The sequence below is a fragment of the Undibacterium pigrum genome (assembly GCF_003201815.1).
GTDB classification, from domain to species: domain Bacteria; phylum Pseudomonadota; class Gammaproteobacteria; order Burkholderiales; family Burkholderiaceae_D; genus Undibacterium; species Undibacterium pigrum.
The window spans coordinates 288,358-393,311 of sequence record NZ_QJKB01000004.1 but is presented as its reverse complement, the minus strand read 5'-3'; the positions used below and the strand labels follow the sequence as shown (position 1 = coordinate 393,311).

Here is a 104,954-nt window from a genome sequence, read left to right as displayed (position 1 = left end):
CCAGGGCATATACCACCAGTACGTGAAATGCGATTACCAGCCCTATGCCTATAAACTTCTTCCCCGGCTCTTGCTGGCGATTTGAAAAATCCATTACTGCTCCTGTCATTTTATTTTTCAAGCTGGGCACGTGCTGAATAGCATCACCAGCGATTCTTCACATAATAAAAAACAAGACTGCGCAACTGTTGCTTAGTCTTGTTTTCATAAAATACGATCTGGATTCAAGCACCCTCATTCAAGTAAAGAAGACACTGCGCAGACAACAATTCTGCCAGATGTGAATCACATTCCATGCAATGCCACTTTACGGAAAATCTTATTTCAAGACCGCATTTCCTTAGCAGAAAAGCCGTTTCAATCCTACTGTAGAGTCCTTAAAACTGGTTGTCAAGCGGTATCTATGTGGTATTAAATAATTTTTTGAACATGAAGATGTGAATTACTTTCCTGCAGTCGCTTTACCCTGCCATTTCAACATTCAGCAGTGTCATCAAACCCAGCTTTTTTACAACTGGTCTTATCGCATTTTTCGCACAAAAAGCAGGCATCGCCTTACTTTTTTGAAATGCGTTTTCCCATTCAAAAATACAGCTTCCTGCAACCTGATATCAAACTGACTTCATGCTTAAAAAACACAGGGAAACGGTTTGAATATTGGTGAATTTCAGACTTGTAGTAGCAGAAAATATGTGAAATACTTTGCCGGGAAAAATAGCACAATTCTTCAAGAAAAACGCAAATCTGCATCGTCAAACATGGTCAATCAATACTGGACATGTTTCTTATCAAGCTTAAATCTGGCCAAATAAAATGAGAGTAAAAAATATTGCGATTATTGGTGGTGGCACAGCCGGCTGGCTGGCTGCCAATCATCTGGCTGTAGAACTACGTGCAGAAACAGACATCACCATTACTGTCATTGAGTCACCAGAAATTGGTATTATCGGCGTGGGCGAAGGTACCGTTCCGCATATTAAAAAATCACTATTGAAATTTGGCATACCTGAAGCAGAGCTACTAGCCACTTGCGACACCACTTTCAAAAAGGGAATCAAGTTTGTTGACTGGATGGCGCCATCAGCAAGCAATCCTGAAAATAGTTACTACCACCCTTTTTCATCAGCCTATCCTGGCGGTGCAGACGTGACCAGTTGGTATCTGAAAAATTCAGCAAGTATGGAATTTGCCGATGTCACCGAGGCGCCAAGTCTGGCGGAAGCGATGAAATCGCCAAAAAGAATTTCATCGGCACCATACGAAGGCGTGGTCAATTATGCCTACCATTTCAATGCAGTTAAATTTGGGCAGTTACTGGCAAAGAATGCCAAAGAAAAACTGGGTGTGCTGCACAAACCGGCCACGATAGTCAATGCACAATTGAATGAGCATGGCGAGGTCGATTACCTGATCACCAAGGAAGGTGAGCAATTGCAATATGATTTTTTTGTCGATTGTTCTGGTTTCCATTCTTTGATCATGGGAAAATTATTCAATATTCCCTTCGTCGACAAGTCGTCTCAACTGCTGACCGATACTGCACTTGCGGTACAAATTCCTACTGAAGCCAATTCCCAAATCCCGCCCTACACTTTAGCCAAGGCACATTCAGCCGGGTGGATGTGGGATATTCCTTTGACCAATCGCCGTGGTGTAGGCTTTGTCTATTCCAGTGCGCATATGACGGAAGATGTCGCTGTTGAGCACTTGTCCAGGCACTTGCAACTCAATACAGATCAATTTTCGCCCAGAAAAATTCCCATGCGCATGGGGTATAGAGAAAAATTCTGGTGTAAAAATGTGGTTGCACTGGGTCTGGCACAAGGTTTTGTCGAACCACTCGAAGCTACCTCCATCTTTGTCACCGATTTTTCTGCGGAGCTGTTTGCACGTAATTTTTCAGTCGAAAAAGAGAGCATGTCTGTAGCCGCTGATTATTGCAATAAAGCGGTTGCTTATACCTGGGAACGGGTGATTGATTTTGTACAATTACACTACTGCATTTCTGACCGCCAGGATTCGGCTTTCTGGCGCGCGACTACTCAAGAGGTCAAGCGTTCAGATATCTTGCAAGAGCGACTGGACATGTGGGCAGTCAACTCACCGAAAAAGCTCGATATTTTCAGCCGTTTTGATTTATTTGATGTGGAAAATTTTCTCTTTGTACTCTACGGTATGAAATACAAAACCAGGGCCAAAAATATGACGGTCTACGAAGAAGACTACTTCAGGCAGGAAATCGAAAAGGTCAACATGTACAGGAAAAAATTATCGGGTGAATTACTGGATCACAGGCTGTGGCTCGATAAATTTGCGACAGCCTACCAACAAACTTCAGGAAAATAAAATGGCTCATAAAGCAGATGACGCTTTTTTATTGTGCGCTGAACCCAATATTCAATGTGTAAGCATAGGTGAACATCAGGCGATCATTATTGATGATTTTCTGCAAGACCCTGATGCGATGAAGAACATTGCCCTCAACAGTGCATTTGAACCCTATCCCAATTTTGATAATAAAAAGGGATATCCTGGTGTCAGGGCGCAGGCACCAGCAAAGTATTCCAGCAACATCACGGAATTTCTTGAGCCCGTCATCAAACTCAATTTTGGCATACCGGAAGAACTCCCGCTGCGTAAAAGTATGTGTGCATTTTCACTGACCACCATACCAGCTCAGCAACTAGGCCCTTTGCAGAGAACGCCACATTTTGATGCAAGCACACCATACCACATGGCAGTGTTGCTTTATCTCTGCGATGAAAAACACGGCGGCACTGGTTTTTATCGTCACAAGGCAACTGGCTTACAGCAAATCACTGAAGCAACACGCGAGCATTATCTGGATGTGTATTACGAAGAGATCAATGCGATTCAGCCACCACCAAGATATTTTGATGACTCTAATGAGCATTTCAGTTTTTTGGGAATGATACCGGCCAAGTTCAACCGCCTGGTTATTTATCGTGGCAGCCTGTTACACACAGCCTGTATCAATCCGGCAATTAGCATCAATGCCAATCCAGACAGCGGTCGCCTGACTGTCAATACCTTCTACAATTTTTAGACGCGCTTTCCACAAATAGCCAGGGCGTTTTTCAAATACGCCCTGATTCTGAAATAAAAAAAAGCCTGGCATACGCCAGGCTTTTTTTCACGAGCAATATCAGAACTTGGCTGAGAGGCTAACTCTGTATGTGGTTTCGCCAATAAAGGACCAAGCTGGGTAGCCGCCTTTCAAAGGTGTTTTCACAGTAGTGTCATATCCCGCAGCACCATACTGCACGTCATCTTGTTTCAACAGATTGATGGCTTCAAATTGCAATCTCAAAGTCTTATTGATATTCCATCCGAAGCTGGCATCGAGTGTGCCGTATGGATCATGCATGCGATTACCATAGTAGCCGGTTTCACGCACCATGTACTTCGAACGCCAGTTGTAAGCCAGGCGAGCGGAGTAATCAGCATTTTCCCAGTAACCAACCAGGTTGACATTATGTTTGGATGAGAGCGTAAACACATTCAAGCGGTCTTGATAGCTCGTTGCAGGAGCTGTTGCATTGGCCAGTGTGTAGTTGGCAACAACACCAAAACCATTATCAAATGCATGGTTGATTTGGGCTTCGATACCATCAATTTTACCGCCACCAGCATTGATATAGCGGTTGACTGTCCAGCTGTCTTTGCCAGTATCAGGGCTGACCACGCCTATGCTTTGATTAACCTTGGTATCACTGGTGATGAAATTATTGATGTCTTTGTGGAAGTACATCAAAGAAATCAAGTTACCCTTGCCATAGTAATATTCAAAACCGATGTCAAACTGTGTCGATTTCATTGGTTTCAAACCGACTGAACCAAAATTGACAGTCTCATTTCCAGCTACCGTATCTTTGTAACCGATTTGTGTGGACTGGAACATGTTTTCGTAGTTCGGACGTGTGATAGCCTGAGAAGCTGTGGCACGCAAGATCACATTAGGTTGCAAGTCATAGGCGATATTCAAGCTAGGCAAAACATCGCTGTAACTGGCGTTCTCTGTAAATTGTGTACGGCCCCAGCCATCATTTTGTCCAACGTCGTCTTTTGCCAAAGGTGTGCCGTCAAGCTTGTAACCAGTGCTCTTTACTTTGGTTTTGATATAGCGCAGACCGAAATTGCCGTGCAATTTATCTTCTTCAAAGTTGAACATACCATAGGCAGCAGTATTATCTTCATTCAAAACACCGAGGCCAGACCTGTCTTCAACCCAACGGGTAACAGCACCGAGTGAGCTGGCCAGCATTGCGCTAGTGTTAGGACGTGGATAAGACCAGCCTGGTGTACCCATGTCTATCGTGCCATCATACAAACTGGCTGTCGGAACCGATGGTGGATTATTGCTTACGGCACGATCTGTATGCTTTTCAAATGTATGCTCTGTTGTACGGAAGCCTGTTTTGAAAGACGAAATTGCGCCCCAATTCAGTTTCAGTGTCAGATCAGCTTGAGCAAAATTCTCTTTGTCAGAGTTAGGGCCACGAGCCAGAGCCCAGGTCGACACATCAGAATTGGCAGGCAGATTTGCCAGGCTGACGGATTGATTGGAACTAGGGTTGACTTTAATCTGAGTACCGCTAGCGTCAATAGTACCAGTCCATTTTGGCAGGTTACCACCACTATAGCCATAGTTTGTCGTCAGAGATGTACCACCGTCAGCCTTGGTAGTGCCAGCAACACCTTCAAGTTTGAAATCATTCGTTTTGTAAGCGGCGTTGACCGTAAAACTGTCGGAAGTCATTTTACCGGCACGCGCCCAGGTCTGGACAAACGGTGCAGTGGTATTTGCCAGGGTCGTGTTACTGCTTACGCAGGCACCTGCTGCATTACGTGCTGTACAGCTATTGCTTTGGAAAATATAGTGACTGCTATTGGCGTTGTCTGCATTGAGCTCAAGTTTCATGTAATTCAAACCGAGATCCAGACCTTGTACAGGTTTGGCTTGCAAGCTAATGTTGAAAGCCTTGCGTTCACGCTCCTGTACAAAGGTAGACGGGGTAACGTCACTTGACCATGCAGTATCAGCCTCTACGCCGCGACGGATATAGTCGCTCTTCTCTCTTGCACCAGCAACCAGTACGCCGAAAGTATTGGCATCATTTTTCCAGCTATACATGCCTGAAACATCGCTGCCGATTTTATCAGTCAGGCTGGCCTTACTGGCCTTGGCGGAAACATAGGCAGAGCCAGCAGCCAAATCCAAAGGTTTGCGGGTCTTGACGATGACCGTGCCACCAATACCACCTTCAGTCAAATCAGCCTGGGAAGATTTGTACACTTCCATGCCACCGATCAACTCGGATGGCAGCAGAGAGTAGTTGAAAGAGCGGTCGATCGCTTGTTGGTCATACCAGCCTGTGGAAGCAACTGTCTGACCATTCAATGTCGTGTAAGTCATTTGTGGGTCAGAACCACGGACGGAGACAGAAGCACCTTGGCCGAATGCACGACCTACTGTCACGCCAGGGATACGACCCAGCGCTTGACCAGCATCGCTGTCTGGTAATTTACCCACATCTTCTGCAGACACTGCATCAACCACGCCATTGGCATTGCGCTTGACATTGATCGCATTTTGCAGAGCAGCGCGGATACCGGTAACGGTTACTTGCTGGACTTCATCTTTTTTTGCATCAGCATTCTGTGCTTGCGCAGTCATCGCTACGCTCATCACCATCACAGCAACTGCAGCTGCGATAGGTGTCAAATTATTTGCCGCTTTACGTTTCATATACTCCCCCAAGAAATTCCTAATCAAAGTTTCAGCCTCAAATGAAAACTGAAGATTTCAAAAATTAGACCTGTACGCTTACATAACATCCACTTCAATACCACAAGTAAAACCACCCCTCTTATCCGGCTTTACTTTCCCCAGGAATGCAAGGATATTGCGACCCGGTTGTATTTTTTTCTCGCGGCGACTGCGGTATTGGCCATGGATCTCACGCCACAGTATCGGCTGCGGCCACGACAGGCGCACTCTGATGCCATCCTCTATTGCCTAAATCCACCGACTAATTTCAACCTGTGGAAAATACTTAATAGCGAATGAGGCTCACTTTAAGGAGCGCAAAAGTGGTTGTCAAGCGGTATCTACGTGGTATTACCACTACTAGTATTGGTATTATTGTAGAGCAGTAGCAAACAAGCATAAGCTTATGTTTTTTATGAGTAATTTATATTTCAGATGAAAATTCACACTTAAGTGGACTGTATCCAACAGCCAACACAATTAAATTAAACAATATGTACCCGCAAAATTAAAAGCCAAAGTTTTGGATTAAGGAATAGTGCCTCTTTACAGACTGGATTGTGATTGCAGACTGGCGATGAAGAATGTCATTTAATTAACACCAGCCGTGGCTTTGGAATTCTGGCAAGCCAGATATTCACTGGTATTGGATTGGATTCACATCAGGCATACCTGCCAGCAGTTATACGCGCCGGACTAGTGATAAGAAGCTGCGTGCGCGTATCCCTCTCGCGATACCTCATGGAGACAGGTGAATGCAGTCAGCTATTGCAACACAATCTGGATTACACTAAGAAACAAGCTGGCAAAACATCATTAACACATGCCTTTACATTATCTGTCCAAGCTGACATCACCTAAACGTACGCCACAGGCGAATCGCCACCTGGGTGTAACTTTGGCTTGCGTGGCGGGTGCATTGAATGCCGGAGGTTTTCTGGCAGTAGGCCAATACACTTCACATATGACAGGCATGCTGTCATCGGCGGCGGATGATCTGGTTCTGGGCAAATGGCTGCCAGCCTGTGCTGCCTTGTTCATGCTGGTTGCTTTTGCCTGGGGTGCAGCCTGTACTGCACTCATCGTCAACTATGCCAGACGCAACCATTTCCGCTATATCTATACTCCTGTCTTGCTACTGGAAGCCTTGCTACTGCTGATCTTTGGCCTGGTCGGTACGGAATTGCAAGCACATGCTGTTATCACCGTCTCGTTTACCACGGTCTTGCTTTGTTACGTGATGGGCTTGCAAAATGCCCTGATCACCAAAATTTCACAGGCGGAGATACGCACCACCCATGTCACTGGCCTGGTCACGGACATAGGGATAGAAATGGGGAAAATGATTTACTGGAACAGGAATAAGGACCAGATCCATCATCAAAATGAGGTAGGTGCCAATTTACAAAAACTGCGTTTGCATGGCTTGCTGGTGTTCTCGTTTTTTTCCGGGGCACTGGCTGGTGCATATGGCTTCAAGCACTTCGGTTTTATTTCCACGCTGCCCATTGCGACAGCTTTGGTCTTGCTGTCGCTAGCCCCAAGGCTGAAAAACCTTTGAACCCATGATGCTACAGGCACGGGAAAAACCACATGCCCATGCCCGCCACGGTGTCATACCTGATGGGCTTTTTGCAGGCGTTTTTCCAGTCGTCTTTGCACCACTTCAAAACACAGGCTAAGTACCCAATAGACGGCTGCTGCGGCGATATACAAGGGCAAGGGACGAAAACTGGTAGCGATAACCTCCTTGGTGGCCAGCATCAGTTCAGTTACGGTGATGACGGATACCAGAGAGGTATCCTTGATCAAACTGATCAGGGTATTGCTCATCGAGGGCACGGCCACTCGCATGGCTTGTGGCACCACGATATAGCGCAAGGTTTGGGCATAGTTCAAACCCAGGCTGGCGCTGGCTGACCACTGGCCGCGGCTGACACCAACAATCGCACCACGTATGCTTTCCGACAGATAGGCACCCGCATTCAGGCTGAGCGCCAGTATACCTGCAGAGGTCGCCGAAAATTCTATGCCTATGCTGGGCAGGCCGTAGTAGATGACGAATATCTGTACCAGCAGGGGCGTACCGCGTATCAGACTGACATATATCGCAGCCGGAGTGCTGATCAGTTTGCTTGGCAAAATGCGCGCAATCGCCAGCAAGAAGCCCAGTATCAATCCTCCCACCATGGCACCGACGGCAAACAACAAGGTATAAGCCACGCCCTTGAGCATGACTGGCGCTGCCATCTGCAGCAGTTCTAGAATTTCCATGGCGACTTTAAAAAGAAATATCCCCGTAAAAGACGGGGATAATGGTGACATCAAGTAGAGTGCATCCACTTAATCATACAGCGTATCTTGCTGACATTGCACGCTGCAAGGCAATATCAGCAAGTTTGTGGCTTACTGAGCCGAAGGTGCTTTGCTGACGTCCTTGCCAAACCATTTATTGGATACCTTGGCAAAGCTGCCATCCTTGATGATTTCGGCCAGGGCTACATTCAGAGCCGCAGCAAATTTGGGATTACCCTTTTGGAAGGGAATACCATTTTTTGCAATTTCACCTATAGGTGAGCCAGCCTTGACGGGCAGGTTGCTGGTTTTCAACAGGTAGGCAACCATCAGGCTATCATTCAATGCCGCGTCAACACGGCCTGCGGCCAGGTCTTGCAGGTATTCTGGCGCGCCAGGGTAGCTCTTGACTTCGATACCAGCCACGGCCTTGGCACGCTCTTCATAATTGCTGCCCTGCCCTACGCCCAGCTTTTTACCTTTCAAGTCTTCCAGGCTCTTGAATTCGCGCTTGTCATCTTTCTTGACGATGAGCTGGGCGCTGGACACTGTATAGGGGTCAGAAAAATCAAAGGTTTCCTGGCGCTTGGCTGTGACGCCCACCTGATTGACGATGACATCAAACTTGCCAGCCGACAAGCCTGCCAGTATGCCACTCCATTCAGACGTCACGAATTCTGGTTTGACACCAAGTTTTGCAGCCAGCAGTTTGGCAACGTCTACGTCAAAGCCAGCCAGTTCATTGGTTTTGGTGTCTTTGAAGTTAAAAGGTGGGTAAGTTCCTTCCAGTGCAATTTTCAAGGTGCCGCGTGCCTTGACCGTGTCAAGCAAGTCAGCTGCGCTGGCAGTCAGGGAAACACCCGCCAATACCAAGCCAGCCAGCAAAGTGGAGATTGTTTTTCTTTTAGATATTTTCATCATGGTCCTGAGAAGTTTTCAGGCCCTCGCCTGAGCGAAGGCGCATTCATTAAAACATGCCAGAAGGAAAGATTATCTGGCGGCCTGTGTATGATATGGAGTCAGGGTATTGAAGGACAACGAAGTATTTCTTATTTGCATATACGATGTAGTTCTATATGCAGAAAACAAGGAAGGGGTAAAAAAGTAAGACACGCCCCTGCCAGCAAGGACGTGTCGACAAGATTAGAAAGAAGGCAGGTCGCTCAGTCTGTGGCCAGGATCACCATTGCTGGCCGTGCTGAGGCCATGTACGCCATCTTCGTACTGTATGCCTACGACTTTTTCACCGAGAATGATGCCGTTTTCACTATTAAACTTGGGCAAGACTTCATCGCCATTGGCGATGGTATCCAATACCGCCTGTACATCTGCTTCCTGAGGATCATCCACCATGGCAGGTGGCATGACTTGTCCGCCCTTGCTCTTGCCCCAGCGCACTTTAGCAATGCGCTGCCCACTATCATCAAAACGGACGGCTTCAATAAAAAATAATGCCATGATCACGCTCCTCATCAAAGTTGCAAAGAAAATCGGGAAGGAAATTGACTAGCCAATGCTAAGGACCAGCACTAATTTCTGGATAACAAATACTTTTATGCTTGCTGTAACTTTATTTTGCGCCTTTAGTATGACAGCTATGTGTCATGGTGTCGTGCAAAAAAAGCACCTTAAATCAACATGTTAGCAAATTAAAATCTGCATTCAAGTTAAATTTATTAGCCCCAATAGCAAAGCGGCTGACAGAAGCTTTTCGCTCTGTCAGCCGCAAATTTACTAGGCCTGGCTAAATACTTTTCAGTTCTGCTAAGCTCAGTTAAGCTTAGCCGCATGTTCACGCGTAGCGTGGAAAGTTACACCAGGCCAACGTTCTTGCGTCAATTTCAAATTCACACCCGAGGTCGCCAGGTAAGCCATGTTGCCTGCAGCATCATAAGCAATATTGCCACCGGCGCTGGAACGTTCAAAATCAGCCAGCATTTTTTTGTCATCGCAGCTGATCCAGCGGGCGCTGCTGATGCTGGTGCCTTCAAACACGGCATCAACGCCATATTCATTCTTGAGACGGCTGGCGACCACTTCAAACTGCAGGACACCAACCGCACCCAGCACCAGATCACTGCTGACAACAGGTTTGAATACCTGTACCGCACCTTCTTCACCTAATTGCTGCAAGCCTTTTTGCAATTGCTTGATTTTTAGCGGGTTCAGGATACGTGCTGTACGGAAAAAGTCTGGAGCAAAATAAGGGATGCCAGTAAATTGCAGCAATTCACCTTCAGAAAAACTATCACCTATCTGCATATTGCCGTGGTTGGGCAAGCCTATGATATCGCCAGCGTAAGCTTCTTCCACCTGCTCACGTGACGATGCCATGAAGGTCACGACAGACGACACTTTGATATCGCGGTTCAGGCGCAAATGCTTGAGTTTCATACCGCGTTCAAAACGACCAGAACAGACGCGCAGGAAGGCGATACGGTCACGGTGAGCCGGGTCCATGTTCGCCTGGATTTTGAAAATAAAGCCAGAGAATGGTACTTCCTTTGGTTCAACAGCACGCACGGTCGCATCGCGCTCCCGTGGCGCTGGTGCCCAGTCGAGCAAAGCATTCAAAATTTCACGCACACCAAAGTTATTGATGGCAGAGCCAAAGAATACCGGTGTCTGCACGCCAGCCAAAAAGTCTTCCAGACTGAACGGATGGGATGCTCCATGCACCAGTTCGACTTCCATCTTCAGTTGTTCGATTTCTAGCGGGAACATCTCGACCAGGCGTGGGTTATCAATACCCTTGATGACTTCGAATTCCTGGTCAGCACGTTCACTACCTGGCGTGAACAGTAAAATCTCGTCTTTCAGGATGTGGTACACACCGCGGAAAGTCTTGCCCATGCCTATGGGCCAGGTCACTGGTGCACACTGTATTTTCAATACAGATTCCAGTTCATCGAGCAACTCCAGCGGGTCGCGGGTTTCGCGGTCCATCTTGTTGACGAAGGTGATGATGGGCGTATTGCGCATGCGGCAAACGTTGAGCAGCTTGATGGTCTGTTCTTCCACACCCTTGGCGGCATCGATCACCATCAGGGCAGAATCAACTGCCGTCAACACGCGATAGGTATCTTCAGAAAAATCCTGGTGACCCGGCGTGTCAAGCAGGTTGACCACGTGGTCGCGGTATTCAAACTGCATGACAGAGGAAGCAACCGAAATGCCGCGCTGCTTCTCGATTTCCATCCAGTCAGATGTCGCATGACGGCCACTCTTGCGCGCCTTGACTGTGCCTGCCAGTTGAATCGCGCCCGAGAACATCAGCAGCTTTTCAGTCAGCGTAGTTTTACCCGCATCCGGATGGGAAATAATACCGAAGGTACGGCGGCGTGCCACTTCGCGGCTGATCAGGTCTTTCGATGCCGCGCTGGACGTAGTTGTCTCTGAGACTGACTCGTGGCCGGATTCAGCGCTATCGTCTGGGGATGTATTCATGGTGTTCATGCTGATGCCGCAAAAATGGAGAAAAACACGCAAGTTTAGCTGGTATTGGGGGCGAAGTCGAATGCAAGGGCTGGCAAAACACTGCAAATTGACAGTTCCATGGCGAGTAAGTAAAAGAAATAACAATTCCAACATGGATTTTCTTGCACTTTCCTGTAGCAATGCCATGATATGCAGGTACTCTTGCTTACGATAGTTCAACCTGGATAACCATGAAGAAATTTGCTTTTACAGCAACATTTTCTATCTGCATATTGTCAGCCATGCCTGCGCAGGCGGGTTCTGGCTATTATCTGGTCAGCATCTATGAAAATGAGGGCGAGAAAACTATCGATTTCAAAACCTGGTCTTCTTTTGTCGACAGTCGCCCCACTTCGACTGCGCCTGACCTGGGTTTCAGCTACATGCCCAATAAAACCTGGTACACGGAAGTCTATGTGACCTGGTTCAGGCGAGGTGCCAGCTCTTTGGCAAATAGTGCCTGGACCTGGCAAAATGATTTCTTGCTGACGCATGGTCAATATGATGTTGACGTGGCCTTGCATACCAGCCTGAACAAGAACACTGACAGTAGCCGTGGCGTGGATTTTGAATTTGGTCCGGCCATGCAAACCGAGTTTGGCCGGGTGCAGGTGAATGCCAATCTGTTCCTGGAACGTACGTATCGCATTAATCCTGCGGGCCGCACGCAAATGAAATATCAGTGGCAAAGCAAGTACCGCTACCGCCCTGAACTGGCATTTGGCCTGCAAGGCTTTGGTGAACTGGGTAACTGGGATAACTGGTCGCCGCAGGCCCAGCAATCACACCGGGCTGGTCCCATGGTATCCGGCACGTTCAGGCTAGGGAACGCGGCTGACAGCAGGCAAGCCATCAAATATGAAGCCTCCTATGTGGTCGGCAAACTCAATACCCGCCATGCAGGCGTCTTCAGCATGCGTCTGCAATACGCGTTCTGATACGAACACAATCTCCTCAGTTTGCTATATCCTCGTCATCTTTGCTTGTTACCATCTTTGGTATATTTATTATCTACCTGATATTTTTATGAAAAAGCTACTGATCTCCGCTTTCATGCTGGCACTGGCCAGCTTGCCACAACTGAGTTTTGCCTGGGGGGCCGACGGTCACCAGACCGTGGGAGCAATTGCCGAAAACCTGCTGGCTGGCAGCAAAGCCGGTGCCCAGGTCAAAGCACTGCTGGGTGACAATACCCTGGAAAAAGTCGCTGTCTGGGGCGATTGCGTCAAAGGCATCGCTCCTGAAAAAGATTTTGCCTATACATCAACTGGCCGTTACCCTGAGTGTGCGTCCTTTGAGACTGCCGCTGGTATTGCTGCCATGGCGGATTATGTGAAACGCAATAACACTAACTGCAATCCGGCTTTTGATGAAGAAAACTGCCACAAGCAATATCACTATGCTGACGTGGCTCTGCAGCATGACCACTATAAAACTGGCTATGTAGGCACCAGTGACCATGACGTGGTGAACGCCATTCGTGCCGCCGTACTGGTGTTGCAAGGCAAACCACAGCCAAAACCTTTCAATTTCAAGGACAAGCAGGAAGCCCTGACCCTGCTGACCCACTATGTGGGTGACTTGCACCAGCCTTTGCATGTAGGTTCCATCTTTTTGAATGCCGATGGCAAGATCGTCAACCCGGATGAAGGCCAGTATGACCGCGGCAGCAATACCGTTGGTGGCAATGCCCTGCAATGCCCATGCGGTAACCTGCACTCTCTGTGGGATGACTTGCCACAGCAATTCAAGCGTGGCCGCATGAATGATGCCTTGACTAAAAAAGCCAAGTCCTTGACGCTGACCAATGCAGCCATCGAAGAATTGCCAGTATTGTGGGCCAATGACGCCATACGTGATGCCAAACAATTGTTCGCTGGCACGCAATTCAGCAAAAGCACACCGAACCAAAGAGGAAATAGCTGGTCTATAGCCTTGCCACTCGAATATGAAAAAACCATGCTGAACATGAAGGAAGATGCCCTGGCACGTGCCGGTGCGCATCTGGCTCAATTGCTGAAAACCATCTGGCCTGAATAAATCCAGCCTGTTTTTTTAGCTTGCTCTCAGCTTATCTTTTTACTTAAGGAAAATGTCATGGCTTTTGCCCCCATAAGCTGGATAGGAAAAGGTTTCAAATACCTTTGGACGGCGCTGGACTTCAGTCGCCGGGTAATACTGAACCTGCTTTTGCTGTTTATCCTGATTGCCATTGCCATCAGCCTGTTCAGTGGCGGGGCAAAAAAAATCGAAGACAAGACTGCCCTCTTGCTGGATTTAAAAGGAACGCTGGTAGAGCAACATGCTGGTAGCGCCCGCGAAACACTGCTGGCCGAAGCACGTGGCGACATCAAGAAAACCACGCAATTGCGGGATGTCCTGGCGGTGCTGGATCAGGCAGCCAAAGACCCGCAAATCAGCAGTGCGGTCTTGCTGCTGGATGACATGGGCGGCACTGGTTTGACCATGCTGAGGGAAATTGCCGCTGCCATCGACCGTTTCAAGGCTGCTGGCAAGACAGTCGTGGCCTGGGGTTCCAGCTATGACCAGCGCCAGTATTACCTGGCAGCCCATGCCAATGAGGTGTATCTGCACCCTATGGGATCAGTGATGATCACTGGTTTTGGCAGGTATCAAAACTATTACAAAGATGCCCTCGATAAGCTGGGCGTCACGGTGACCGTGTTGAAAGCGGGCAGTTTCAAAAGCTTTGGTGAACCTTATGTCGCCAATGCCCCGTCTCCTGAAGCAGCCGAGGCAGAAAGCTTTTTATACAATGCCCTGTGGAAGACTTATACAGGCGATGTAGAAAAAGCCCGCAAACTGCCTGCTGGCAGCATCATGAATGGTATCAATGACCTGAGCAATCTGCTGGCTGCGGCAGGCGGTGATATCGCCAAACTGGCCATCAATACCAAGCTCGTCGATGGCTTGAAGACCCGCGATGAATTGCGTGAACTCATGCTCAAGCGCGGTATCAGGGATGAGCAAATCAAGAGCTTCCGTCAAATCCCGTTTGAAGATTACCTTGCCCGCATCAAACCCAAACTCTTTGGTGACGCTGTTGGCGTGATCGTGGCCTCTGGTGAAATCAGCGAAGGCGTGGCCTCACCTGGCGCCATCGGTGGTTTGTCTACTGCCAGCCTGATACGCAAGGCGCGTGAAGATGACAATATCAAGGCCATCGTCTTGCGTGTGGATTCTCCTGGTGGCAGCGCCTTTGGTTCAGAACTCATACGCCGTGAACTGGAACTGACGCGCAAGGCTGGCAAACCAGTCGTGGTTTCCATGGGCAATGTGGCTGCCTCCGGCGGTTACTGGATTTCCATGGCATCTGATGAAGTAATCGCAGATGAAGCGACCATTACTGGCTCTATCGGTGTCATCGCGATTTTGCCTACGGCAGATAAAGCCGTGGAAAAACTCGGCGTGCATACTGCTGGTTCACCAACCACCTGGCTGGCTGATCCATTCAATCCTCTGCGCCCTTTGAACCCGCGTTTTGCTGAAGTCCTGCAAGGCAGTATCAACCATACCTATGCCGATTTCACAGGCAAGGCAGCCGCCGCACGCAAGACCACGCCCGAGAAAATCAATGAAGTGGCACAAGGACGTGTCTGGACAGGTGCACAAGCCAAGGAACGCGGCCTGATCGACAATGTAGGCAGTTTTGCCGATGCGTTGAAATCAGCATCTACCCGTGCAAAAATGGGACAGGATTACCGCATCGCCTATATAGAACGTGAACCGTCCAAGTTTGACCGCATCTTCAGTATCTTTGGCGCGCAGACTGCCCTGGTATTGCAGGAGCAATTCAAACTGGCGTCTGTACCTAGCGGCTTGCCACCAGCAGCAGCAACACAGATACTGAATGACCTGAGCTGGTTGAGAGATGTCAATAAAGAAGGCAAGAGCTTTACGGCCCTGACACATTGTCTGTGTACGGCACCTTAGTCTGCATGTTTTGTAAGAAATCCCGCAAATATGCGGGATTTTTTTTGTCTGCGTCAAAGATGTGATTTCAGGACATGACAAATGTCATAAAAAAATGATGGCATTTGCTTCTGTTTTATTTTTCATCCAAACGGCATGATGAATACATCTACAAAAAAAGGACCTCATCATGCACAAAACCACTCTTGCCCTGGCATTTGCTCTTTGCACAGGCGGCTCCCATTTCTCAGCACAAGCAGCAGGTTTTCTGATAGAAAACACGCGCGTATTTGATGGCCAGAAAATCCTGTCTGCCAGAAATGTGCTCATCGCAGATGGCAAGATTCAGGACGACAATTTCAAAGGCAAACCGGCTGCCGGTATCACTGTCATTAACGGCAATGGCCGCACCCTGCTGCCTGGCCTGATTGATGCGCACGTGCATGCCTATCAGCACCAGGAACTGCCACTCTTGTATGGTGTGACCACGCAAATTGACATGTTCACCAATGTTGATCAAATGAAAGAGATCAATGAAAAAATGCGCAAGGGTGAAAACCGTGAACGTGCAGATCTGATTTCTGCCGGTGTATTGGCAACCGCACCTGGCGGTCATGGAACTGAATATGGTCTGGCTATCCCTACCCTGGCAAAACCTGAAGAAGCGCAAGCCTGGGTAGATGCCCGCATTGCCGAAGGTTCGCATTTCATCAAGATCGTTATTGAGCATGGTCATGAAAAACGCCCTTTTAATAGTCTTGATAACGCTACCGTGAAAGCCCTGGTCAAAGCGGCGCATCTGCGCAATAAACTGGCGGTAGTCCACATAGGCACCTTAAAAGAAGCGCAAGATGCTCTGGCCGCGGGCGCAGATGGCCTGGTGCATTTATTTGTAGAAAAGCACATCAGCGATGCCGATGTACGTGAACTGGTAAAGACTGCAAAAAGCAGGAAGTCCTTCATCATCCCTACTTTTTCTGTGCTCGAAAGCATTGCAGGTCTGAAGGAAGAAGATGTACTGACAGACAAGCGCATGACAGCATTTTTAAATAAAACGCAAATGCAAACAATGAATGCACCATATGGCCAGCAAGCCCGTCCCGATTTATTGACTGCCCCAAAACTGCTCACGGTTGCCATGCATAAGGCTGGCATCCCCATACTGGCAGGCACGGATGCAGGCAATTCCGGCACCCAGTATGGCATCAGCCTGCATCATGAACTGGCCTCACTGGTCAATGCCGGCATGAGTCCGCTTGCCGCATTGAGCGCCGCCACATCGGTGCCAGCCAGTGCGTTCCGGCTGAAAGACAGGGGTCGTATCGCCAGGGGCTATAAGGCTGACCTTGTGCTGGTGGAAGGCGAACCAGATAAAGATATTAGTAACACACGCAATATTGTCGAGGTATGGAAAGATGGCGAGCGCGTCACAGCTCAACGCGAACAAAAACAACAGGAAGTCGTGCAGCAAAATGTGCAAAAAAACCTGCAATTCGATCTACCGCAGGATGGCCGCATTGCGCAGTTCAGCAAGGGAAAACTGGCCAGCCCGTTCGGTGCAGACTGGGGTGCATCGACAGATGCTTTCATGGGTGGTAAATCCAGCATAAGCCTTAAACTGGCTGACACTGAAACCATCAACGATCAGCCGGTGCTTAATATTGATGCAGAAATTCGCCCTGGTTTCGCCTACCCCTGGGCTGGGCTGGCCGTGATGACAGGCAAAGTCCCTATGGAAGCAGTGGACCTCAGCAAGGCCAACACCCTCAAATTCAGAGTGAAGGGCGATGGCAATCAATACAGCGTAGGCATCAGCGTCAAGGGCAGTTATATACCCATCTCGGTCCCCTTCAAGGCTAGCGAAGAGTGGCGTGAAATCAGCATAGCTTTCAGTAAATTCTCTGGGCTGGATCCTGCTGCAATCACAATCATTGCCTTTAATGCAGGACCACAGCCTGGTTCATATCGTTTTCAGATTGCCGATATCCGTCTTTTAAAGGAATAATGTCAAACTTCAGCCAAGCCAGCTCAGCTAAGTAAGTCAACCAAGCCAGATAAAAAAAAATAATGCATCAACTTATCGCTATCTTCTCTTCTCCCTGGGTGCCTGCCCGCTATGGCAAGGCACCGTATTTCTGGCTACTTTCCTTTACCATCATGGGCTGGAAGTATCTTTACGTCACGCCAGGCTTGCAGGAAATCAGCTTGTTAGCAATCAGCATTCTGGCTTTTTTACTCATTTATTTTTATAGCTTTTGGCAAACAGGCTGGAAAAATCTGGCCTGTATTACCGTGATCTGCGCCATGGGTATAGCCTGGGCACCTTATAATTATGGCGGGTCTACATTCTGTATTTTTGCCGCCACTATGTGCTCACGCATGACGGATACACGCCAGGCTTATCTTGGCCTGCTGACTATCGGCCTGGTAGTTGCCCTAAGCAGTTTCATCTTCAAGTTCGAAGCGACTTTCTGGATACCCGCCATCATCTTCAGCATCCCCAGTGGGGTCGGCGCCATCATAGGTGAGCGACTGACACGCAGCAATGAAAGCCTGCTCAAGAAACAGGAAGAAGTTGAATATCTTGCAGCACTGGCGGAACGCGAACGTATCGCCAGGGACTTGCATGACTTGCTGGGGCATACCCTGTCCGTCATCACCCTGAAAGCCGAGCTGGCAGGCAAACTGCTGGAACGCAATCCCGATGCCTGCAAAAAGGAAATTCATGACATCGAGCATACCGCCAGGCAGGCCCTGGCAGAAGTGCGCGCCGCTGTCATAGGCTATCGTGCCACGGGTCTGGGACATGAATTGCAGTCTGCAAAAAATGCACTGGATGCGGCGCAGGTTTCGCTGGTCACGGATATACAAGCAATCAATATTCCGGCAGCGACGGAAAACGTACTGGCACTGGCCGTGCGTGAAGCTGTCACCAATATCATACGCCATGCTGAGGCCAGCATTTGCCATATTAAACTGAGCATACTGGATCAGTATGTGCGACTGACCATCACTGACAATGGCGTAGCAGGACAAAAATTATCCATCAACAAAGGCAGCGGACTTAATGGCATGAGTGAACGCGTGCGCGCCTTGGGCGGCTCTGTGCAAGTACTCATAAAACCTGACACACCAGGTTTGCACCTGGAATTGTCCCTGCCCCTGAAAGAAGAAAAATGATACGTATCATCATCGCCGAAGATCAGGCCCTGGTATCCGGTGCACTGGCGGCACTACTGGGCCTTGAAGACGATCTGGAAGTCATAGGCCTGGCAAAAAATGGCCAGGAAGCCCTGGCTTTATGTGAGAAAGAACAACCAGACATTGTCGTAACCGACATAGAGATGCCCATCATGACAGGGCTGGAACTGGCGGCTGCCGTCGCAGAAAAAAAACTGCCCAGCAAAGTTGTAGTACTGACGACCTTTGCGCGAAGTGGTTACCTGCGTCGCGCCATGGCCAGTGGTGTGCGTGGTTACATGCTCAAGGATGCACCGGCTGACACCCTGGCAGCTGCGATACGCACGGTACATGCCGGTGGCCGCGCCATCGCACCTGAACTGGCCATGGAAAGCTGGGGCGGCGAACAAGACCCCCTCAGCGAACGCGAACGCCAGGTACTGCGTCTGGCTGGCACTGGATCAACCAGCACCGAGATTGCAAAACTCATGCATTTGTCGGAAGGCACGGTACGCAACTATCTTTCTGAAGCCATCAGCAAGTTACACGCAAAAAACCGTGTTGAAGCATACCGGCTGGCACGCGATCAGGGCTGGTTGTGAAGCGAGAAACAAATAGGCCATTTGATGCGACTACCCCTCTCAATGCTCGTATAGTAACGGCACCAAAGCTGTCGATACCTGTCCATCATGAGGTTTAGCGCCCCCTTACTATTGCTTTGCCTGCCAATACTTAGCCAAGCCAGTCAGTCTCAGCTTGAGAATCAGGTAGACAAAATCCGCAATGCCGCAATGGCGGCATTTGAGAAAAATCATGACCAGCGAGATGCACTCAGACTCAACAAAATAGCATTAAAGCTAAGCCACCAATTGCCAGAAACCAGTTGGCGCACCATAGAAAACTATGATGATGCCGGTTTGTATTATTACGAGAGCAGTAATTGGAAGGCATCTGCCCGGCACCAGGCCATTGCCGTCCTGCTGGCTTGCGGCATGGAGGAAAGTAAGACCATGTTTCCTTTGTACGTAAAACGTTTGGGTTTTGCTTTTTCCAAGTACCGTCCCGGCGACGATTTTGCTCCTGTCGCTGCCAATCCCTTGCTGCTCCTCAAAGATATCTCTCTGAATCTACGCGCCAATACCGACTTGAGAAGACGCTACTTCAAGACTATAAAATTAAACCAGGGCACCCAGACTTCGACGGCATCTTATCTTTACAAAATCAAGTCCGATGCACTACCCGCTAACTGTTATATCCAGCCCGACCAGAGCGAAGAGCAAGCAGCCAAGAGTGAATAAGGTCTTTAGTGAATATTCACCTTACGCAAACAGGCTACAATAGCAGCAATTTCTTCCGCAATAAGAGCCAAGGTCAATTGCAAGATCTTTCTTTACCACATACCAGCCTTGCTCCACATCCCTTGTTGGCGGATGTCTGCATGCATTTTCTGGTCATGGACATTCCTTCGTGCTGGTACACCGTACCAGCAAGTCCACTACCGATGTTGATCGTCGTTTTGAGTGGAGCGATGGAAATGGAAGATGGTCAGACTTTGTATCGCTTCGCCATCGTCGGCCCCAACAGGCATCGTTCACTGGGCAAGGCTCAGCCTGGTTCTCGCTTCATGTCAACGACTTTCCGCCCTGGCAAACTCAGCAAGATACTGGGCTACCCCGTAGACGAATTTAGCGACGCCGTTATCAATCTGGCCGATGTATTACCTCTGTCCCACTACACCGAAGTGAATGAAAAACTGGATGCCGCCAACGGTACTGCTGCACAACTGGATGTGGTACAAAGCATGTTGTTACGTTTGCGCTTGCTTGAAAAACCGCGCATTGCTCCGCTGGATATTCCCTATCACTGGATAAATAAATCAGCGCAGGAACTAGCTGATAGCCTGGGTTTGGGCACTCGTCAATTCGAGAGGCGCTTTCTGGCCAGCTTTGGCCTCAGTTTACGTAGTTACAAACAGCATTTACGTTACGGTGCATCACTGACGCAAGTCATGCTGGGAAGGCTGCCAGCGAAGACCTGGGTCGAATGCGCGATGAGTTTTGGTTATGCCGACCAGGCACACATGAACCACGACTTTGTCCGGTTTACTGGTCATACACCAGCGCAGCTCATGCGTGGCATTGCGGCAAAAGATCCTGCACTTTGGGCATTCAGCTTCAATGAAGCTGAATTGGGGAAGCTGTTTATACCCACTGACGAAATCGATGTCGTTTCGGTACAAGACCACATCATCGCTTGAATCCATAATCGGGGCATCTCAAAGAAGGAGCCCCATCCATGGAAGAGCAATCAGGTTTGTTTCAGGATTCATACATCCTCACCAACGTCAATGATTTGATGAACAAGGTGCAGAGCAATAGCATGTGGTATCTGTCCTTCGGCCTCGCCTGCTGTGCGGTTGAGATGATGCAGGCTGCCAGTGCCCGCTATGACATGGACCGCTTTGGCTTCATGCCGCGTGCCAGCCCCCGCCATGCTGACCTGATGATAGTCGCTGGCACCCTGACCAATAAAATGGCCCCAGCTTTACGAAAAGTCTATGACCAGATGGCAGAGCCACGCTATGTGATCTCCATGGGCTCCTGCGCCAACGGTGGTGGTTATTACCATTATTCTTACTCAGTAGTACGCGGCTGCGACCGCATCGTACCTGTCGATATATACATCCCAGGTTGCCCACCTACCGCAGAGGCGCTGATTTATGGCCTGCTGCAGTTACAGAACAAGATCAAGCGCAGCAATAGCTTCGCCAGATAACAAAGACTCTGGTACTTGATGGTAAGCTGGTCCCATTGCACAGATGATGCCATTAGCCTCAACCAACAGAAATACAGGGAAGCATATCCATGGCCATTTATCTGCGATATGCCTTCCCATAGCTGCCGTCAAGTTTGCCTTTTGCCCAGTCCGCCATCAGATCATAATAGCCTGGCGTAATACGAAGCTGCTTGCGCGTGCCATCTTTTGCTTCTGTATATTCCCACATGCCATGACCAGTATCGGGGAAACGGTAAATCGTGATATTACTGCCCTGGCGGCGAAGATTCGACAGCCTTTCCAAACTCACTGCCCCCGGAGCTTGGCGGTCTTCATCCGCGAATACCCACATCTGTGGCACATCAACTTTGCTCAAGACCTGCATGGGATCGAGCGACCAGTCAATATCCAGCTTGTCGAATCTTGGTACACCATTACGGCGCAAATCATCTACTGACATGCTCAGGAACACGCCTGAGTATCCTCCCTTTATACTTGTGAACCAGGCCTCTTTGCCAAACTGCTTCTGGATATCAGCAAGCTCGTCAAACCCCTCTTTCAATTCAGATTTTGCTATTTTTGCCGTCACATCTGTCACCTTGCTGGCTTTGGCAAGTATGTCGTCGCCATACCCGTGATCGCGTAATTCCTTGCGGACTTGCTCAGCATCCTGCCCGGTGATATCAACCGCCAGGCCAAAGCCAACCCCAAGAAACTCTGCCCCGGCCCGCGCTGCCGCGAGTGGCACTATCCACCCACCCTGGCTCAAGCCTATGAGACCAAAACGACCGTAGCGTCCGGCTGCCAGCCGCCTGGCTTCGCGAGAAGCTGCTACCAGGTCATCGCCCAGGCGGGGGAAGTTTTGGGTATATTCTCCTTGTGAAAGTCCCGTGCCGCGTTTGTCATACACAAAAACCGAAATACCCCGTCCGAGCATTTGATAAGGGTCACCTGCGCGGTCTATCCAGCCAGTGTCTTCTGAGCCATGTACATAGACAAGCAGGGGTGTATTTTTTTCTGCACCGGGCGGCTCCATCAGGCGGCCTGCAAGCATAACGCCACTGGATTCAAATCGCGTGTTCAACTCGGAAATGGCCAGCTTGTTCCAGACCTCATCTCCCCGAATCAGGACTGCATTTTTTCCACATGTCAGCGTAATCCCGGAGTCCATCGTATTGCCAACAGTCCCATTGCTGAAGGTGTAGTTAAATCCTTTATCTGCTTTGGTCACGACGACAAATGTCTGCTTGTCTTTTTGAAAAATACCTATTTCACAAGGGGTCGATATAAAAGGGCCGGATTTCAATTGATCAGGCACAGCAATAGTCTGTGCAAACAGGACGGGACATGCTAGCGCGCATGCAAAAAACAGGGTGGACGATAATATTTTCACGCATTTCTCCGGTAAGAATCAATGCTGTGGATGCTATGGGGTATCGTCGTCGCCAGCTCATGTAATCCGATGAATGCAGGATTTCGATGACTAAAACCCCGATCTGAGGCTTTAAAATAAATGCAATTTGAAGAAAAGCCAGCAAAACTGCTGGTAGCAGCTTTACTGGCTTAGCTTGGCTTACGCTGAAAATCAATTTACATCGTCGCCAAATGCGCTTGCAGCACAGAACGCAAAGTCGCCGTTGGCCGCTGTATCAGTTTGGACAGCTGGCCACTATCGTCATACAGGCCACCTTGTGCAGCGCCTGTATCTGATTGCGCCAGGATATGGGCAAAGCCGTCTGGCAAACCAAATGAGACGAGCAGGTCTTTATATTCAATCTCGCTATGATTCACATAGGCGACAGGTTTGCCTGACAGTTCAGCCAGGGTCGCAGCCAACTCTGCGAGAGTGAATGCCTGGTCACCAGCCAGTTCATAGATCTTGCCGCCCTGATCATGACCAGTCAGTACTGCAGCCGCCGCCGCGGCAAAATCTGCACGGGAAGCCGCGGAGAATTTACCATCACCTGCCGCCCCAAATACCTTTCCAGTTTGCAGGGCAGTGCCCACTGCAGAAAAATAGTTTTCTATATACCAGGCATTGCGCAAGAAGACGAAAGGCAAGCCGCTGTCGCGTATCAGTTGTTCTGTCGCTATATGCTCCTGGGCCAGCAAGAGTGGTGAAGTATCTGCGTGCAGGATGCTGGTGTAGGCAATTAATTCCACGCCTGTATTCTTTGCGGCCTGCACCACATTGTTGTGCTGTTCCAGTCTTTGCCCAATTTCACTGGAGGATACCAGCAAGACTTTTTTCACTCCCTGCAAGGTTGTCGCCAACGTCTCTGGCTGGCTGTAATCGCCCTGGCGAACCTGCACTCCACCGGCGCGCAAATCCTCTGCCTTGCTGACATCCCTGACGATGGCAACGATCTGATTCGCCGGGACTGTACCCAGCAAGGCCTGTATCACCAGACGTCCCAATTGCCCACTTCCACCTGTTACTGCGATCATATTTATTTCTCCGGTTAAATCACATTCGTCAACATTCATCAAGATGACTCAATTTTTAAGTGCAGAATCCCAGTGTTCATCTGCCTTTCCATCCACTATCCGCCAGGTATCAAACCAGGTGGTGGTGTATAAAAGCTGTCCGGTGGTCTTGTCCCTGACTGGCAAGGGATACATGACCGTTACCAGGTCACCTTCGGCAATGACGGCAACCACGGGTTTCGTCATTTTTTTGGGTATCGGTGTAGCCTGGACATTTCTTACTTCGACAAAATACCTGAGCACGCCATCAAGACCCGACGCTGCATTCGGGTTATGCTGCAGGTAGCGTCTGGACAAATACTTGTCTGCCATTTCCCAATGCCCCGCCTCCAGCAAGTCTTTCACGATGTGATAGACCACCTGCTTGTTGGCATGCAGCTTTGGATCGCTACTGGTGAACAGCAGGTCTGGATTTTCAACCCCGACAACTGGCTCCTGTGCATAGCTGGCCAATGGCAGAGCCATCAACATAGCGGATAAGGTGCACGCAGACATGACGCCCAGGCCCAGGTTTTTCTTGTAACGATATATCTGTTTTTTCATAACAAAGTCTTTCCTGATTTCGACGTAAAACCGATAAGGTATACAATAGAGACTATGTCTAAAAATTATAAGGAGGCAGTTTTTCATGCCAAGGTTACCTGAAGTGAACCCGGTCAAGCGCATGGGTATGGCATCTGATTTTGATACGGCTATGTGCCCGGTCAGGAATGTGCTTGACCATATCAGCACCAAATGGACGCCGCTGATCTTGCTGACGCTGCAAGCAGGCCCTCTGCGCTTTAGTCAGCTACATAAGCAGGTGCCTGACATTTCCAAGCGCATGCTGACCCAGTCTTTGCGTGATTTGGAAAGAGATGGTTTATTGAGCCGTAAGGTGTTCCCGACCAAACCACCCAGTGTGGAATATGAACTGACGGCGCTAGGGGCCTCAGTCATGCTGCCTTTGGGCGCCCTGGTAGACTGGGCAGACAAGAATTTTGAGAAAATTAAATTATCGAGGCAGGCTTTTGATCAGGATAATGAGGCTGCGTAAAACCCAGGCTGAGTACTGTTAGCCGTAACCGTGCCAGATATCGCCGCTGTGGTGGACTAAGCCCTTTAAGGCTGATTAAGTTCACGCATACTGGCAATGCCTTCTTCTGACAACCAGACCAGGGTATTCATATACGTCTCGATGCGGTCAACCAGCTCTGCCCTTGGGCCATTTTTCCATTCGCTGGAGCCATAGAAGGCATCTTGCTCAGCTTCCAAAGCGGCGCGACTGGCATAAGAACGTACCAGATAATAAGTCGCTTCTTCATGATCAGAATGTCCGTAAGCGACTACATCCATATTCCTGCTTTTCAGCATGGGCACAGCAAGGGTATGCACGGCATGATGGAAGGCCTCGGCAACGCCGGGTTTGAGACGATAAGTGCGGATTTCTACCAAGCGGGTCATGGTTTTACCTGTCAGGCTTCATGTGAGAATAGTCATGCTAGCACAAGCTGCTAACATCCACTTATCACCAAACAAGCGCATTGACATGGGCGAGACAAGCTCAGCGATGACGCCTATGTCTCCTGCTTATCTTGGCCTTGATTTCTTCTTTATAGCCCAGCAATTTCCCTATATTCAGGGCGTCGGTCCAGCGCGCCGACCCTGCCCGTGCATTCAGCAAAATCATGGTGGCTTTTTTGCCAGCCAATTTGACTCGCATGATGAGACAAGCACCCGCTTCATTGGTGAAGCCGGTTTTTGATAGCAGGATGTCCCAGCCTTTTCTGCCGATCAGGCGGTTGGTGTTGTGGAATTCACGGCTAAGCCCATTCTTCAGAGTGACGCTGTCTTCACTGTCGGTCGTGATGTCGGCAATTTCCGGATAGCGTGATGCAGCTTGCGCCATCTTCACCAGATCAGCAGCTGTCGAAGTATTTTCTGGCGACAAGCCTGTCGCTTCGCGAATGAAGGTATGACTCATTCCCAGGGCAATCAATTTGGATTTGACAGCGACCATGAATGCACCCTGACCACCAGGATAAGTGCGGGACAGTGCGGCTGCAGCACGGTTATCAGAAGACATCAGTGCTAGTTGCAAGGCTTCCCTGCGCGTCAGGCTTGAGCCTATCGGGACATGGGAGCGGCTATGCTTGAGCTGGTCTTTATCCTCTTCTTCTATGGAGATTTTCTCATCCATATTCGCTTTGCTGTCGAGCAGCACCATGGCTGTCATGAGCTTGGTCAACGAGGCAATAGGCACTACCACATCGGCATTCTTTTCCAGCAGAACCTGGCCATTACGCTCGTCAACGACGATGGCGTTCTGGGCACTCAATTGCATGGCAGACAGGCTGCCACAGTACAACATCAGGACAACTAACAACTTGGGCTTCAACATCTGGGCACATCGATTCTGTCACGGGATTAAACAAATAAGGCTAACGAAAAACTGCTCAGATGACCAATGCTCAAAGCATCAGATCAAAACAGGTTTACGTAAGCATTATAGAGAAAAACCAGCTTGCATACAGGGGACAAATTTCTGCCACCGGATGCAAGCTGGTTTTAGTAATGCAAAAAATTACTTGCCGGAATAGATAATATCTGCACGGCGGTTTTCTGCCCATGAAGCTTCATCGCTACCTGTGGCCTTCGGTTTTTCTTTACCCAGGGACACTGCTTCCATTTGCGCTTCAGGCACGCCCAGCAGGGACAAAGACTTGCGCACCGCTTCTGCACGTTTCTGGCCCAATGCCAGATTGTATTCGCGGCCGCCGCGCTCATCCGTATTACCCTGGATCAGGATTTTTTTGCCCTTGTCAGCGCTCAGTTTCTTGGCATGGGAATTAACTGCAGGGGCAAATTCTGATTTAACGATGTATTGGTCGAAATCGAAATAAACGCTGCGGTTACCTTGCATATCATAGCCTTCAGGCCCCCTGTTATCCAAAGTAACTACGTCTTTTTTGTCTTTGCCTTTGCCATCAGGCACAACGACAACTGGGTCTTTTGGGGTTTCTGTCGTTTTGATTGGTGTGCTGCAAGCTGCCAGAAATACAGCGACTGCTGCCAGACCAGCCAGGTTTTTGATAGTGTTCATTGCACGCATATGGATATCCTCTGAGTTTTAATTGGTCGATTCAAACCTGATGCAGGCTACAGACGCTATCAGGTAATATGAAACGTTGCCATCTTGCCTTAAGAAACTTAGGCGAATCTTAAAAACCGAGCTTGATATCAACTAAACAGAAGGTTTTTCTCTAAAAACTGCGTATTTTTTCAGCTTATCTGGGTGTTTTTGGCCGGAAACAGGATAATCACTTCCAACCCACCCAGGGCTGCATCGGCCAGATTGATCGTCGCATGATGCCGGTCGGCGATAGCCTTGGCGATGGCCAAACCCAGGCCGCTGCCGCTTTTATTAGTCCCTGCTACGCGATAAAAGCGGTCAAAGATACGCTCACGTTCTTCTGGCGCGATGCCGTCGCCAGTGTCCTGTATGCCTAGCCGCAAGCCATCCTTGTCATGGCTGAGACTGATCTGCACCCTACCCTCGTCCTGTATATAGCGCACGGCATTGTCGAGCAGGTTGCGTATCATGATGCGCAGGCTCTCGCTATCACCTTCCAATTCGACAGGCTTATCCATTTCTGCATTGATGGTGATTTTTCTGGATTGCGCAAAGGGCATGACATCGCTGACGGCCTGCTCTATACAGGTGTTCAGCGTGATGTTTTGAAAACTCAGGCTAGCTTGTGAAGTTGGGTCTTGCCTGGCCAGTGCCAGCAACTGTTCGACCAGGCGTGAAGCACGGTCAACACCACCGAGCAGGCGATTGATGGCTTGCTCGTGACTTTTTTCATCCTTGACCCTGCCGAGGTTTTGCACCTGCAAGCGCAAGGCGGTGATGGGCGACCTGAGTTCATGCGCGGCATCTGCAACAAAACGTTGTTGCGACTGTATCGCCAAACCCATGCGGCTCAACAGGGAATTCAATTCCGTCACCAGTAGCGACACTTCTTTTGGCACGCCATCTGACGATACGGGATCAGTAGAATTGGCATTGCGGTTGGCTAACTCGCTCCCTATGCGATTCAAAGGCGCAAGCACTGAGTTGATGCCCCACCAGACCGCGCAAAACAGCAGCAGGGACACAGGTATCACCGGCCACAAGGTACTGAGAGCAAAAGAAATGGCACGGTCCCTGCGTGAGCTCATTTTTTGCGCTACCTGGATGACGCGCTTGTTTTCTTCGGCAGCATACACGCGCCAGTCACCGTTTTCCAGCGTCGCGGTTGAATAACCAAGTGCCGCCTGCTTGGGCAGGCTGCGGTGCTGGCGTGACTGGTAAACCCTGGCGCCGTCTTCTGACCAGACTTGCACGACAAAATCGAAATCATCAATCTCCGTACCTGGCAGGTTATGCCAGTCGACCTGATCAAAATCGCCATCCTGCAAGGCCAGTGCCATTTGCTGCATATGATAATCAAACAGCTTGTTGGCTTCACCTATGGCGGCATGCAGTGAGCTGGCAAACTGCAAGGCAGCAGCGGCCAGAATGGCGATACCAAACAAGAGCATCATTTGCAGGCGCAAAGACTTCATGTGCTTTTCTCTACCATATAGCCGACGCCACGCACATTGACGATGAATTTTTGCCCCAGTTTTTTTCTCAGGCCGTGGATATACACTTCGACTGCATTGCTTTCTATCTCTGAAGTAGCGCCAAACAGCTGGTCTTCCAGACGGCTACGCGAGAGTATGGCACCAGGGCGCGCCACCAAAGCATCAAGTATGGTCCATTCACGCGATGAGAGTATGACTTGCTCTGCACCATTGAATACCTGGCGGGTGGTGGTATTGACGACCACCTCGCCACAAACGTAAGAGGTATCAGCCCGGCCATGTGAACGCCTTACCAGTGCATGCATGCGGGCCAGCAGCTCATCGAGGTCGAAAGGTTTGACCAGATAATCGTCCGCACCGGCATGCAGGCCACGCACCCTGTCTGGTACGGCGTCGCGTGCCGTCATGACCAGCACGGGCAAGGTATCACCACGCTTGCGCAGGGCTTTCAAAATATCCATGCCGTCACGCTGAGGCAGGCTCAGGTCCAGCAATAACACGTCATAGCTATGAAATTGCAGGGCAGCCTCTGCCGCTTCGCCATTGCTGAGCCAGTCAACCAGATTGGCTTCACTTTCAAGTGCGATCTGTATATTTTCACCTATCATGGGATCGTCTTCGACGAGCAGGACTTTCATTTTTTATGCGCTTGGTATGTGGAAGATGGACACAGCGTGGATTGTACGTCATGGTCTGGCCGGAAAGATATGCCGCAAATTGCTTGACATGCGCCCCCAATTCGCCTTTAATTTCTGTAACAACAGAAATTAAAGAAATAAAGGAAAATATATGTCACATGAACAACGAAATCGCATCAGACCCTGGCTGATACGCTGGTTGTACGCCGCCGCTTTCGCTCATTTCATTATCGGCCTCTTGCTACCGTGGATCAGTAGCACTGGTCTGGTCGAGGTGTATCACCAGCTCATAGAAAGCCATTTCTGGCCCCTGGCAGCGCCAGATGCGGCACGCAATATGCAAGTCTGGTGGATGAGTCTGTTTGGTGCCACCGTACAAACAGTGGGCTTGTGGATGGGTGCATTGATTTATCTCGGCAATCAACACCGCAGCCGCTTTGCATGGCTATGGCTGATGATAGGCATACTGGTTTGGGCGCCGCAAGACATGCTGATTTCCATGCAGGCAGATATGCGCATTAATGTCTGGATAGATGCCTTTGCCGTGCTGAGCATGATCCCGCCTCTGCTGGCATTATGGAAATTGGATGCACCTGTAACTGAAAGAAAAGTATGAACCCAGATAGCAAACCCATCCCGTCAGAAGGCGAGTTGTTCAGAAAAATCCTGGGCAAGGAATGGCTGAAACTACACCCAGATATCCAGGCCCGGTTTGCCAAAAATCCAGAGCCAGACAAGCCACTGTATTACACGGGAGTGCTCAGCGAATTAAGCTGCTCAAGAATAGGCAAACTATTGGGTCACCTGACCAAGCCCATGATAGCCGGGGCATTGATTCCTTATACCGATCATGATTTCCCTGTCGATATCATGGTGTATTCCAAGCCGGATTGCCCTTCCATCTTCAAGCAAAGGATATACCGCCTGCACAACAGGCCGCCAATACAATTCACGTCATATATGCAGGAAAGTGAAAAAGGCGAAGTGCTCGAATATGTGGGCATGGGCCTGGGCATGAAGCTGCGCCTGCACGTGCATGAAGGTAATCTCTACTTCACCAGCGATGGTTATTTCTGGGATGTGCTGGGTTATCGCATTCCCATACCCGGTATTTTCACACCGGGCAAAACTTATCTTTGCCATAGGAATGACAACCCTGAGCAATTCAATATACGCATAGAAATCAAACACGCCCTGTTTGGCCGCACGTTTACCCAAATAGGCGTATTCAAGGAAATTCATACTGAGGCTGCATCATGAACACACACTTAATTGCCCTGCAGTTAATGGCCGCGCAAGGCTTGCTCGGCGCTTTCGATACCCTCTACCATCATGAACTGACTGAAGCACTGCCGCAACGCGCCAGCGCCCACACAGAACTGGGCATACACGCCACTCGTGCACTCATCTACAGCTTGCTCTTCATCGGCTTGTCGGCATGGGCATGGCATGGTGCCTGGGCCATCGTGCTATTACTGGTATTTGGTATCGAGATCATTCTGACCTTATGGGACTTCGTCATAGAAGACCAGACCCGTCTTTTACCTGCCACAGAGCGTGTGACGCATACCATACTCGCCATCAATGGTGGTGCCTTCATCACTTTATTGATATTGAATACGCCCGAGTGGTTTGCCTCCCCTACACAAATGCTGTGGCAACCTCAAGGATGGCTCAGTGTCTTCCTGGCCTTGTGCGGCTTGGGCGTGGGCATCTCTGGCATACGCGATGGCCTGGCTGCACTACGCCTGGGCAAACTGGCAGAGAAAGAAAAGCACTTAAGCACCATACACTTCAGCGATAAGTCAGAGCAGGTATTGGTCACCGGTGCAACAGGCTTTATCGGCACACTGCTGGTAAAGGCCTTGCTGGCAGATGGCCAGCAAGTGACTGTGCTGAGTCGCAAACCCAGACAAGCCTGCTGGAAATTTGACGGAAGGGTGAGAGTCATCGCGTCCATGCAGGAATTGCCAGCAAATCAGCATGTCGATGTCATCATCAACCTGGCGGGCGAACGCATACTGGGCTGGCGCTGGTCAGAAAAACGCAAGGCTGAATTGCGCCAAAGCCGTGCTGGCCTGACTAAGCAAATCACGGAGTGGATAGCCCGCGCAGAAAGCAAACCCAGGCTTTTGCTGGCCGCTTCTGCCATCGGCTACTACGGCATACAAGCCCCTGGCGATGAAAGGGAATTATCTGAAAGTGCCGTACCACAATCCATTTTCATGTCAGAACTTTGCCAGGAATGGGAACATGCCAACCAGGCCGCCAGCACTTACGGCGTCAAGGTAGCCAGGATGCGCCTGGGCGTGGTACTTGGACAGCAAGGTGCGCTGGGCATGATGCTCCTGCCCATCAAGCTGGGCCTGGGTGGGGCACTTGGTAGCGGCAAGCAATGGCAATCATGGATACATGTGCATGATGTGCTGCGCGGCATTGCTCATCTCTGGCAACATGAAGCCAGTCTGCCACTGGACAGCGCGTATAATTTCACAACACCCGGGGCAGTGACACAAAAACAGTTCAGCAGCATTGCTGCAAGTGTTTTGCGTCGCCCCAGCTTCTTCCCTACCCCAGGCTGGCCTATGCGCCTGATGCTGGGTGAACAAGCTGATTTATTACTGGAAGGCCAGCGTGTGGTGCCAGCAAAATTAGCAGAAGACGGTTTTGTGTTTGATTATCCAGATTTGCGTAGCGCGTTGATAAATTTAGTCTAAGCAAACTGGTCAAGGTGCAAGGAGTATCCATGCCGCGCAGAAGACAACTCAAATCGATAGCAGCGGGAATTGCTGACAGCTTTAATAGCCGGAACAATGATCTCGAAGGCTATTGGGCCTTGGGCAAGCTTTGCCGGTTTGCTCAAGATCAGACGATTTCTTTACTTACTCTGGATTTGCTGAATATCGTCTGCACACCGGAAAGCACAGAATTTAATGCTGTCATGCATGACTATAAAGTGAAGCTGCGTGTCATCATGAATAAGCAAGGTATTCCAGAAGACTGGCTAAAAGCAGCGAAGATAGAAATTGATTTCCAGCCTGAATATGATGAGCGTTTGCACTATTTCCGTTCTGCACTGGGCGACCCCTACACTGTCAATATCGAATTGATGACAGACTTGGGGAAAATATTTAGCTTCAGGACTGGCGGCAATTGCAAGCCTCATGACCCGCTAAGCGAATCCAGACGAAACGTTTAACTGTTATGCAAGAGGCACTCACTTGAATTTTCAGATCAAGTCTCCATCTGCTGCAGCACATTCAAGGAGCAAGCCATGTTCTTCCTGCACCACCCCCAGCCTGTAAGGCCAAGAAAAGCCGTGCCTGAACTACAGGTCAGCAGCCAGAGCAAGGCGGCAAATACTGAGACTATCGTTGTTGAGCATAGCCTTAAAGATTTGCAATCCTTGCAGGTACAACTCCAGGATAAGATATCAAAATAAAAAAATGCGGCTTTTCGGGAAGCAACCAGAAAGCCGCATAAACGCGCAAAAACTGTTTTGCAGGCTTGATCAGACTTGCCTGCTTGATTTAATCAGGCAGCGGCCCTTTTCTTTGCCTCTTCTTCATATAATTCTTTTTTCGACAATTTGCCTACCGGTGTCTTGGGCAATTCAGCACGTATGTCCATGGCTTGCGGCATTTCATGTTTACCCAGTCGCTCCTTGAGGAAGTCTTTCAGTTCTTCAAAACTGAAGGCTGCATGCCCGGTCTTGAGCTTGATAAAGGCCTTGGCCGCTTGCCCTCGATATGCATCGGGGATACCAATGACGCTGACTTCGGCGACAGCCGGGTGTTCATAGATCGCTTCTTCTATATTGCGCGGATAAACGTTATAGCCACCAGACAAGATCATGTCCTTGGTGCGGTCGACAATGTAGACAAAACCATCCGCATCCATATAGCCAACATCACCAGTGCGGAAGTAACCGTCAGCCGTAAACGCATCACGGTTGGCATCTGGCTTGTTCCAGTAGCCTTTCATGATGTTGGCGCCAGCCACGCAGATTTCGCCACGCTCACCCAGAGCCACCTCCTGACGTACATCATCAATGCTGGCGAATTTAAAGCGTATGCCTGGCGTAGGCAAACCACATGAACCAGCCTTGCGCATGCCGCCCAAGGGCGTAAACGTACCAGTCGGCGAAGTCTCAGTCATGCCCCAGCCTTCCAGCAGGGTGCAGCTTGTCAATGCCTGGAATTGTTGCAGTACTTCTGTCGGCAAGGGTGCGCCGCCAGAGTTGCAAAACTTCAAGGCACTGAGATCATATTCCTTGATTTGCGGATGGTTGATGATGGCGGTATACATGGTGGGGACGCCGGGGAATACGGTGATTTTTTTATTCGCCAGATCCTTGACCACGGCATCAGCATCAAAACGGGTATGCAAGACTATCTCTGCACCCAGGCGGATACCAAACAGCATGTCTACCGTCAGGGCATAGATGTGAAACAGCGGCAGTACAGCCAGCAGTTTTTCTTTGCCCTCTTCCAGTACACGCGGCTCAATATTGGTGGTTTCCATGATCTGGCTGCAAGCCGTGGTGAGGTTGCCATGGGTAAGCATGGCACCCTTGGGCAAGCCTGTGGTGCCACCGGTGTATTGCAGGGTAGCAATGGCTTCTTTGGGGTCGATTGCCGGGATGGGCGTATAGTCACCATCATTGTCCAGCAGTTTTGCGAACAGTAAATGTTGGGCATCGTCAGGGATAACACTCAACTGCGCTGCCTTGTCCAGATTCGCCCTGACTGCATCCGGGTAAGGTGTCATTTCCGGGATATTGCCTATGATGAGTTTTTGCAGGCGGGTATGCCCCAGCATCTTGGCCATTTGCGGGTACAGCATGATCATGTCCAGCGTCACCAGCATATCGGTATGGCTGTCAGAGATTTTATGCTCCAGTACTTTCTCTGCATCCAGCGGCGAGTAATTCACGACGGTGCCACCAGCCTGCAATATCGCAAAGAAGCTGATGACGTAATGCGGTGTATTCGGCAAATACAGGCCCACATGTACGCCAGGCTTCACGCCCAGTTGCTGGAAACCTTTGGTGGCCTGGTTCACCAGTTTTTGCAATTCTGCATAACTGGTTTTCTTGCCCATGAATTCCAGGGCTGGCAAGTCTGGCCATTTGGCAACGGCATCATGCAGCAATTGTGGCACGCTGCTGATAGGCAGGTCGGCGTCCCAGTGTACGCCTGCAGGGTAAGATTTGATCCAGGGTTGTAAGTCGCGCATTTTTGTCTCTCTCTTTTTTAAGAATAATTTGAAAATGTCAGCCAACCAGGAAGTTAACGTCGGAGAAGCCCTGCCTCAAAAAGAGGAAGAGCCAGTCCGGAACTACCCGTAAATCGCACTTAAGAAACTACAAGTAATTATTTTTTCTCCGTATATTTCTTTAACTCCATCTTGCCGATTTGATTCCTGTGTACTTCATCCGGGCCATCGGCCAGGCGCAGGGTGCGCGCCTGTGCATAGGAATAAGCGAGGTTGAAGTCATCTGACACACCGCCACCACCATGCGCCTGTATGGCCCAGTCTATGACCTGGCAAGCCATGGTCGGTGCAGCCACCTTGATCATGGCGATTTCTTTGGCTGCCGCCTTGTTGCCTACCGTGTCCATCATCTGTGCTGCATTCAAGACCAGAAAACGCGCCTGGTCAATGAGGATACGGGCATTGGCAATACGTTCCAGCGTCACGCCCTGGTCTGCTACGCGCTTACCAAAGGCCACACGTGTCAAAGAGCGTTTGCACATGTCTTCCAGTGCGCGTTCTGCCAGACCGATGAGGCGCATGCAGTGATGAATACGGCCAGGTCCGAGACGGCCCTGGGCAATTTCAAAACCACGGCCTTCACCCAGCAAGATATTGGATGCGGGTACGCGCACGTTTTCAAACAGCACTTCGCCATGGCCATGCGGTGCATCGTCATAACCGAATACCGGCAAGGCGCGCAAGATAGTCACGCCCGGCGTATCACGCGGCACGATGATCATGGATTGCTGCTTGTGACGATCCGCATTATCAGGATCACTCTTGCCCATGAAGATAAACACTTTGCAGCGTGGGTCATTGGCACCGGACGACCACCATTTGCGACCATTGATGACGTACTCATCGCCATCACGCACTATCGATGATTCAATATTGGTGGCATCAGAAGAAGCAACTGCCGGTTCTGTCATGGCGAAGCAGGAGCGAATTTCACCGCGCAGCAAGGGCTTGAGCCATTGTTCCTGATGCTCAGGCGTACCATAGCGGGCAAACACTTCCATATTGCCGGTATCAGGGGCCGAGCAATTGAATACTTCTGGTGCCCAGACGGCGCGGCCCATGATTTCGCACAACGGTGCATATTCGAGATTGGTCAAACCTGCGCCATGGCCAGATTCTGGCAGGAACAGATTCCACAAACCGGCGTCGCGTGCCTTGGCTTTCAATTGCTCAACGACCTTGGTTGGTATCCAGGCATTGCCTGCCTTGCGGTTGGCAGCGATCTCGCCAAAGAAAGTTTTTTCGTTTGGATAGACGTGCTCGTCCATGAAGGCGATCAGACGTGCCTGCAAATCTTTGACTTTGGGGCTGTATTGAAAATCCATTTTGTTTCCTTTTTCCTTGTTGGTCCAGATGGACATGGATATGTCCGCTTTATTTTCTTTGTAGTTCGATATTGCGCGCAGTCAGCAAGGCTGTTGCGCATAAAACTTCTTCGCTATCGCGTACAGAGAAAACCTCTGCAGCGCTGACAGTCAATAACTTCCCGCTTGAAACTACACGCCCGCGTGCCCGTAGTTTTTCACCATCGGCGGGTGCGACTATCTTCAAATTGCTATCTATACTGGCGTTGATCCAGCCTGCTGATAACAGAGTGCCAGCGGCAGAGACGCCGGCAAAATCTGCGGCTGCAAAGATGGCTGTGGCCTGCATCTTTCCAGGTGCGAAACTGAGTTCTTCGCGACAGGTGATCTCCAGCTCCACTTCACCCGGTGCTATCTTCACAAATTCTATGCCCAGCCATTTCGCCATGGGCATGGCCAGCACCAGGCTCTTAAGCTGTATTGCGTAATCTGGATTGCTTGCCACGTATGCCGGTTTCATGATCACGCCTTGCTCCTTACTGTATTAACTAACCAGATAACCACCATCAACATTGATGCAGGCACCTGTCGTATAGCTGGATGCATTCGATGCCAGGTACAAGACCGTGCCCGCCATTTCATCGGGTTCGGCAATGCGCTTCATCGGTATGCGGGTCAGGGCTTTTTCGAGAATCACAGGATTGTGGAACAAGGCCGAGGCAAACTTGGTATCGGTTGCGCCCGGCAGCAAGGCATTCACGCGCACACCCATGGGTGCGCACTCTTGTGCGAAGGATTTGGTCATGGCGATGACTGCTGCCTTGGTGATGGAATAAATTCCCTGCATCGCACCTGGGACCACGCCATTAACCGAAGCCACATTGATGATACTGCCACCGCCATTTTTTGCCATCAGTTTGGCACCGGCTGAAGACATGAAGAAATAGCCGCGTATATTGACATCGACCGTCTTCTGGAAGGCACTGACATCAGTCTCGGTGATATGCCCAAAGTGAGGATTAGTGGCAGCATTATTGACGAGGATATCGAGCTTGCCATGCGCTGCTGTAATGTCGGCAAACAAGGTATCTATCTGCGCCATTTCACCAATATGGCAGGCGCGAGCTTCTGCTTTGCCACCCGCCGCAATAATTGCTGCCACCACGGCTTCGCAGGCTTCTGCCTTGCGGCTGCTCACGATGACATAGGCACCATTGGCAGCCAGGGTCTTGGCGACGGCTTCACCTATGCCACGGCTGGCACCGGTGACCAGTGCGACCTTGCCGGTCAAATCAAACATTGCTGTCATAACTTGTCTCTCTTATTTCTTAGAACCTGTTTACGATCTGTAGCGAGCGGGCGTCAGCGAGATGAAGAGCAGCGCAAAAAGCGGAATGTACTCTAAGTACATGAGCATTTTGATCAGCGCGTGAATCTCGATCACGCTCGCGCAGTAAGATCTGAAACAGGTTCTTAAACGTAGGTAATTGCTTTGGGGTTATTCAACACTTCAAGATGTGAAAAATTATTCAGGTAAGCCAGCGCAGGACGCAACATGCCTTCGGCTGTTGGCTGCAAATGAAAGCGCGTGACCGCGCTGTTCACCAATGACCAGTTGAGTTCAGCAAAACGTGGATCAGGAAAGCCCAGCACATGCTGGCATAAGGCCGAGATCGTGCCGCCAGAAGTGAACACGACGATGTTCTTTGCATCATCCGCAAGCGCCAGTTGCTTGTGCATGGCGATAACGCAGCGCTGGCGGAATTCATTCCAGCTTTCTACATACTCAGCGTCATACTCGCCTGACATCCAGCGGCTGATGGCCTGGGCAAAAATATCCTGGAAGGCTTGCTTGCCGTTCGGCGTATTCATGAGGAAATGCTTGACCGCCGCCGGGTCATCAAAAGCGGGTACGTGCCGCGCCAGCACTTCATGGTGGTTGTATTCGTTGAAACCGGCATCGCAATGCCAGGCAGAGGTATCCAGCCCATTAACATCCTGTTGCAGCATTTCAGATAGACAGGCTTGCGCGGTTTGCTGGTGCCGTTTCAGCGCGCCCGTTACTACCCTTGACACCTGCATATCACGCGCGGCCCACCAGCGGCCCAAGTGCCTTGCCTGCTGTTCGCCCAGTTCAGACAATTGGTCATAGTTCTGGTTGCCGAATGAAGCCTGCCCGTGCCTGACCAGATATAAAGCTGCCATTACTTCCTCTGTGATATTTCACTTATAAATTGATGAACAAAGTGTAAGCCCGGGACTATAATTGATCAAATGAATAGTTATTATCAAGATTAATTAATCTCATGCATTTATCCCGCGTCGATTTAAACCTGTTCACTGTCTTTGTTGCCATCTATACCGAAGGCAGCGTGACCCGCGCCAGCCAGCAACTGAACCTGACCCAGCCCGCCATCAGCCATGCACTGAACCGCCTGCGGCAACTGTTCAACGACCCGCTGTTTGTGCGTCAGGGCCAGATGATGGTTTCGACCCCGCTGGCGCGCAGCATCATAGAGCCGGTGCGGCAAGCACTGCGCGGGCTGGAAGTGACGCTGACCGAGAATGACAAGTTTGATCCGGCACTGGCAAGCAAACAGTTCAACCTGGCTTTGCGTGATGTGTTGGAATCAACTGCCCTGCCACCGCTGATGGAGAGCATTACCCGCCAAGCGCCACAAATCAATTTGGCAGCGATACAGGTAGAGAGACGGGAGCTGGTCAGCGAGCTGGCGGCGGGCAGCCTTGATCTGGCGATTGATATGCTATTGCCATTGCCAAATGAGATACACCGCCAGATGGTGGTACAAGGCAACACTGTTGTGCTGGCCAGACGCGATCACCCCGTCATACAGGGTGAACTGGATCTGGACACTTATATGCAGGCCGAACACATACTCGCCAGTTCACGCCGCAAAGGCATGGGACTGGAAGATTTTGAGCTGAGCCGTCTGGGCCTGCAAAGACGCATACGCCTGCGTTGCCAGCATTATTTTGCTGCATGCAGGGTCGTCAGCCAGACAGATTTACTGCTGACGATGCCAGAAGGCTATGCACGCATCGCGAATGAACAATTCAATAATCAGATATTACCACTGCCCACCGCCATGCCTTCATGGGATGTGTATTTGTACTGGCATCAGAATGTGGAAAATGATCCGGCGAACCGCTGGTTAAGGCAGCAAGTGATAGAGGCGTTTCAAAACCAGACAGTGTGATACCGCAAAGTAATGCAAGACATGAGCTGGATTAGCCCAGCTTAAGGCATGACGCTTTACTTGTCAGCCTTGGGTTCTTCAGGCAACAGGCATGCATCGATAATTTGCAAATCATTATCTTTGGCAAAACTGAGAACAAAATGATAAGCCAGCGGCTCTATATCGCGGATGGCTTCATTGACCACGACAGAACGCACACCATTCAGCAATATCGGGCGTACGTAAGGTGAATATTGCAAGTGTGAGTGCCTGCCACCGTCAGGGCTGAAACAAGACATGGCTCCGCACAGGCGCTCTGCCCAATCGCTGGGGCGAAATTGTTTGCCATCACTGGTTATACCCTGGATGAAAAACTCGCGGACTTGTTGCGTTTTAGTGGATTCGGCCATGTGCTCGGCTTGCTGATGCAAGAGTGAATTAAGCTTAACATCATTATGTGACATCAAGCTTTCAATATACTTCCATATTATATCTTATAGAAGACTTGAATCAAAACCGGCGTCACTGATATATCTGGCTTTGATGCAAAGCATGCAATCTTACCCTGCCAATATAGTGCATTTTGCGGGCTAGTAAAGAAAAGAGCGGGCTAGTGTTTATGTGATTGATAATCTTATGGTGTGTTGCATGTTTAAATTGACATGCATGATTGATCACTGCTCTTGAATAAAATACAAGGTAGACAATAGTCGGGCGACTTGCCGTTGCCGTTGCCGTTGCTGTTGCCGTTGCTGTTGCTGTTGCTGTTGGGCTTGACTCTGGGGTTGTGGTTGCTTTTGACGTTCGCAGTTCCCATGTGTAGACGCCATTTGTGCTGTACAGAAAATGGATCAAGAAGAGCCGCTGTCTGAGCGCAGCGAGTTTCGGATCTTCCCATTTTTTGTACTGCGCAAATGGGAACCCCGCAGGGGCGGCTACGCCTGGGTCGCCTTTCTTTGAATTCTTTCTTTGGCGACGCAAAGAAAGAATTTCGGCCGCCGGGCCGAGACCCGGCTTGGTTCTACGAAGGCCAATCGTTTTACACGTGACACAAGTATGCAACAAACGCCGCTGGATTCCAGCTAAAAGCACGCTGGAATGACGTAGCTAAGAAGAGTGAGTAATTATCAAGTCGGGGTTCGCTACACGGTATTCCAATAAAACTATACACAATAGCGCACGCTATCCAGGCAAAAACCACAGCCATCGCACTACTGTCATCTTGAAACAAAACTCCCCACACCTCACAAACTAATAATAAACCTCGCCCCACCACCCACACTATCCGCATACCTCACCGTCCCCCCATTCCCCTGCACCAATTGCCTGACCAGCGCCAGCCCTATCCCACTGCCATGCTCACGGGTAGAAAAGAAAGGCGTGAAGATGTGCGCGATCAAATCCTTGGGCACCCCTGGCCCATTGTCACTGACTTCTATGCGCAAGCGTGCACCACGACTAAGCTGGGCCCGTATGCTGACGATAGCGGGCTGGACACTTGCTGTCGCCTCAAAGGCATTTTTGATGAGGTTGATAAGTGCCTGTTCCAGTTGCGCAGGGTCTAGCATGGCTTCCAGGTTGGCGGGCTCTACACTGAACTGTATTTCCCCGCCTCTGGACTGCCACATGGGGCTGACCAATGAAGATATACGTGCCAGCAAAGCCTGCAATTGCACTCTTTCAAGCTGTGCCACTGGCACATTGGCCAGGCTGCGGTAGCTGCCGACAAAATTGACCAGGCCATGTGCACGCCTGCTGATGGCATCAAGTGCCAGCGCCAGGTCGGCGGCATTTTGCTGGGGCAATTGCAGATCATTCAACATATCTTGCGCGGTGCTGGATAAGGAAGCGACAGGTGTCAGCGAATTCATGATTTCATGCGTGAGTACACGGATGAGTTTTTGCCAGGCCTGTTGCGCCTCCATTTGCAGCTCAGACTCTACAGGCATCAATGCCACGATGAGTTGTGCCTGGCTTTGCAGGGTGAGACTGCTGCTTGCCAGCAAGGCACGTTCCTGTCCCTGCTCAGTTTCAAAACAAATCATGCTGCGCTTGCCCACAGCCTGGGCAATGATTTGCTCATACAGCTGGCTGACTTCAATCACGCGACCAGGTGCAATCAAGCGACGGGCATTGCCGTTCAGGGGGCTGACATTTTTTTCCTGCCCTTTACTCTCTACACAAAACAGGGCAATGGGCGCATGCTCCAGCCGGCTTTCCAGTGTCAGTGCCGTTTGCTGCAAACCATCGCGCTGCATGGCTGGCAATAGATTGCCAGCGTCTGGCCTGGCCTGAGGCGCAGCCAGGCTGCTCAGGCCCCGGATAAACATCAGCAAACCAGAAACAGCCAGCAATGCCATTACTATCGACCAGCGCAATAATTGATCACTTTGTCCGGCAGTATGCAGATACGTCATGGCCGTCGCAGCGCCGACGATGATGAGCATGCCGCAGACAGTCAGCAATTTCCCGCGCCAGGCGGGACTTGGATCAGATGTCATGCTTTTCCAGCTTGCGGTAGAGTGCAGCACGGCTCAGGCCCAGCAATTTGGCGGCCTGGCTGATATTTCCTTCTGCCTTGCTCATGGCATTGGCGATGGTTTCGCGCTCCAGTGCGGCCAGCGTGTATTCGGGGCTGGTAATAACTGTTTCTGTCGAGGCTTCCGCCACTGCCACTTGCGTCACCGGTACAGCGGCAGATTTAATCTCAGCTATCGCTGCAAATGGCAAACCAAAATCTGCCAGCATGTAGTTTTCCTGAGTCGCCAGTATCACCGCTCTTTCACAGGCGTGACGCAGCTCCCTGACATTGCCTGGCCAGGAATAGGCAGACAAGGCTGCCACTACATTGCCATCAATATTTCTTGCTGGTCTTTGATATTGTTGTTGATAGCCATGCAGGTAATGAGCCAGCAGCATAGGGATATCAGCTACCCGTTCGCGCAATGGCGGTATGCGCAAGACGATGGTATTGAGACGAAACAAGAGGTCGGTGCGAAACACACTGGCATCGAACAAACTGGCCTCATTCAGATTGGTGGCACTGATGATGCGGACATTGATTTTCTCTGCCCGGTCTGCCCCTATGGGAGTAATTTCGCGGCGCTCCAGTGCATGCAGTAATTTTGCCTGGGCACCCAGAGGCAGATTACCAATTTCATCGAGAAAAAGTACACCGCCAGAAGCAGTCTGAAAACGCCCTGCCCGGTCTTGCCTGGCATCGGTGAACGCCCCTTTTTTATGGCCATACATTTCGCTTTCAAAGGTCGACTCGGGTATGCTACCCATGTCGACAGGCAAAAATGTCGCTTCCCTGCGTGCAGAATGCTGGTGGATGGCACGCGCCACCAATTCCTTGCCTGCGCCATTTTCACCGAGGATGAGGACATTTGCCTCCGTCGGCGCCACGCTCCTGATGATGGATTTCAACTCGCGCATGCTGGCTGCATGGCCCATCAATTCAGGAAAATCCTCATCCTGTAAAGACAAGTCCTGCTTGCCATAGCGACTGGCTGCGCTCTGCACCGCTGCCACCAGTCTGTCATTATTCCAGGGCTTGGTAATGAAGTCGCTGGCACCGCGTTTCAAGGCCTCGACAGCCAGCGGGACGTCTGCATAAGCCGTCATCATGATGACGGCTGGAGCTGGATTGAGTGTGCGTAACTGGCTCAGCAAGGCCAGGCCCTCGGCACCATCCGTGCGGCCTGGTGTGAAATTCATGTCCAGCAAGACCACATCCGGCATTGCCGCTTGCAAGCTGGAATTCAGTTGCGCAGTATCCGTCAGGGTGCTGACACGCTGGTAATGCCTGCGCAATAATAACTGGGCTGCGCATGCAACATCGGGGTCATCATCAATGATGAGTATGGAAGTATTAATTGCAGGGTGTGCTGCAGTAGTGGAGGCTGGCATGAAGAAGATGAAAGAAACTCAGGTCGACAATTGCGGGTGAATATAATTTCAAGCCATTGTAATCCTGCATGCTGGCAGCGGTAAACAAAGCCAGAGGCTTATAGACTTAATACAGACTTAAGGTAGTTCAGATTGGACATCTGCCTTGCTTTGTCCATTTATGAACAGCAATAGTGTGCGGAAACGGACACCTTCGGTATCTTATAACCCGGTGCGCAGCTTGGGGATATGCCTTGCTGGCAAGAGCAAAGCATGCAGGAACTTATTCTTTTTGACCAGGCTCAATAAGAGCAATGGCAACAACAATCCTGCCAGAAATGCCAGGCTGGCATTCAGATAGTTAAATGAAATCCAGCGTGCCAGGATGGCAAATACCTTCCACTCTATCCATGAATGAAAGATCATGATGAATAAACTGCTGGCGCCCAAATAAGCCAGTGCCTTACCCAATTTGCCAGTGTATTGCAAACAGGTCGACACTGACAGGAGCAGATAAATGCCCAGCAAGGCCTGGGCAGTTGATATCCACCTGTTGCCATACACGCGCATATTCAAATCTATGGTTTCATCAAAAAAGAAATGCAGCGCCGTAAACAACAGCAACGCCATAGTAAATATCCAGGACTGGAAGCGAAAGTGCATGACATGTTCATGCATCACGTAGCCCAGCAAGACGAAGGCAGTGCTGATGCCAATCAGATCCAGGTTCCATGGCAAGCCCGGGAAATTGCCTTGATGATTACCCAGCCAGAGATTCAAGCCAGCAAATTGTTGTGCGTCCAATTGGCTCAACATATGTATAAAGGCTATTCCAGCAGCCAATAAAATAGCCATGCAAAACACTGGCAGCAATAACCCGGCATGCAGGCGATTTGCCAGACGCAAAATCAGCCAGGCCAGCAGCATGGCCAAAAACAAATGCGGCAAATACCAGAGTGGCACCCACTCTATGGTATTACCAGTGGCATATAGCATGCCGAGCAAATAGCTGCGTGCATCCACGCCCGACAAGGCTATGCGCGCCAGTCCCCAGACTGACAATACGACAAAGAAGGGCTTCAGCAAGGCATCTGCCTTGAAAGCCAGAAAATCCCTGAAAGCAGTATCGTGATGCAGGACAGCCCCGGACAAAAAGAAAAACAGGGGCATGTGGAAGGAAAAGATGATGCGAAACAGTTCGCCATGATCATGAGCGATGATCCAGTTATGTCCAAAGACCACCAGGATAATACCCAGACCTTTGGCAATATCTATACTGGCATTTCGCTCAGACATAAACCCCCGTCTTATTTTTGTACATCATAAGTCAGGCTGGCCTGCCAGTCTTCCCGTAGCAAGGAATGTACTGCTGCTGTGACTGGCACTCCACCAACGATGAGGCGATTGCGGGCCAGGCATTCAAGCTGCGCACCAACTTTTTTTGCAACAGCGATACTGTTGATATTGCCTTCGGCAGCGACTATCTCAATTCGATTGAAATCCAGTTGCTTGAAGCCTGCGTCTGCCAGCAACATGGTCGCCCTGGTGGCGATGCCCTTGTCTTGCTCAGACTGCCTGATCCAGTAACCAAGATTGCAGTAGTTATGCAGCTTGCTGATCATATTCAAGCCCGCACCACCCAGCAATACCTTGCCATCTTCGCTGAAGATACCAAACTCATAGGCAGTGCCTTCTTCCCGCGCTTTATCACATGCAGCAAACCATTCACGTGCGTGATCACTATTAAAATCGGCATGGCACCAGCCCATCCAGCGGCCTACAGTTTCAACGGATTCACGGACTACGGCAGCAAATACATCAGCATCATCAGCCTCATACGCGCGCAGGCAAATGCCAGGAGCAATAATTTTCTTCATTATTTTTTCGTTTTATCCGGCAAATTTCTGTTTTTCCAAGCGGCAAACAGGATCTGGAAATCGTCTGGGTTGTCAGCATATTGCAAGCAATCTTGATCCAGATTCAACCAGGGCTGCGCACTTCTGGTCCAGATATGGGCGACCGCCTGCAAGCTGCTGGTATCGTTCAGTGTACCCGGTTTAATGCTGATGATCTCTGTCTGTCCCAGCAAGCGATGGAACAAGCGTGTGCCACAAGTCGGGCAAAAGCTGCATTCCATCTCACGCCCTGAAGGCATTTTGCGCACCCATAATTTGGGCTCACCCGTTTTTAGCAGCATATCACCCAGGCGTATCCAGAGCGCCATGCCAAAAGCACTGGATGATTGTCGCTGGCAATCCTGACAGTGGCAGGTGAACAAAGTCAGTGACTCACCTGTTACCTCGTATTGCACCTCACCGCACTGACACTGGCCTTCAAAGCTTTCTGACATACGATGCTCCTTCTATTCTGAATATCATCACGAGATATCCAAATCTTATCCAGATCTGCCATAGCAAAAAAGCTGGTACTGCATTAACAGAACCAGCTTTTAAATTATATCCAGACTGCGAAGGAAAGGAGTAATAGCAAGAGCATCCACAGCAACAAGGCTCGCCATACCAGGCCAACGGCGCTTTGCAAGGCGCGTGGTGAAGCTTCTGCGCCAGGCTGGCTTTCCAGCTCCAGGCTATCGACGTCAACTGCTGTGGCATCTGCCTGCAAGACCATGGCTTTTTCTTCTGGTTCACCGAGGCGTACGCCCAGTGCACCACCACCGGCAGAGAGAATGATACCGACCAACTCGTCCGACCAGCGATCCGCATAATTGCGCCAGGAATACACAGCATCTTCAAAATTGCCGACCACGGCAAAGGCGACGGCGGTCAGGCGGGCTGGCACCCAGTCTATCCAGTAAAAGACTTTGGCTGCATAAATGCCAAATTCTTCGTTTTTCATATGCTCAGGTTCATTCCAGGCGCGTGACAGATATTCTGCTGCGCGATACATGACGGCGCAAGCTGGGCCTACTGGCATCAAAAACCAGAAGAACACGCCGAATACATTGCGGTGAGTGGCGATCAAAGAGCGTTCCACTGCCAGCCTGGAAATTTCCGATACATCCATGCCGGTAGTATCCAGATGCGTCCACTCTGCCAGATAACGTCTGGCGGTATCTTCATCGCCAGAACTCAGGGCCAGTTGTATTGATGTGAAATAATGGCTATAGCGACGGAAACCCAGGGTCAGGTAAACAATGAGCACATTCCACAGCAAGGCGGCAATCGGGTTCAGGCGCAAGCACAGCCAGTAAATCAGGGCTGTTGGCAAAGTCAGCGAAGCGATGACTATCCACCAGCCCAGGCGGCCATGCTTGACCTTGCCCGCATTAAAGGATGCTTCGATTTTATTAGCCAGCGTCTGGATTTGCGTATAGATAGGGTTATCTGCCCGCAAGGGCTTGAGCTGCTCAATCAACAGCGCTAACAGGATGGAAATAAAGGTCATGGTAGACTGGGCTTATGTTGCAGCGCAATGCCGCAAACAATCAATTTGCAAATGCGGCAAGTGTAAACCGATTTGCCCAGATTATGAAGCTTTGTTCTGTTGGGAAAGACTTTAGAGTCTTAGGCACGCAGGAAATGAAACAGATTGCGCAGCATGCCAGCCGTTGCACCCCAGATAAAATGCTGCTCATAGGGCATGGCATAAAAATGCCGTTTGCCTGCATTATCGGGCAAATCAAAGCTGCGGCGCTGGTGATTTTTGCCATCCATCAGGAAACTCAACGGCACTTCAAAAATCGAGGCGACTTCCGAGGGATCGGTACGCACGGGGAAACCAGGCATGATCAATGAGACTATGGGACTGACCTGATAGCCTGTACCCGTTTTATATTCTGGCAGACTCCCCAGAATTTCAACATATTCACGTTGCAAGCCTATCTCTTCTTCTGCCTCACGCAGGGCCGTAGTGACCGGATCAATGTCTTCATCCTCAAAACGCCCGCCCGGAAAGCTGATTTGCCCAGGGTGGTGATGTAGATGCGCGGCCCTTTCAGTCAGGAGCACGGTCAGGCCCTCATCGCGCATGACGATGGGTATCAGAACCGAAGCTGCTCTGAAAGGAAGGTTTTTGGAGAAAAAACTCTCATCAACAACTTCTGGCGACCATTCATAATGCTGCAGGAAGCGCTGGCGCAGCCATGCTGGCGACAGATGCTCGGCAGGCACGGCCGTTTCTTCTCCCAATGAATGGATAGGAAAAGATTGAGGATCAAAAACTGGTTTGCTCACGATACAGAATAGTTTTCTTGTTGTTGGACATATTTTGCCTTTGGCCGGGCAATAAAAAAAGGATGCCTGAGCATCCTTTTTCAATACGGCAAGACCAGATATTACTCTGCTTTTGCTGCAACAACTTTACGTGCTGGCAATTTCTCTTTGATACGAGCAGATTTACCAGAGCGTTCACGCAGATAGTACAGTTTTGCACGACGTACATCACCGCGACGTTTCACTTCGATAGAAGCGATCAGTGGGGAGTACAACTGGAATGTACGCTCAACGCCTTCGCCGGAAGAAATCTTACGGACGATGAAGTTGGAATTCAAACCACGGTTACGACGGGAGATAACTACGCCTTCGTAAGCCTGTGCACGTTTGCGTGTACCTTCAACAACGTTGACGTTCACAACAACTGTGTCACCTGGTGCAAAGTCAGGGATGTTTTTGCCGAGGCGAGCAATTTCTTCTTGCTCTAATTTTTGGATCAGATCCATTTTTTACTCCTATGACCATCTTGCCGACGCTGCAGAATCTGGTTCTGGCTGATGCCCGGTAGAGGATGGGGTTTAACATGTGAATCATTGAAGATTCACGCTTATTAATTCCCGCCCGAGAGCAGGAAGATACTACAAACTGCTTAAAAACTTTTCGTCGGCACGGCTTAACAAGCCTGCCGCACGCGCTGCGATGATTAAATCCGGACGCTTTAACTGACTGGCTTCCAGTGCACGCTGACGCCGCCACTTTTCGATTTCAGCATGATTACCACCCATTAACACAGCTGGCACAGTCTGGTCTTCAAAGACTTCTGGTCTGGTGTAATGCGGGCAATCCAGCAAACCATTGACAAAACTGTCCTGCACTGCCGAGGCATCATCGTGCAAGACGCCAGGAATTTGCCGTATGACAGCATCCATCAGGGCCATGGCTGGCAATTCACCGCCAGACAAGACGAAATCGCCGAGGCTGATTTCTTCATCGACGTAATTATCCAGCAGACGCTGATCTACTGCCTCATACCTGCCACACAACAAGACCAGGCCCGGCGTTGCCGCCAGTTGCATGACCTTTTCATGGGTCAGTGGTTTGCCCTGTGGTGACAGATAAATCACTTTGGGCGCCACTGCAGACAAGGCCGTCTGACGTGCCTTGGCAGACTCGATTGCGGTCTGCAAGGGTTTTGCCAGCATCACCATACCCGGGCCACCGCCATAAGGCCGGTCATCCACAGTACGATGCCTGTCAGTCGTAAAATCACGCGGATTCCACAGCTTTAATTCGCATTTTTGTTGCTCGAAAGCTCGCCTCGTTACACCTGATTGTGTAATGGCAGCGAACATTTCGGGGAACAGTGTAATGACATCAAACTGCATGTGCATGTGCACGTTCATGCCTTCTGAGTTCATCACCTTAATAATCACTACCCCAGTCGACCTGGATTTTGCCTGCTTTTTGATCAACTTCCTTGACGAAAGCTTCTACAAAAGGGATCAGGCGTTCGTGTTTCACCAGTTCATTTTCAGGTACATCCGCTGCCGCCACCCGTAAAATCGGATGCGCCCCGTTGTCCATCAAATCCCTGACCACACCTAAATTCTCACCCTGAAGATTTTCCACCTGCAAACCTATCAGATCAAGCCAATAGAATTCACCAGACGCCAAAGCAGGAAAATGCTTGCGAGAAATTTGTACAGTTGCACCTTTCAGTGCTTCTGCGGCATTTCTGTCAGGCACACCCACCAGCCGCGCAACTACATCTTCCCCCTGGATTTTAACTTCCAGACGGTCAACATCACGCAACTCAGGCTTATCCAACCACCAGGTTTTTACTGACATCAATGCGTCAGCATCAGCAGAATAAGGACGTATCCTTACCCAGCCGTGAATACCAAATGCTCCCGAGATATAGCCAACCAGGACCAGATCATCAGGAGCATGGACTGCAGCAGTCATGATACAGCTTGCAGCGATTAAGCTGCTGCTTTACCGGACTGAGCTACCAGGCGAGCAACTGCTGGAGACAATTGAGCGCCAACACCTTGCCAGTAAGCCAGGCGATCAGCTGCAACGCGTACTGTTTCTGCATTGCCAGTAGCTACTGGGTTGTAGAAACCGATGCGCTCGATAAAGCGACCATCGCGACGATTACGGGAATCAGTTGCAACGATGTTGTAAAAAGGGCGCTTTTTTGCGCCACCACGAGCTAAACGAATAACGACCATAATATTTCCAAAAAATGTCTGAACGCGGAAAAAGCTGTAGATTATAGCCCGCTTCTTGAGCAAGTCGCAAGAACTATCCCACTTTTCGCTTGCATGATGCTGTTTTTATCTGTCAACGTGACAATTGAGACACACTATCACCTCATCGCATACAATCACAGCTTCGACTTTGATGGCTGGCCGCAATGACGCTTACTGATACAACACCACATAAAAATAAAACCCTGGCAACTTTTCTGGCAGCCGTCTTTGGTGCTATTGGTCTGCACCGCTTTTACCTAGTTGGTAAAAAAGATAAATGGGGCTGGCTGCACTTTATTACTTTGCCGCTCAGCATGATGGTGCATTATTTCTATTTTGGCAAACCCGAAATTGTGCAATATGGTTTCCTGCTGCTGTCTTTCCTGATCGCCATACTGGAAGCACTGGTGCTAGGGTTGACGCCAGATGAGAAATGGGATGCCCGTCACAATAGCAAATCCGGCAAGACCAGCGAATCCAACTGGCCACTGGCCTTGCTACTGGTGCTGACACTGGGTGTAGGTGCATTTGTATTGATTGCAGCCATCGCCCGCACTTTTGATCTTTTATACACGGGTGGCGCTTACGGTTGAGAAAGCCGGTCCGTATCAATAAATCTCAAGACAAAAATCAAGCCACGATCATTCGTGGCTTTTTTGTTCTCAGGCATACGAATGCGTTAATACATCAACGGTCCGCTTCTGTTCCCACCACATCCTTATAAGCATGCCAGGTGGCGTGACCTATGATGGGCATGATGACAAGAAAACCGATATTCCAGCTCATGAATCCCACTACGACACTGGCTATAATGAGGCCAGACCAGACCATGGTGGCAGGCACATTGATGAACAGGGCAACACAACTGATGATCATGGCGGTAATGGCATCAGTATCACGATCCAGCATCAGGGGTATGGACACCCAGCTAATGGCGAATACCAGGCTGGCAAACACAAAGCCTATGCAAATATAAACAGCCAGAAATTCAAGATTATTCAGCGAGAACAGCTGCGCCAGAAAATGCTGCATGGTAGGCATGCCCTTGTTATAAAACAGGGCAAAGATCACCAGTGAAGCGCGCGCCCAGACCATCATGATAACGGCCAGCACCAGGGCCAGGACACCGATATTGCTCCAGCGCCCCTGCATGGAAAACACACTGTCCAATAAACCAGAACGCGCATTTTCAAGCCTACGACTGATATCGTACAAACCCAGCGCCAGCAAAGGCCCGACCAGCAGAAAACCACAGGTCAGGGCAGACAGATATTCTGGCGCATTGTTCAGCACCAGTTGCAACACCAGGCCCATGGCAGCAAAGCACACACCATAAAAAATACTGGAGCCACCAGATGCACGAAAATCTTGCCAGCCCAGCTTCAGCCACACCAGAGGGCGAAACATGCCTATCCGCCGCAATGGCGGAAACACTGCCTCATTATCGATGACTGTGGTGATATCAGGCGGCGCACTATCACCACCCCTGCCCTGCGTCTGATCTGCCATGCTGTCTCCATTTATTTTTTTACTACTTTTTGTCCACCTCTTTGATGCGGATCAAGATCCATCCTAAGACAGTCTGGCGTGAATGGCAATCCAACCAGGCATTATTTATCTGTGCTTTTTATTTTAATTTCTCGCGCAAAAAACCATTGAGCTTGAGCGCCAGCTCAGGTGCCAGAGGCAAGGCTGGATCACCATAGGAAGCCATTTGCTGCGCCATGTCACCATTGATGATTTTCAATACATGGTTCATCTCATGTACCAGCAAGGTGCTCGCATCTGGCCTGGCTTGCTTCAGCGCTGACAGTTGTGCGACATCGACCTGTACGTCCTTGTCGCCCTGAACCAAGAGAATGGCGCAAGTCAGCTTGCCTATCTCTTTTTCAGGCGTGTAGCGAAACCAGGAAACAAGGTAAGGCTGTACGCTGTCACGATACAAAGACTTTAATTCTGCAGGCACTTCTGTATAGGTTTTCCCTGCTTGCAAGGCAGCCAGAATTTCTTCATTCTTTGCAGCCAATGGCGGTGGCAGCTTGCCCTGCAATTGCTGGCGCAATAAATCTGCCGCATTTTTTGCAGGGCCAGCAAGCGAGATGAGGGCTTTGACTGGCTCTTGCTGCGCAGCCAGCATGGCAATCAAAGAACCTTCGCTATGCCCCAAAATCGCCACATCAGAAAACCTCTTATCTGCCTTTAACATTTTTAACCATGCAGCAGCGTCCTGCACATAGGTTTCAAAACGCAAATCAGCTTCAGATGTTGCAGCACTGGCGCTGGCACCGATGCCACGTTTATCAAAACGCACAGAAGCAATCCCGGCTTGCCCCATGCTTTCTGCCAGCATTTTCAGGGAATTATTTTTACCTTTCAAGGGCGCTGAATTGCCATCTCTGTCAGTCGGTCCTGAACCGGCAATGATCAGGACGACCGGTAATTTTCCTGCACTGGATGGCAATTGCAAGCTGCCGGCAATTTTCCCCGTCGTAGTCACCAGCGCAATATCCTGATCAACGACAGGCTGCTCAGCAGCCTTGCTGGAAACACAAAAAGACAAGCTCGCCATCAAGGCGATAGCAGAGATAAGAAGACGCATGATAGTCAATTAGTTGTGAGTTGAGAGGAAAAATACCGGCACTTAAACTTCATGTGCTTTCAGTACTTTTTCTATGCGACGGTCAGGTATCAGCCATATCAATGCCATGCCCACATACAAGGCCATGGACAATAAGGGATACCAGAATGCCAGCGGTATTGCAGTGGCATAAGTGATAGGCGAGAGCTTGCCTTTCCAGTCTGAACCGACCGCTTTTTTCAACAAAGAATTTTCACCCTGGGTTGCAATAATCTGTTGTTGCAAGATGAAATAGGCAATCGCGGACATCAGCAACACAAGGCCATACAAAGCCGCCGGTGCCGAGGCAAAATGATTTTCGCCTACCCAGCCAGAAGCAAATGGGATCAGGGAAAGCCAGAACAGCAAATGCAGATTGGCCCATAAAATACCGCCAGTCACCTTGTGGCAGGTGTGCAGCATGTGATGATGGTTATTCCAGTAAATCCCGACGTAGACGAAACTCAGTATATAACTCAGGAATACTGGCCAGACAGGCAGCAAGATTTCCAGCGTAGCGCCATGGGGCACTTTCATTTCCAGCACCATGATGGTGATCAAAATCGCAATAACACCGTCGCTGAAGGCTTCCAGCCTGGTTTTTCCCATCATTGTTTACCTCTTATTAAATTATTGATAGTTTGAAGATTTGGTTTGATGACTTGCTTTGATAAGGTCATGATGATTTTTTTTGACTATATAGATTACCTACGGCCAAGGCAATCCAAGCTGGCAGCAGTTGCGCTGTTACCAGCATGAGGTAAGCACAGGCCAGGATGCTCTGGTATGTCTCAGGTATGTAACAGACGCCCACCTGCAAATGACCAGTTTTCCCAGGACGTTTCCTTGAAGCAGACCATGATGTTTTCCGGGTTCATGCTCTTTTCGCTGAGTCGCTTCATCAGGCTGTCCAGCATTTTTCTTTTGACCTGCACACTGCGCCCGACTGACCAGAGGATTTCTATCAGGACGAAGTCCTGATTTCTGTTCTTGTGCAAATCGGGATAATGGGGATCAAAGCGGAAATTTTCTGTATCCAGCTCCAGAATACGCTGGAATTTATCTGTCTCAGGCACCCCCGCCTCTACCAATGCCGCATGTACGGCATTCAAGACTGTCTCTTTAAATAACAGGGACTTGGGTTTGCAAACAGTGATGGTCACCAGTGGCATGATGTCTCCTTTTTACGCGAACAGTAAACATTGAGAACCCTGGCTCTATCTTAGCAAATTAATTAGCTCTTTTGAAAATCTGTATTTTTTCGCATGGCTTATTTTCATTTTTTTGCTGAATGAATAACAGACTATTTACAGATTATTAGCAAAAAGTATCCGCCTAAGAACGTGTTTACGATCTGTAGCGAGCAAGCGTCAGCGGGTTGAAGAGCAGCGCATGAGATCCGTTCACGCTTGCGCAGTAAGATCGTAAGCAGGTTCTAACAAATCCTTACTTAAAGCAACTATACAAGCCCCGCTTAGCACAGGTATCATCGCAAAACCCTTTCCGTAGAAAAAGATTGCATGCAAGACAAGTACCGCGCCGCTTTTTTGACTGTTACCCGTTGCACTGGCTTGTTGCTTGGTCTGTGCTTTCTGCTATCACCAGTTCAAGCCAAAACTGTCTTGCCTTTATTGCTGGCAGAAACCCGCACGGAGAATGGCGAGATCGCGCCCATACGTCCGGAAAATCAGAAGATCATCGATTACTTTGAGCGCAGCATGGATGTACAGTTTGATGTGCGTCGCTATCCCCTGCCGCGAGTTATCGAAAACATAGGCAAGGGCGAGGGTCTGGGATTTGGTTTATCAAAAAGCACAGAAAGACAAAAAACCATGCGCTATTCCGACCCGGTTTTCTCAGACTTTGTCTGGGTCGTGGTCAGGGATGACAGTAGGATGCAATACGCTGGCGTACAGGATTTGCAAGGCAAATCGGTAGGCATTGTCAGGGGTATACGTTTTGGCGATGAGATAGATAAAATGCGCAATGTGCTGTTCAAGGTGGAAGAAGATCAGCCACAAACCAGCTCACGCCTGAAAAAACTCTTGTCCGGACGTATGGATGTCATGCTGGTTAACTCGCGCCTGCCAAATGCCAAGGACCTGGAAGCGGAGCTCAATCTCTATCTGGATGATAAAAACCTGCGCAATGAAACGCAAATGAATTATGGCGTCAAGGTCTTCGCTAAACCCATGCTGGTTGACCCTATCCATTTCACGGCAGGCATCAATACCAGAGCAGAAGTGATCAACAAGATCAATGCAGCCATCATCAAGGGCAGGAAATCAGGTGACCTGCCTGCCCTCTGGAAAAACTGAACTCAGCCAGCCCCCAGCAAAGTCAGCACATTACCCTGATCTGGCCGCGCTGCGCCACCCAGCATATCATCATAGACTTGCCTTACTGCCGCCTCGCCCTGCCCGTGGATGATATGCATCCATGGTTTTTCTGCAGACATGACGGGCTGCATGAAGGCTTGCCAGGCTTCGGCCAAGCGTGATTGCACGCCATTCGGGCCCCAGTCCGTCATGCGCTTCTTGATTTGCGCTGGCGCAAAGAATAGCGTCGGTTTTGCACCGGGCAGGTTTGATGCGCCACTCAACTCTTCCCAATGGGTGCCGCCAACAGCACAGCTATATTTCATGTTGTCGTTGAAATGATGATGCAACTGGCTGCGCAATTGCCCATTGCCAGCCATATCCACATACACGACGGCATGGTCAGTTGCCAGCTCAGCGACTTGCTCATAGCTGATGACTTCATCATAGATAGACATATTCCGTACAAATTCCAGATTGCCTGGCGAGGTCAGGCCAACTATCTTGCAAGACTTGTCTTTACGTAGCGAGAGCATGAATGCCAGACCATAAGCAGTCTTGCTGGAAGCACTGGAGATCAGTACGGTCTGTGCACCGAAGAACTGATTATCATCGAGGAAATCATCAATCATGAAAGAGGTAATGAACAAGGGCCGCAGCAAAACCTGGACATCTTCAGATTCTTTGGTGTAGCCAGGGTCGGTACTGGTGCGTACATAGTGATTGTACAAACCATGCATGGCTTGCCTGTGCTCAGCACCATCGACAAACCCGGCAGGAGATACCCGTGTTGCCTGCACTGTCAGGTGCGTGGCCATGGGGTAATAACCATAGAAACGCTCGCCAACTTGCACGCCCTCGGCTTTCGAGGCCAGCACATCACCAAAGCCCCAGACCGGGATATTGCCCCAGCCTTCATCGGTAGGAAAGAAATTCCAGTAATGCATGGCCGTGCCAAAGGCAGCATAAGTCACGTTATTCGATGTGAAGGCAAAACGCTCCACTTGCAAAACGACTTGCCCGTCTTGCAAGGCTGCTTCTGTCGGAACATGCAGGGGTTTGAATCTGGATTCCAACAAATTGCTTTTATTGACAATAAACTCTCTGGCTGAATTTTTCATGATCTCGTCGCTTTTATTAAGAATTTCCCAACTAAAATCCAGTATTACACGATTCAGGATTTTTTTCCTGCCTTGTCAATACTTCCATACCTCTCGCGCAACAGCACATCCATTCGCGCCATTTTTAATACCGTTCACGGCAAACTTCCCTGCCCCGTCGCATCTGCATTGAGGGTAATGCTGTCCTTCCTTAATCTCCGTTCTGTCGTACTTATCCATGCACCACAACATTCACACTGACAGGAGACTCACATGCGCGCATTTCAACTCACTACCGGTAAAAAATTTCTGTTGGCAAGCAGTCTGATGCTGGCATTCACTACCCAGGCCATGGCATTTTCTGAGCCACAGTTCCAAACCGCTTTCCAGCAATTCACCCAGTCTGCCAAGGGTAATGAAGAAGCTGCGGCGAATGCCTTCAGTGAATTACTCAAGCAAGACCCGACCAGCCCACTGATCATGGCCTATGCCGGTGCAAGTACTGGCAAGCTGGCGGTAACCACCATGTTCCCATGGAAGAAAATGTCGTATGCCGAGGATGGCATGGCCATGCTGGAAAAAGCCCTGCAACTTGCCGCCGCCAATGAAAATGCCCAGGGCCATGGCAGCACGCCCGTGATACTGGAAGTCAAATATGTCGCTGCCAGCACTTTTTTGGCTGTGCCAGCTTTCATGAACCGTGGTCCGCGTGGTCTCAAGCTCCTGAATGAAGTATTGGAACATAAACAATTCGACAAGGCAGAGCCAGGCTTTCGCGGTTCTGTACTGATGCGCGCTGCCAGCCTGGCGAATGAACAAAAACGCCCTGAAGATGCCAGGCGTTACCTGAATGAAGTGGTCAAGCAAAATGCACCGCAGGCAGAAGCTGCCAAGGCCATGTTGAAAGGCATTCCATCATGAGCCTGGCCCCTGCCATAGAACTGCATGCAGTTCACAAAACCTATCAACTCGGTGCCCACGTCGTCAAGGCCCTGCAAGGGGTAGACCTGACCCTGCAGCGTGGTGAATTGCTGGCCCTGACTGGACCGTCCGGCAGCGGCAAGAGCACGATACTGAATCTGTGCGGTCTGATAGACCATGCCGATGCCGGTGATATCTTGCTCAACGGCGTCAATATCAATGAATACAATGAAACACAAAAAACCCTGCAAAGACGCGACACCATAGGCTTTATCTTCCAGAGCTTTAACCTCGTACCTGTCATGACGGTGGCAGAGAATGTCGATTACCCGCTCTTCCTGACGGGTGTACCGGCAGCAGAGCGACGTGAGAGGGTGGCAGCACAATTGAAAGCCGTTGGCCTGCATGAGCATGCCCAGCATTTGCCAGACGCCTTGTCTGGCGGCCAGCGCCAAAGGGTGGCTATCGCCCGCGCGCTCATCAAACGCCCCAGCCTGGTGATTGCCGATGAACCGACGGCCAGCCTGGATTCACATACCGCCGACCAGGTATTGGACCTGATGCGTGAACGTGGTCATGCCGAAGGCGTGGCCTTCATCATCGCCAGCCATGATAACCGCCTGACTAGCCGTAGCGACCGCATCGTGTCACTGCTGGATGGGAGATTGCAATGAAACTCAGCTGGCTCAAATTCGCCTTTTACAATACCCTGCGCAACCGCCGCCGTTCTGCCATTACCGTGGTCATCGCTGCGCTAGGTACAGCGGCTATCCTGCTGGCCGGTGGCTTTGCCTATTCGACTTATGAAGGCCTGGCGCAGATATCTGCACGCAGCACTGGTCACCTGACCATAGGCAAACCCCAGCATTTCACCAGTGACCAGGATGTGCCACTGCAATATGGTCTGGAAAATGCAGCAGCCCTGCAAAGCAAGCTGCTGGCTGACCCAGCCGTGCGCTATGTCTTGCCACGCATAGAATATAGCGGCCTGATCAGCAATGGCGACAAATCGACCATCATGATGGCAGTAGGTATAGACCCTGATGCCGAATTCTCGGTCAAAGGCCCTACCCTGACATTGAAAGAAGGTGAATTGCTGCAAACCGAATCAGCAGAAGCAGAAATCGTCCTGGGTGACGCACTGGCACGCAGCCTGAAGGCCAAACCCGGCAGCAGTCTGACGTTGATGGCCAGCACCACTGATGGTGCCCTGAATGCGGTTGATGTCACCGTCAAGGGTCTGGTATCCACCGGCGTGCCTGAGCTGGATAAGCGTCTGGTGTATTCGAATATCAAGACTGCACAAAAGCTCTTGAATACCCAGCGTATTTCCAGTCTCGGTGTGTTCCTGAACTCCATGGATGCGACCCTGCCTGCACAAGCCAGACTGGCAAAAGTATTTCCTGAACTGACGGTACAAAACTGGCTGGAACAAGCCTTCTTTTATAAATCTGTACGCGATTTGTATAACCGTATCTTTGGTGCTCTGGGTGCCATCATCAGTGTCATCGTGGTGTTCGTAGTTGCCAATGCCATGGCCATGGCCATCATAGAACGTACCCGTGAAGTTGGCACGCTGCGCGCCATGGGTACCTTGCCAGGGCAACTGATACGCAGCTTTTCTTTTGAAGGAATGATACTGGGTGGCACAGGTGCCATCGCTGGTGCCTTGCTGGCGATCACCGTTGCGCTGCTGCTCATGGTGTTTCCGGTAGAAATGCCACCACCACCAGGACGCTCCAGCGGTTACCCCTTACTGATCACGATAGATGCGGCCATGTATGCAATCACCGTGTTCATGATGATTGCCTTGTCCATGCTGTCGTCAGCCTTCATCGCCCGCAAAACCCTGCGCCAGCCTATCGTCGATGCGCTTGCACATAACTAAAACTGGAATAAAAATGAAAACAGCTATACACGTCACCGCCTTGTTGCTGGCAGCAGCAACAGGTCTGGCCAGGGCAGATGAAGTCAGTGATATCTTGAAAGCTGCTGATCAGTTCAGGGTCGGTACAGAAAACATGCAGGTAGAAACCGAGATCACCACTTTTTCCAAGGATGGTAGCAAGGAAAAAGAAAGAAATTACCTGGTTTTTTCGCAGGTCAATCATCAATCTCTGGTACTCATGAAAAGCCCGGCAGAAAAAGGGCAAAAGGTTTTGATGCTGGGTGATGATTTCTGGATGCTCTTGCCCGGCAGCCAGCGCCCGCTGCGCATCACACCCATGCAAAAATTACTGGGGGATGCCTCTATCGGCGATATCGCGACCATGAGCTGGTCACAAGACTACACAGGCAAGATAGTTGGCGAAGAAAAATGCAATGACAAACCCTGTGTGCACCTGAGTTTGAATGCCGTGCGTAAATCCGTGGCTTATCAGCGCATAGAGCTGTGGCTGGGTAAGATCCGCCACGAACCGATCAAAGCGGACTTGTATGTGCAGTCAGAAAAACTCGCCAAGCAAGCCAGCTTTGTTCTCGACAAACCACAGGCACCAACTGCGGTATCCGAAATGATCTTGCTGGATCAATTGAGCAGCCACAAAGAGACACGTGTGCGCTATCTCAGCCGCAAGCAAAAGACGGTGCCTGAACAATGGCTGAACCCCATGTTCCTGGCCAAGAACCCCAGCCTGGAGTGATCATGCCTGATTTGAAAACCCCAGCCCTGGCAAGCTTGCTGGCTGCCCTGCTCTGCACGCCTGCTTTTGCCAGGGCTGAAGATGCAGAAGTCAGCGGTCAGATGCGTGGCCTGGTCAATAGCTATACCAGCAATAGCGCCAGTCCTTTGGCGATTGCCAATCAACTGGTGCCGGGCTTATCCAGCAAGAATACACAACTGGGTGTAATGGAAACCGAATTGCGCGCCCGTGGCAAAGGCATTAATGCTGTTGCGACCTTGCAGGGACAGATCCATGATGGCGGGCGCACTCAGGCCACGGCATGGCTCAATGAATTGTATGGCAGCCTTGGCGATGGCGCATGGCAGTTCAGTGCCGGTAAAAAAACCATTGCCTGGGATGTGGGTTATGGCTTTCGTCCTAATGATGTAGTGGCGCAGGAAAAGCGTCGTTCACTGATCAGCACAACTGTCATCGGCAAACCCTTGGCCAGCCTTGAATATTTCAATGCGAATACCTCATTGTCCATGGTCTGGGTTAATCCCGGCCATGCTGCAACGACGGACATAGCAGATGAACAGGCGCTGGCAGCACGAGTTTATCATCATACTGGCGGCGTCGATTTGCATGGCTTTGGCCGCTATGGCCAAAAGAGTGGTGGCAGCCTGGGCGCTGCGGCGTCATGGGTCGCGACAGATGAAATGGAGATACACGGCTCCTTGCGTTTTATGAAAAAAAATACAGGTTTGCGCATGAATGCAGATACTAGCTTGCTGCAGCGCACCAGCCCCTGGCAAAATAATACGCAAAACAATGTCGTGCAAGCCATGCTGGGTGCGAACTACACGACAGAATCGCAGCACAGTTTTTTCCTCGAAGCCTGGTGGGATGGCACGGCCTTGTCAGACCGCGAATGGCAAGACTGGAATAAGCGCAATCTTGCTTTGCAAGGCAGCGTCAATTATTTGCCGCAAATGCAGCAAGTCATCGCATATAACCTGGCCTGGCAAACCCAGGCCTTGTCAGCCTCTGGCAATATACGTCGCAAGAATGTGTTTGCACGCTGGAGCTGGCAAAAAAATGACTGGCAACCCTCGCTGGATATACTGTGGACACCAGAGGACAATGGCCGCATCATCACCGCAGCACTGGGCTGGCAGGGTGACCGCATCAGCATCAATGGCGGTTTGCGTATTTATGGCGGCCCAAGCAAGGCAATACTGGCGCAGCTGCCAGATAGCAAAACGGCATATGTTTCTGCTACCTGGGCATTTTGAATGTAGTGACAGGCAGTTTCAGCATAAATTTCAGCGACGATTTCAGCGACGATTTAAGCGATAATGGCGACTTGCTCCAAATCGCTGAAAGCCGCCCCATGTCAAAATCCCATGTTGATGCCAATTACCGTTTCATCGCCGCCAACCAGGAAGTCAATACCCGCATAGCACAAAGACATCAGGCGCTGGCTCTGTATGTGACCCTTGTGGTCAGTCTGCTGGCTGCGCTGGTGGCCCTGAAACCAGGTGAGCCCAGCAGCAAGCTGCCGGTAGAATGGCTGGTCATGGGTTTTCCTGTCGCATCGATTTGCCTGACTTTTTTGAATTACAAGGCAGAACGCTCGATCACGAATTTGCGCCATTTCCTGGCAACTCTGGAAAGGCTGGAAGATGCCCACCTGCACCTGCCCAGCTATAACACTGACCCACGCTGGGCCAGGAGCGCCAACAAGGCCAGGCGTTTCCAGGATTATGCCTGTGCGGTACTGGTGGCTGCCGCCAATGCCATAGGTCTGGGTGCTGTCATTCATATCTACCCTGAGCGCATCGCGGCCAACCAGTTTGTCATCTGGATCAGTGTCATTACGGCCCTGGCATCTTTATTTGTCTTGCTGTTCATGCCAGCCTGGAGTTATCGCCCTGACAGTGAGCTGGAAAAACAGATTGTCGTCGCCAATGACATTACTGCTTCCGCTGATCAGCCAGACCAGCAAGCTTGAGGCTGTAGTGGCCTTTAGTGAGGCTTGAGTTCAAACGCTGTCATTGACAGCCACGCGCACCGCATTGCGCCCAGCCAGTTTTGCTTCATAAAGCATGGTATCAGCACGCTGGAACCAAGCCTGACCATCTTCCCCTGCGATTTTCTTTGCCACTCCTATGGATACGGTAACCGGATAATCACGCAGCAATTGTGCCTTTTCTACCAGGGTGCGCAATTCCTCGGCAAACCTGGCTGCGGCAATATCGTCTGCCCCCATGGCAATGACGACAAATTCTTCGCCACCATAGCGGAAAAAGCAATCTGCCGTGCGTATGCGTGAACGCAGCAATGCGCAAAACTGTATCAACACCTGGTCACCCACCATGTGGCCAAACTGGTCATTGATTTTTTTGAAGTGGTCAAGATCAAGTATCAGGATGCAAACATCAGTATGTACTTCATCCTTGGCGCAGATAGTCTGTAGCTGCTTGTCAAACGCACGGCGGTTGCCAGCACCGGTTAAAAAGTCTTTTTCTGCCTGCTGGTTCAATTCAAAATGCTGGAGACTGGTGCGGTCAGAAAAAATATAAGAAAACAGATTGATCAACACCAGCGTTACAACCAGGCTGGACAAATCCAGCAACAGCATGGCATTACGCAAGATCACGACCAGCACGATCAATGAAACGCTATTGATGATCAGTGCTTCTTTCGCCCTGAGTATAAAGAAAGCAGCGATCATGGTGGGATACACCCAATATGCGATAGGCACACCCTTGACATACACTGCGGCCAGCATGCCCATGGAGTAAAACACCGTGACGGCAATACCGGCCAGACGTACCTTACGCGTGCGCCAGACAAAAACAATGATGCACAGCATACCCAGCACGATCAGCAGATCGACTGTCGCCATCAAAAAATTGCCCTGGAACAGACGCACTATGCCGAAAGGAAGGATGCTCGGTATGCTCAGGCCACAAAGCATGAGCAAGACTACTTCTTCTTTTGAGCGTTTTAACAACATGCTGTTTTCCCGGCTATCGTCCCTGCAAGGCAGGAAGCTGTTCAATGCCAGCCTAACTCAAGCTACAAGCATATGTCCAACACTATGCAACAGGCATTGCGTGAAAAAAACAATCTTGTTAATTCGGTGTAAAGATTTGTTTGTCCACCAGCAATATCAGGCAATGTCAGGATGTAAACATGCATACATCCAGAAATTACCAGGGGTGCCACGCACCATGCGAAAAGCCCGCAAATAGCCTTCACGTTCAAAGCCCATGCGCTCCAGCAGTTGTATGGAATGGGAATTGGTTTCCAGCACAGTCGCCTGGATACGGTTATAGCCAGCCTGCCGGAAACCCCAGTCACAGAGTGCCAGTGCAGCTGGCTGCATGACGCCCTTGCCCCAGTATTCTGGTGCCAGGTCATAAGCCAGCTCCGCACTGCGGTTGATGTCCGAGATAGTATGAAAACCCACTGTGCCTATCAGGCTGTCATGCTCTTTGCTGACGATGGCAAGACGAATGGGCGAGTTCATCTCATCACTTTCATAGAGACTGAACTGAGCCAATAAGTCCTCAGCATTATGAAGATTCCAGCTGGTATGCCTGATTACATCCGGATTTTTGAGATAGTCATACCAGGCTTGCGCATCACTGCGGCGTATATTGCGCAGGCTGACATCCTTATGTGAAATTTCCAGTGAATTTTTTATTTGCATCTCTGATGAATAAATAACAAACAACTATTGTTTGGCAATCAGCTTGCGCACTACATCATTGAACATCTCAACCATCTGTGGATCAAACTGGCTTTCTATATTGGCGTTGATTTCTGAAATCGCACTCAACAAACTACGCTTATAACTGCGATCTGAACGCTCATTGGTGATAGAGCAAAAAGTATCCACGATTGCCAGCATGCGTGCGCCCGGGTGTATGTTCTTGCCCGTCAAGCCATTTGGATAACCATAGCCATCGTACCGCTCATGATGGTCCAGTACGATGCGTGCCGCCTCATCCCAGCCACCAAAGCGTAATAGCATCTGGGCGCCCGTAACCACATGCTCCTGCACTATCTTCAACTCTTCCCTGGACAAGCCACCTTCTTTATTGAAAATGCTATGCGGTATAAAACTCATGCCCACATCGTGCATCAATGAAGCGGCCTGCAATTGCCGCGCATCGACAGGATTACCCAGGGCCTCATTCAGGGATGCCGTCAATTGTGCCGCTTGTTCACTGCGATTTTTTCTGTAGATACTGAGGTTATCGATTTGCTGGGCAAACTTGCGCATCATGAGCATGTCGTCCTGCAATTCCAGCATCACCCTCGGTGCCTTGCTGACGGTCTCTTTGCTACTGACTTTGCCGTCCAGCAAAGCAATTGCGTCTTTAAACTGCTGAGGCTGGAAGCCACGGCTACTGCTTTTTTGTAAGGTGTCACATAATTCGTAGAGCTTTTTACGGCGCACATCGCTGGTGCTGCCATGGGCAATCAAGTGATTCAGCAAATCCTCGACTTCATCAATCGCCAGCAAAAGAAATTCACCCAATTCCCGGAAATATGGATCTTGCTCAGCCCTGACCCTGGCGACGATTTCTTCAACCCGATGCAAAAGCTCGACAAAAGGTGTCAGGCCCACCATCTGACAATTGCCCTTGAGCGAATGCATGGCGCGGAACAGGCGATGCACATAAGCGGCTCCGCCATCATTATCCAGTTCCTTGACACAGGCCTCTGCCTCTTCGCAAGCCTCACGCGTGCAATCGACAAAGTCATCAATGATGGTGCGCTCCATGGCCAGGAATTCGGGACAAGTGAAGCTGTCAACGCTATTGGCTGTATTCATCTTGGGGTATCCCTGGTTGTCGTGCGTCAATATTAAAAAATTATAGTCTTAACTTCTCACAAATAACCACCTGAATATGTATCTTCCTATTTTTTTGTCGTCACCAGCTTGCCGTTCAAATAATAGCGAGAGTGGTCATGCGCATCAGATTTTGTTGCAGCATCGTAATAACCTGTGACAAAACTGCCTGCATCCACCTCTTCCAGCAAGATCACTTTACCCGGGCTGGAATCCCGGTAATAGATATGTTTGTCATCCCTGGCATAAGCGCGTTCCAGGGTTTTGAAGGTGGCAGGATCAGCATCCCTGACTATTTGCAAAGGCTCTGCCGCAGTAAAGAATACTGCATACACGTGTACGCCATCCGTACCATACACCGCCAGGTCCTGTTCTGATAACAAGCGGAATGCGGAGACCGGGCCGGCCAGCTTACCGACTTTGTCGAAGATATAAATCTGCTTGTCGTCTTTCGCCATATCAGCATTGAACAACTGGAAAGTAGTGGGATTTGCACCTTGCAAGACTTGCTTGTCAAAATAAACTTGCCGTGCATCGCTGCCATAGCGGCCACCCAGATGACGGAATTCTGCAGGATTAGCGCCTGGCAAGGCATGGCCTTCCAGGTAGACATGAGTCTTGTCTTTCCAGAACAATGGTGAGTTTTTTTCTCCTGCCTGCGTTGAAGGGTTGCTGACGCCGCTAAAGCTGGCAGCATCGGCATTTGCTATAAGCCGTCCGTCAAAATAAACCTGCTTTTCATCCCTGGCATAACGGGGATATTGCGTCCCTAAGGTTTTGAAAGTGGCAGCACTGGCTCCCGCCATGATTTTGCCATTGTAATAAACCTTGTCTTCCTTCACAAAATAACCAGTGCCGGATACGCCTGCAATGACATTCATGACGTGGCGCGGATATCCAAAAAGCACAGCAACAAACATTGTCAGGCCAGCACTCCACAACCAGGCATTACTCGTCGAAAAACGGAAATAGCTGGCCCCCGCCAGTTTGTAGCAAAGGAAAATAATGACGGGGTAAAAAATAATCAGCAGTAAAAAAAACAGCCCGGATTTACTGTCTTCCGAGCCAGGTGCACCAAACAACATCGGCGACATCATCATGAGCAAAGGCCAGATCAGCAGGGCCAGGGTAACCACGATATCCAACATTAATTTCATTTGTAATCTCAATAAACAATACAAATCGAATTTACCACTAATCCAAAAGTGAAGCAGCATAGCTGGCAAGCAAGTAATTCACTAATCTGGAATAATAACTCTGTCAATTGAAAAAAATGATAGTCAAAATATTAAAATAATGATTGCTATAAAAACATTGCCATCAAAGAATATTTGTATCCCCTTGCTTTGCTCTGGCACTCAACTGCCAATCCCGGCAATTCAACTATCTCACTGAAGCGTTTCATCATGAAATCCAGCATCTTGAAGTTGGCTTTACCAGTTTGGCGAGTTCTTCCAACAGAGTTCAGAGAATCTGACCTGGCTGCCAGGATAAGGCAGCGATTTCTGCCTCCTCCACCAAAAACAGCTCCGTCCATGGAGCCTCAAGTTCCGCAGCAGCCAGTAATCGAAGACCCCTTGGAGAAAATACACGCCTGGCAAAGTGCTTTCAAACCCAGCCATGATTATCAGCATTCGCCGCCAGCGCCACTCACTGCCATGCTCACCTCTGCCATTTGTACAGAGCAAATGATGCGCACAGACGTTTTTGAGAATTGGGCAGTACGCATGAAGGACAGCCCGGGTCATATGCATAGAAAAATCTGGGAATGGGCTTTCATCGCACAAGCATTGAAAGAGCGCGGAATGCTACAAGACGGAAAACTGGGTCTAGGTTTCGCCGTAGGCACAGAACCACTGACAGCGCTATTTGCCACCCATGGCCCGAACATGGTCGCTACAGATTTGTTTACCGAGGCAGCGCAGGCCAAAGGCTGGGTAGAGACCATACAGCATGCGAGTGGCTTTGAGGCGATCAACCAGAGAAATCTTTGTGATGACAGCGAATTACGCCGCCTGGTGGAATTCAAATTTGCTGACATGAATCATATAGATCCGGCGTTTCATGGAAAATTTGATTTCCTCTGGTCTTCCTGCGCCTTTGAACATCTGGGCTCAATAGAACACGGCAAGGAATTCGTCTACAACGCCATGCATTGCCTCAAGCCCGGTGGCTATGCGGTACATACGACAGAATTCAATTTATCCTCGAATGAAGATACCGTAGAAACCGGCGACACCGTGCTATACCGCAAGCGTGATATCGAGGACATCATCACTACCCTGCGCGCTCTGGGACACCATGTGGAGATGGACTGGCGTGAAGGCGATGGCTATGCCGATGGTCATGTCGATCTCGCGCCCTATATACATGATACCCATTTACGCCTGCAGATAGAAAGATATGTGGTTACTTCCATGGGATTGATAGTGCAAAAGGCATACTGACGGCATGAATGACAGATCCCAAAAAAAAGCCCTGCAATCGTGATTGATTGCAGGGCTTTTAAACACGCAGATACTACTCAGTGTTCATCAATGTTAATCAGCAAATACCTTGCTTGCTGGTGTGATGCTGACAGCCTCAGCCTTGATGTTGAGCTTGCGTTTGCCGATGATCTGGTCTTCGTCCAGCAATTCCCTGGGTTTATCAGAATTGTATTTGATCGGTGATTCGGCATCGGCCACCAGTTTTGCCTTGAGGTCGGCAGCGTCTTTAGCGATGATGACGACGGACAGGTTTTCTGCCGACAAATGCTTTTTGATGGCTGCATTGACACCTGCCAGGCTCAGCTTGCTCAGGTTATCACGCATCATCTTCGTGAATTCTGGCGTATGGTGCCATTGCGAATCCATGGCATAGCCTAGCTGCTGGTCCTGGGTGGCCGTCATCATGAAGACGTTCTTCATCAGGTAAGCACGGGTGATCTCAAATTCTTCCTTGCTCAGTCCCTTGTTGACCATTCTGTCGAACTCGGTCAGCGCGACACGTATGGCCATCTGGGCATTTTCCGGCGCGACCGGACGTATCCAGATTTCAAACAATTGAGACTGACGCGCCCTGTTGGCAGTCGGGAAGAACTGGAACATGCCGCCAGGGAAGGCTTCGATATACGCATAGTCGCCATAATTCATGCCACGTACTTCGCGTATACGCTGGTACAAATGGGATGAACTGGCACGGTGTTCGCCCAGCCAGGTCTTGGCCAGCCACAAGGCGGCAAAGTCAGGATGCGCACGCGTCACTGTGATAGGCTGCCCCAAAGAGATAGCGGTTGCGCGCGTATTCTTTTCTATGATCTCTACCTCCAGTCCCTTGCTTACCTTGCCCACAGGTGCAGCAATGCGCGCAATGCCTGCACCCTCTGGCAATTTCGCCAGGGCTTGTTGCAGGGACGCCTGCATTGCTTCTGTCACGTCACCGGAAATACCAACCTTCAACGCACCCTTGGTGTAAGCCTGTTTCCAGAACTGTTTGACATCATCCAGCGTAATCGCATCTATGCCCTTGATCGTACCGAGCACAGGGTGGGCATAGGGCGATGCTGCAAACACATTGGTTTGCAGGCGTTCTTTGGCAAGTTCTTCTTCGTTATTGTCTTTCAAATCCAGCGTCAGGGCATTCTTTTGCGCATCCTTGAGACGGCGGAAATCTTCTTCGCGGAAGCCGGGTTCCAGCAATTGTGGCAAGGCGATATTGATCAGATCATCCCATTTGTCTTTATGGACGGAACCGCTGAAGGTGGTCATTTCCTTGTCGGTCAGGCCATTGAAGCTGGCTGCCAGCGGGAACAAGGCCTTCTTGATTTCATCAATCTTGCGCTCTTTGGAGCCAGCCGCATCGACCATGGCTGCTGTCAGGGCTGCCAGACCTTCTTTGCCTGCCGGGTCATTGGCTGCACCGGCATTGAACACCAGCTTGAAGCGTATCTGTGGCAGAGCTGATTTTTGTACCAGCATGTCGAACTTGGCACCTGTGCTCTTGTCGGCAAAGCTGGCCAGCTTGGGCAACTGGCTAACCTCGGCAGGCAAGGCTGTATTCGACAGCGTGGTGACGATCATGCTGTCATCGCTCAGGTATTTCTTCGCCGCTGCTTGCAAGTCGGCTGGCGTCAGACTATCTATGAGCTGATAGAACTGATTCATGGTCGCGTAAGAACGCTTGTAATGGACAAAGCGCACCAGAGTAGAGGCGATTTGTTCGGTGTTATCGAGCGAGCGTATCACGCCGTATTTAAGTGCAGACTTGGCATCGGCCAGTTCTTTGTCAGACAGAGGTTTGGCGGTGATGCCAGCAACAGTTTTGAGGATGGCATCGCGCACATACACCACGTCTTCCGGCTTCTTGACGCGTGCACCTATGGTCGCCAGGCCAGGGTCAACATTATCTGGTGTAAAGTCAAACAACTGATCAACCTTTTGTTCGTCTTGCTGCAAGCGCTTGTTCAAGGCGGAGGTAGAACCGAAAGACAGGTTCAGCAGCAGACGCAGGGCCGCATGTTCCTTGTTCACTTCAGAAAAAGCCGGTGCATGGAAAGCCACTGTCACATACGGCAGAGTTGGGCTAGGCCATGGCACATGCTTGTAGATCGCACCTGTCGCTGGTGGTTCTGCCGGAACAGCAGGCTGCACCTTGCCACGCTGCCATTTACCCCAGTATTTCTCAACCAGGGCAATGGCTTTTTGCGGCTCTACATCACCGGCGATGATGACAGTGGTGCGCTCAGGGCGGTACCAGCGGTCAAAGAAGACCTTGGAATAGGCATATTGATTGGGCATGTCCTCAATATCCTTGAGAAAGCCCATGGTGGTATGTTTGTAGGTATGTTTCTGGTAAGCCGCATCGCGCATGACTTCAAACAGTTTGCTGATGGGGTTGGCGCTGTTTTTATTGTATTCACCAAGTACCGCACGCGATTCTGTCTTGAAGTCTGCTTCGCTGTAGGACAGGTTCTGGAAACGGTCAGCCTCTATCCTCAGCATGGTTTCCAGATCTTCTTTGGAAAATGTCGTGTGATAGTTGGTCAGGTCGTCGCTGGTGTATGCGTTTTGTCTCGCACCGGTGGCGGTCAAGATGTCTTTGTACTTGTCTGCCGGGATATCCTTGGTGCCGCGAAACATCATGTGCTCAAAGAAATGGGCAAAACCGGATTTGCCCTCTTCTATCTCATTGCGTGAACCCGTCTGTACCGGGATATGCAATGAGATGATGTTAGGCAAGCCAGTCGGCACGATGATGATTTTCAGGCCATTGGGCAAAAGCTTTTCTGTTGCATGGAATGGCAGCAGGTCTGCGGTTTTTTGTCCTGGCTTGACTGCTTTGGCAGCCGTCGCTACCTGGCCAGGGGCAGCTTTATCCTGTGCATGAACAGAAATAGCCGGGAGAAAGGCAGTTGCCAGCGCAAGGGCCAGCGTGCTGCGTACAAAGGTTTTCATGGTTGCACCACCTGTAATATTTTATTGTAAGGGAGCTTGATCAGATTCTATGGAGCTACGTTTGACCAACACGCAAAGATAGCTCAAAAAGCATCAATTTGACTACCGTTTGCAGAACAAGTTCATGGAACCACTGATTAAGCTACTGCGCGACGCGATTTTGAACCTGCTGTTTTTGCAAGTTCATCGCCGTACTGAAGTACGACTGCGCTTCTGGGTTTTCAATGCGTCAAACTAGCGCCGCTCGCTACGCTTAGTCAGCGGTCCCTAAAAGACGGATACAAAAAAGCCCTGATGCTTTTTACGCATCAGGGCTGTCTTTACAGCAAATTCACTTATTTCTTGCGCTGTGGTGGCAAGTCAGTACAGACACCCTTATACACCTCAGCCGCCATGCCTATCGATTCACCCAGGGTAGGATGTGGATGGATGGTTTTGCCGATATCAACTGCATCAGCACCCATCTCTATCGCCAGGGCGATCTCGCCTATCATGTCACCCGCATGCGTGCCGACGATGCCGCCACCGACGATACGTTTGGTTTCTGCATCGAACAGCAACTTGGTGAAGCCTTCGTCACGGCCATTGGCCACTGCACGGCCAGACGCCGCCCATGGGAAGTGACCTTTTTCAAGCTTGACGCCTTTGGCCTTGGCTTCATCTTCTGTCATACCTACCCATGCGACTTCAGGGTCAGTGTAGGCAACCGATGGAATCACGCTGGCATCGAAGTAGGCTTTTTCACCGGAAGCTGCTTCTGCAGCGACATGGGCTTCATGCACGGCCTTGTGTGCCAGCATGGGTTGACCAACCAGATCACCAATCGCAAAGATATGCGGCACATTGGTGCGCATTTGTTTATCGACATTAATGAAGCCACGGTCAGTCACTGCCACGCCTGCCTTGTCGGCAGCAATCTTCTTGCCGTTGGGGCTGCGGCCTACTGCCACCAGTACCAGGTCATAGACTTGTGGTGCTGGTGCAGTTCCACCCGCTTCTGCGGCTTCGAACGTGACCTTGATGCCTTCAGGCAGGGCTTCAACAGCAACCGTCTTGGTTTTCAACATGATGTTGTCAAAACGTTTTTCATTGAATTTTTGCCAGACCTTGACCATGTCACGGTCTGCGCCCTGCATCAGGCCATCCAGCATTTCTACGACATCAATGCGTGAACCCAGGGTGGAATACACGGTCGCCATCTCCAGACCGATAATGCCACCACCGATGACCAGCATGCGTTTTGGTATCTGACGCAATTCCAGCGCGCCTGTACTATCAACAATGCGTGGGTCAGCCGGTACGAAAGGCAGGTTCACTACAGAAGAGCCAGCGGCAATAATCGCCTGCTTGAACTGTACGGTTTTTTTGCTGCCATCGGCTGCAGTAACTTCGATATGGTTAGGACTCAGGAACTGACCAACGCCCTGCACGACATTGACCTTGCGGGCTTTTGCCATGCCATTCAGGCCAGTCGTCATTTTCTTGATGACGCTTTCCTTGTAACCGCGCAGTTTGTCGATGTCGATTTCCGGCTTCGCGAATGTCACGCCATGTGCAGCCATGGATGCAGTCTCATCAATCACAGCAGCCACGTGCAGCAGTGCCTTGGATGGGATACAGCCTACGTTCAGGCAGACACCACCGAGCGTGGAATAACGCTCGACCAGCACAGTATTCATGCCCAGATCGGCAGAACGGAAGGCAGCAGAATAACCGCCAGGACCCGCGCCCAATACCATCATGTCGCATTCAACATCGACCTTGCCGGTGTAGCCGGAAGCGATTGGTGCAGGGACGGCTGGAGCAGCAGCAGGTGCTGCTGGAGCGGCAACAGCAGGAACAGACGCGACCTGGCCTGCAGCTTCAACCAGTAACAGCAAGCTGCCTTCAGCAACCTTGTCACCGACCTTGACCTTGATTTCTTTTACCGTACCGGCATGGCTGGACGGGATCTCCATACTGGCCTTGTCAGATTCGACGGTAATCAGCGACTGGTCTACCTTGATGCTGTCGCCAATCTTGACCATGATTTCGATGACTTCAACTTCTTTGAAATCACCAATATCAGGGACTTTGACTTCGACGATGCCGACTGGCCCGGCAGGTGCGGCTGCAACGGGTGCCACAGGAGCGACGGCAGGAGCTGGTGCTGGAGCAGCCGCAACGGCGGGAGCGACCTGGGCCACAGGCGCTGCACTTGCCGCAGTCCCCTCAGCTTCAATGACCAGCAACAGACTGCCTTCGGCAATCTTGTCACCGAGCTTGACTTTCAATTCCTTGATGACACCGGCGTGGCTGGAGGGGATTTCCATGCTGGCTTTGTCGGACTCCACTGTCACCAGCGATTGATCGACCTTGATGGTGTCACCCACCTTGACCAGCAATTCTATGACTTCAACTTCTTTGAAATCACCAATATCGGGTACTTTGACTTCGATAGTGCTCATAGTCTGGTCTCCGTTCACAGCAAGGTTTTACGCAAATCAGCCAGTACATCAGCCAGATAAGCGGTGAACTTGGCAGCCATGGCACCGTCAATAACGCGGTGGTCATACGACAGTGACAGTGGCAACATCAGGCGCGGCTGGAATTGCTTGCCATCCCAGACTGGTTTGATGCTGGATTTGGACAAGCCCAGGATCGCCACTTCAGGCGCATTGATGATAGGCGTGAATGCCGTGCCACCGATACCGCCGAGTGAAGAGATCGTGAAAGTCGCGCCCTGCATGTCAGCAGGTTTCAACTTGCCATCGCGTGCCTGTGCCGACAACTCACCCATTTCAACGGCAATTTGCGACAGAGTTTTCTGGTCTGCGTTTTTAACGACAGGTACGACCAGTCCATTAGGCGTATCTGCTGCAAAGCCAACGTTGTAATACTGCTTCAGGATCAGGTTTTCACCTGTCGCATCAAGCGAAGAATTAAATGCCGGGAATTTTTTGAGCGCTGCAACACTGGCCTTGATGACAAAAGCCAGCATCGTCAGTTTGACACCGGATTTAACCAGGGCTTCGTTCGAAGATTTACGGAATTCTTCGAGGTCGCTGATATCGGCTTCATCAAATTGCGTGACATGCGGGATCATGACCCAGTTGCGGTGCAAATTGGGGCCGCTGAGTTTTTTGATGCGTGATAAAGGCGACGTCGTAGTCGCACCAAACTTGCTGAAGTCCAGCGATGGCCATGGCAATACATCGAGGCCAACGCCACTGCCATTTTTTGCCGGAGCAGAAACCGCAGCAACGGCTGTGCTGCCTGCCATGATGCCCTTGACGAAGTTTTGTACGTCTTCTTGTGTGATGCGGCCTTTTTGGCCGGAACCAGCAACACGACTCAGGTCCACACCGAGTTCACGCGCAAACTTGCGTATGGATGGTGAAGCATGGGCTTTGCCTGCGCTGGCTGTTGCTACAGGTGCAGCCGGTGCTGCTGCGACTGGGGCCGGTGCTGCTGCGGGAGCCGCTGGTGCAGGCGTTGCCGCTACTGGCGCGGGAGCTGCTGCTGGAGCAGCCGCAGGCGCAGGTGCCGTAGGTGCCGCCGCTGCACTTGCCGCAGCATCAACCACGACCAGCAAGGAACCTTCAGCAACCTTGTCGCCGACCTTGACTTTAATTTCTGTGACCACACCAGCATGGCTGGATGGAATTTCCATGCTGGCTTTATCTGATTCTACGGTGATCAGTGACTGATCGACCTTGATGGTGTCGCCGACTTTGACCATCAGCTCAATGACTTCAACTTCCTTGAAATCACCAATATCCGGTACTTTGACTTCTACGCTACTCATAGTTTTCTCCATTGTCGCCCTGCGCTGTCACAGAGCGGTTGGGGTGAAGCCAGGTTTTACCCTCGCTTCACGCTCATCCTGTCTCTCCCTGAAAATGAGAGAGACAGGAAATGTTAGTGGGTGTCAGACGTAAAATTACACAGTAACCGGATTAGGTTTATCTGCATTGATACCGTATTTGGCAATTGCCTGCGCCACGACGGAAGCAGACAATGCACCTTCATCAGCCAAGGTCTTCAACGCAGCGATGACCACGAAGTAACGGTTGACTTCAAAGAACTCACGCAGTTTGGCGCGAGAATCAGAACGGCCAAAACCATCTGTACCCAGAACTTTATAGCTGCGGTTTTTCGGGATGAAGGCACGTACCTGTTCAGCAAAGGTGCGCATGTAATCGGTTGCGACAACGATAGGGCCAGCCGTGTCTTTCAGGCATTGAGCGATATAAGGCACGCGTGGTTCAGCAGTCGGGTGCAGCATGTTCCAGCGTTCAGCATCCTGTCCATCACGGGCCAGCAAAGTGAAGGATGGTGCAGACCAGACGTCAGCAGCGATACCCCAGTCGTTTTGCAGCAGTTCAGCACCAGCAATCACTTCACGCAAGATAGTGCCTGAGCCCATCAGTTGCACGCGATGCTTGGTGGTTTGTTCGGATTTTTGCAACAGGTACAGGCCCTTGATGATGCCCTCTTCCTGACCGGCTTTCAGACCTGGATGGCTATAGTTTTCATTCATCAGGGTGATGTAATAGAACACATCTTCCTGATCGGTCACCATGCGGCGCAAGCCATCATGCATGATGACTGCCACTTCATGCGCGAAGGTAGGGTCGTAAGGAATACAGTTAGGGATGGTCGATGCCAATACATGGCTGTGACCATCTTCATGCTGCAAACCTTCACCATTCAGTGTCGTGCGACCGGCAGTACCGCCGAGCAGGAAGCCGCGTGCGCGCATGTCGCCAGCAGCCCAGGCCAGATCACCAATACGTTGCAGGCCGAACATTGAGTAATAGGTATAGAACGGGATCATGACGCGGTTATTGGTCGAGTAGGAAGTCGCCGCAGCGATCCATGAGCTCATACCACCGGCTTCATTGATACCTTCTTGCAAAATTTGACCAGCCTTGTCTTCACGGTAGTACATGACCTGGTCTTTATCGACAGGCTCATACAACTGACCGACCTGGCTGAAAATACCGATCTGGCGGAACAGACCTTCCATACCAAAGGTACGGGATTCATCGACCATGATAGGCACCACGCGCTGACCCAGGCTGGCATCGCGCAGCAAGGCTGTCAAAATACGGACATAAGCGGCTGTCGTGGAAATTTCACGGCCTTCTGCCGTTGGTTCCAGCATGGCCTGGAAAGCTGTCAGTTCTGGCACGACCAAGGCTTCGTCGGCTTTTTGACGGCGTTGTGGCAGGTAGCCACCCAGTTCTTTACGGCGCGCATGCAGGTATTGCATTTCTGGCGTGTCGTCAGCGGGTTTGAAGAATGGGATTGCTGGCAACTCAGAATCCGCAATCGGCAACTGGAAGCGGTCACGCATTGCCTTGATGGCTTCGTCGTCAAGCTTCTTGGTATTGTGTGCAGTGTTGCGTGCTTCGCCGGATTTGCCAAAGCCAAAGCCCTTGATACTCTTCGCCAGAATGACGGTAGGCTGGCCCTTGTTTTCCTGTGCAACTTTGAATGCAGCATAAATCTTGTGTGGGTCATGGCCACCACGGGTCAAACGCCAGATATCGTCATCCGACATTTTGCTGACCATTTCCAGCAATTTTGGATGCTTGCCAAAGAAGTTGGCGCGTACATAGGCACCATCCTTGGCTTTGTAGTTCTGGTATTCACCATCAACGGTTTCCATCATCACTTTTTGCAGGATGCCGTCCTTGTCTTTCGCCAGCAATTCATCCCAGCCGCTACCCCAGATGACTTTGACGACATTCCAGCCAGCACCGCGGAAATCTGATTCCAGTTCCTGAATGATCTTGCCATTGCCACGTACCGGACCATCCAGACGTTGCAGGTTACAGTTGACGACCATCACCAGGTTGTCCAGCTGTTCGCGGCCAGCCATGCCGATCGCGCCCATGGATTCTGGTTCGTCCATCTCACCATCACCGCAGAATGCCCAGACCTTGCGCTTCGCTGTGTCTGCAATACCACGTGCATGCAAATACTTCAGGAAACGTGCCTGATAAATCGCCATCAAGGGGCCAAGACCCATCGATACCGTAGGGAATTGCCAGAAGTCTGGCATCAGTTTTGGATGCGGGTAAGAAGACAAGCCCTTGCCATCGACTTCACGACGGAAATGCAACAACTGGTCTTCAGTCAGGCGGCCTTCAAGAAAGGCGCGTGCATAGATACCAGGAGAAGAATGGCCCTGGATGTACAACAGATCGCCACCGTGATCTTCAGTCGGCGCATGCCAGAAATGGTTGAAGCCTATACCCAGCATATTCGCCAGCGAAGCAAAGCTGGACAGGTGACCACCAAGGTCGCCATCAACGCGATTCGCCTTGACCACCATGGCCATGGCATTCCAGCGCATATAAGAGCGCAGACGCTCTTCAATTTCCAGGTTACCCGGGCAATGCTCACCCTGGTCAGCCGGAATGGTATTCACGTAGGCAGTATTGCTGGAAAACGGAATATGGGCACCACGACGGCGCGCCAGATCTACCATGCGCTCCATCAGATAATGCGCACGTTCAGGGCCTTCGGCCTCTATGACGGATTCAAGTGCATCCAGCCACTCATTTGTTTCAACTACATCGGGATCATTTACGGCCTGGGCCAGCACCTGGTCTATCTGGGGTGACATAGAAGGGGTCTCCTGTTGGTGCGCGTTAGGGTGAAACGCGCGGGGCGAATCGACAAATTACGGCTAGTTTTTTGTTCTCGCAAGTATTTTAGCAGGACTTTTTAATTTTTCAAATAGCGATAAATGATTTCATAATGTGAAATTTACGCCGCAACGCAACAATTTAAGCAAAAAACTTCTTTATCTTCTCAATAAGTCTTCTGGTGTAAGCACGCGACAATGCCCGGTGTGCAGTGCAAAATTTACACAAAACCAAACTAGCATGGTTATTGCTTGCTACTCTTACTTGTTTGACAAATAGCACCACAAATATGTGCAGTATTTTCTTGTTTTGAAGCCAAATAAAAAAGGGCGATGAATAAATCATCGCCCTCTCAATCGCCTTGATCAGCGTAAAACTTATTACAGCTACTTATTATTTGAATTGATATTTCAGACCAACTTTGAAATAACGGCCAATTGCGCCAGTACCGTCCATAGGGTTGTAACCCATGGAACCGTAAGTCAGAGGATCCAGTGGTGCAACCTTGTCAAACAGATTGGTAATGGAACCGAAGATTTCCAGGTTTTTCATTGCCTTGTAGCGGAATGACACATCCATAGTCGTGAAGGAAGCCAGTGTGCAACCTGCTGGCGCATCAGTGCCGTCAGCAAATTTGTTAGCACATGGTTGGCCTTCTTCATTGATGTTTTTCATGGAACCGCGATAGCTGACAACGCCAGTCACATTCCAGTCGCCTTTATCCCAGCCCAGTACAAAGTTGACTTTGTCTTTAGGTGTACCTGCGCAGTTGGATGTATCGCAGTTACCGTGCGTGCCAGCATATTGATGCTGAACAGCACCGTCAACACGCAACCAGGAGATAACGTGAGTCCAGTTGACGTCAGCAGTCAGTTTGCCGTATTCACCCAGATTGATACGCTGTTTGGCGTTCAGATCCACACCCTTGACTTCAGTGTAGCTGGAGTTGGCATAAGGCGCTGCACCACCGATGATAGTACCTGTGCCTGGTGTTAATACACCATTGATGGTCAGGTTATTATCCTGACGCAATACGCCTGGCAAACCAGCTGCTGTCTGGAAGGACATGGAGTTGATTTCGTTATTGCGACGAATCTTCCATGCGTCAACGGCGATGCTGCTGTTTGGCAGTGGATCCCATACCATACCTAGAGTGTAGCCTTTGGATGTTTCTGGTTGCAGGTTAGGATTGCCAACCTTGAAGCCTGTGAATGTGGCTGCGCAATCAGAAGATTGTGCGCCTGGCAGCGGTGTACCGTTCGGGCAACGTACTGGATCCCTGACCGAAGCTGTACCAGCGCTGAAGCTTTCTGTACCGGATTCTGGTGCACTAGGTGCACGGAAACCTTCAGAGTAAGTACCGCGCAGGGCAAATGTTTTCACTGGAGACCATTTGGCACCAACTTTTGGTGTCACGGAATTGAAGTGCGAATATTTGTCGTAACGCAGAGCACCGGACAATTCTACTGTTTTGATGACTGGTGCCAGCAATTCTGCATACACGGCTGACACTGTTTCGTCACCTTTGGCAGCAACATAGCTTGAATTGATAGAACCATCTTTGCTACCGTCGAGTGACGGCATGTTATAGGATTCTCTGCGATATTCCGCACCAACCGCCAGACCCATCATACCGCCTGGCAAAGCCATCAACTCGCGGGAAGCCTTGAAGTCAATGATGTCCATTTTGGTAGGCGCATCGATAGTCGCTGTCTTGACCATGGCTGCATACAGAGCCGGATTGTTTTTGCTGGCCTGAGTACCGATGTAGTACGGGAAATATGGGCTCTTAGGATCGCCCAGAGCAGACTTCAACACGTTCATATTGATCATGTTGGTGTAGTCCAGATGCAGCTTGGATTCAGAATGCAGGATCGCAGTATCAAAATCCCAGCCAGCCATCGTACCTTTCAAACCAACAACTGCGCGATAGAATGAGTTATCGGCGATACGGCGGTTGGCACCTACGTCAAACATGGAGTAACGCAAACGCACATCAGCACCATACGGATTTTGCGGATGCGAAGCCGACATCAGGACAGTGTTGCCGTAGTTGATGTTACCGTTCAAATTGGTAGGATTTGAAGGGAAGAATACGTTGGCAGAAGTTGAAGGAGGCGTTACGGTGAACGCTGCCTTACGCTGGGAATAGCCGAATTCAGCATAGGCTTGCAGATCATCATTGATCTGGAAGGTACCGCGGGTGAACAGGTTCACGCCATCAATTTGCGGCAACATGGTACGGAACTGATCAGCATACCAGAGACAGCCACCACCTGGATCCTGTACCTTGGTTGTCGACAAAGTCGAGCAGCCTGGCAAGGAAACATAGTTCAGTGTTTTTGGATCGCGCAATGAACCAGCTGGATTTGGCTGGGCGCTGTTATTGCCAGCGATATAGCCAGAAGTGAACGAGCCTACGGTCACCATAGGGTAACCCCAGCGACGCCAGTCGCCTGTACCGATCCAGTCACGATCAGAGCGTTGGCTGTTCATCAATTCGTTGGACTTATAAGCCTCGGCATTGACGATAATGTTGTATTTGTCTTTTTCAAGATTACCAAAACCGGCAGTGATGGAGCCTTTAACCTGGTTCGCATCGCGGGAACCAGATGTGCCAGCACTGGCGCTGACTGTCACGCCTTCATAATTCTTTTTCAGGATGATATTGACGACACCGGCAATCGCGTCGGCACCGTAGATGGAAGACGCGCCATCTTTCAGGATTTCAATACGCTCAACCACTTCCATAGGAATGGTGGAAATATCCGTGAAAGCTTTTTGACCGTCATCAGCACGGCCAAACTGCGCCATGCGACGACCATTCAGCAATACCAGAGTGGATGTTGCACCGAGGCCACGCAGAGAAATTGCCGTAGAACCAGCAGCAAAACCATTACCGAAGCTGGTTGGCAATGAGCCTGCGCCATCAGATGTCAGCGTTTGCAGGTATTCAGCAACTGTTGTTTTGCCAGCCTTGTCGATATCAGCGCGGCTGATGATTTGTATTGGCGATGCAGTTTCAGCTTCGGCGCGTTTAATACTGGTACCTGTTACTTCTACGCGCTGTATCTTGGCTTCGTCCTGTGCAAATGCAGGTTGCGCGAGCATACCTGCAGTCACCATCAGGCCACCAGAAAACATGATGCGCAGCGACCTTGAAATTACTTTCTCTTTCAACATTTATCTCTCTCCTTTGGATTATCTCTGCTACTGCCCTGCAGCTCTCAAGCCACCATGAAAAACATTTTGAAAATTAATTTTCACAACTGGTATGAAGCCATTCTTGAATTTTGAAGTCAATGAATACACAGAGAATGCGGACAGAAAACAACAAAGCGATACATTTCCATAACCAAATGAAATAAAAGACTTACATAAAGGTAATTCCAAGCCGGAAATTAATTATTATTTAAATAATTTTTTCTCTATGAAAAACAATGTTAAATCACAGTGAGACGCAAGCAAAGACACGAGCATGGCCAGCATATATGTGAGCTGCGTCGCCATCCCTTATAATCTTGTTTTACCTATCACCAACGAAGCCTAATATGACTGCCCAAATCATCAGTGGAACCCAGCTTTCCCAACAAATTCGTGCCGATGTGACGCAACGCGCCGCCAAACTGACCGCTGCAGGCAAACAACCTGGCCTGGCAGTCATCCTGGTTGGCGAAAATCCAGCCTCACAGGTGTATGTGCGCAACAAGGTAAAAGCCTGTGAAGACTGCGGTTTTTACTCAGTTTTGGAAAAATATGATGCAAATTTGACCGAAGAAGCCCTGCTTGAGCACATTGCCCGCCTCAACAATGATCCAAAGATCAACGGCATCCTGGTGCAACTCCCGCTCCCTGCCCACATCAATGCCAACAAGGTCATTGAAGCCATTGCGGCAGAAAAGGATGTCGACGGCTTCCATATCAGCAATGCCGGTCTGCTGATGACTGGTCAACCGCTGTTCCGCCCCTGTACGCCTTATGGCGTCATGAAGATGCTGGAATCGATAGACTACCCGGTACGTGGTGCCAATGCCGTGGTGGTTGGTGCGTCGAATATCGTCGGCAAACCACAAGCCATGTTGCTCTTGCAAGCGGGCGCTACTGTCACCATTTGTAATTCCAAGACCCGTGACCTGGCTGCACACACGCGCAATGCCGACATACTGGTGGTTGCTACCGGCAAGCGCAATATTGTTACGGCAGACATGATCAAGCCTGGTGCTGTTGTTATTGACGTAGGCATGAACCGCGATGATGAAGGCAAGCTGTGTGGTGACGTTGATTATCTGCCAAGTAAAGAAGTTGCGGGTTATATTACGCCTGTACCAGGCGGTGTTGGTCCCATGACCATCACCATGCTACTGGTCAACACCATAGAAGCTGCTGAAAGAATTTAATATGACCCAAGATAATCCTCTGCTCGACTTTAGTGATTTGCCACGTTTTGCCGACATCCGTGCTGAACATGTTGGCCCTGCCATTGCTGCCCTGCTGGAGGAAAATCGGGCAGTGATTGCCGGCCTTGAAAAAAACACTGGCCCGGTGACCTGGGACCAGTTTGTAGAGCCGCTGGAAAACGCCAACGAAAAATTAAACCGTGCCTGGGGTATCGTGAGCCATTTGAACTCCGTTGCCGACACACCAGAAATGCGTGCGACCTACAATGAAAATCAGCCAGCCGTTACCGAATTCTCGACCGAGGTAGGGCAAAATCTGAATTTGTTTGCTGGTTATAAGTCTTTGCAGCAGTCTCCTGATTTTACCAATCTGCCTCAAGCCAGAAAAACCATTATTCAGAACGAGATACGCGGTTTCCAACTCAGTGGCGCTGAATTGTCAGAAGACAAGAAACTACGCTTTGCAGAAATTCAAGAAAAACATGCTGCTCTGTCGACCAAATTTTCGGAAAACCTGCTGGATACAACAAAAGCTTATAGCCTGTTCATCGAAAACGCCGCGGACTTAAAAGGCTTGCCTGAAGATGTAATACAAGCAGCAAAAAATGCAGCAGAAGCAGATAGCAAACCTGGCTTTAAATTCACACTCCACCTGCCATCTTATGTCCCTTTGCTGCAATATTCCGAAAATCGTCAGAATCGCGAAACGATTTATCGGGCCTACGTTACCAAGGCATCCGAACTTGGCGTCAAGCCGGAATGGGACAATAGCAACATCATGGCAGAACTGCTGCGCCTGCGCAAAGAAGAAGCATCATTGCTGGGCTACCAGAATTTTGCTGAAGTATCCCTGGTCAGCAAGATGGCTGAATCGCCTGCGCAGGTCAATCAATTCCTCGAAGACCTGGCAAAACGCGCCCGTCCTTATGCAGAAAAAGACCTGGCAGAATTGCGCGCCTTTGCAGCCGATGAACTGGGTATCAGCGACATGCAAGCCTGGGATACTGCTTTTGCATCCGAAAAACTGCGCCAGCAACGCTATGCTTTTTCTGAACAGGAAGTGAAAGAATATTTCCCGGAACACAAAGTCATTGATGGCCTGTTCCGTGTCATCCAGACCTTGTTTGCTGTTAACATCAAACCAGATCAGGCAGGCACATGGCACAAGGATGTAAAGTTTTACCGGATTGAGAAAAATGGCGCACTGGTCGGTCAGTTTTATCTCGACCTGTATGCGCGCAATGGCAAAAGCGGTGGCGCCTGGATGAATGATGCTCGCGGTCGCAGATTGACACAGCAAGGTGTGCAAACGCCTGTTGCCTACCTGATCTGCAATTTCAGTGCCCCCGTCACCATGAATGGCGTAGAAAAGCCCGCCTTGTTCAGCCATGACGAGGTAATTACTCTGTTCCATGAATTTGGTCACGGACTTCACCACTTGCTGACCAAGGTGGATGACCTGTCTGTATCCGGCCTTTCCGGTGTTGAATGGGACGCAGTTGAATTGCCTTCGCAATTCATGGAAAATTTTTGCTGGGAATGGGATGTGTTACAACACATGACTTCCCATGTAGATACTGGTGCAGCTCTGCCACGTACACTCTACGATAAGATGATCGCTGCAAAGAATTTCCAGTCGGGACTGCAAATGCTGCGTCAGGTGGAATTTTCTATATTTGACATGCGCCTGCATGATGCATTTGAACCAAATGGTACGCAAAGCGTGCAGGACATCCTCAAGGAAGTGCGCACCCAGGTTGCAGTCATGCAGCCGCCAGAGTTCAATCGCTTTGCGCACTCTTTCAGCCATATCTTTTCTGGTGGCTATGCAGCGGGCTATTATAGTTATAAGTGGGCAGAAGTCTTGTCTGCCGACGCCTATGCCGCTTTTGAAGAACATGCAAGTGAATCAGGTAGCACCTTGTCACGTGCAGTAGGTGAAAAATTTCAAACTGAAGTCCTGGAAGCTGGCGGTTCCCGCCCTGCCCTGGCTTCATTCAAGGCATTCCGTGGTCGCGAGCCTAACATCGATGCCTTGTTGCGTCACAATGGCATGAGTGCCTGAGTCTTTAGGAGAAAAATATGAAATTCAATAATAAGATCCTGTTTTGCAGCCTCTTGCTGGCAACAGCGGCACAGGCACAAATGTATAAATCCGTCGGACCAGACGGCAAAGTCACTTATAGCGACCAGCCACCTGCAAACCAAAAGCAGGTAGAAAAGAAAAATTTGCCCGGCGTTGCAGAAAGTAATAATTTCCCGCCTGAGCTTGCTATCGTCGTCGCAAAAAATCCTGTGACACTCTATACGGCGACCGGTTGTTCGCCATGTAATGACGGACGTAATTTATTGAAAGCTGCTGGTGTTCCATTTTCCGAAAAAACGGTGAATACAGCGGCAGATCAGGAAAAACTCAAGCAAGTCAGCGGCGATACGCAAATGCCTTTGCTGGTCATTGCCAATGTAAAGATTCGTGGTTACAGCGCCGATGAATGGAAAGATGCAATAGCCAAGGCTGGCTATCCTGCCAGTAACAAACTCCCCAAAGACTACCGTTATCCAGCAGCAGAACCAGCGTCTCCACCACCTCCGCCTCCAGCACCAAAGGCAGAACCAGCCAGGCCTGTTCCGGTAACACCAAAGAAACCAGATACTGGTTTTCAATTTTAAGTCAGCATGACACGCATCGATTTTCACAGTAATGTGGCGGACAAGCTCAATTACACTTGCCGCCTCATACGCAAAGCCCATACCGCCAATTGCAAGGTGGTGGTGTATCACCATGATCGCGCGTATCTGCAAAGACTCAATGACAACCTGTGGACATTGACTGAGGCTGATTTTCTACCGCACGTCATGCTGGCGGACCCGCTGGCAGCCATGACCCCTATCGTCCTCAGCCATGATGAGAACGCCACCTGCCCGCACTATGAATTACTGATCAATCTGACGGCAACAATGCCCGCCAACTTCCCCCAATTTCAGCGCATGATAGAAATCATTTCTGCCGATGATGCTGACAAACTGGCAGGACGGGAACGCTACCGTCAATATCAGCAACAAGGCTATACCCTTACCCACTCCGTGGCGAAATAAAATGAATAATCAAATAGATGCCAGCATTCCTGTGTTGACCGAAGTCATCAAACCGGAAGAATTGTTGGCTCCTGCCAAACCCCCGGCAGTATCAGCCATTGAGCCAGCGACAACAAATGATGCGTCAGCAATTGGCAATGAAACTGCCAACAATAACTACCCGGGAAAAACAGAAGAAGACTGGCAAGCCCTTGAGCAAAGCCTGCGCGAAAACGTTTTGCGACAAGTGTTAACTCGCATTGACTTTGTGCTTGAGCACAGAATTCGTGACAATCTCGCCGATGTTTTGCAAATTGCCGTGGCAAATTTATCAACTGAAATACGCTCAGGCTTGCACAACACTTTGGAAGAAGTCATCACCCGTGCAGTAACGCAGGAAATCTCCAAGGCAAAGTCTTCCAAATAATCAAAATAATTAATAATATTTTTATTTTTAAACATAAAAATCAAAGTCACGTTTAAAAATAAAAATCTGACATGCATTTCTGATTACCTGAGAAAGCAAAGTATTTCTACAATCTCCTTCATCGCATACAACATGCAACTCAGATGAAACACAGGAGATTTGCCCCATGAAAGTCATCGTTCTCGGTTCCGGCATCGTCGGCACTTCCTCTGCATGGTTCCTGAAAAAACAGGGCCATGAAGTGATAGTCATTGATCGCCAGCCCGGTGCTGCCCAGGAAACCAGCTTTGCCAATGGCGGCCAGATTTCTGTATCCCATGCTGAACCCTGGGCCAATCCATCGGCCCCGATGAAAGTCTTGAAATGGCTGGGCAAAGAAGACGCGCCCTTACTGTTTCGCCCACGCGCAGAATGGTTGCAATGGTTATGGGGTTTGAATTTCCTGCGTGAATGTACGCCGGGCCGTACCGCAGAAAACATCCGCCAGATCGTTGCCATCTCTGAATACAGCCGTCTGACCCTGCGTAGCCTGCGGGAAGAAACCGGTATACAGTATGATTGCCTGAGCAAAGGCATACTGCATTTTTACACCGATCAAAAAGAATTCGACATTTCCCTGCCTGCGGCAAAACTCATGCGCGATCTGGGTTGCCCACGCGATTCCATTGATGCCGATGAAGTCGTACGCAGAGAACCTGCCCTGGCAGGCATACGCGATAAAATCGTCGGCGGTGACTATACTGAAACGGATGAGTCTGGTGATGTCTACCAATTCACTACAGGCCTGGCCGATAAGGCTGCCGCTGCTGGCGTGCAATTCCAGTTCAACACCACGGTGACCCGCCTGTTATCTGAAGGCACCGGTGCCAGCGCCAAAATTACAGGCGTAGAAATTATTGATGCAGCCGGTCGACACAAAACCCTGCACGCCGATGCTTTTGTAGTGGCCATGGGCAGCCACTCGCAAACCCTGTTAAAACCCTTGGGTATCTCGCTGATGATTTATCCGGGCAAGGGTTACTCAGCAACTTATCAAATCACCAACCCCGATCAGGCACCTGTCATTTCCCTGACCGATGATGGCTACAAACTGGTGGTATCCCGCCTGGGCAACCGCTTGCGCGTCGCCGGCACTTGCGAGATCAATGGCTATGGCAGGGAGTTGAACACGGCTCGCTGTGAAGCCATCACCAGACGTACACGGGAACTGTTCCCCAACGCCTGTGATTACGACAATCCCGTGTACTGGACAGGTTTGCGTCCACTCACTCCGTCAAATGTCCCGTATATAGGCAAGTCCCGTATCAGCAATCTTTATCTGAATACCGGGCACGGCACTCTGGGCTGGACCATGGGTGCGGGATCTGGCCGTGCGATTGCAGACATCGTCTCCGGTTTACAGCCCGATGTGGATTTTGCATTTACCGGCTTAGAACGAAAAGCTGGTACCAGCCTGCTATTACCAGCCTGAAGCGGCAACCCCATCCAGAACAAACTTTAGCGGATCAGAAGCAAAAGCTGTCGCCTCCTCTAAATAAAACCCCTTGTGCTCCAAGGGTTAAAAACCAGTTTCCCCTCACGCAAGTTGCCAGATGGAATTTCTATCTGCAACAACTTGCGTTCTTTTTGTCATCCGTTTGCCCCGACACTGCGTTGATGGATAAACAGGCCAGATCATTTGCCTTTAATACGTACAGGTAACTCTTCGGCTTTTTCATCAAAGGCAATTCGTGTCGTAAATTTGGCACGCTTCATGGGGAAACGGGAATGGAAATGTCTTACATTGCCAGAGCCGGATATGGCGCGCCGCACAAATTGGTAATAGGCATCCATGTCAATGATATGGACAACCAGAAAATAGTCATACTCCCCGGACACAAAATAGCACTGCATGACCTCGGCTTCCTTGTTCATGCGGGCTTCAAATTCACGCATGAATTCATCCGACTGATTAATCAGCGAGACCTCCAGAAAAGCCAGCATGCCATGGCCGAGGGCAAAGCTGTCTACCATGGCCACTTCGGCGCTGATCACACCCGCTTCACGCAATTCACGTATGCGGCGCAGGCAAGTGGGCTGAGAGATATGCAGTTTGTCCGCCAGTACCCTGGTCGGGGTTTGATTGTCTTTTTGAAGGAGGTTCAAAAGCTTGCGATCAAGCTTATCAAGAGTGCGATATTGGGGCATATAAAAAACGTCTGTTTTAAGAAAAAACCACACAAAATAGCTTTGCGAAATATTTTTTCTGTTGTACCTTCTTGCTGTTCAGTTATCTGAATAAGTCAGAGATGCAGTATTGTTATCCTACTTTTTAATCCCTTAGGAGTATGTTCATGTCGTTCAAAACTAAAATGATTCCACTGGCTGGCGCAATTGCTTTCGCTTTCGCTGGTGCTGCGGCAGCTCAAGATCTGGTTGTAAAAATTGGTCACGTTGGCCCTATCTCCGGCGCGATCGCCCACTTGGGTAAAGACAATGAAAACGGCGCCAAAATGGCGATCGAAGAACTGAACGCCAAAGGCGTGATGATCGGCGGCAAAAAAGCCAAATTCGAATTGCTGGCTGAAGATGACGGTGCCGATCCAAAACAAGGCACAACCGTAGCACAAAAACTGGTTGACGCGAAAGTAAACGGCGTTATCGGTCACTTGAACTCCGGTACAACTATTCCAGCATCCAAAATCTACAACGATGCTGGCATCGTTCAAATCTCCCCATCTGCAACTAACCCTAAATACACACAACAAGGCTTCAAAGGCGCGTTCCGTGTAGTGGCCAATGACGGTCAACTGGGTGGCACACTGGGTCGTTTCGCTGTTCAAATCAACAAAGCGAAAAAAGTCGCTGTTATTGATGACAAAACAGCCTACGGTGAAGGTGTTGCTGCTGAGTTTATCAAAGGCGCCAAAGGCAAGGGTGCAGAAGTTGTTGTTCAAGAACATACAACTGACAAATCTACAGATTTCAGCGCCATCCTGACCACAATCAAAGCTAAAAACCCAGACGTGATTTTCTTCGGCGGTATGGATGCAGTTGCTGGTCCTATGCTGCGTCAGATGAAAGCACTGGGCATTACAGCCAAGTTCATGGGCGGCGACGGTATCTGTACAGCTGACTTGGTTAAACTGGCTGACAACGGCATTGGCGAAGGCCAGGTAGTTTGTGCTGAAGCAGGCGGTGTTCTGGACGCACAGAAAAAAATCAATGATGACTGGAAAGCTGCATTCAAGAAAAAATTTGGCGTAGAAGTCCAGATTTATGCACCATATGTTTATGATTCCGTCATGGTCATGGTTGAAGCGATGAAAGCAGCGAAATCTGCAGAACCAGCAAAATACCTGCCAGAACTGAAAAAAATCAAATACAAAGGTGTGACAGGCGATATCTCATTTGATGACAAAGGCGACATCAAAGACGGTACTCTGACTTTGTACACATACAAAGGCGGCAAACGCGAACTGCTGCAAGTTGTTAAGTAATAGCTAATGCAAGTGAATTGCCAGCCCGGCTGGCAATTCACTTAACAGCCCTTACTAGCGAAAAAACCTGACAAGCGTCAGGTTTTTTTATTGTTTGATGCAGATCAAAAGATCTGCATCTGGCACTCATTTCAAGCTCAAAATCCATTTCACCAAGGTTTTCGCCTCAGCTTCTGATACCTGGGCATTCGCAGGCATGGGGATTGCGCCCCAGACACCTGTGCCGCCCTTGATCACTTTTTGTGCAAGCTTGGCTTCTGCCGTTTTATCGCTTGCGTATTTCTTTGCCACGTCTTTATAAGACGGTCCTACGACCTTGTTATCTACAGCATGGCAGCCCATGCAGTTCTTGGCTTTAGCCAAGTCTGCATTCGCCATTGCCGGGCCTGAAACCATGATTGCCAACACAGAACCTACCAACAAAGAATATTTCATTGCTTTCTCCAGGTTAAAAACTGCATTCATTTTACTGCCTTTTGCCAATTTTAACGTTTATCCACCTGCCAGGGTTGACCTGCAGTAAAATTAGCAAGCATCTGTTCTCACCGAAAAGAAAGTATCCTATGTTTATCATCGTGCCCTTATTTATTGTGCTGCTCTTAAAAATAGGAGATATCTGGATATTTGCCAACATGTCCTGGTGGTGGATCATAGGCGCAGCGTTTGCAGCATTTGTCTGGTTTGAAATACTGGAACGTATGCTTGGCCTGGACAAACGTAAAGACCATGCGCATTTTGAAAAAATCCAGAAAGAAAGGGTAAAGCGCACTTTTGACAAAAACAACAAGCGCCGCTGACCAGCATAAAGGTAAAATTTACCTGAATTGCCTTACCTGGGCTGCAATACCAGATGTCACTACCTGAAATAAGAAATTTAGAACTGCGCCAATTGCGCTATTTCCTTGCGGTAGCGGAAGAGATGCATTTTGGCAGAGCTGCTGCCCGTCTGCACATGACCCAGCCCCCCCTTTCACAAGCCATACAGGCTCTGGAAGCAATACTGGGTGCCGAGCTGTTTATCCGTAACACACGCAATATCTCATTATCATCCGCTGGCCTGGCACTCTTGCCGGAAGTCAGGCGTCTGTTGCTGCAAGCCCAGGGATTGCCAGAGCTGGCACAAAGAGCAGCCAATGGTGCTTGTGGGCATTTGTCTCTTGCCTTTGTTTCCATCGCCGACTACAGCATCCTGCCCCCGGCTCTCAGGGAGTTTCGTCTCCATCATGCAGATGTGCAAATAGAATTGCGTGAAGCGACCAGCGATGTACAGTTACTGGCGCTGGAAAATGCTGAAATAGACGCAGGTTTTGTCATCCCGCCTATACCGGAAAAAATGCAAGGCTTGCTCAACTATCAAAAAGTTTTGTCAGAACCCCTGATCCTGGCAATCCCGGAAAACCAGGTCAAAGGACGCAGGCAACTGAGTTTGCATGATTGTGCAGACCTGCCACTCATACTCTTTCCGCGTAAAATTGCCCCCGCCTTGCACGATGCTATCCTCGGTTGCTTCCATGCCGTGGGGCTGACACCTGCCATCGGTCAGGAAGCCATACAAATGCAAACTATCGTTGGCCTTGTGTCGGCTGGCATGGGCATCGCACTTGTGCCACAATCCGTCTCGAATTTAAAGCGCCCTGGCGTACTGTATTTTGATTTACCTGAAGCAAGTGCCACCGTAGAAATTGGACTGGCATGGCGCAAGGACAATCACTCAGCCGTACTGGCCGCATTTGCCCACTTGTTTACATAATCAAACACTCATGCTGACTCATCCCAATCCTGATCCCGTTGCATTTCACCTTGGTCCAGTCTCTGTGCACTGGTATGGCATCATGTACCTGCTCGCCTTTGCCCAGTTCATTGCACTTGGACGTGTCAGGATCAAACAGCCGCATATCGCAGCCAAGGGCTGGACACGCGAGCATATAGACGACATGCTGTTTTTTGGTGTGCTCGGAGTAATCATAGGAGGCCGCCTGGGTGAAGTATTTTTCTACGGCTTTTCTTATTACATGGCCAATCCGCTGGAAATATTTGCCGTATGGAAAGGTGGCATGTCCTTTCATGGCGGTTTTATTGGCGTTCTGATTGCCATGTTTCTGTGGGCGCGCAAAGCCAGGATCAACCTGGCTGATGTGTATGACTTCATCGCCCCGCTGGTTCCCCTGGGTTATGCTGCTGGACGTCTGGGTAACTTCATCAATCATGAATTGCCGGGACGTATGGCCTCAGCCGAGCTGCCCTGGGCAATGATCTGGCCGGGCATTAATTATCCGGTTCACCCCTCCCCTATTTACCAAGCCTTGGTCGATGGCTTGCTGGTCTTCATCATACTCTGGCTGTATGCGTCCAAGGCCAGGCCAAGGCTGGCTGTTGGTGCCTTGTATGTAACGCTGTACGGCTGCACTCGCTTCTTCACGGAATATTTCCGCACACCTGACTATGAAGTCAGCATGTTGGGGATGACGATCTCGGCAGGGCAAATGCTGTCCTTCCCCATGATCATCGCGGGCCTCATCTTATTGACGATTTCTTATAAATTTAATAAAAAATAGCCTCAGTTAAATTTAACTATTTTCTTTATCGAATTGATATAGACTTCAAAGCATAGGGAGATAAACGCCAGATCGTATTTTTCGCACATCCGTCTACAGAAGCAAGACCGCGACTATGCATAAAATTTGTTCAGCATTGATATTACTGCTTTGCCTGTGCTGGCAAAATTCTGGTGCTGTAGAGATGGTGAAAGTGTATAGCTATCACTTGAAGCCACCGCTGATACTCGATCAAGTCACAGGCCGGGGCTTGTACAACGATATGCTGAGTTATCTGAATAAAGAGAACACAGCATATCGCTTTGAACTCATTTATTTGCCTCGCCGCCGTCTCGATTTATTAATCAATTCTGGCAATCTGGACGGTCTGGTAATCGGGGTCAGTCCAGTCTGGTTTAACGACAGGGAAGAACAAAAATTCCTGTGGACCCTGCCACTCATGAACGATATCGACGATGTCGTCTCATCCAAAAATCAAGCTTTCGAATTCGCAGGTGCAAAGTCGATGACAGGGATGCGCATAGGCCTGGTGCTGGGTTATTACTATTACGGTGTCAATGAACTCATCGCAGAAGGAAAAATTCAGCGCGACGATGCCAGCAGTGAAGAGCATAGTTTTCGCAAGCTGCTGGCAGGTCGTATCGATGCAGCCATCATCAGTCGCTCCAACTACGATTATGAAATGAAGAATCATCCTGATTTGAACGGGCAGTTTTATATCTCAAAAAAACCGCATGACCAGTATGACAGACAGATACTGGTTCCTTTGAACATGCCCAAGGTTCAGCAGCAGATCAATGTCATTTTGAGGAATGCTGCCAATGACCCTATCTGGCAAAAACTGATCAGTGCCTATCGATAATATTATTGCTGAGTTTTGAATATTCTTGATGATGAAGAAAATTTTGCTTGACGAAGACAGCTAATTTCTCTTACAGTCTTTGTATGAACTCTTTTTTGACATCGACATCTGCAAGAAAAACTGCTGACAGCGCCAAGCTGCAGGCAGCGCTGTCGTCTGTGTCTGCTTCTACACTAGTTCTACTACCATCTCTAGCAAGCTCGCTACTATAAGTTGCGTCTTGTCCAGTTTTAAGCGGCATACCAGCCAGCCTGAAACACCAGTATCAAAAATTACCTTTATATCCCAGTAGTACCCAGCACAGCCTTCCTGACATCAGGAAAAATAGCATGACATCATCAGGCACATCAGCAAAGAATTCAGCAGGCGCTATCAGCGTCATGCCTCGCTTTGCCCGTCCACAGTCTGCGCTGTCACTTAGTCGCAATCTGCTACTGCTACGACTATCGATCGGTTAACCGGCCTCGCGTATCTCTGTGGCAGCCGGTTAGCTTAGCGTCGCCACATCCCCACGAATTCAACAAATTGAAAATATCAGCGCCTTGCTGAGGCACTGTGCCAGCCCAAGGAAAAAACATCATGATGAGTAATCCCGCTAAAAAATATAAGGCCTTCCCGACTATCGCTTTACACGACAGGCAATGGCCCAGCCGCAGCATCAACAAAGCACCGATATGGATGAGTACGGATTTGCGTGATGGTAACCAGGCGCTGATAGAACCTATGGACGCAAAGAAAAAACTCAGGTTCTTTGAAATGCTGGTCAAGATAGGTTTGAAAGAAATTGAAGTAGCCTTCCCATCTGCGTCAGAAACAGACTTCGCCTTCGTTCGCAAACTCATAGAAGAACAACGCATACCAGATGACGTGACGATAGAAGTATTGACGCAATCACGCGAAGACCTGATACGCCGCACGATAGAATCCGTGCGTGGTGCCAAGCGCGCCATCGTGCATTTGTATAACCCGATAGCGCCCGCTTTCCGCCGCATTGTATTTGGCAAATCGCGTGAAGAAGTCAAACAGATTGCCACTGATGGTACCCGCCTCATCAAGCAGCTCACGGACGCCATGCCTGAGACTGAATGGGTATTTGAATACTCACCAGAAACCTTCAGCATGGCTGAACTGGATTTTTCGAAGGAAGTGTGTGACGCCGTTGCCTCCATCTGGCAACCTACCGTTGAACGCAAGATGATCATCAACCTGCCAACCACCGTCGAATGCGCGACACCCAATGTGTATGCCGACCAGATTGAATGGATGGACAGGAACCTCGCGCAACGCGACGCCATTATCCTCAGCGTGCACCCTCATAATGACAGGGGCACGGCAGTCGCCGCAGCAGAGCTTGCTGTCATGGCCGGTGCAGACAGGGTTGAAGGCTGCTTGTTTGGCAATGGTGAACGCACCGGCAATGTCGACCTCGTCACGCTTGCCTTGAATTTGTACACCCAGGGTGTTGATCCCGGCCTGGATTTTTCTGATATCGATAGCGTCAGGCAGTGTGTGGAAGAATGCAATCAATTGCCTGTGCATCCGCGCCACCCTTATGTCGGCGACCTCGTCTTTACGGCATTTTCTGGCTCACATCAGGATGCGATCAAAAAAGGCTTTGCCCAGCAACAAAAAGACGCGATATGGGAAGTGCCTTACTTGCCGATAGACCCGGCAGACCTTGGCCGCAATTATGACGCCGTGATACGCGTCAACAGCCAGTCTGGCAAAGGCGGCATGGCCTTTTTGCTGGAACAGGAATATGGCATCAGCATGCCAAGGCGCATGCAAATTGAATTCAGCCGTGTTGTGCAAACCGCTGCCGATGACAGCGGCAAAGAAATGACGGCACAACAGATACACCAGATTTTCAGCGACAGCTATCTCGCGCCGGCAACACCTATCAGTTATCAAGCTCATCATGCAAACCCGGTCCTGCATCACAGGACATCACCATCAGATCCGGCACAAGTATCCTTGCATGTCGATCTGCTGCACCATGGACAGCCACAAGCTATCCAGGGTACAGGTCATGGTATTGTTGAAGCACAGATCAATGTCTGCCAATCGCTTGGATACCAAGTCAGGATCATCGACAAGCAAGAACAGCAAGTAACGCAACAGGGCCATTCACAGTACATCAGCATCATCGAGGCGCGCGTCAATGATGGCAGTAGCCAGCATGGTGCAGGCATAGCTGACGATGCGGCAACGGCCAGCATGCGTGCCATCATCAGTGTGATTAACCGTCATGCAAACTCAGACACAGCATTGGAAATGATTGCGGCCTGATCGCCGCCGGATTGCTGCCGGATCGCTAATGAGCAGCTTTGAAGAGCGTAGCCAGCTTGCTGACGCTGCGCTCTATCTCTGCGCAGGTCAGTGAAGCAAAACCCAGTAGCAGGCCGCCAGAACTTTCTGTCGGCCTGTTTGTTTTTCCCGGCACATCGGCATAGTGACCGAGGCCGCGCAATTCCAGGCCGATTTTTTGCCCGGCTTCTATGATCTGCTCTTCATCATAAGCCTGTTTGAAATACACAGCCAGATCAAGCCCGCCGTCTTGCGCTCCACAGACAAGTTCATGTACCAATTGCTTTTCCAGACAGTTCACCAGACATGCCTGGCGTTCTGCATAGACTTTTCTGGTGCGCTTGATATGCCTGCCAAAATGGCCTTCTGCAATAAAGTCTGCCAGCGTCATTTGCGGCATGATGCTGGTATGTTTATCGATGACAGCTTTGGCTTGTATCATGGGCTCCAGTAATTTTTCTGGCAACACCAGATAGCCCAAGCGCAGGCCAGGGAACAGCACCTTGGAGAGAGTGCCTACATAGATGACGCTCTGATGTGTATCCAGACTTTGCAGGGATGCCAATGGTGAACTGCCAAAACGGTATTCACTGTCATAATCATCTTCGACTATCCACACTGCATTTGCCTGAGCCCACTCCAGCAAGGCCATGCGCCTTTGCAGGCTCATGGTCATACCCAGGGGCATCTGGTGAGACGGTGTGACAAAGGCGACTCTCGCATCCGGATAATGTCTGGCTGCGTATTCGACATCCATGCCTTCATCATCGACGGGTACCGCGCAGATATCAGCCTGCGACGCGTGCAGGGCGGCTGTGGTGCCGCGGTAGCATGGATATTCCACGACGGCCTTTTCACCCGGATCAAGCAGCATGGTACTCAGCAGATACAGCGCCTGCTGCGAACCCGATGTAATAAGGATTTGTTCTGGCGAGCAATTCACACCGCGCACCGCCTTCAAATATACTGCCAGCAATTCACGCAAAGCCAGATGACCGGCAGGATCGCCATAACCCAGTTGCCCTTTGGGATGGCGGCAATGCCGCGCTTCCAGCCGCGCCCATATATCAAACGGGAATAAATCCAGGTCAGGCATACTCACCCTGAATGCCCTTACGCTACCCTGATGAAAACGCGTGCTGCCGCGTGGGTCCATATGCTGCAGTCCGCGCCTGGAAATTCTGTCCAGCAGCTTTGTCGCGGATATATCGCTGACCTTTGTTTTGCCACGCTCTGCAATTGCAGGTAAATCTTCATTCACAAAAGTTCCCTGCCCTACCGAGCCGCGCAAATACCCTTCTGCCAGCAATTGATCGTAGGCATTCAACACCGTCTGCCGGGAAATTTGCAGCGCCTGACAAAACTCGCGGCTGGGTGGCAACTGCATGCCAGGCAGCATCTGGCCCGCCAATATACTTTTTCTTATTTCGGCGTACAACTGTCTGTACAAGGGCTGGCGGTCTTGTCTGTCCAGGGTTATCCCGGCAATCATTTGAGAAATATGCATGCTCTCGCCTAAATTGGCATTCTTATTTTTTATAAAATTGGTACTTTTAAATAGCCAATACCAAGCATAAGATTAACGCATATTCATGACAGCGGAGTAAACAAATGCATCAATACCAGGCAAAAATCTTATGGGAACGTGGCGAGCAGGCATTCAGCGACAACCGCTACAGCCGAGCGCATGCATGGGAGTTTGACGGCGGTCTGGTTGTACCAGCGTCCTCATCCCCTCTGTCTGTTCCAGTACCGATGTCGGAAGAAAAAAATGTCGACCCGGAAGAGGCACTGGTCGCGGCTCTGGCTTCTTGCCACATGCTGTTCTATTTATCCTTTGTCGCCAAGCGTGGCTATGTGGTGGATCAATACCGTGACCTGGCGGTAGGCGTCATGGATAAAAATGCCGGTGGCAAGACAGCCATCACTCGCATCCACCTACGTCCGCAAGAAAACTATAGTGGAGACAAGCAACCCAATTTGCAGGAGCGCGAAGAACTGCATCATATGGCACATGAGCACTGTTATATCGCCAACTCCATTCATGCCGAAGTCATCATAGAAATCGAATAGCCCATGTACATGCCCAGTCATTTTTTTGAAGAACGTATTGAAGTCTTGCATGCCTTGATACAGGCGCATCCACTGGCTGCACTGGTCAGCTTGCAAGCAGGTGAACTTGAAGCGAATCACATCCCATTTCTCATCTCAGCACCAACGGCAGATGCACCGTATGGTGTCTTGCGTGGCCATGTCGCCCGCAATAACCCGGTCTGGCAAAGTGCAGCTTCAGCTCAGGATGCGTTGTTGATTTTCCAGGGCGCACAAGCCTATATCAGTCCACGCTGGTATGAAGAAAAACAGCGCAGCGGTTCTGTCGTACCCACCTATAACTATGCGGTTGTGCATGCACACGGGCCGATGCGCGTCGTCGAAGACCGACAGGAATTTTTGCGCCTGCTCAGCAATCTTAGCGATAATTTTGAACGCAAATTCGACCAGCCATGGAAAGTCAGCGATGCGCCTGCAGAATATATAGACCGCATGATGGACATGATAGTCGGCATAGAAATCCCCATCCGTCGCATCAGCGGCAAATGGAAAACCAGCCAGAACAAAAGCACGCAGGACAGGGTGAATATGGTGGATGGATTACGCGAACAACATGACCCTGCATCGCACGCACTTGCAAACGCCATGGAACAACAATTGTTTGAAACCGAATAAAACAAAACGATAAGGAAAAGAAATGAGTAAAGTAGTAGTCCGTGCCGCCAGCAAAGAAGATTTCGCCAAGTGGTCTGTGCTTTGGGAGGGTTATAACCAGTTCTATGAACGCACTGGCCCAAATGCCTTGCCAGAAGCAGTGACGCTCAGGACCTGGGAGAGGTTTTTCGACGGCTATGAACCAATACACGCTCTGGTCGCTGAGCAGGATGGGCAGCTGGTAGGACTGGCGCATTATCTGTACCACAGGACCACAAGCCGTATTGAAGCCAGTTGCTATCTGAATGACTTGTTCACCAGTCCAGATGTACGTGGCCAGGGTGTGGGACGTGCCTTGATAGAGGCAGTGTATGAACAGGCAAAATTGGCAGGCTCTACTGTCGTATATTGGCAAACCCATGAGACTAACGAGACTGCACAAAAATTGTATCGCCAGGTAGCAGACCGGTCAGGGTTTATTGTGTATAGAAAAAGCCTGGCACTATAAATAAAAAATCCATTTATTTACAAGAGCGGCTCGAGTCGGCAATATACAAGCGATCGATACCCCCCGGCTCTTTTAATGAACCTGCTTTTTTTGCTTGTCTGCGTACTTGGTCTGATTTATGGTGCAAGGCTATTACAAATAGCCTTGTGGCCTAAAGTGCAAGTGCGCGTCTTGAGTACCAGACAAGAGATCACTGGCGATGACGATGGCTGTGCCACTGGCTGGCTGCATGCCGAGCTTGAGTACTGGCATCAATCACACAAATATCAGGTTCCATGGCGTGTTGACCTGATGCAGCACAGGCATTTGCCAGATGCATTGTGGATGGTGGTAGCGCCATCTCTGCCTGAACACCCTCGTTTCCCTATTCCCATCATCAAGCCATTTGCGGTATTGACTGTCAGCGCGACGTGCATGGCTATTCAATTAAGCCACTTGTCCTGATCTTGTTTTCGGCCTCACATTTGCCGTTCTGCAGCATAAGTTTCTCCAAAATTCCTGAACTTTAGCTAAAGTAGCGCATCTATAGACCTTTCCACATAACACCCTTCATAACCAGGACATACCATGTCACGTACCCTGATTTCTCTCGCTCTTGCCAGTCTGTTTACAAATATGATGGCAACACCAGCCTTTGCACAAAATGCAAATGCTGGCAGTTCTGGCAGCACCGGCACTATCGTCGCGCATAAACTGCAATCCGGCATAGATTTACAGTGGATAGATAAAACTGTCAGACCGCAGGACGATTTTTATCAGCACATGTCAGGCAAATGGCTGGCAACGGCAGAAATACCGGCTGACCGTGGCCGCTTTGGTTCATTTGACCAGTTGCGTGATTTGTCCGAGCAAAGGTCTTATGACATCATCCAGACCCTGGCAGCGAACAAACAACTCGCCGCAGGTTCAAACCAGAAAAAAATTGCTGATCTGTTCAATAGCTTCATGGATGAAGCACGCGCCAATGCGCTTGATATCAAGCCATTGCAAAGCCAGTTTGCCCGCATCGATACACTTAGCGACAAGGCAAAATTGCCTGCCTTGATGGCAGAACTCAGCAAACTGGGTGTGAACATGCCTGTTGCGACGGGCATTAACCAGGATGCACGTGACTCCAGCCGTTATGCTGTGTATTTGAGCCAGAATGGCCTGACCATGCCAGACCGCGATTATTATCTGAAACAGGATGATGCCAAGTTGCAGGGTTTCCGAGAAGCCTATCTCAAGCATCTGGAAAAAATGCTGGGCATGAGTGGACAGACCAAGCCAGAGCAAGGCGCTGCCGCCATCATGGCGCTGGAAACCGAGATTGCCAAGGTACAGTGGACCAAGGTGGAAAACCGTAACCCGGTCAAAACTTATAACAAGACAGACTTGAAGCAACTTGAGCAATTGTTGCCAGGCTTTGACTGGTCAGCTTATTTCAGCGCCATAGGCATGGCAGGCAAAATGGATTACGTCATTGTGCGCCAGCCAGAATTTTTTAGCGGCCTCGGCAAAATCATTGCTGCCACGCCTCTGGATACCTGGAAAACTTACCTGAAATGGCAAACCCTGAATGCCTATGCGCCTTTCCTCAGCCAGCGCTTCGTCGACCAGGATTTTGAATTTTCCAGCAAAACCCTGCGTAGCGTGCCTGCCAATCAGGTACGCTGGAAGCGTGGTGTAGGGCGGGTAGAAGAAGCCATGTCAGAAGCCCTGGGGCAGTTGTATGTGGAAAAATATTTCCCGCCAGAGAACAAGGCGCGCATGCAAACCATGGTCAACAATTTGCTGCTGGCTTATAAGCAAAGCATAGAAACCCTGAGCTGGATGAGTCCGGAAACCAAGAAAGAAGCATTGGCGAAACTTGCCAAGTTCAACCCCAAGATAGGCTATCCAGAAGTATGGCGCGACTATAGCAAGCTGGAAATTGCCAAGGATGATCTGGTCGGTAATGTCATACGTGGACGTGAGCATGAATACCAGCGCCAGTTGGCGAAACTGGGCAAGCCAGTCAGCCGCACTGACTGGGGCATGAGCCCGCAAACCGTGAATGCTTATTACAACTCACGCCAGAATGAAATTGTCTTCCCGGCCGCAATATTGCAGCCACCGTTCTTTAATGCCGCAGCCGACGATGCCGTCAACTATGGCGGCATCGGTGCCGTCATAGGACATGAGATCAGCCATGGCTTTGATGATTCTGGTAGCCAGTCAGATGGGGATGGTAATTTGCGTGACTGGTGGACCAAGGATGACAAGGCCAATTTCGGCAAACTGACAGCCGCCATGATTGCCCAGTACAGTGCCTATAGCCCGCTGCCGGGATACAAGGTCAACGGTGCGCTGACTCTGGGTGAAAATATTGCTGACAATTCTGGCTTATCCATCGCCTACAAGGCTTACCAGATTTCCCTGGGTGGCAAGCCAGCGCCGTTGATTGATGGCTACACGGGCAATCAGCGCGTTTTCATGGGCTGGGCACAAGTCTGGCGTGGCAAGTCGCGCGATGGCGAAACCATACTGAGAGTGAATACTGACCCGCACTCCCCTTCCATGTTCCGTGGCAATGGCCCTTTGACGAATTTGCCAGAGTTTTACTCTGCCTTTGGCATCAAGGAAGGCGACAAGATGTATGTCGCACCAGAAAAACGTATCACAATCTGGTAAGTACTCTTGTCAAATAATTTGGCACTGATCTGACACTGTTTTGGAAAATAATTAGAACTCATTTCATAAATAGGATGAGATGCGTTCTAGTAAAAAAACGCAATTGGGCTGGGCCAGGTTGAGTACCCTGGCCCATCAAAAATACATGTCTTTTAAGCAAAATTAATAGGGTCTGATGGTATCATTTGCAATGTATATACATAAAATGCCAAGCATTCCCTGCTTAAAATTGTTAAACCCAAGTATTTTTTAAAAACCAGGGCCAAGCTTATCAGTGTCGCAATGACGACATAGTCAGGCTGTGGCAAAATAGCCGGGATTGAAATTCCATTGATGAAAGCTAATTTATGAGTTTTGTACGCCGTATCCAACAAGATAAGTATGATGTCTACGATAAAGAGGACGTGCATGCTCGCTTACATTTCTTCAAGAATCTGCAAACCATCACGAATGCCATCCATTCAACCAGCAATATCGAGCAAATCATGCTTGATTTATCACAAAGCATTTGTGAACTGTTTGATTGCGAGCGCCTGACGCTGTACTCGGTTAATTACAAGAAAAATGCCATAGAATCCAAGGTCAAGACTGGCCTGACTTCGTTCAAGGATTTTGCCCTGCCAATTTCTGAAAAAAGCATTGCAGGCTTTGTGGCGATGAGCAAGCAATCCGTCAATATCAGCAATGTCTACGATGAGGCGGAACTTAAAAAGTTTTCCCCCAAGCTTGAGTTTTTGCGCCGTGTTGATCAGCGCACTGGCTTTCGCACCAAGCATATGCTGGTCGGCCCGCTGATCCATGAGCAAAGCAATGAATTGCTGGGTGTACTGCAACTGATTAATAACCGTAATGACTGCCAGTTCCCGCCCTTGCTGGAGGAAGGCTTCAAATACCTGCGTAACACCCTGGCGGTTGCTTTCGCACAGCGCCTGATGTCGCCTCAGGTCATCCATACCAAGTTTGATTCGCTGATCAAATCATCGATACTGTCGATACCCGAACTGGGTCTGGCTGCACGTGCTGCGCGTCGTAAAGGAGTGGACGTCGAAGAAATCCTCATCGATGAATTTGAAGTCAGCCCGGCAGATATCGGTAATTCGCTGGCGACTTTCTTTGAGTGCGATTATCAACCATACAAGGCAGACCGCCAACGTCCTGAAGCACTGAAGAACTTCAAGCGTGCCTATGTAGAAGACCATCACTGGCTCATCCTTGAAGAAAATGCAGACAGCCTGATTGTCATGACGACCGACCCTGAGCGCGTCATGGCTTCACGCATAGTACATAGTCTCTTCCCTATCGCGAAAATCCAGTATTGTGTGACGACACAAAAAGAGTTCAGGCAAACGGTAGATCAGTTCTTTGGTGATGCTGAGAATGTAACGGCAATCACTGAACAAAATGCCCAGGATGCGATTGATACAGTGTCTGCAGCAGAAAAAGCTTTGCTGGCGCAAGTTACGGAAACCATACAGGAGGCTTTTGCCAAAAGCCACCCGGAATTCCAGATTGACGTACGTTCACGCGAAGATAAAACTGTCAGCCGCATGCACAAGGATGGTTCTGTGCAACGCATCGCTGGTCAGGTGATCGTGGATTTCCATGTTGATTTCCTCGATACCGGGATGAATACAGCAGCATAAAAAAACGCCACTTTCGAGTGGCGTTTTTTCTTGGTGGGTAAGGTCTTGTTGAGCAAGGGAGCAAGATCAGGGAGCGACTTCAGACATTTTTTGCAAGTCAGGGCGCTGCTTCGCTATCAATTGCCAGACTTGCCGGGCCTCGGTAAAGGCACGCTTGCCCTGCAACATGGCAGCATACATGACCCACTCTTCTACTGCGGCAGTTTCTGATGGCTTCAGATCATTAAGGCTGGCTGCTTCAGTCTTGCCAGCCAGTTTGAATTCTGCCTTGGCGGTACTGGTCTTGCCATCCTTGGCTGAAACATATCTGACTTGCCAGCGGTAAGTTGCGCCTTCCTCCAGTTTCACTTTTTCTGGCAGTTGCCAGGTGTTTTCTTTGGTTTTATCACTGAAAATCAGCTTTTCATCCATGTCGTGAATGCTGATATCAAATTCTGCCGCTTCTGCCGATATCCAGTTGAATACCGGGCGGCTACCCAGCAATAAAGAATTGTTTTCCGGCGTCACAGCCAGAATACGCGGCGGCAGCTGACGCATGCGTACCGCACCGGCAATTACATTACTTGTTTCTGTGGCGCGCACCAGTTTTTCTGCCATGGGTTTAACTACGGCTTTTTGCCCTTGCACACTGACGATGCTATCTTTTTCTACCGTGACGGTCGCAGGCCCGGTCAGTTGATATACCGCACGTGTCGCATAGAGTGACAATGAGGCCCTTGCACCTGCCTCCAGGGTGATTTGCATTTTAGGCTGCAGATAAGCCAGCAATTGCAGTTTTGAACTTACCCCGTTAACTTCCATCTTGCCATTGCCCTGCACATCCAGGACCATGCCCAAAGCGGCTTGTGCACGCGCCTGCCCGCTAAGAAGTGCAAGCACCGTCATGGCTATCAGCAAGCAACTGCGCATTATCGTATTCATCTTCATTACCTTCCAAAATATTATGCCTGCACGGGGTGCCAGCCATAGACCGCAATGGCAGAACGCCCCTTGAGATTTTTATCACCCAGAGCAATCAGGGCATCAGCCTCTGCCAGCCTGGCAACTACTGTTGCCGAACAAACGACAGGATAACCCACATCCTTGCACAAGCCCTCGATTCTCGCTGCCGTATTGACTGTATCGCCGATGGCAGTGTACTCATGCCGCTCGGCTGAGCCGACCTGACCTATGACCGCATCACCCGCATGCAAGCCTATGCCTATCTGCAAAACCGCTTTGCCTTCCGCCTGTAATTCCTGATTCAAGATGCTGAGTGCGGCCAGCATCTCACGCGAAGCATTGAAGGCATTCTGCGAGGGATTATCCAGTTTTTGAGGGGCACCAAAAAACGCCATTAATCCATCACCAATGAATTTGTCTATGGTACCGCCATGGTCGTGGACGATTTTGCTCATGACGGCGAAGTAGCGATTCAGGAGACTGACCACATCTTCTGCCTGAGCGTGTTCACACAGGGTCGTGAAGCCACGTATATCAGAAAACAAGACACAGACAGGCAAACGGCGGCTTTGCGAAGTCTGATCTATGCGCCCTTCAACAATTTCCTGCATGACTGCAGGGCTGACACGGCCAGAAAAAGCCTTGCTCAGGCGCTGCTTGTCGACATAATGCTGCCATGCTTGCCAGGCAGCGCTACCCGCCAAAGCCAGCAAACCCGTCAGGAAGATAGCCGTTGGCGGCAACCATACATCATATTGCATGGCGATACCGCTGGCGGCAAGCAAGCCAAGGCTAGCCATTAAGAAGACGATCAATTTGATGCGTATGCTGCGCCCCAGCCAGAACAGTGCGAACAAGGCTGACAAGGCAAACAAACTGGCTGTGCTGGCCTGCTGCAACAAGCGTTGATTCAAGAGGCTGCGCAATAACTGGGCATGGGCCAGCACACCAGGATTGGGATCATTTGCAGGCAGCCATCCTGCCAGAGAAACTGGCAAATCCACCAGATCGACAGCATCCATGGTTGCCCCCAGCAAGACAACTTTGCCACCAAAACGCTGCTGTAATTCTGTCACTTTGCCCTGCTGTGCGAGTTTCAACACTTCCTGCAGTGGCACATATTTGAAGGGTGCGCCCAGGCGATAATTAATAAGACCGCTCCATTCCCTGCGCATGCCTGCTGCTGCAGCGATTTCTGTCGCCAGGCCGCGGGCAATGCGATCTGGCTGACAATCAGCCCCAGGAAAACGGCGTATGCGCTGGTCGCTGTCACGGCAAAATTCAGCCGAAGCGACAGCCTGGAATTGCTCACCCTGCATACCCAGTATGCCCGCATAATCAAGCTGGATATCGCGATAATGCGCATGCTTCATATCCCAGACCTTGGCTACCACGACAGGAGTAGTCTGTATGGTTTCCAGCAGCCCAGCCAGCAAGGTCTTATGAAAATCCTGGGCATCCTTGCGGGTCGAGACCAGGGTATCGAAACGCTTTTCTGGCAGGCTTAAATCCATGCCGACTACTTTGACCCCAGCCTGATTCATGGCTCTCAAGAAGTTGGCGAGATGGATGTGATTCAGACTCAGTGGCTCATCCACTTCATCGAGAAAGGCTTCATCCAGACCGACCACAACAGGGTCTATATCTACATGCTGAGGGAAATATGCACGCGACAAGCTGAATTGCAGATCCAGTACCTTATTGTCGACCAAATGGACAGCGGGCAGGTGCAAGAGGAGCATGGCCAATGCCAGCAATATCAACAAGCCCAGCGCTTGCAACAAGCGCGGCGTGAAGAATTTTTGCAGGGATCTGGTCTTGGTCATGTCGGTCTAGCTTAGCAGCAATCAGGGTCTTAATAAACCGGTGGCACTCGGCAATAAACCACCACGCCCGGCAGTACTCAGTGAGCTGCCACCACCAACCCGGCATAAATCAGTCAGCAAATCGCCCAGGTCATTGGGCTGCGCTGTCAAACTCAACAGGCTGGCAGAAAAATCAACTTGCGGGCTACTCAGCCTGACGACGCCGTTAACTCCGTCAGGTGCCGCTGCCTGTATCAGGTTCTTGCCGCTGCCATCAAATTTCTGTGGCGGGCCGCCAAGTACCAATTGGTTGCCACTGGCGATGGTGGTATTCACCTGTATATTCACATTACCGCCGCTGGCAGCTTTGGCGGCTGTATTGGCCTGCACAAAGCCACTGCGCAATACCATGGCTGGTGCAGCAATGCTGATATCACCGCCATTACCACCCTGGTCAACTTGCGTGCCGGTGACTGAAGTCGTGATTTGCGAGCGTTCAAGCACCAGGGCGCCATTGCCTTTGATACTGATGGCACCACCATTACCCTCGAAGGCACTGGTGTTGACGGCACTGCCTTTCATTAACAGGCGGTTGGTATAACTGATCTGTATATCGCTGGCTGCGACATTGGCACTGGCCGAAGCCGTGATCTGTGCCTGTTGCAATTTGATGTCAGGCGCATCAACGCTCAGCAAAGTTTTCGTCGGCAGTTTATCCTTGCTGACCTGGGCGGCATTACGTATAGACAGCAAGCCTTGTTCTATATCCAGGTTTTCATTCGCTTTGATATTGATATTACCTGTATAACCGCTGGAATCAGCGCCAGCTTCAGAGCTGATGATGGCATTGCTGGTCAGCTTGATTTTATCGGCATTCACATTCACCTCACCGGCCTTGCCTCTGGCGTAGGCACTGGATGAGATTTGCGCCGCATTGCTCATTTGCAGTTGCCTGGCCGTGACATTGACCGTACCAGCATTTCCCACGGACCTGCTGGTGTATTCATCACCGGCATTGGCACTGCTGAATATGCCGGTGTTCAAGGTTTTCACATTGCCATCATCTTCATTGACAGGATTGCTGATCTTGCCATCGAGCTTGATATTGGCAGCATTTACTTTGACTGCACCGGCCGAGGCTGTGGTGTAACTGATGGTAGAAGAAGATATCTGCCCACCATCTTTAAGGGATAAATCACCTGTAATATTGACACCGACATTGCCGGCATTGCCTTGCGCCTGTGTGCCAGCATCGCTATAAATGCCGGTGACAAGCCCCTTGCCATCAATGTCCAGGCTGGCCGCATCAATCGTGACACTGCCGCCATTGCCGACAAAGCGGGTGGCAGAAGAAATTCTGGCACCGCCTTGCACTAGTATGGACTGATTCGCTTTGACTGCGATACTGCCAGCATTACCCACGCCTATGGTTTCTGCCATGATGCCGCTGCGGTCACCATCCAGGCTCAGGGTATTGGCAGCAACAGTAATGGCACCGCTATTGCCGCGAGTATAGGTGGTCGATGAAATACGTCCGCCACCAGTCAGTGACAATTTATCAGCCACGCTGACGTCGATATCCCCACCGTTACCGCCACGGAAACTGGCAGAGGTACGGAAATCACCAGCATCGCTATAGATACCCGCTTCCACTCCCTGCCCATCTATATGCAGGCTATTGCCAACAAATTTGATCTTACCAGCCTGACCAACATCAAATGCCGATGTCGAAATGCCACCCTCAGACAGAATGCTGGTGGCACCACTGATATTCACATTCAGGTTACCTGCATTGCCAGCACCACCAGAAA

Annotated in this window: 97 protein-coding genes (1 of these 97 running past the window's edge); 46 read left to right on the top strand and 51 right to left on the bottom strand. The window is 50.1% G+C overall.

Translation table 11 applies throughout. The annotated features are described in order from the left end of the window. The first annotated feature begins 813 nt into the window (after positions 1-813). On the top strand, positions 814-2,346 hold the full coding sequence (locus DFR42_RS15380; RefSeq protein WP_110255863.1) for a tryptophan halogenase family protein: 1,533 nt from the start codon (positions 814-816) through the stop codon (positions 2,344-2,346). 1 nt (position 2,347) lies between these two features. Next, complete coding sequence (locus DFR42_RS15375) at positions 2,348-3,067, top strand: DUF6445 family protein (RefSeq protein WP_211324315.1); 720 nt, start codon at positions 2,348-2,350, stop codon at positions 3,065-3,067. Between the two features lie 99 nt (positions 3,068-3,166). Here the strand turns inward: DFR42_RS15375 and DFR42_RS15370 are convergent, their stop codons facing one another. Beyond that, positions 3,167-5,770 (bottom strand): TonB-dependent receptor, encoded by a 2,604-nt coding sequence (locus DFR42_RS15370; RefSeq protein WP_110255862.1) that lies wholly within the window; start codon positions 5,768-5,770, stop codon positions 3,167-3,169. 844 nt (positions 5,771-6,614) lie between these two features. Between DFR42_RS15370 and DFR42_RS15365 the strand changes: the two genes are divergently transcribed. Next, positions 6,615-7,352, top strand: coding sequence for a YoaK family protein (locus DFR42_RS15365; RefSeq protein WP_110255861.1), 738 nt, complete (start codon positions 6,615-6,617; stop codon positions 7,350-7,352). A 53-nt stretch (positions 7,353-7,405) separates the two neighbouring features. On the opposite strand, the gene DFR42_RS15360 is transcribed toward DFR42_RS15365, so the two are convergent. The 4 genes from DFR42_RS15360 to DFR42_RS15345 all read right to left on the bottom strand — a co-directional run bounded on the left by DFR42_RS15360 (position 7,406) and on the right by DFR42_RS15345 (position 11,533). Next, positions 7,406-8,065, bottom strand: coding sequence for an amino acid ABC transporter permease (locus tag DFR42_RS15360; RefSeq protein WP_110255860.1), 660 nt, complete (start codon positions 8,063-8,065; stop codon positions 7,406-7,408). 132 nt (positions 8,066-8,197) lie between these two features. Continuing rightward, positions 8,198-9,004, bottom strand: a complete 807-nt coding sequence (locus tag DFR42_RS15355; RefSeq protein ID WP_110255909.1) for a cystine ABC transporter substrate-binding protein — start codon at positions 9,002-9,004, stop codon at positions 8,198-8,200. Positions 9,005-9,229: 225 nt separating this feature from the next. Next, positions 9,230-9,544 (bottom strand): hypothetical protein, encoded by a 315-nt coding sequence (locus DFR42_RS15350; protein WP_110255859.1) that lies wholly within the window; start codon positions 9,542-9,544, stop codon positions 9,230-9,232. A 312-nt stretch (positions 9,545-9,856) separates the two neighbouring features. Further along, positions 9,857-11,533 carry a peptide chain release factor 3 gene (locus tag DFR42_RS15345; protein WP_110255908.1) on the bottom strand — a complete coding sequence of 559 codons (1,677 nt, stop codon included), beginning with the start codon at positions 11,531-11,533 and terminating at the stop codon, positions 9,857-9,859. A gap of 221 nt (positions 11,534-11,754) precedes the next feature. Between DFR42_RS15345 and DFR42_RS15340 the strand changes: the two genes are divergently transcribed. The 9 genes from DFR42_RS15340 (at position 11,755) to DFR42_RS15300 (ending at position 21,451) form a co-directional block, all read left to right on the top strand. After that, entirely contained in the window at positions 11,755-12,501 is a 747-nt protein-coding gene (locus DFR42_RS15340) for a hypothetical protein (RefSeq protein WP_110255858.1), read from the top strand. 88 nt (positions 12,502-12,589) lie between these two features. Beyond that, positions 12,590-13,603 (top strand): S1/P1 nuclease, encoded by a 1,014-nt coding sequence (locus DFR42_RS15335; RefSeq protein ID WP_170133543.1) that lies wholly within the window; start codon positions 12,590-12,592, stop codon positions 13,601-13,603. Positions 13,604-13,660: 57 nt separating this feature from the next. After that, the gene (gene sppA / locus DFR42_RS15330) at positions 13,661-15,517 is read left to right on the top strand and encodes a signal peptide peptidase SppA (RefSeq protein ID WP_110255856.1); all 1,857 of its coding nucleotides are present in this window, start codon (positions 13,661-13,663) and stop codon (positions 15,515-15,517) included. 169 nt (positions 15,518-15,686) lie between these two features. After that, positions 15,687-17,501 (top strand): CIA30 family protein, encoded by a 1,815-nt coding sequence (locus DFR42_RS15325; RefSeq protein WP_110255855.1) that lies wholly within the window; start codon positions 15,687-15,689, stop codon positions 17,499-17,501. A gap of 62 nt (positions 17,502-17,563) precedes the next feature. After that, on the top strand, positions 17,564-18,676 hold the full coding sequence (locus DFR42_RS15320; protein ID WP_110255854.1) for a sensor histidine kinase: 1,113 nt from the start codon (positions 17,564-17,566) through the stop codon (positions 18,674-18,676). Then, positions 18,673-19,278 (top strand): response regulator transcription factor, encoded by a 606-nt coding sequence (locus DFR42_RS15315; protein WP_110255853.1) that lies wholly within the window; start codon positions 18,673-18,675, stop codon positions 19,276-19,278. The genes DFR42_RS15320 and DFR42_RS15315 overlap by 4 nt, the downstream gene beginning before the upstream one ends. Before the next feature lie 267 nt (positions 19,279-19,545). After that, on the top strand, positions 19,546-19,974 hold the full coding sequence (locus DFR42_RS15310; RefSeq protein ID WP_170133542.1) for a hypothetical protein: 429 nt from the start codon (positions 19,546-19,548) through the stop codon (positions 19,972-19,974). Positions 19,975-20,114: 140 nt separating this feature from the next. Then, positions 20,115-20,933, top strand: coding sequence for a helix-turn-helix domain-containing protein (locus tag DFR42_RS15305; RefSeq protein WP_146218861.1), 819 nt, complete (start codon positions 20,115-20,117; stop codon positions 20,931-20,933). A gap of 38 nt (positions 20,934-20,971) precedes the next feature. Continuing rightward, entirely contained in the window at positions 20,972-21,451 is a 480-nt protein-coding gene (locus DFR42_RS15300; protein WP_110255850.1) for a NuoB/complex I 20 kDa subunit family protein, read from the top strand. Positions 21,452-21,548: 97 nt separating this feature from the next. Here DFR42_RS15300 and DFR42_RS15295 read toward each other — a convergent pair whose 3' ends face one another. The 3 genes from DFR42_RS15295 to DFR42_RS15285 form a co-directional block, all read right to left on the bottom strand. After that, positions 21,549-22,844: an alpha/beta hydrolase family protein gene (locus DFR42_RS15295; RefSeq protein WP_110255849.1), complete on the bottom strand. Its 1,296-nt coding sequence runs from the start codon at positions 22,842-22,844 to the stop codon at positions 21,549-21,551. A gap of 197 nt (positions 22,845-23,041) precedes the next feature. Beyond that, the gene (locus tag DFR42_RS15290; protein WP_110255848.1) at positions 23,042-23,899 is read right to left on the bottom strand and encodes an SDR family oxidoreductase; all 858 of its coding nucleotides are present in this window, start codon (positions 23,897-23,899) and stop codon (positions 23,042-23,044) included. Between the two features lie 48 nt (positions 23,900-23,947). Next, positions 23,948-24,481 (bottom strand): nuclear transport factor 2 family protein, encoded by a 534-nt coding sequence (locus DFR42_RS15285; RefSeq protein WP_245936989.1) that lies wholly within the window; start codon positions 24,479-24,481, stop codon positions 23,948-23,950. Between the two features lie 85 nt (positions 24,482-24,566). Here DFR42_RS15285 and DFR42_RS15280 point away from each other — a divergent pair, with 85 nt between their 5' ends. Continuing rightward, complete coding sequence (locus DFR42_RS15280; protein ID WP_110255847.1) at positions 24,567-24,974, top strand: winged helix-turn-helix transcriptional regulator; 408 nt, start codon at positions 24,567-24,569, stop codon at positions 24,972-24,974. 65 nt (positions 24,975-25,039) lie between these two features. Here DFR42_RS15280 and DFR42_RS15275 read toward each other — a convergent pair whose 3' ends face one another. From DFR42_RS15275 to DFR42_RS15255, 5 genes are all read right to left on the bottom strand, one after another. Beyond that, on the bottom strand, positions 25,040-25,381 hold the full coding sequence (locus DFR42_RS15275) for an NIPSNAP family protein (protein WP_110255846.1): 342 nt from the start codon (positions 25,379-25,381) through the stop codon (positions 25,040-25,042). A gap of 100 nt (positions 25,382-25,481) precedes the next feature. Continuing rightward, the gene (locus tag DFR42_RS15270) at positions 25,482-26,318 is read right to left on the bottom strand and encodes a serine hydrolase (protein WP_110255845.1); all 837 of its coding nucleotides are present in this window, start codon (positions 26,316-26,318) and stop codon (positions 25,482-25,484) included. Between the two features lie 183 nt (positions 26,319-26,501). Next, on the bottom strand, positions 26,502-27,020 hold the full coding sequence (gene pal / locus DFR42_RS15265) for a peptidoglycan-associated lipoprotein Pal (RefSeq protein WP_110255906.1): 519 nt from the start codon (positions 27,018-27,020) through the stop codon (positions 26,502-26,504). 179 nt (positions 27,021-27,199) lie between these two features. Further along, positions 27,200-28,525, bottom strand: coding sequence for an ATP-binding protein (locus DFR42_RS15260; protein WP_110255844.1), 1,326 nt, complete (start codon positions 28,523-28,525; stop codon positions 27,200-27,202). Beyond that, a complete protein-coding gene (locus tag DFR42_RS15255) occupies positions 28,522-29,184 on the bottom strand; it encodes a response regulator (RefSeq protein ID WP_110255843.1) in 663 nt (220 codons plus the stop codon). Before DFR42_RS15255 ends, DFR42_RS15260 begins: the two co-directional genes overlap by 4 nt. A 151-nt stretch (positions 29,185-29,335) precedes the next feature. Here DFR42_RS15255 and DFR42_RS15250 point away from each other — a divergent pair, with 151 nt between their 5' ends. The 5 genes from DFR42_RS15250 to DFR42_RS29240 all read left to right on the top strand — a co-directional run bounded on the left by DFR42_RS15250 (position 29,336) and on the right by DFR42_RS29240 (position 32,626). After that, on the top strand, positions 29,336-29,800 hold the full coding sequence (locus DFR42_RS15250) for a cell division protein (RefSeq protein WP_110255842.1): 465 nt from the start codon (positions 29,336-29,338) through the stop codon (positions 29,798-29,800). Further along, positions 29,797-30,444, top strand: coding sequence for a DUF4166 domain-containing protein (locus tag DFR42_RS15245; protein ID WP_110255841.1), 648 nt, complete (start codon positions 29,797-29,799; stop codon positions 30,442-30,444). Before DFR42_RS15250 ends, DFR42_RS15245 begins: the two co-directional genes overlap by 4 nt. Beyond that, positions 30,441-31,901, top strand: coding sequence for a TIGR01777 family oxidoreductase (locus DFR42_RS15240; RefSeq protein ID WP_110255840.1), 1,461 nt, complete (start codon positions 30,441-30,443; stop codon positions 31,899-31,901). Before DFR42_RS15245 ends, DFR42_RS15240 begins: the two co-directional genes overlap by 4 nt. 29 nt (positions 31,902-31,930) lie before the next feature. After that, positions 31,931-32,383 carry a hypothetical protein gene (locus DFR42_RS15235; protein ID WP_110255839.1) on the top strand — a complete coding sequence of 151 codons (453 nt, stop codon included), beginning with the start codon at positions 31,931-31,933 and terminating at the stop codon, positions 32,381-32,383. Between the two features lie 75 nt (positions 32,384-32,458). Then, positions 32,459-32,626 carry a hypothetical protein gene (locus DFR42_RS29240; protein ID WP_170133540.1) on the top strand — a complete coding sequence of 56 codons (168 nt, stop codon included), beginning with the start codon at positions 32,459-32,461 and terminating at the stop codon, positions 32,624-32,626. A 92-nt stretch (positions 32,627-32,718) separates the two neighbouring features. On the opposite strand, the gene DFR42_RS15230 is transcribed toward DFR42_RS29240, so the two are convergent. From DFR42_RS15230 to DFR42_RS15210, 5 genes are all read right to left on the bottom strand, one after another. Further along, positions 32,719-34,422, bottom strand: coding sequence for a long-chain-fatty-acid--CoA ligase (locus DFR42_RS15230; protein WP_110255838.1), 1,704 nt, complete (start codon positions 34,420-34,422; stop codon positions 32,719-32,721). 137 nt (positions 34,423-34,559) lie between these two features. Then, positions 34,560-35,786, bottom strand: a complete 1,227-nt coding sequence (locus DFR42_RS15225; protein ID WP_110255837.1) for an acyl-CoA dehydrogenase — start codon at positions 35,784-35,786, stop codon at positions 34,560-34,562. Between the two features lie 49 nt (positions 35,787-35,835). Beyond that, entirely contained in the window at positions 35,836-36,285 is a 450-nt protein-coding gene (locus tag DFR42_RS15220; protein ID WP_110255836.1) for a PaaI family thioesterase, read from the bottom strand. Positions 36,286-36,309: 24 nt separating this feature from the next. Next, positions 36,310-37,074 (bottom strand): SDR family oxidoreductase, encoded by a 765-nt coding sequence (locus DFR42_RS15215; RefSeq protein WP_110255835.1) that lies wholly within the window; start codon positions 37,072-37,074, stop codon positions 36,310-36,312. 164 nt (positions 37,075-37,238) lie between these two features. After that, positions 37,239-37,970: a histidine phosphatase family protein gene (locus tag DFR42_RS15210; protein ID WP_110255834.1), complete on the bottom strand. Its 732-nt coding sequence runs from the start codon at positions 37,968-37,970 to the stop codon at positions 37,239-37,241. A 101-nt stretch (positions 37,971-38,071) separates the two neighbouring features. Between DFR42_RS15210 and DFR42_RS15205 the strand changes: the two genes are divergently transcribed. Next, the gene (locus DFR42_RS15205) at positions 38,072-38,983 is read left to right on the top strand and encodes a LysR family transcriptional regulator (RefSeq protein ID WP_110255833.1); all 912 of its coding nucleotides are present in this window, start codon (positions 38,072-38,074) and stop codon (positions 38,981-38,983) included. Between the two features lie 56 nt (positions 38,984-39,039). On the opposite strand, the gene DFR42_RS15200 is transcribed toward DFR42_RS15205, so the two are convergent. The 12 genes from DFR42_RS15200 to rpsP all read right to left on the bottom strand — a co-directional run bounded on the left by DFR42_RS15200 (position 39,040) and on the right by rpsP (position 49,259). Beyond that, positions 39,040-39,372, bottom strand: coding sequence for a DUF3579 domain-containing protein (locus tag DFR42_RS15200; protein ID WP_110255905.1), 333 nt, complete (start codon positions 39,370-39,372; stop codon positions 39,040-39,042). Positions 39,373-40,206: 834 nt separating this feature from the next. Beyond that, entirely contained in the window at positions 40,207-41,463 is a 1,257-nt protein-coding gene (locus DFR42_RS15190; RefSeq protein ID WP_245936988.1) for a sensor histidine kinase, read from the bottom strand. Beyond that, the gene (locus DFR42_RS15185; RefSeq protein WP_110255832.1) at positions 41,453-42,874 is read right to left on the bottom strand and encodes a sigma-54-dependent transcriptional regulator; all 1,422 of its coding nucleotides are present in this window, start codon (positions 42,872-42,874) and stop codon (positions 41,453-41,455) included. Before DFR42_RS15185 ends, DFR42_RS15190 begins: the two co-directional genes overlap by 11 nt. 201 nt (positions 42,875-43,075) lie before the next feature. Further along, entirely contained in the window at positions 43,076-44,149 is a 1,074-nt protein-coding gene (locus DFR42_RS15180; RefSeq protein ID WP_110255831.1) for an acyltransferase family protein, read from the bottom strand. 11 nt (positions 44,150-44,160) lie between these two features. Next, entirely contained in the window at positions 44,161-44,730 is a 570-nt protein-coding gene (locus DFR42_RS15175) for a GNAT family N-acetyltransferase (RefSeq protein ID WP_110255830.1), read from the bottom strand. Continuing rightward, entirely contained in the window at positions 44,730-45,203 is a 474-nt protein-coding gene (locus tag DFR42_RS15170; RefSeq protein ID WP_110255829.1) for a GFA family protein, read from the bottom strand. Before DFR42_RS15170 ends, DFR42_RS15175 begins: the two co-directional genes overlap by 1 nt. A gap of 104 nt (positions 45,204-45,307) precedes the next feature. Beyond that, positions 45,308-46,258 (bottom strand): CobD/CbiB family protein, encoded by a 951-nt coding sequence (locus DFR42_RS15165; RefSeq protein ID WP_110255828.1) that lies wholly within the window; start codon positions 46,256-46,258, stop codon positions 45,308-45,310. 119 nt (positions 46,259-46,377) lie between these two features. Further along, entirely contained in the window at positions 46,378-47,046 is a 669-nt protein-coding gene (locus DFR42_RS15160; RefSeq protein ID WP_110255827.1) for a CoA pyrophosphatase, read from the bottom strand. A 101-nt stretch (positions 47,047-47,147) separates the two neighbouring features. Then, entirely contained in the window at positions 47,148-47,531 is a 384-nt protein-coding gene (gene rplS / locus DFR42_RS15155) for a 50S ribosomal protein L19 (protein ID WP_110255826.1), read from the bottom strand. Positions 47,532-47,663: 132 nt separating this feature from the next. Then, on the bottom strand, positions 47,664-48,410 hold the full coding sequence (trmD, locus tag DFR42_RS15150; protein ID WP_110255903.1) for a tRNA (guanosine(37)-N1)-methyltransferase TrmD: 747 nt from the start codon (positions 48,408-48,410) through the stop codon (positions 47,664-47,666). 37 nt (positions 48,411-48,447) lie between these two features. Beyond that, positions 48,448-48,990 carry a ribosome maturation factor RimM gene (gene rimM, locus DFR42_RS15145; protein ID WP_110255825.1) on the bottom strand — a complete coding sequence of 181 codons (543 nt, stop codon included), beginning with the start codon at positions 48,988-48,990 and terminating at the stop codon, positions 48,448-48,450. 17 nt (positions 48,991-49,007) lie between these two features. Next, positions 49,008-49,259, bottom strand: coding sequence for a 30S ribosomal protein S16 (gene rpsP, locus DFR42_RS15140; RefSeq protein WP_110255824.1), 252 nt, complete (start codon positions 49,257-49,259; stop codon positions 49,008-49,010). Between the two features lie 185 nt (positions 49,260-49,444). Between rpsP and DFR42_RS15135 the strand changes: the two genes are divergently transcribed. Next, positions 49,445-49,873, top strand: a complete 429-nt coding sequence (locus DFR42_RS15135) for an NINE protein (RefSeq protein ID WP_110255823.1) — start codon at positions 49,445-49,447, stop codon at positions 49,871-49,873. Between the two features lie 94 nt (positions 49,874-49,967). On the opposite strand, the gene DFR42_RS15130 is transcribed toward DFR42_RS15135, so the two are convergent. The 4 genes from DFR42_RS15130 to DFR42_RS15115 all read right to left on the bottom strand — a co-directional run bounded on the left by DFR42_RS15130 (position 49,968) and on the right by DFR42_RS15115 (position 53,069). Beyond that, on the bottom strand, positions 49,968-50,789 hold the full coding sequence (locus tag DFR42_RS15130; protein ID WP_110255822.1) for a DUF2189 domain-containing protein: 822 nt from the start codon (positions 50,787-50,789) through the stop codon (positions 49,968-49,970). A 118-nt stretch (positions 50,790-50,907) separates the two neighbouring features. Beyond that, a complete protein-coding gene (locus tag DFR42_RS15125) occupies positions 50,908-51,879 on the bottom strand; it encodes an alpha/beta hydrolase family protein (RefSeq protein WP_110255821.1) in 972 nt (323 codons plus the stop codon). A gap of 42 nt (positions 51,880-51,921) precedes the next feature. Continuing rightward, positions 51,922-52,506, bottom strand: coding sequence for a TMEM175 family protein (locus DFR42_RS15120; protein ID WP_110255902.1), 585 nt, complete (start codon positions 52,504-52,506; stop codon positions 51,922-51,924). Positions 52,507-52,688: 182 nt separating this feature from the next. After that, the gene (locus tag DFR42_RS15115) at positions 52,689-53,069 is read right to left on the bottom strand and encodes a tautomerase family protein (RefSeq protein ID WP_110255820.1); all 381 of its coding nucleotides are present in this window, start codon (positions 53,067-53,069) and stop codon (positions 52,689-52,691) included. Positions 53,070-53,417: 348 nt separating this feature from the next. Here DFR42_RS15115 and DFR42_RS15110 point away from each other — a divergent pair, with 348 nt between their 5' ends. Beyond that, entirely contained in the window at positions 53,418-54,215 is a 798-nt protein-coding gene (locus tag DFR42_RS15110; RefSeq protein WP_110255819.1) for a substrate-binding periplasmic protein, read from the top strand. Between the two features lie 2 nt (positions 54,216-54,217). On the opposite strand, the gene DFR42_RS15105 is transcribed toward DFR42_RS15110, so the two are convergent. After that, a complete protein-coding gene (locus tag DFR42_RS15105; protein ID WP_110255818.1) occupies positions 54,218-55,336 on the bottom strand; it encodes a DUF2855 family protein in 1,119 nt (372 codons plus the stop codon). A gap of 252 nt (positions 55,337-55,588) precedes the next feature. On the opposite strand from DFR42_RS15105, the gene DFR42_RS15100 reads away from it, so the two are divergent. The 6 genes from DFR42_RS15100 (at position 55,589) to DFR42_RS15075 (ending at position 60,853) form a co-directional block, all read left to right on the top strand. Beyond that, complete coding sequence (locus DFR42_RS15100) at positions 55,589-56,236, top strand: hypothetical protein (protein ID WP_110255817.1); 648 nt, start codon at positions 55,589-55,591, stop codon at positions 56,234-56,236. Further along, positions 56,233-56,910 (top strand): ABC transporter ATP-binding protein, encoded by a 678-nt coding sequence (locus DFR42_RS15095; RefSeq protein ID WP_110255816.1) that lies wholly within the window; start codon positions 56,233-56,235, stop codon positions 56,908-56,910. Before DFR42_RS15100 ends, DFR42_RS15095 begins: the two co-directional genes overlap by 4 nt. Further along, entirely contained in the window at positions 56,907-58,124 is a 1,218-nt protein-coding gene (locus tag DFR42_RS15090; protein ID WP_110255815.1) for an ABC transporter permease, read from the top strand. The genes DFR42_RS15095 and DFR42_RS15090 overlap by 4 nt, the downstream gene beginning before the upstream one ends. Before the next feature lie 13 nt (positions 58,125-58,137). Then, a complete protein-coding gene (locus tag DFR42_RS15085) occupies positions 58,138-58,878 on the top strand; it encodes an outer membrane lipoprotein-sorting protein (RefSeq protein WP_110255814.1) in 741 nt (246 codons plus the stop codon). 2 nt (positions 58,879-58,880) lie between these two features. Then, a complete protein-coding gene (locus tag DFR42_RS15080) occupies positions 58,881-60,134 on the top strand; it encodes a hypothetical protein (protein WP_110255813.1) in 1,254 nt (417 codons plus the stop codon). A 98-nt stretch (positions 60,135-60,232) separates the two neighbouring features. After that, positions 60,233-60,853 carry a hypothetical protein gene (locus DFR42_RS15075; RefSeq protein WP_211324314.1) on the top strand — a complete coding sequence of 207 codons (621 nt, stop codon included), beginning with the start codon at positions 60,233-60,235 and terminating at the stop codon, positions 60,851-60,853. 30 nt (positions 60,854-60,883) lie between these two features. On the opposite strand, the gene DFR42_RS15070 is transcribed toward DFR42_RS15075, so the two are convergent. The 5 genes from DFR42_RS15070 to DFR42_RS15050 all read right to left on the bottom strand — a co-directional run bounded on the left by DFR42_RS15070 (position 60,884) and on the right by DFR42_RS15050 (position 65,246). Next, positions 60,884-61,861: a GGDEF domain-containing protein gene (locus DFR42_RS15070; protein WP_110255812.1), complete on the bottom strand. Its 978-nt coding sequence runs from the start codon at positions 61,859-61,861 to the stop codon at positions 60,884-60,886. A 156-nt stretch (positions 61,862-62,017) separates the two neighbouring features. Further along, positions 62,018-62,560, bottom strand: coding sequence for a GNAT family N-acetyltransferase (locus DFR42_RS15065; protein WP_110255811.1), 543 nt, complete (start codon positions 62,558-62,560; stop codon positions 62,018-62,020). Between the two features lie 24 nt (positions 62,561-62,584). Next, positions 62,585-63,691: an HD-GYP domain-containing protein gene (locus DFR42_RS15060; RefSeq protein ID WP_110255810.1), complete on the bottom strand. Its 1,107-nt coding sequence runs from the start codon at positions 63,689-63,691 to the stop codon at positions 62,585-62,587. Between the two features lie 86 nt (positions 63,692-63,777). Next, positions 63,778-64,866: a DKNYY domain-containing protein gene (locus tag DFR42_RS15055; protein ID WP_170133539.1), complete on the bottom strand. Its 1,089-nt coding sequence runs from the start codon at positions 64,864-64,866 to the stop codon at positions 63,778-63,780. A 146-nt stretch (positions 64,867-65,012) separates the two neighbouring features. Continuing rightward, the gene (locus DFR42_RS15050) at positions 65,013-65,246 is read right to left on the bottom strand and encodes a hypothetical protein (protein WP_110255808.1); all 234 of its coding nucleotides are present in this window, start codon (positions 65,244-65,246) and stop codon (positions 65,013-65,015) included. 40 nt (positions 65,247-65,286) lie between these two features. On the opposite strand from DFR42_RS15050, the gene DFR42_RS15045 reads away from it, so the two are divergent. Next, complete coding sequence (locus DFR42_RS15045) at positions 65,287-66,156, top strand: SAM-dependent methyltransferase (RefSeq protein WP_245936987.1); 870 nt, start codon at positions 65,287-65,289, stop codon at positions 66,154-66,156. A gap of 93 nt (positions 66,157-66,249) precedes the next feature. On the opposite strand, the gene DFR42_RS15040 is transcribed toward DFR42_RS15045, so the two are convergent. From DFR42_RS15040 to DFR42_RS15015, 5 genes are all read right to left on the bottom strand, one after another. Beyond that, on the bottom strand, positions 66,250-69,144 hold the full coding sequence (locus tag DFR42_RS15040; RefSeq protein ID WP_110255807.1) for a M16 family metallopeptidase: 2,895 nt from the start codon (positions 69,142-69,144) through the stop codon (positions 66,250-66,252). 335 nt (positions 69,145-69,479) lie between these two features. Then, complete coding sequence (gene lpdA / locus DFR42_RS15035) at positions 69,480-71,591, bottom strand: dihydrolipoyl dehydrogenase (RefSeq protein ID WP_110255806.1); 2,112 nt, start codon at positions 71,589-71,591, stop codon at positions 69,480-69,482. 14 nt (positions 71,592-71,605) lie between these two features. After that, positions 71,606-72,943, bottom strand: coding sequence for a dihydrolipoyllysine-residue acetyltransferase (gene aceF / locus DFR42_RS15030; protein WP_342766849.1), 1,338 nt, complete (start codon positions 72,941-72,943; stop codon positions 71,606-71,608). A 123-nt stretch (positions 72,944-73,066) separates the two neighbouring features. Next, positions 73,067-75,763: a pyruvate dehydrogenase (acetyl-transferring), homodimeric type gene (gene aceE, locus DFR42_RS15025; RefSeq protein WP_110255804.1), complete on the bottom strand. Its 2,697-nt coding sequence runs from the start codon at positions 75,761-75,763 to the stop codon at positions 73,067-73,069. Between the two features lie 415 nt (positions 75,764-76,178). Beyond that, complete coding sequence (locus DFR42_RS15015; protein WP_245936986.1) at positions 76,179-78,968, bottom strand: TonB-dependent receptor; 2,790 nt, start codon at positions 78,966-78,968, stop codon at positions 76,179-76,181. A 368-nt stretch (positions 78,969-79,336) separates the two neighbouring features. Here DFR42_RS15015 and folD point away from each other — a divergent pair, with 368 nt between their 5' ends. The 6 genes from folD to DFR42_RS14985 all read left to right on the top strand — a co-directional run bounded on the left by folD (position 79,337) and on the right by DFR42_RS14985 (position 85,155). Beyond that, positions 79,337-80,182 (top strand): bifunctional methylenetetrahydrofolate dehydrogenase/methenyltetrahydrofolate cyclohydrolase FolD, encoded by an 846-nt coding sequence (gene folD, locus DFR42_RS15010; protein WP_110255802.1) that lies wholly within the window; start codon positions 79,337-79,339, stop codon positions 80,180-80,182. Position 80,183: 1 nt separating this feature from the next. Beyond that, positions 80,184-82,247, top strand: a complete 2,064-nt coding sequence (locus DFR42_RS15005) for a M3 family metallopeptidase (RefSeq protein ID WP_110255801.1) — start codon at positions 80,184-80,186, stop codon at positions 82,245-82,247. 17 nt (positions 82,248-82,264) lie between these two features. Beyond that, positions 82,265-82,852 carry a glutaredoxin family protein gene (locus DFR42_RS15000; protein ID WP_110255800.1) on the top strand — a complete coding sequence of 196 codons (588 nt, stop codon included), beginning with the start codon at positions 82,265-82,267 and terminating at the stop codon, positions 82,850-82,852. A gap of 6 nt (positions 82,853-82,858) precedes the next feature. Then, positions 82,859-83,278 (top strand): DNA polymerase III subunit chi, encoded by a 420-nt coding sequence (locus DFR42_RS14995; protein WP_110255799.1) that lies wholly within the window; start codon positions 82,859-82,861, stop codon positions 83,276-83,278. Between the two features lies 1 nt (position 83,279). Further along, positions 83,280-83,684: a hypothetical protein gene (locus tag DFR42_RS14990; protein ID WP_110255798.1), complete on the top strand. Its 405-nt coding sequence runs from the start codon at positions 83,280-83,282 to the stop codon at positions 83,682-83,684. 157 nt (positions 83,685-83,841) lie between these two features. Then, the gene (locus DFR42_RS14985; protein WP_281275166.1) at positions 83,842-85,155 is read left to right on the top strand and encodes a D-amino acid dehydrogenase; all 1,314 of its coding nucleotides are present in this window, start codon (positions 83,842-83,844) and stop codon (positions 85,153-85,155) included. A gap of 203 nt (positions 85,156-85,358) precedes the next feature. On the opposite strand, the gene DFR42_RS14980 is transcribed toward DFR42_RS14985, so the two are convergent. Beyond that, positions 85,359-85,871, bottom strand: coding sequence for an Lrp/AsnC family transcriptional regulator (locus DFR42_RS14980; RefSeq protein ID WP_110255899.1), 513 nt, complete (start codon positions 85,869-85,871; stop codon positions 85,359-85,361). 146 nt (positions 85,872-86,017) lie between these two features. Between DFR42_RS14980 and DFR42_RS14975 the strand changes: the two genes are divergently transcribed. Then, a complete protein-coding gene (locus DFR42_RS14975; RefSeq protein WP_110255796.1) occupies positions 86,018-87,163 on the top strand; it encodes a branched-chain amino acid ABC transporter substrate-binding protein in 1,146 nt (381 codons plus the stop codon). Positions 87,164-87,289: 126 nt separating this feature from the next. Here the strand turns inward: DFR42_RS14975 and DFR42_RS14970 are convergent, their stop codons facing one another. Then, positions 87,290-87,598, bottom strand: a complete 309-nt coding sequence (locus DFR42_RS14970; protein ID WP_110255898.1) for a c-type cytochrome — start codon at positions 87,596-87,598, stop codon at positions 87,290-87,292. Positions 87,599-87,726: 128 nt separating this feature from the next. On the opposite strand from DFR42_RS14970, the gene DFR42_RS14965 reads away from it, so the two are divergent. The 5 genes from DFR42_RS14965 to leuA all read left to right on the top strand — a co-directional run bounded on the left by DFR42_RS14965 (position 87,727) and on the right by leuA (position 92,869). After that, on the top strand, positions 87,727-87,960 hold the full coding sequence (locus DFR42_RS14965; protein ID WP_110255795.1) for a TIGR04438 family Trp-rich protein: 234 nt from the start codon (positions 87,727-87,729) through the stop codon (positions 87,958-87,960). Between the two features lie 53 nt (positions 87,961-88,013). Next, positions 88,014-88,913 carry a LysR family transcriptional regulator gene (locus DFR42_RS14960; RefSeq protein ID WP_110255794.1) on the top strand — a complete coding sequence of 300 codons (900 nt, stop codon included), beginning with the start codon at positions 88,014-88,016 and terminating at the stop codon, positions 88,911-88,913. Positions 88,914-88,923: 10 nt separating this feature from the next. Continuing rightward, the gene (gene lgt / locus DFR42_RS14955; protein WP_110255793.1) at positions 88,924-89,718 is read left to right on the top strand and encodes a prolipoprotein diacylglyceryl transferase; all 795 of its coding nucleotides are present in this window, start codon (positions 88,924-88,926) and stop codon (positions 89,716-89,718) included. Between the two features lie 115 nt (positions 89,719-89,833). After that, positions 89,834-90,580: a substrate-binding periplasmic protein gene (locus DFR42_RS14950; protein WP_110255792.1), complete on the top strand. Its 747-nt coding sequence runs from the start codon at positions 89,834-89,836 to the stop codon at positions 90,578-90,580. A 576-nt stretch (positions 90,581-91,156) separates the two neighbouring features. Beyond that, positions 91,157-92,869: a 2-isopropylmalate synthase gene (gene leuA, locus DFR42_RS14945; protein WP_110255897.1), complete on the top strand. Its 1,713-nt coding sequence runs from the start codon at positions 91,157-91,159 to the stop codon at positions 92,867-92,869. A 25-nt stretch (positions 92,870-92,894) separates the two neighbouring features. Here the strand turns inward: leuA and pdxR are convergent, their stop codons facing one another. Next, on the bottom strand, positions 92,895-94,394 hold the full coding sequence (pdxR, locus tag DFR42_RS14940) for a MocR-like pyridoxine biosynthesis transcription factor PdxR (RefSeq protein ID WP_110255791.1): 1,500 nt from the start codon (positions 94,392-94,394) through the stop codon (positions 92,895-92,897). A 104-nt stretch (positions 94,395-94,498) separates the two neighbouring features. Between pdxR and DFR42_RS14935 the strand changes: the two genes are divergently transcribed. The 6 genes from DFR42_RS14935 to DFR42_RS14910 all read left to right on the top strand — a co-directional run bounded on the left by DFR42_RS14935 (position 94,499) and on the right by DFR42_RS14910 (position 100,396). Next, the gene (locus tag DFR42_RS14935; protein ID WP_110255790.1) at positions 94,499-94,960 is read left to right on the top strand and encodes an OsmC family protein; all 462 of its coding nucleotides are present in this window, start codon (positions 94,499-94,501) and stop codon (positions 94,958-94,960) included. Between the two features lie 9 nt (positions 94,961-94,969). Then, positions 94,970-95,614 carry an FMN-binding negative transcriptional regulator gene (locus tag DFR42_RS14930; RefSeq protein ID WP_245936985.1) on the top strand — a complete coding sequence of 215 codons (645 nt, stop codon included), beginning with the start codon at positions 94,970-94,972 and terminating at the stop codon, positions 95,612-95,614. A gap of 22 nt (positions 95,615-95,636) precedes the next feature. After that, complete coding sequence (locus DFR42_RS14925) at positions 95,637-96,101, top strand: GNAT family N-acetyltransferase (RefSeq protein WP_110255788.1); 465 nt, start codon at positions 95,637-95,639, stop codon at positions 96,099-96,101. A 75-nt stretch (positions 96,102-96,176) separates the two neighbouring features. Then, positions 96,177-96,545: a hypothetical protein gene (locus DFR42_RS14920; RefSeq protein WP_110255787.1), complete on the top strand. Its 369-nt coding sequence runs from the start codon at positions 96,177-96,179 to the stop codon at positions 96,543-96,545. Between the two features lie 123 nt (positions 96,546-96,668). Next, positions 96,669-98,753, top strand: coding sequence for a M13 family metallopeptidase (locus DFR42_RS14915; protein ID WP_110255786.1), 2,085 nt, complete (start codon positions 96,669-96,671; stop codon positions 98,751-98,753). Between the two features lie 347 nt (positions 98,754-99,100). Further along, complete coding sequence (locus DFR42_RS14910; RefSeq protein WP_110255785.1) at positions 99,101-100,396, top strand: GspE/PulE/PilB domain-containing protein; 1,296 nt, start codon at positions 99,101-99,103, stop codon at positions 100,394-100,396. Between the two features lie 66 nt (positions 100,397-100,462). Here the strand turns inward: DFR42_RS14910 and DFR42_RS14905 are convergent, their stop codons facing one another. The 3 genes in view from DFR42_RS14905 to DFR42_RS14895 are tightly spaced (at most 21 nt apart) and all read right to left on the bottom strand, a layout consistent with a single transcriptional unit that may run on beyond the window. Further along, positions 100,463-101,317 (bottom strand): hypothetical protein, encoded by an 855-nt coding sequence (locus DFR42_RS14905; RefSeq protein ID WP_146218860.1) that lies wholly within the window; start codon positions 101,315-101,317, stop codon positions 100,463-100,465. Between the two features lie 20 nt (positions 101,318-101,337). Next, the gene (locus tag DFR42_RS14900; RefSeq protein ID WP_110255783.1) at positions 101,338-103,164 is read right to left on the bottom strand and encodes a CHASE2 domain-containing protein; all 1,827 of its coding nucleotides are present in this window, start codon (positions 103,162-103,164) and stop codon (positions 101,338-101,340) included. A 21-nt stretch (positions 103,165-103,185) separates the two neighbouring features. After that, positions 103,186-104,954: the 3' portion of a beta strand repeat-containing protein gene (locus DFR42_RS14895; RefSeq protein ID WP_110255782.1), read on the bottom strand. 1,414 nt of this gene lie beyond the right edge of the window; the window shows 1,769 of its 3,183 coding nt (coding positions 1,415-3,183); the start codon falls outside the window, past its right edge; it ends in the stop codon at positions 103,186-103,188.

Coding starts and splice junctions, on each gene's coding strand:
- DFR42_RS15380 (WP_110255863.1), top strand. CDS start 814: ATGAGAGTAAAAAATATTGCGATTATTGGTGGTGGCACAGCCGGCTGG.
- DFR42_RS15375 (WP_211324315.1), top strand. CDS start 2,348: ATGGCTCATAAAGCAGATGACGCTTTTTTATTGTGCGCTGAACCCAAT.
- DFR42_RS15370 (WP_110255862.1), bottom strand. CDS start 5,770: ATGAAACGTAAAGCGGCAAATAATTTGACACCTATCGCAGCTGCAGTT.
- DFR42_RS15365 (WP_110255861.1), top strand. CDS start 6,615: ATGCCTTTACATTATCTGTCCAAGCTGACATCACCTAAACGTACGCCA.
- DFR42_RS15360 (WP_110255860.1), bottom strand. CDS start 8,065: ATGGAAATTCTAGAACTGCTGCAGATGGCAGCGCCAGTCATGCTCAAG.
- DFR42_RS15355 (WP_110255909.1), bottom strand. CDS start 9,004: ATGAAAATATCTAAAAGAAAAACAATCTCCACTTTGCTGGCTGGCTTG.
- DFR42_RS15350 (WP_110255859.1), bottom strand. CDS start 9,544: ATGGCATTATTTTTTATTGAAGCCGTCCGTTTTGATGATAGTGGGCAG.
- DFR42_RS15345 (WP_110255908.1), bottom strand. CDS start 11,533: ATGAATACATCCCCAGACGATAGCGCTGAATCCGGCCACGAGTCAGTC.
- DFR42_RS15340 (WP_110255858.1), top strand. CDS start 11,755: ATGAAGAAATTTGCTTTTACAGCAACATTTTCTATCTGCATATTGTCA.
- DFR42_RS15335 (WP_170133543.1), top strand. CDS start 12,590: ATGAAAAAGCTACTGATCTCCGCTTTCATGCTGGCACTGGCCAGCTTG.
- sppA (WP_110255856.1), top strand. CDS start 13,661: ATGGCTTTTGCCCCCATAAGCTGGATAGGAAAAGGTTTCAAATACCTT.
- DFR42_RS15325 (WP_110255855.1), top strand. CDS start 15,687: ATGCACAAAACCACTCTTGCCCTGGCATTTGCTCTTTGCACAGGCGGC.
- DFR42_RS15320 (WP_110255854.1), top strand. CDS start 17,564: ATGCATCAACTTATCGCTATCTTCTCTTCTCCCTGGGTGCCTGCCCGC.
- DFR42_RS15315 (WP_110255853.1), top strand. CDS start 18,673: ATGATACGTATCATCATCGCCGAAGATCAGGCCCTGGTATCCGGTGCA.
- DFR42_RS15305 (WP_146218861.1), top strand. CDS start 20,115: ATGCATTTTCTGGTCATGGACATTCCTTCGTGCTGGTACACCGTACCA.
- DFR42_RS15300 (WP_110255850.1), top strand. CDS start 20,972: ATGGAAGAGCAATCAGGTTTGTTTCAGGATTCATACATCCTCACCAAC.
- DFR42_RS15290 (WP_110255848.1), bottom strand. CDS start 23,899: ATGATCGCAGTAACAGGTGGAAGTGGGCAATTGGGACGTCTGGTGATA.
- DFR42_RS15285 (WP_245936989.1), bottom strand. CDS start 24,481: ATGAAAAAACAGATATATCGTTACAAGAAAAACCTGGGCCTGGGCGTC.
- DFR42_RS15280 (WP_110255847.1), top strand. CDS start 24,567: ATGCCAAGGTTACCTGAAGTGAACCCGGTCAAGCGCATGGGTATGGCA.
- DFR42_RS15275 (WP_110255846.1), bottom strand. CDS start 25,381: ATGACCCGCTTGGTAGAAATCCGCACTTATCGTCTCAAACCCGGCGTT.
- DFR42_RS15270 (WP_110255845.1), bottom strand. CDS start 26,318: ATGTTGAAGCCCAAGTTGTTAGTTGTCCTGATGTTGTACTGTGGCAGC.
- pal (WP_110255906.1), bottom strand. CDS start 27,020: ATGAACACTATCAAAAACCTGGCTGGTCTGGCAGCAGTCGCTGTATTT.
- DFR42_RS15260 (WP_110255844.1), bottom strand. CDS start 28,525: ATGAAGTCTTTGCGCCTGCAAATGATGCTCTTGTTTGGTATCGCCATT.
- DFR42_RS15255 (WP_110255843.1), bottom strand. CDS start 29,184: ATGAAAGTCCTGCTCGTCGAAGACGATCCCATGATAGGTGAAAATATA.
- DFR42_RS15250 (WP_110255842.1), top strand. CDS start 29,336: ATGTCACATGAACAACGAAATCGCATCAGACCCTGGCTGATACGCTGG.
- DFR42_RS15245 (WP_110255841.1), top strand. CDS start 29,797: ATGAACCCAGATAGCAAACCCATCCCGTCAGAAGGCGAGTTGTTCAGA.
- DFR42_RS15240 (WP_110255840.1), top strand. CDS start 30,441: ATGAACACACACTTAATTGCCCTGCAGTTAATGGCCGCGCAAGGCTTG.
- DFR42_RS15235 (WP_110255839.1), top strand. CDS start 31,931: ATGCCGCGCAGAAGACAACTCAAATCGATAGCAGCGGGAATTGCTGAC.
- DFR42_RS29240 (WP_170133540.1), top strand. CDS start 32,459: ATGTTCTTCCTGCACCACCCCCAGCCTGTAAGGCCAAGAAAAGCCGTG.
- DFR42_RS15230 (WP_110255838.1), bottom strand. CDS start 34,422: ATGCGCGACTTACAACCCTGGATCAAATCTTACCCTGCAGGCGTACAC.
- DFR42_RS15225 (WP_110255837.1), bottom strand. CDS start 35,786: ATGGATTTTCAATACAGCCCCAAAGTCAAAGATTTGCAGGCACGTCTG.
- DFR42_RS15220 (WP_110255836.1), bottom strand. CDS start 36,285: ATGAAACCGGCATACGTGGCAAGCAATCCAGATTACGCAATACAGCTT.
- DFR42_RS15215 (WP_110255835.1), bottom strand. CDS start 37,074: ATGACAGCAATGTTTGATTTGACCGGCAAGGTCGCACTGGTCACCGGT.
- DFR42_RS15210 (WP_110255834.1), bottom strand. CDS start 37,970: ATGGCAGCTTTATATCTGGTCAGGCACGGGCAGGCTTCATTCGGCAAC.
- DFR42_RS15205 (WP_110255833.1), top strand. CDS start 38,072: ATGCATTTATCCCGCGTCGATTTAAACCTGTTCACTGTCTTTGTTGCC.
- DFR42_RS15200 (WP_110255905.1), bottom strand. CDS start 39,372: ATGGCCGAATCCACTAAAACGCAACAAGTCCGCGAGTTTTTCATCCAG.
- DFR42_RS15190 (WP_245936988.1), bottom strand. CDS start 41,463: ATGACATCTGATCCAAGTCCCGCCTGGCGCGGGAAATTGCTGACTGTC.
- DFR42_RS15185 (WP_110255832.1), bottom strand. CDS start 42,874: ATGCCAGCCTCCACTACTGCAGCACACCCTGCAATTAATACTTCCATA.
- DFR42_RS15180 (WP_110255831.1), bottom strand. CDS start 44,149: ATGTCTGAGCGAAATGCCAGTATAGATATTGCCAAAGGTCTGGGTATT.
- DFR42_RS15175 (WP_110255830.1), bottom strand. CDS start 44,730: ATGAAGAAAATTATTGCTCCTGGCATTTGCCTGCGCGCGTATGAGGCT.
- DFR42_RS15170 (WP_110255829.1), bottom strand. CDS start 45,203: ATGTCAGAAAGCTTTGAAGGCCAGTGTCAGTGCGGTGAGGTGCAATAC.
- DFR42_RS15165 (WP_110255828.1), bottom strand. CDS start 46,258: ATGACCTTTATTTCCATCCTGTTAGCGCTGTTGATTGAGCAGCTCAAG.
- rplS (WP_110255826.1), bottom strand. CDS start 47,531: ATGGATCTGATCCAAAAATTAGAGCAAGAAGAAATTGCTCGCCTCGGC.
- trmD (WP_110255903.1), bottom strand. CDS start 48,410: ATGCAGTTTGATGTCATTACACTGTTCCCCGAAATGTTCGCTGCCATT.
- rimM (WP_110255825.1), bottom strand. CDS start 48,990: ATGACTGCTGCAGTCCATGCTCCTGATGATCTGGTCCTGGTTGGCTAT.
- rpsP (WP_110255824.1), bottom strand. CDS start 49,259: ATGGTCGTTATTCGTTTAGCTCGTGGTGGCGCAAAAAAGCGCCCTTTT.
- DFR42_RS15135 (WP_110255823.1), top strand. CDS start 49,445: ATGACGCTTACTGATACAACACCACATAAAAATAAAACCCTGGCAACT.
- DFR42_RS15130 (WP_110255822.1), bottom strand. CDS start 50,789: ATGGCAGATCAGACGCAGGGCAGGGGTGGTGATAGTGCGCCGCCTGAT.
- DFR42_RS15125 (WP_110255821.1), bottom strand. CDS start 51,879: ATGCGTCTTCTTATCTCTGCTATCGCCTTGATGGCGAGCTTGTCTTTT.
- DFR42_RS15120 (WP_110255902.1), bottom strand. CDS start 52,506: ATGGGAAAAACCAGGCTGGAAGCCTTCAGCGACGGTGTTATTGCGATT.
- DFR42_RS15115 (WP_110255820.1), bottom strand. CDS start 53,069: ATGCCACTGGTGACCATCACTGTTTGCAAACCCAAGTCCCTGTTATTT.
- DFR42_RS15110 (WP_110255819.1), top strand. CDS start 53,418: ATGCAAGACAAGTACCGCGCCGCTTTTTTGACTGTTACCCGTTGCACT.
- DFR42_RS15105 (WP_110255818.1), bottom strand. CDS start 55,336: ATGAAAAATTCAGCCAGAGAGTTTATTGTCAATAAAAGCAATTTGTTG.
- DFR42_RS15100 (WP_110255817.1), top strand. CDS start 55,589: ATGCGCGCATTTCAACTCACTACCGGTAAAAAATTTCTGTTGGCAAGC.
- DFR42_RS15095 (WP_110255816.1), top strand. CDS start 56,233: ATGAGCCTGGCCCCTGCCATAGAACTGCATGCAGTTCACAAAACCTAT.
- DFR42_RS15090 (WP_110255815.1), top strand. CDS start 56,907: ATGAAACTCAGCTGGCTCAAATTCGCCTTTTACAATACCCTGCGCAAC.
- DFR42_RS15085 (WP_110255814.1), top strand. CDS start 58,138: ATGAAAACAGCTATACACGTCACCGCCTTGTTGCTGGCAGCAGCAACA.
- DFR42_RS15080 (WP_110255813.1), top strand. CDS start 58,881: ATGCCTGATTTGAAAACCCCAGCCCTGGCAAGCTTGCTGGCTGCCCTG.
- DFR42_RS15075 (WP_211324314.1), top strand. CDS start 60,233: ATGTCAAAATCCCATGTTGATGCCAATTACCGTTTCATCGCCGCCAAC.
- DFR42_RS15070 (WP_110255812.1), bottom strand. CDS start 61,861: ATGTTGTTAAAACGCTCAAAAGAAGAAGTAGTCTTGCTCATGCTTTGT.
- DFR42_RS15065 (WP_110255811.1), bottom strand. CDS start 62,560: ATGCAAATAAAAAATTCACTGGAAATTTCACATAAGGATGTCAGCCTG.
- DFR42_RS15060 (WP_110255810.1), bottom strand. CDS start 63,691: ATGAATACAGCCAATAGCGTTGACAGCTTCACTTGTCCCGAATTCCTG.
- DFR42_RS15055 (WP_170133539.1), bottom strand. CDS start 64,866: ATGAAATTAATGTTGGATATCGTGGTTACCCTGGCCCTGCTGATCTGG.
- DFR42_RS15050 (WP_110255808.1), bottom strand. CDS start 65,246: ATGGACGGAGCTGTTTTTGGTGGAGGAGGCAGAAATCGCTGCCTTATC.
- DFR42_RS15040 (WP_110255807.1), bottom strand. CDS start 69,144: ATGAAAACCTTTGTACGCAGCACGCTGGCCCTTGCGCTGGCAACTGCC.
- lpdA (WP_110255806.1), bottom strand. CDS start 71,591: ATGAGCACTATCGAAGTCAAAGTACCCGATATTGGTGATTTCAAAGAA.
- aceF (WP_342766849.1), bottom strand. CDS start 72,943: ATGGAGAAAACTATGAGTAGCGTAGAAGTCAAAGTACCGGATATTGGT.
- aceE (WP_110255804.1), bottom strand. CDS start 75,763: ATGTCACCCCAGATAGACCAGGTGCTGGCCCAGGCCGTAAATGATCCC.
- DFR42_RS15015 (WP_245936986.1), bottom strand. CDS start 78,968: ATGTTGAAAGAGAAAGTAATTTCAAGGTCGCTGCGCATCATGTTTTCT.
- folD (WP_110255802.1), top strand. CDS start 79,337: ATGACTGCCCAAATCATCAGTGGAACCCAGCTTTCCCAACAAATTCGT.
- DFR42_RS15005 (WP_110255801.1), top strand. CDS start 80,184: ATGACCCAAGATAATCCTCTGCTCGACTTTAGTGATTTGCCACGTTTT.
- DFR42_RS15000 (WP_110255800.1), top strand. CDS start 82,265: ATGAAATTCAATAATAAGATCCTGTTTTGCAGCCTCTTGCTGGCAACA.
- DFR42_RS14995 (WP_110255799.1), top strand. CDS start 82,859: ATGACACGCATCGATTTTCACAGTAATGTGGCGGACAAGCTCAATTAC.
- DFR42_RS14990 (WP_110255798.1), top strand. CDS start 83,280: ATGAATAATCAAATAGATGCCAGCATTCCTGTGTTGACCGAAGTCATC.
- DFR42_RS14980 (WP_110255899.1), bottom strand. CDS start 85,871: ATGCCCCAATATCGCACTCTTGATAAGCTTGATCGCAAGCTTTTGAAC.
- DFR42_RS14975 (WP_110255796.1), top strand. CDS start 86,018: ATGTCGTTCAAAACTAAAATGATTCCACTGGCTGGCGCAATTGCTTTC.
- DFR42_RS14970 (WP_110255898.1), bottom strand. CDS start 87,598: ATGAAATATTCTTTGTTGGTAGGTTCTGTGTTGGCAATCATGGTTTCA.
- DFR42_RS14965 (WP_110255795.1), top strand. CDS start 87,727: ATGTTTATCATCGTGCCCTTATTTATTGTGCTGCTCTTAAAAATAGGA.
- DFR42_RS14960 (WP_110255794.1), top strand. CDS start 88,014: ATGTCACTACCTGAAATAAGAAATTTAGAACTGCGCCAATTGCGCTAT.
- lgt (WP_110255793.1), top strand. CDS start 88,924: ATGCTGACTCATCCCAATCCTGATCCCGTTGCATTTCACCTTGGTCCA.
- DFR42_RS14950 (WP_110255792.1), top strand. CDS start 89,834: ATGCATAAAATTTGTTCAGCATTGATATTACTGCTTTGCCTGTGCTGG.
- pdxR (WP_110255791.1), bottom strand. CDS start 94,394: ATGCATATTTCTCAAATGATTGCCGGGATAACCCTGGACAGACAAGAC.
- DFR42_RS14935 (WP_110255790.1), top strand. CDS start 94,499: ATGCATCAATACCAGGCAAAAATCTTATGGGAACGTGGCGAGCAGGCA.
- DFR42_RS14930 (WP_245936985.1), top strand. CDS start 94,970: ATGCCCAGTCATTTTTTTGAAGAACGTATTGAAGTCTTGCATGCCTTG.
- DFR42_RS14925 (WP_110255788.1), top strand. CDS start 95,637: ATGAGTAAAGTAGTAGTCCGTGCCGCCAGCAAAGAAGATTTCGCCAAG.
- DFR42_RS14920 (WP_110255787.1), top strand. CDS start 96,177: ATGAACCTGCTTTTTTTGCTTGTCTGCGTACTTGGTCTGATTTATGGT.
- DFR42_RS14915 (WP_110255786.1), top strand. CDS start 96,669: ATGTCACGTACCCTGATTTCTCTCGCTCTTGCCAGTCTGTTTACAAAT.
- DFR42_RS14910 (WP_110255785.1), top strand. CDS start 99,101: ATGAGTTTTGTACGCCGTATCCAACAAGATAAGTATGATGTCTACGAT.
- DFR42_RS14905 (WP_146218860.1), bottom strand. CDS start 101,317: ATGAATACGATAATGCGCAGTTGCTTGCTGATAGCCATGACGGTGCTT.
- DFR42_RS14900 (WP_110255783.1), bottom strand. CDS start 103,164: ATGACCAAGACCAGATCCCTGCAAAAATTCTTCACGCCGCGCTTGTTG.